This window comes from Comamonas antarctica (assembly GCF_013363755.1).
GTDB lineage: Bacteria > Pseudomonadota > Gammaproteobacteria > Burkholderiales > Burkholderiaceae_C > Comamonas > Comamonas antarctica.
This window is the reverse complement of sequence record NZ_CP054840.1, coordinates 762,827-872,326: the sequence shown is the minus strand read 5'-3', so window position 1 is coordinate 872,326 and position 109,500 is coordinate 762,827. Positions and strand designations below refer to the sequence as shown.

Here is a 109,500-nt window from a genome sequence, read left to right as displayed (position 1 = left end):
CGGCGGTGGCCAGGTTCATCTCGGCAATGGCCGCGCGTTCGCGCAAGGCCAGGTCCTCGAGCCAGGCGCTGGCCACGCCGGCCGTGAGCGTGAGCCGCACGGTGTCGCGGTCGAACGCCGTGGCTTGCAGGCCGGCCTGCGCGGCGTCGCGCGCCGCGCGGTTGCCGCCCCAGAAGTCCACCACATAGCTGGCCGTGAGCGCGGCGCCATAGCGGCCGCCGCTCACCTCGGCCTGGCCGCCCCAGCGCCCCTGGCGCCCGGCATCGATGCTGGCGGCGACATCGGGCAGCAGCGCCGCTCCTGCCTGGCGCGCGCTGGCTTCGGCCTGGCGCACGCGCGCCGCAGCCGCGGCCAGATCCTGGCTTTGCAGCCCGGCCAGCTGCACCAGACGGTCGAGTTCGGCGCTGCCGAAGCTGCGCCACCAGTGCTCGGTCACGGCCTGCGCGGCCGCATCGCCCGCCGACGGCCATTGCGCGGGCAAGGCGGGCGCAGTGCGCGCATCATGGGCCGCCGGCGCGGCGGCGCAGCCGGCCAGCGCCAGGCACAGCGCCAAACCCGGCGCGCGCCAGGCATGGTCGGTCATGTTCATCGCAGATCTCCTGACAACGCCACGACCGGATCGAGGCGCGCGCGGCGGCCCTGGCGGGCATGAAGCCAAACAGCAATCCCGTCGCGACCGCGCAGGCAAATGCGCCGAACATCGCGGTCACGGAAAACACCACCGGCACACCCGCGGCAATCAGCACCGCCCACCAGCAGCCCGGCCAGCACGCCCACGCTGCCGCCGACCCAGGTCACGAGCACCGCCTCGGTCATGAACTGGCGCAGGATGTCGCGCTGGCGCGCGCCCGTGGCGACGCGGATGCCGATCTCGCGCGTGCGCTCCTTCACCGTCATCAGCATGACGTTCATCACGCCGATGCCGCCGACGATCAGCGAGACCGCGGCAATCAGCCCCAGCATCACCGTCATGCTGCGCCGCGTCTCGGCCTCGGCCTGGATGCGTGCCGCGGCGTTGCCGATGCCGAAGTCCTCGCGCCCATGGCGCGCGAGCAGCAGCCGGTGCATGGACGCCTCGGCCGCATGCACCACTTCGGATGAACGCGCCTGCACCACCACATAGTCGGGTTGGGTCTGCGCCTGGTAGACGCGCGCGCGTCCCGCGTTGTAGGGAATGAAGACCATGTCGTCATAGCTCTGCGCGCCCGAGTCCGCGCCGCGCTCGCTCATCACGCCAATGACTTCGAACGGCGAATTGCCGATCAGCAGCTGGCGTCCCAACGGGTTGGGCGTGTCGGGAAAGAAATGCTGGTGCGCCTTGTGGCCCAGCACCACCAGCGGCGCCAGCCCCTGGTCCTCGGCCGCGGTGTAGTAGCGGCCCTGGGCCACGGGCCAGTGGTGCACGGCGGGCATCTCCTCGCTGGCCGCGAACACGTAGACCTGCTTGTCCGCGCGGCCGTGGCGCACGGTGATCGGGTCGCCGATCACCGGCAGCACGCGCGCGATCTCGGGCAGCTCGCGCACCGCCTGCAAGTCCTCCTCCGACAGCTGGCCCGCGGGCCCGCCCGTGGCCGGCGCCTTGCTGCCGATATAGAGAATCGCCGTGCCCATGGTGCCCATGCGCTCCATCACCTGGCGCCGCGCGCCTTCGCCAATGGCCAGCATGACGATCACCGAGGCCACGCCGATCACGATGCCCAGCAGCGTCAGCGCGGTGCGCGAGCGGTTGAGCCGCATGCCGCGCCAGGCGGTGCGCGCGGCTTCGCGCAGGTCGCTCCAGAACTGCAGACCCGGCGACACCGGGGCGCTGCGCGGCGCGGGCAGCGCGCGCGCGGGCGTGCGCACGGCCTGCGCGCCGCTGTCGGCGACGATGCGGCCGTCGCGGATCTCAATCACCCGGCGCGCCTGCGCCGCGACTTCGCGGTCGTGCGTGATCAGGATGATGGTGTGGCCCGCGTCGGCCAACTCGTGCAGCAGCGCCATGACCTCGGCGCCGCTATGGCTGTCGAGCGCGCCCGTGGGCTCGTCGGCCAGGATGATGTGGCCGCCGTTCATCAGCGCGCGCGCGATCGACACGCGCTGCTGCTGCCCGCCCGAGAGCTGGTTGGGCCGCAGATGCAGCTTTTCGGCCAGGCCGAGCCGGCCCAGCAGCGCCGCCGCGCGCTGCGCGCGCTCCTCCTCGGGCGTGCCCGCATACAGCGCCGGCACCTCGACGTTCTCGCGTGCCGACTCGGTGGGAATCAGGTGGTAGCCCTGGAACACGAAGCCAAATGCCTCGCGCCGCAGCAGCGCCAGCTCGTCGCCGTCCAGGCGCGCCACATCCTGGCCGTTGAAACGGTAGCTGCCGCTGCTGGGCTGGTCGAGGCAGCCCAGCAGGTTCATCAGCGTCGACTTGCCCGAGCCCGACTGGCCGACGATGGCAACGAACTCGCCGGCGCCGATCTCCAGGTCGATGCCATGCAGCACCTGGACCGCGGGCTGGCCGCCCTGCCCGCCATACTGCCGGCGAATGCCCTGCAGCGAGATCAGCGGCACGCCCGGCGCGCAGTCAAGGAATGGCGCGGCGCTCACCATTGCAGCCAGTCGGGGCCGCCGCCCACGCGCTGTTCGCCGGTGACCAGGCGTTCGCCGGCCTGCAGGCCTTCGAGCACCTCGACCTGGTGGCGGCTGCGCGCGCCCAGGCGCAGGCTGCGCGTTTCGGGCTGGCCATCCGCGCCCAGCACGCGCGCGCTGCTGCCCTGGGCGTCGGTGCCGAGCGCCGACAGCGGCACCGCCACGGCGTTTTCGGCGCGCGCGGCGACAAAGACCACCTGCGCCGTCATCTGCGGCATGAGTTCGCCATCCTGGTTATCGACATCGAACAACGCGGTATAGGTCACCGCCTTGATCACCGGTGTGGGCACGGCGCCCGTGGCCGCGCTGGCCGCGGTCTGCGCGGGCGCGGGCAGCACCTGGCGCAGCCGGCTTTGCCAGCGCCGCGCCGCGCCGGTCTCGCTGCCGCCCAGCGTCGTGAAATACACCGGCATGCCGGGCTTGACGCGGCGCACATCGGCTTCGGAGACCTCGGTCCAGACCGTCATGCCCGAGAGATCGGCGATGCGCAGGATGTCGGGCGTCTGGTAGGTGGCATTGAGCGTCTGGCCTTCGCGTGCCGCGACCGACACCACGGTGCCGGCCATGGGCGCATAGATGCGCGTATAGCCCAGCCGCGCGACATCGGCCTGCAGCGTCGCCTGCGTCTGGTCGATCTGCGCCTTGAGATAAGCCATGCGCGCCGCCGTGGCGGCGAATTCGGCTTCGGCATTCTGCAGGTCTTCGAGGCGCGTGGCCTCGTCGGCCGAGAGCTGCTTCTGGCGCTCGAGCTGCTGGCCCGCAAGCCGGTGGTGCGCCTGCTGCTCGGCCAGCTGCGCGCGCAGGCCGGCGAGTTGCGCATGGCCGGCCTCGACGCTCGCCCGCTGCACGCTCGGATCGATCTCCACGAGCAGATCACCCTTGGCCACGGTGTCTCCGGCCGCGACCCTGAGCCGCGTGATCTGGCCCGACACCTGCGCGCCCACATCGACATAGCGGCGCGGCTGCAGCGTGCCAATGGCCGTGACCGAGGACTCGATATCGGCGCGGGCAATGGGTTCGGTGGTGTAGACGATGCGCGTGCGCGTGCTCCACCACAGCGCGGCCACGGCCGCGGCCAGCACGGCCGCCACGATCAGGCCCTTGCGTCCCGCATCCACGCGTTTCATGCATTTCTCCCGCAACACGCGTCAAGCATCCCGGCCCGGCAGCAAAGCAAACAACCCATCTGAATCATCCCGAATGAAAAAAAGCGTGCTGGCCGGGGCGTTCAACGCAACCCGGCCCATGCCAGCGCGATTACCGCCGCCAGCCCCAATGCAAAGGCCGCGCGCGCCGCCTGGCGCGGCGCCGCGCTGATGGCGGCAGCGCTGGCCAGCGCACCCGCCGAAAGAAAGCCCAGCCAAGCCACGCAGCCTACGGCGCTGCCCCAGGCCCAGACGCAGGGCAGCGCCGCGAACGGCGTCAGCGCAAAGCCGAGGCAGCGCAATTGCACTGCCAGCGCCGGCGGCAACTCGTGCGTGCCCGTGAGCTGTTCGTAGTGGCGCTCCTTGGCAAAGGCCAGCGCGGCCATGCCGGCAAAAGACAAGGCCAGCGCCAGCAGCGAAGCAAACCAGGGATTCATGACCGCACCTCCGCGTCGGCCGCCCGCGCCACGCGCCGTGCGGGCTTGGCCGATGCCTTGCGCCGCGCCACCACGCGCCGCGCCCACAGCGCGGCCAGGCCCGTGGCCAGCGCAAACGATTCCACCCCCGCGCTTTCCCAGTCGCCGCGCAGCAGCTGTGCGGGCAGATGGTCGCCCACCGTGACCGCATTGAGCAGCGGCAGCAGCAGGCACAGCGCGCCCAGCAGGCCCAGCTGCTCCTTCCACGCGGCCGCGGGCGCGCGCGCCAGGGCATGCACCAGCGCCAGCGCCCAGACGCCGAAGAACACCGCGAGCTCCCAATCATCGCGATGCGCCAGGCCCAGCGGTACCAGGCGGTTAGCCCAGAGATAGCCAATGCAGCCCAGGCCGAGCCCGGCAATGGCCGCGACATTGGCAGCCTCGATCAAGCGGTAGACGCGCACCGTGGCCGCGCCGAACTCGCCCAGGTGGCGCGTGCGGCGCTTGACGATGAACAGGATCGCGCCCGTGGCCATCATCGCGCTGCCCGCGAGGCCGCAAAGGAAGTAGAGCCACTTGAGCGCGAAGCCGCCGAACTTGACCATGTGCAGTCCGCCCAGCACGGACTGCGCGAGCGCCGCCTTGCCGCCATCGACGCCGCCGGGCTGGCGCAGTTGCAGCAGCTCGCCCGAGGCGGCCGAAAACAGCGCCATGCCGCTGGTCGGGCTCAGGCGCCGCTGCGCAGCCTCGCCCTCGTTCCAGCCGTAGATGCCAATGCGCGCGGCCGCGTCGCCCGGATGGTCGATGACCACGGCGCGCACCGGCTGGCCCATCAGTTGCTGGCCGCGCAGCACGAAGGGCTCGAGATCGGGCACCGCCATGGCGCGTCCCGAGGGTTCCGGCTTGCCCGGCGCCTCGAGCGCGGCCTGGAACGCGATGCGGCCCGCGTCGCCCGCGCCGAACTGCGGGGCCACGGCCGCGGGCAGGAAGGTCGCGCCCGAGATCACGATGCCGGTATAGGCAATCATGAACTGGAACGGCAGCGTCAGCACCGCCGCCGCGTTGTGCGCATCGAGCCAGCTGCGCTGGCCCCGGCCCGTGCGGAAGGTGAAGAAGTCCTGGAAGATGCGCCGGTGCGTGATGACTCCGCTGACCAGCGCCGCCAGCATCGCCAGTGCGGCAATGCCCACGATCCACAGCCCGATCGGGCCCGCATGCAGCTGGTAATGGAAATCGACGAAATGCTGGCCGCCCAGCGTCTGGCGCTGCGGCGCGGTCTCGCTGCCGGCCAGCGGCATGCCGCTGGCCGCATCGAGTTGCGCCGACGCATATTGGCGCCGGCTGTCGAACCAGTAGACGCGCAGCTCGCCCGCGCCCTGCGCATCGGCGGGCCACAGCTCCCACATGCCCGCGCCCGGATGGTGCTGCTGCATGTAGTCGCTGGCCCAGCGCAGGCGCTGCGCCATGGGTGCCGAGGCTGAGCCCGAAGCCGCCTGCGCCGCGGCTTCCTCGGCATGGTGCTCCGGCGTCATCCAGTGCGTGATCGGCTCCGCGAACACCGCCAGCGTACCGGTGAGGAACACCGCAAACAGCAGCCAGGAGAACCAGAGCCCGCACCAGGTATGCAGCCAAGCCTGGGCCTGGCGAAAGCCGCCCTGCCCCGCGCCCGAGGTCGTCTGTGCCTTGGGCATCTCAAGCTCCCGCGCGCTGCAGCAGCGCTGCGGCGGCCAGCAACGCGGCTGCGGGCAGCAGCAAGCCGGCCCAGACCTGGCGCGGCGGCACCGGCGAGAACGCCCAGATCACCGCACCGACGTAGATCACGAAGCCCAGCTGCACGCCCGCCAGCACCGAGTCGGCGCCGGCGGCAAACGCCGTGCCGATGAAAACGCCAAGGGCACTGGCCAGCAGATAGCCGCCCAGCACGGCGGCCAGCACGCGCGACAGCAGGCACATGCCGGAAATGGAGAAAAAGTTCATGCAGAAGTCTGGAAAAAAGCCACCGGTCCGTCTGGATGCCGCTGGGCGGCAGGCAGCTGCTGTCTTCTGAATGAACAGGGAAAAAGCAAAGCTCCAGCGCGCAGGCACGCGCCTCAGGCGCTGACCGCAAGGCAGGCAGCGCGATTATGAATGAGAATTGTTCGCAAAACTAGGCGAACGACGCTGGCGCGGGACGCAGTGGCCGCGCCCCGCGTCATGCGCTCAGAAAAAGGCGCCCTCGCGCGCCAGCAGCCACGCCGGCGCATCCTGCAGCGCCAGCGGCCGCAGGAAACGCGCGATGGCGGCGTAGCCCACCGAGGTCGTGAAGGATGCCGTCGATGCCGGAAACGGGCCGCCATGGTGCTGCGCGGCCGTCACGGCCACGCCCGTGGGCACACCCGAGAAAAGCACCCGGCCCGACACCTGCACCGCCGTGCGCACCAGCGCCAGCTGCGCGGCATCGGGTTGGTCGTCGCCCGATGCAACACCCCACAGCGTGGTCGTCAGCGTGCCGCCAATGGCCTTGAGCACTTGCGCCGCCTGGCCGGCATCGTCGACGCGCACCACCAGCGCCGCGGAGCCGAACACCTCCTCGTGCAGCGCGTGCGCGGCAATGAAGTCCGCCGCATCGACCTGCGCCAGAAAGGCATGGGGCGTGCCCTGCGGCCGCTGCCCGTCGACCAGCACCTGCAGCGCCGGGTGCCGGCGCCAGCGCTCGACGCCGCGCTCGAACGCGGCGCGGATGCCGGCATTGAGCATGGCATGCGGAGCGAGGGCGGCCAGGCGGGTGCGCAGCTGCTGCACGAACGCCTCGCCCGGCGCATCCTTGCCCACCACGACCACGCCCGGGCTGGTGCAGAACTGTCCCGCGCCCAGGCAGATGGAGTCCGCCAGCGTCTGCGCCGGCGCGTCCGGGCCGTCCTTCAACGCCGCGGGCAGCACCACCAGCGGATTGACCGAGCCCAGCTCGCCATAGAACGGAATCGGCCGCGCGCGCTCGGCCGCGAGCCGCGACAGCGCCGTGCCGCCCTGGAATGATCCGGTAAAGGCCACGGCCGCAATCGCCGGCGCCTGCACCAGCTGCACGCCCACGGCGGCCGCGCCGCCTTCGACCAGTTGGAACACGCCCGCGGGCAGGCCGCACTGCGCCACGACCGCGGCCGCGATAGCCGCCACATCGCGCGACAGTTGCGGGTGCCCGGGGTGGGCCTTGAGCACCACCGGGCAACCCGCGGCCCAGGCGCTGGCGCTGTCGCCGCCCAGCACCGAGAACGCAAACGGAAAGTTGCTCGCGGCAAACACCGCCACCGGCCCCAGCGGCGCGTGGATGCGCGTGAGGCGAGGACGCCCCGCGGGCGGCGCGCCGGCAATCGCCGGCTCGTCGAGAAACGCCTGCGCCGCACCGTCTTCGAGCGCCGTGGCAAAGCCGCGCAGCTGGAACGCGGTGCGCGCCAGCTCGCCTTCGAGCCGGGGCAGGCCCAGCGCGGTTTCACGGTCGGCCACGGGCAGCAAGGCGGCGGCGTTGTTCGCCAACGCCTCGGCCAAAGCGCGCAGGAAACCCGCACGCACGGGCGCCGAAGTGGCGCCAAAGGCGTCGGCCGCGGCAGCTGCGGCGGCAACGGCGGCATCGATCTGTTCAGCCGTGGATTCGGCCCAGGCAGCGCCCTGCGGGGCGCCGGTCAGGGCATCGGTGGATTGCAGCATGTGCTTCTTTCAAATGGAAGGGCGCCCCGCGGGGCGCCCGATGGCAATGGGCGGCGGCCGCTTATTCGGGTTCGATGCCGGCGGTCTTGATGATCTTGCCCCAGCGCTCGTACTCGGCGATCTGGAAGCGGTTCATTTCCTCGGGCGTGGACAGCGTGGTCTCCATGCCCGACTGCTGCGCGACGCTGCGCACCGAGGCCGTCTGCATCGCGTTGCGCATCAGCGCGTTGAGCTTGTTCACCACCGGCGCGGGCGTGCCCGCGGGCGCATACAGCGCATTCCAGTAGCCGAATTCATAGCCCGGCAGCGACTCGCTGATCGCCGGCACGCCGGGCATCAGCGACAAGCGGCCCGGGCTGCTCAGGCCCAGCGCCTTGAGCTTGCCGGCCTTGACCTGGGGCACGGTGGTCGCCAGGTCGACGATCATCAGATCGGTCTGGCCCGCGATCAGGTCCATCACCGCCGGCGGGTTGGCGCGGTAGGGCACATAGTTGAACTCGGTGCCCGTCATCTGCTGGAACAGCTCGGTGGCGACCTGCGCCGAGGAACTGCCCGAGCCGTAGTTGAGCTTGCCCGGCTGGCGCTTGGCCAGCGCCACGAGTTCGGCGATGCTGTTCACGCCCAGCTTGGGGTTGACCACCAGCAGCAGCGGGCCCTTGGCCAGCAGCGCCACCGGCGCGAAGTCCTTGAGCGGGTCATAGGCCAGCTTCTTGAGCAGGTGCGGGTTGGCCGACTGCGTGGTGTTGGTGGTCATGAAGACCGTGTAGCCGTCGGGCTGGGCGCGCGCCACATGCTGGGCCGCGATGCCGCCAAAAGCACCCGCGCGGTTGTCGACGATCACCGATTGCCCGGTTTCCTTGCCGACTTCGGCGGCCACGGCGCGCGCCAGGCCGTCGGTGGCGCTGCCCGGCGTCGAGCCGACCACGATGGTGATCGGGCGGGCGGGAAAGCTGTGGGCGGCTGAGCTCTGGGCGGCTGAGCTCTGGGCGGAAGCAATGGAACACAGCGGCGAAAGCAGTGCGAGGGCCAGGAGGGTGCGGCGCGTTGGCATGGTTTGTCTGTCCTTAATAGTTATCGGTCGCTCACGGGAAGCACCGCAGCGCCGGGCAGGAGCCGGGCGCTGCGGCCACAGGCTTACGCCTTCCAGCCGGACAGCAGCGTCTCGAGCTGCTGCTGCTGCGCGGCGCTCAGCGGCCAGGCCGAGGGCGCGCGCGTCGCGCCGCAGTCGTTGCCCATCCACTGCAGCGCGGCCTTGACCACGGTGACGTTGGCGCCGTTGTTCTCCTGGGCGCGCAGTTCCTCGAAAGGCAGCATCTGGCCGATCAGGCGCATGGCCAGCGCGTAGTCGGACTGCTCCAGCGCGTTGTAGATGGCCACCGAACGCTCGGGAAACACATTGATCAGCCCCGAGGTGAAGCCGCGCGCGCCCACCGCGTACAAAGGCGGCGCCCAGACTTCGGCCAGGCCGCCGACCCAGGCCAGATTGCGGTCCGCGGTGCGGCGGATGATTTCGGCCAGCACCAGCGGCGTGGGCGAGGCCCACTTCACGCCGACCACTTCGGGAATGCGGCACAGCGCCTCGATCGTCGCCAGGCCGATGTTTTCATTGCGCAGGTACAGCACCAGCGGCAGGCCTTCTGCGGCCTCGGCGATCTGCTGCACATAGGTGACCACGCCGCGCGGCGCGACAAACGGATCCGGCGGCTGGTGCACCATCAGCGCCGCGGCGCCGGCCTTGGCCGAGGCCTTGGCCAGCGCGCGCGCCTCGTGCACGCTGCGGCCCACGCCGCCGAGCAAGGGCACGCGGCCGGCCACGCATTCGGCAGCCACATGCACCATGCGCTCGGCCTCGTGCGCCTGCAGCCCATAGAATTCACTGGTGTTGCCATTGGCCACCAGCACCTGCACGCCGGCATCGACGGCGCGATCGACCACGGGTTGCAGCGGCGCGCTGCAGACGGTGTCGCTGGCATCGAAAGGCGTGACCAGAATCCCCGAAATGCCATCGAGCGCTGTGCGCAGGGCCGGGCCGGTAAATGAAGTCATGTGGGCTCCCAGGAGACTGTTGTTCAAGAACAGTGACTCTAGGAGTGCCGCGCGGCGGCGTCCAATCCAGACATCGGATGCCGCCATTCAATAAATGAATCATGTTTCAACTGACCCAACTCCGATGCTTTGTGGCGGTGGCTTCCGAGCTGCACTTCGGCCGCGCCGCGGCGCTGCTGAACATGACCCAGCCGCCGCTGACGCGGCAGATCCAGCTGCTCGAGCATGAAGTCGGCGTGCAGCTGCTCGAGCGCTCGGGCGGCGCGGTGCGCCTCACCGTGGCCGGCCGCATCTTCCTGCGCGAAGCCGAGGACATCCTGCGGCGCAGCCAGGCGGCAAGCATTGCGGCGCGCCGCGCGATGCAGGCCGAAGCCGGCAGCGTGACGCTGGGCTTCATTCCCGCGGCCAGCTTCACGATACTGCCGCAGCTGCTGGCCTTCATCCGCACGCGCCTGCCCGATGTGCATCTGGTGCTCAGGGAAATGCAGACCGTCGATCAGATCGAGGCCCTGGGCGCCGACCGCATCGACCTGGGCATCGTGCGGCCGTTTGCGCCGCGCAGCTTCAGCGGCGCCGCGCCGCTGCTGCGCGAACCCTTCATGCTGGCCCTGCCCGCGCAGCACCCGCTGGCCGCCGAGGGCGAAGTGCCCTTGTCGGCGCTGCAAGGCCAGCCCTTCATCGAGTTCTGCCCATCGGAGTCACGCTATCTGTACGAGATCGTCGCGGGCCAGCTGCGCGCCCATGGCGTGGCACCCGAGACGGTGCAGACGCTGAGCCATACGCACTCCATCCTGGCGCTGGTCGACGCCAATGTCGGCGTCGCGCTGGTGCCGCGTTCGGCAATGAAGCTGCGTTACGCCAATGTCTGCTTCAAGCCGCTGGCCGGTGTCACCGGGCTCGATGTGGAATTGCATCTGGCCTGGCGCCGCGAAAGCCGCCATGGCGTGGCCAATACGCTGCGCGAAGCGCTGCAGGCCGCGTTTCCGGCAGCTTGTGACCCGCACCAGCGGGCCGGTGAGACATAGTCTGCGTTCGTCCTGAGCTTGCCTGGCCGGCCGCGTCGAAGGATGAACGTCCTGCCCGACAGAGTAATCAACCGCGCTGGATAAACCCATCCAGCAACTGCGCAAACGCCTGCGGCTGTTCGACGCAGCTGATATGCGCGGCGTCGATGCGCGCCAACTCGGCCCCGGGGATGCCCGCGGCAATTTCCTCGGACAGCGCCATGGGCGTGGCGAAATCCAGCGTGCCGCCAATCACCAGCGCCGGGCAGCGGATGCCGGGGTTGGTCGCATGCAGCGCGATGCCGGCCACGGCCGCGCACGCCTGCGCATAGGGTTCGGCCGGAATCCGCACCAGCGCCGCGCGCATCTGCGCCACGCGCGCGGGATGGGCGGCGAGGAATTCGGGCGACAGCCAGCGCTGCAGCGCGCCCTCGGCAATCGCTGCCACGCCCTGCGCGCGCACGGTATCGATGCGGGCCTGCCAGCCCTGGCGCGCCGCGGCATCGTACTGCGCGGCCGAGTTGGCAATCGTGATGGTCTGCACCGCATCGGGGTGCAGCGCGGCCAGCGCCTGCGCCGTCATGCCGCCCATCGACACACCGGCGAAATGCACCGGGCCGCGGCCCAGCGCGGCAATCAGTTCGGCCGCGTCTTGGGCCAGATCGTGCATGCCGAAGGCGGCGTCACTCGCCGGCGACTGCCCATGGCCGCGCTGGTCGTAGCGCACGACGGTGTAGCGGTCCTTGAGCAGTGCCGCGACTTCGTCCCACATATGCAGGTCGCAGCCCAGCGCGTGGCTCAGAACGATGACGGGACCCTGTCCCTCGGTGATGGAATGCAGTGCGGGCATGGCGGCAAACGGAAAATTCAAAATGAAAAAGGCCTGCAAGCAGGCCCGGTGGGAGTCAGGTCAGTCGACCTTGATGTTCGACTCTTTGATCAGCTTGGTCCAGCGCTCGGTCTCGGTCTTGAGGTGCGCCGCCAGTGCCTGCGGCGTGCTGCCGATGGGCTCGGCGCCGATCGCGCTGAAGCGCTTCTTGACGTCGGGATCGTTCATGGCCTCGTTGAGCGTCTTGCCCAGCTTCTCGACGATGGGCGCGGGCGTGCCGGCCGGCATGAAGGTCGCAAACCAGGGCGAGACCTCATAGCCGGGCACGCCGGCTTCGGCCACCGTGGGCACGTCGGGCAGCGAGGGCGAGCGCGTCTTGGTGGTGATCGCAATCGCGCGCAGCTTGCCGGCCTCGATGTGCGGACGCGCCGAGGTGATGCTGTCGAACATGAAGTCCACCTGGCCGCCGAGCATGTCGGTGATGGCCGGGCCGCTGCCGCGGTAGGGCACGTGCAGCATCTTCACGCCGGTCAGCGAGGTGAAGCTGGCGCCCGCGAGGTGGATGGAGGTGCCGTTGCCGGCCGAGGCATAGGTCAGCTTGTCCGGGTTCTGCTTGGCCTTGGCGATCAGGTCCTTGACGGTCTTCACATCGGCTTGCTTGGGGCCGGCGACCAGGATGTTCGGCACCACGGCCAGCAGGCTCACGGGCGCGAAGTCCTTGACCGGGTCGTAGCTGAGCTTGTTGTAGAGCGCGCCATTGGTGGCCATGCCGATCGAGGTGATCATCAGCGTATAGCCGTCGGCCGGCGACTTGGCCACCGCGTCGGCGCCGATGTTGCCGCCCGCGCCGGGCTTGTTCTCGATCACGAAAGGCTGGCCCAGCTTGCGGCCCGCGACCTCGCCCAGCGTGCGCGCGATCGCATCCATGGCGCCGCCCGGCGGGAACGGCACGATCCACTTGATCGGCTTGTCGGGCCAGTTGGCGGCGCTGCCCTGGGCAAAGGTGGGAAGGGCGCAGGCGGCCAGCGCGACGGCGGCCAGCGATTGGATGAGGAATTGGCGTTTCATGTCTTGTCTCCGTTAGCGTTTTGGTGGGGCGAAATCCGGGCCGATGGCTCAGATTGCCGAGGGGTGGCGCGCGAGCGGCGTCACCTGGATATCCATGTACGGGAACAGGGGCAGGCCCTGCAGCAGCTCGTGCAGTTCGTCGTTCGACGCGACGTCGAACACGCTGTAGTTGGCGTATTCGCCGACCACGCGCCAGATCGACTGCCAGCGGCCGTCGCGCTGCAGCTCCTGCGAATAGGCCTTTTCGCGCGCCTTGATATCGTTGACCTGCTCGAGCGGCAGGTCGTGGGGAATGCGCACATCCATGCGGACCAGAAATAGCATTTGTTGTCTCCTTGGAAGCGGGGCCGCAGGCACGTGCCGGCGGCCGAAAAATCTCAGCGGCTGGCCGCGGCCTGGCCCAGGTCCACATGCAGGGGCTGACTGCCCGCCAGCGCGCGGTCGAAGCGGTCGAGCTGGCTCAGCGAGACCGTGAGGCCGTAGCCCGGGCCATCGGGCAGTTGCAGCTCGAAATCGGAAATGGGCATGCGCTGCTCGACGATGTCGTCGACGAGCAGTTGCGGGCCGAACAGCTCGCAGCCATGGTGGGCGCCGGGCAGTGTCGAGAACACATGCGCCGAAGCCGCGCTGCCTATCGAAGTCTCGAGCATGGTGCCGCCATACCAGCCGATATCGGCGGCTTCGGCCACGGCTGCGACCTTGCGCGTGCGCAGCAGGCCGCCATGCTTGGCCACCTTGAGCGAGAACACATGCGCGGCCTGCTCGCGCGCCAGCAGCATCGCGTCCTGCGGCGTGCAGACGGTCTCGTCGGCCATGACCAGCGCGCCGCGCAGCTCCTGCGCGAGCTGGCGCAGCGCCGGCACGTTCCACTTCGCCACGGGCTGCTCGATCAGCGTGACGCCGGCCTCGATCAGCTGCGGCAGGTAGCGGCGCGCGGTGTTGCCGTCCCAGGCCTGGTTCACGTCCACGGTGAGCGTCGCGCTGCCCGGCAGGCCGCGCGCAATGCGCGTCACATGCGCCACGTCGTCTTGCGGCGCGCGCGCGCCGATCTTCATCTTGAAGATCCGGTGGCGGCGCTGCTCCAGGCGCAGCTGCGCTTCCTGCAGGTCGCGCTCGACGTCGCCGCTGGCGAGGGTCCAGGCCAGGGGCAGGCTCTGGTGCAGCTTGCCGCCCAGCAGCTGCCACGCGGGAATGTTCAAGGTGCGGGCGAGCGCGTCGATCAGCGCCATTTCCACGGCCGACTTGGCGAACGCATTGCCCTTGCAGGCCAGGTCCATGCGCGCCAGCACCTGCTCGATGCCGCCCGCGGCCTGGCCCAGCACCGCGGGCGCGAGGTAGTTTTCGATCGCATGCGCGATGCTCTCGGGCGACTCCTCGTTCCACGACGGCCCGCCAATGGTCGCGGCCTCGCCGAAACCGCAGGCGCCGTTGCGCAGCCACAGCTGCACGATGACCGGGCTCTGGCGCTGGATCGAACCAAACGACAGCTTGTGCGGGCGGATGGTGGGGATGTCCAGGATGCGCACCTGGAGGCGCTCGATGGTGAATTCTTGGCTCATGCGGAGGTCTTGTCTGAGGCCGGCCGGGACGAAAAAAGGCCGTTGGAATCGCAGCTTAATGGCGTGCATTCCATCCATCCAATGATTAATATCGGTCTATCCATTCGATGGAATCGAACGTTCTTCTCTTATTCGGGCAAACCCTAGTGGAAATCCGGCAACTGCGCTACTTCCTCGACATCGCCAAAACCGAGCATCTGACGAGCTCGGCCAAGCAGTTGTTCGTCACCCAATCCACGCTGTCGCACGGCCTGCGCCTGCTCGAGGAGGAACTCGGCGTGGCGCTGTTCGAGCGCGTGGGCCGCGGCCTGAAGCTGTCGCAGGCCGGCGTGGTGTTCAAGGACTATGCGGCGCGCGCGCTGCAGGAACTCGAAGCCGGGCGCATGGCGCTGGCCGACCTCGCCAGCCTGCAGGCCGGCCAGCTCACCGTGGGCGTCATCCCGACCTCGCTGCACACGCTGGTGCCCTCGGCGGTGGCGGCATTCAATGCGCGCTACCCCAAGATCCAGGTCGTGCTGCGCGAACTGCTCGCGCCCGAGATCGAGGCCCTGCTGCTCAGCGGCGATCTGGACCTGGGCATGGCTTTCCACCCCGCGGGTGTGGCGGGCGTCGATTCCGAGCCGCTGTTCGAGGAGCACATGCAGTTCGTCGCCCATGCGGACCACCCGCTGGCCGCGCGCGGGCCGCTGAAGCTGCAGCAGTTGCAGGACGTGCCGCTGGCGCTGCTGTCGCGGCGTTTTGCCACGCGCCGGCTGGTCGAGGAGCATCTGCGCGCCGCGGGTGTGCAGCCCAAGGTCATGGTCGAGATGGAATCGGTGCATGCGCTGATCGAAGCCTGCCGCTGCGGCCCGCAACTGGCCTGCATCGTGCCCGAGCGCGCCGCGGCGCTGCACGGCCAGGGGCTCAGCGCGCGCGTGCTCAAGCCCTCGCTGATGCGCACCGCGAGCCTGCTGTGGAATGCGCGCACCTCGCGCAGCGCGGCGGCGCAGGCCTTTGCCGGGCTGCTGACCGAAAGCGTGCAGCGGCAGTGGAGGGCAAACACCAACCACAATGCATAAATCTCATATCTGGATGCAAACAAATCGTTTGCCGCTGGAGTAGCAACCGCCTAGGATCGCCACCAGTCGCTGCCCACCATGCGCAAACCGCAAGCCCGTGGCCGCAGCCCCGTATTCAATGCATCCGAGGAGACAGACATGGCCAGCCAATTCCAGTGGGACGATCCCTTCCAGCTCGACCAGCAACTGACCGAAGACGAGCGCATGGTGCGCGACGCCGCGCGCGACTATTGCCAGGGCCAGCTCGCGCCGCGCGTGCTGGAAATGTTCCGCCATGAAAAGACCGACGTCAGCATCTTCCGCGAGATGGGCGAACTCGGCCTGCTCGGCCCGACCATTCCCACCGCCTACGGCGGCGCGGGCCTGAACTATGTGAGCTACGGCCTGGTGGCGCGCGAGATCGAGCGCATCGACTCGGGCTACCGCTCGATGGCCAGCGTGCAGAGCTCGCTGGTCATGGTGCCGATCAATGAGTTCGGCACCGAGGAACAAAAGCAGAAATACCTGCCCAAGCTGGCCAGCGGCCAGTTCATCGGCTGCTTCGGCCTGACCGAACCCGACCACGGCTCCGACCCGGGCTCGATGGCCACGCGCGCCTACAAGGTCGACGGCGGCTACAAGCTCAAGGGCAGCAAGATGTGGATCACCAACAGCCCCGTGGCCGACGTGTTCGTGGTCTGGGCCAAGGAAGTCTCCGAAGGCGGCGCGGTCGGCCAGATCCGCGGCTTCATCCTGGAAAAGGGCTGGAAGGGCCTGAGCGCGCCGGCCATCCATGGCAAGGTCGGCCTGCGTGCTTCGATCACCGGTGAAATCGTCATGGACGACGTGTTCGTGCCCGAAGAAAACGCCTTCCCCGAAGTGCGCGGCCTCAAGGGTCCGTTCACCTGCCTCAACAGCGCACGCTTCGGCATTGCCTGGGGCGCGATGGGCGCGGCCGAAGCCTGCTGGCACACCGCGCGCCAGTACACGCTGGACCGCAAGCAGTTCGGCCGCCCGCTGGCCGCCAACCAGCTGGTGCAGAAGAAGCTGGCCGACATGCAGACCGAAATCACGCTGGGCCTGCAGGCCGCGCTGCGCGTCGGCCGCATGAAGGACGAACACCAGAACGTGGTCGAGATCACCTCGCTGATCAAGCGCAACAACTGCGGCAAGGCCCTGGACATCGCCCGCCTGGCGCGCGACATGCTGGGCGGCAACGGCATCAGCGACGAATTCGGCGTGGCCCGCCATCTGGTGAACCTCGAAGTGGTCAACACCTACGAAGGCACGCATGACGTGCACGCGCTGATCCTGGGCCGGGCGCAGACCGGCATTGCGGCGTTCGCCAACTGATTGCATTTGGAGGCAGGGGCGTTCATGGTTCGACAAGCTCACCACGAACGGTTTTTCCGTTCGCCCTGAGCCTGCCGAAGGGTGAACGGCCAGGCCTCAAGTCATGGGCCCAAGCCCGTTGCATTCCGTCAAGCCGTCTAGCCCCCTTATGACCCAATCCCCCCCCACCGCCCTCGCCGGCATCAAGGTCCTCGACCTGTCCCGCGTCCTCGCCGGTCCCTGGTGCACGCAGATGCTGGCCGACCTGGGCGCCGATGTCGTCAAGGTCGAACGTCCCGTGGCCGGTGACGACACGCGCCACTGGGGCCCGCCCTTCCTGCGCGATGAAGACGGCAACGACACGCGCGAGGCCAGCTACTTCACCGCCTGCAACCGCAACAAGCGTTCGATCACCGTCGACATGGCCCACCCGCAAGGCCAGGCCTTGCTGCGCCGCATGGCCTGCGAAGCCGATGTCGTGGTCGAGAACTTCAAGGTCGGCGGGCTGCAGCAATATGGCCTGGACTACGACAGCCTCAAGGCCCTCAATCCGCGCCTGATCTACTGCTCGATCACCGGCTTCGGCCAGGATGGTCCTTATGCCGAACGCGCCGGCTACGACCTGATGGTCCAGGCGATGTGCGGGCTGATGAGCATCACCGGCCATGCCGACGGCACGCCCGGCGGCGGGCCGCTCAAGGCCGGCGTCGCCGTCATCGACGTGTTCACCGGCCTCTATGCGAGCAACGCGATTCTCGCCGCCATCAATGCGCGCCATGCCACGGGCCAGGGCCAGTACATCGACATGGCGCTGCTGGATGTGGGCATGGCGGTGCTGGCCAACCAGGCCGCGGGCTTTCTCGCCACCGGCACGGCGCCGGGCCGTGCCGGCAACGTGCATCCGAGCCTTGCGCCCTACCAGGACTTCGCGACGCAGGACGGCAACGTGCTGCTGGCGATCGGCAACGACGGCCAGTTCGCGCGCTTTTGCGCCGCCATTGGCGAACCCGGATGGGCACAGGACGCGCGCTTTGCGACCAATACCGCGCGCGTGCACCACCGCGCCGCGCTGCTGGCGCTGATGGAACCCGTGCTGCGCCAGCGCGGCACCGCGGACTGGATCGCGCTGCTCGAAGACAAGGCCGTGCCCTGCGGCCCGATCAACACCGTGGCCCAGGCCTTTGCCGACCCGCAGGTGCAGGCGCGCGGCGTGCGCATCGAACTGCCGCGCGGCGACGGCCTGCCGGCCGTGGCCGGCGTCGCCAACCCGATGCGCCTGTCGGCGACGCCCGTGGTCTACCACCGCGCGCCGCCCGCATTGGGCCAGCACACCGACGAAGTGCTGGAGCAGTTCGGGCTCGACTCCGCGCGCATCGAGGCGCTGCGCAACGCCGGCGCGATCTGAACGGCCACCGGGCCGGAAATATCCGCGCCCGGTTTTTTTTGGCATGCAGAAAATCCACGTGGATTTGATGCAGGCCAAAACACGCGTATAAATAGCTGACCCCCAGGGAAAATACTGAAGCAATTAACTGTCGCCAATTACTTGTGTTGCCGCCAATCCATTAGCATCCTGTCACGTTGAACAAAATATCTAACGGAGACATTTCAATGCTACGCAAGAGTCTTTTGGCCCTGGGCCTGCTTTCGGTTTTCGGCAGCGCACTTGCCCAATCCGCCTATCCCACCAAGCCCATCAAGCTGCTGGTGCCCTTTGCCGCCGGCGGCACCACCGACCTGATTGCGCGCGTCATTGCCGACCCGCTGGGCCGCGAACTGGGCCAGCCGGTCGTGGTCGAGAACCGCGGCGGTGGCGGCGGCAGCATCGGCGCGGCCGAAACCGCGCGCGCCGCGCCCGATGGCTACAACCTGGGCATCGCCACGGTGTCGACCACCGCCACCAACCCGGCCATCAACCCCAAGATTCCCTACAACGTCGCCACCGACTTCACGCCCGTCATCAACATCGCGGCCACGCCCAACGTCATTGCGGCCAACCCGCAGTTCGCGGGCAAGAATTACGCGCAGTTCCTCGACGAGGTCAAGAAGCACCCCGGCAAGTACTCGTACGCCTCGCCCGGCACCGGCTCGATCACCCATCTGATGATGGAAATGTTCAAGCTGTCGACCGGCACCGACATGATGCACGTGCCCTACCGCGGCTCGGGCCCGGCGCTCAACGACGCCGTTGCCGGGCAAGTGCCGCTGATCTTCGACAACCTGCCCTCGGCCCTGCCCTTCATCAAGGAAAAGCGCCTGGTGGCGCTGGTCGTGGCCGCACCCGAGCGCATTCCCGCGATGCCCGACGTGCCGACCTTCAAGGAAGTCGGCCTCGAGGCGGCCAACCGCATGGCCTATTACGGCATCGTCGGCCCGAAGAACCTGCCCAAGGACATCGTCGACAAGCTCAATGCCGCGACGCGCAAGGTGCTGCAGGACCCGGCCATCCGCAAGCGCATCGAGGAAACCGGCTCCATCATCCAGGCCGGCACACCCGAGAAATTCGCCCAGCAGATGAAGGAAGAGCTCGCCGTCTACAAGGATGTGGTCGTGAAGCAGAAGCTCACCATGGATTGAGCGACGCTTCCATGAAAAAAGCCCCGCAAGCGTCTTGCGGGGCTTTTTTCATTGGGGGACCGTTCAATAGGTTTCGCCGTACTGCAGTTGGCCTGCGGCGCGCGCCTTCTGCATGTCGGCATTCACCTGCTCGCTGCTCAGCGCCTGGCCCTGCGCGGTCTGGGCCGGATACAGATCGGGACGCAACTGGTTCTGGCGCAGGCCGGATTCGCCTTCCATCAGATCGCCATTGGCGCGCGCCTTCTGGAAGTCGGCCTGCACCTGGGCGCGGGTCAGGGTGGAGGTTTCCTGGGCCATGGCGTGGCCGGCCACGGCGGCAGTCAGGGACAGGATCAGGATGGAAGCGCTGCGACGGATGGAAGTCATGGAAGTCTCTCGGATGAGGTGAGAAAAAGGCAGCGGCATGTCTATCGGCTGGTCCGCTGCCTGGCGATGAAGACAATTCTGTGACAAGGAGGCTGTCATGAAGATTGCGCAGACATTACGTTTCTGTCATGTGCGAAATGCCATTAGCCACTACCATTGCCGCCTCCTTCCAGCCCGCCAGCTCCACCCCCATGCGCATATTGATCATTGAAGACGAAATCAAATCCGCGGATTATCTGCAAAAGGGTTTGACAGAATCCGGTTATCAGGTCGAGGTCGCATATAACGGTATTGACGGCCTGCATTTATCCCGGAATTCCGATTTCGACCTGCTGATCCTGGACGTCATGCTGCCCGAACTGGATGGCTGGAGTTTCATCCGGCGCTTGCGTGAAACCCATCAGACGCCGGTCTTGTTCCTGACCGCGCGCGATGCCGTCGAAGACCGCGTCAAAGGGCTCGAACTGGGCGCCGACGATTACCTGGTCAAGCCCTTTTCCTATGCCGAACTGCTGGCGCGCGTGCGCACCCTGCTGCGCCGCACGCCGCTGCGCGAGCCCGAGCTGTTTCGCCTCGCCGACCTGGAAATGGACCTTCTGCGCCGGCGCGTCGCGCGCCGCGGCCAGCGCATAGAGCTCACCAACAAGGAATTCGCGCTGCTGCACCTGTTGCTGCAGCACCAGGGCGAGGTGCTGTCGCGCACGCGCATTGCGTCGCAGGTCTGGGACATGAATTTCGACAGCGACACCAATGTCGTGGACGTGGCGATACGCCGGCTGCGCGCCAAGATCGACGATGCTTATGCCAGCAAGCTGATCCAGACCGTGCGCGGCATGGGCTACCGCATCGAGGCGGATGCGGCATGAGGAAACTCCAGCAGATCAGCCTGCGCCTGCGGCTGGCATCGATGTTTGCGGCCGTCAGCGCCGTCCTGTTCGGCGCCATGGGGTTCTATGCCTATGACGCCCTCAAGACCGAACTCAAGCAGCGCGATGACGAGGCCCTGGTGGCACGCATCGAGCGCATGCGCATTCTTTCTGCCGATCCCGAATATGTCGAGACGCTGAGAAAACATCCCCATCTCTATGCATCGACGCTGGGCAACAAGGAGAACATTCTCTGGATCACCAACGACCGCGGCGAACTGCTGGTCGAGATCAATCCCACGGGCTTGCAGCGCCCGGCTTTTCCCCCGGCCGGCGCGCCCATGCTGTTCGACAACCGGCACGACCACGCGCGGCTGGCCTGGGCCCATGTCGAATGCCCGCCCGGCACGCTGCATGTGATCACCGGCACGCTGCTGAACACGCGCCTGCAGATGCTGGCAGCCTACCGCGCCAACCTGGGCTTTGCCTGGCTGGCGGGCGTGCTGCTGGCCTTTGCGCTGGGCGGGGAAGTGGTGCGCCGCGGCCTGCTGCCGCTGCGCCGCCTCAGCCTGCAGGCCGCGGCCATCCATCCCCAGCAGCTGGGCCTGCGCCTGGACGCGCGCCAGCAGCCGCAGGAGCTGCAGGGGCTGACCAACGCGCTGAACCTGATGCTGGCGCGGCTCGAGGAAGGGTATTCGCGTCTGTCGCGCTTCTCCGAGGATCTGGCGCACGAGATGCGCACGCCGCTCAACAACCTGATGGGGCACAACCAGCAGATGCTCAACCAGCCGCGCAGCGTCGAGGACTACGAGAACCTGCTGGTCTCCAAGCAGGAGGAGTACGAACGCCTGGCGCGCATGATCGACAACATGCTGTTCCTGGCGCGCGCGGAAAAACCCGAGGCCATGCTGCAGCTCAAGCCGCTGGATCTGGCGCTGCTGGGCGGGCGGGTGTGCGACTATTTCGAAGGCATGGCCGAGGAGAGCGGGATGCGGATGCGCAATCTCGCGCAGGGGACGCTGGTCGCAGATTCCGCGCTGCTGGCGCGCGCGCTGGCCAACCTGGTGTCGAATGCCTTGCGCTACGGTGCGGCCGGCAGCACGGTCACGCTGCGCAGCCAGCCGCATGCGCAGGGCCTGGACCTCGAAGTCATCAACCAGGGCGAAGCCATTGGCGCCGAGCACCTGCCGCGGCTGTTTGACCGCTTCTACCGCTGCGATCCGGCACGCGCACAGCCCGGCGACTCGGGCGGCCTCGGCCTGGCCATCGTGCAGTCCATCATGCACATGCACAAGGGCGAGGTGCTGGTGGACAGCCGGCCCGGCGAGACGCGGTTCATTCTGCGCTTCGGTGCCGAGTCGATGGCCTCGGGCGTGGCCTGAAGTCCGTTCGCCCTGATCCTGAGCTTGCCGAAGCATCGAGGGGTCGAGGGATGACGGGCCCGCCTTTCAGCAGGCGCGCGGCGCCCTCCGCCACCTAATCCAGCACCTGGAAATACTGGGCCAGCGGCTCGCGCTGGGTCTGCGTGCCGTTCACGGGCGCCTGCGGGTCGGGCCAGCCGATGGCCATGCCGCAGACCACCACCTCGCTGTCCGGCAGCCCCAGCTGCTGGCGCACGATATCCGGATAGGACGCGAGCGCGCCGATCGCGCACGCGCCCAGGCCTTCGGCATGCGCGGCCATCAGCAGGCCCTGCAGGCACAGCCCCAGGTCCATGAAACCGCCGCTGCCGAAGTCGCGGTCGAGGGTGACCAGCAGCGCCACCGGCGCATCGAAGAAACGGTAGTTGCGCTCGAACTGCTGCTGGCGCGCGGCCGCGTCGCCGCGCGCAATGCCCAGGCTGCGGTACAGCGCCTGCGCCGAGGCCACCTGGCGCTTGCGCAGCTGCATAGGCATGGGCTGGGGAAAGTAGCCGTACTCCTCGCGTTCGGGCTGCTGCGTGCGCACCGCCTCGCACAGCGCCGCGCTCACGCGCGTGCGCGCCTCGCCTTGCAAAGACCAGAAACGCCCGGGCTGGAGATTGGCACCGCTGGGTGCCTGGCGCGCGGTTTCCAGCAGGTTTTCCAGCAGGGGCTGCGGCACCGGGTCGGGCAGGAAGGCGCGCACCGAGCGCCGGCTGCGCGCCAATGCGGCATAGGAAGAGAAGGAAGACGACATGCTGTTCATGGTGTTGCAAAGACCGCAGCGGCACCCAGCCCGCCCGCGCCCGCAATGCTGGCCAGACCCAGGCTGCCCGCGGGTGCCTGCCGGAGCCGGGACAGCACCCGTACCGCGGCAATGGTGCCCGAAGCGCCGATCGGATGGCCGCGGGCCAGGCCGCCGCCCTGCGTGTTGAGAAGTTCGGGGACGATACCGAGCCGGGCGCGGAATTCCAGGCCCTGCACGGCAAAGGCATCGTGCAGCTCCCATATGCCGATGGCGCCTGCGTCCAGCGCCAGCCGGCCCAGCAGCGCGCGAGCGGCGGCCTCGGCGCAGAGCATGGGGTTTTCCGGCGCGCCGCCCCTGCTCACCGCGCCGCGCCACAGCGCCGCGGGCGCGAGCCCCCATTCGCGACAGGCATCGGGCGTGGCCAACAGCAGCAGCGCCGCGCCATCGGCCTTGGGCGAAATGGCGACGGTGCTGATGGCGCAATCGCCGGCGCCCGGCCCTTCGGACAGCGCCGCCACCGGCATGCGCGCCACGCGCTCGGCGCGCAGCGCGCGCGGGTAGGCATCGTGGTCGAGGCCCGCCAGCGCGACGATCTCGCCCGCCAGCGCGCACCGTGCGGCCACGGCCCGCGCATGGCTTTCCAGCGCATAGCCATCCTGCGCCGCCCGCGTGCAGGCGCTGCGCCGCGCGTGGTCGGCCGCGGCCTGGAGCATGTCGGGATCGCGCTCGGGCCAGGGCGCGAAGGCCGGCCGTTCATAGGCCACGGCGGCGTCGCCCGGCAACAGCGGCCGGTGCTGGCGAATGGGCGCGCGGCTCCAGGCTTCGGCGCCGCCCGCGATCACGATGCGCGCCTGGCCCGAGGCCAGCAGCCCGCACGCCAGCGTGATCGCGTCGAGACCCGCGCAGCATTGCGTGTCGACGCTATAAGCCGCGCTGCTTTCGCGCAGCCCCGCGGCCAGCGCCAGCATGCGCGCCGGGTTGCCGCCCGCGCCCAGCGCGTTGCCCAGCACCACCGCATCGACAGCCGCGGCGGGAAGGCCGGCGCGCGCCAGCAGCGCCTGCACCAGCGGCGCCGCCAGTTCATGCGGCTGCAGCCGTGCCAGCGCGCCGCCCACAGGAGCGACTGGCGTGCGCGCCCAGCCGATGACGGGAAGCGCCGGGTTCATGACCATGGCTGCAGCGCCTCGGACCGGGCGTGCAACGCCTGCGCAATCGCGCCATGGTCGGTCTTGCCGCTGGCGGTGAGCGGCCACGCGCCCTGCCAGCGCCACCAGTGGCGCGGCGCCTTGTACGCTTCCAGCGCTTGCCGGCACCACTGCCCGAGCGCGAGCGCATCGGGCAAGGCAGCGGCTTCGCCCGCGGACTGCAGCACCGCATGCACGGCCTGGCCGCGCAGGCCGTCGCTCACGCCATGCAGGCTGGCCGCTGACAGTTGCGGATGGGCCTGCAGCCGCGCTTCGACCTCTTCGGGAAACAGGTTCTTGCCCTGGGTCACGAGCATGCGGTTTTCGCGTCCCAGCAGATGCAGCCGGCCCTGGGCATCGATGCGCCCCATGTCGCGCACCGACAGCCAGTCGCCGCGGCGCAGCGCGGCCGAGCCGTCGGACGCGCCGACATAGTCCATGAACAGCATCGGGCTGCGCACCCAGATCAGCCCGGCCTCGCCCGCGCGGCCCGGCGCGCCGGCCAGCGGATCGGCGCCGATATGCAGCGCGACGTTGCTGAACGGCCGGCCCACCGCCTGCGCCGGCGCCTGCGCGTCGGCCTCCATCCAGGCGATGTAGCTGGCTTCGGAGGCGCCATAGAATTCGACGATGCGCGCGCCGGGAAACATCGCCTGCAGCGCCGGCGTGCGCTCGCGCAGCCAGCGCGCGCCGCTGATCAGCAGCAGCGCCACGCCGGGCACGGGCGGCGTGCCGCGGCGCTGCGCCAGCTCCAGCATCAGCTGCAACTGGCTGGGCACGGCGACCAGCAGCGGAAATTCGCCCGATTGCAGGCGCTCGAGCGCGCGCGGCGCGGAAAATCGTTCCTGGATTTCAACACCCGCGCCGCTCCACAGACCCCAAAGCGCGGCAAACAGAAACAGCGAATGCGACAGCCGCCCGGGCGCGAAGACGCGCTGCGTGGCCGCGGCGCCCAGGTCCTGCGCCGACACGCGAAAGCTTTCGGTCCAGGATCGGTGGTGGCGGCGAAAGCCCTTGGGCAGGCCGCTGCTGCCCGAAGTGAAACCGATATAGAACGGCGTTTCCGGCCCGGGCGCAGGCATGTCGGCTGCAGGCTGCTGCGCGAACTGCGCTGCGATGCTCGCCTGCACTGCTTCGGGCCAGTCGGGGTCGGCCACGGCCGCGCAGCGTCCGCTGGCAATCACCGCGAGAAAATCGACGAGGCGCTCCAGGCCCGACCCGCTGCTGTCCAGCAACACCGTCGCCGGCGCATGCCGCGCCCGCAGCGCCTCGGCCTGGGCCTGCACGCGCGCCTGCAGCTGCGCGAAACTCAGCTGCGCCTGTGCGTTGGCCAGCGCCACGGACTGCGGCTGCACGCGCGCCCAATGGGCCAGCGGCCCATGCACCAGATCGGCGTCGGCCATCAGGCGCTGCGGCCGCCGAAGCGCCAGTCGGGCAGTGCCTTGGCCACGGTATGCACGACCAGCGCGCACAGCACGCACTTGATCAGGTCTCCGGGCACGAACACCAGGTCGCCCCAGAATGCCTGCTGCAGCGGGATCTTGGCGACCAGCACCAGCCCGGCAATGCCGAAGGCATGCAGCACCAGCACGCCGCCCACGGCGGACGCGATCAGCGCGCTGCCGGCGGTACGCAGCGGCGTGGCCTTGGGCAGCAGCGCCATCAGCAAACCGGTGGTGAAGGCGGCTGGGGCAAAGCCCACGAAGTAACCCGCGGTGGGCGACAGGAACACGCCCACTCCGCCGCGCCCGCCGGCCAGCAGCGGCAGGCCCGCGGCCACGGCGACCATGAACAGCAGGATGGCCTGCAGCCCGCGCCATGGTCCCAGCAGGCAGCCGGCCATCATCACGCCCAGCGTCTGCAGCGTGATCGGCACGCCGATCGGCAGGTCGATCTTGGGAATCAGGCCCATCACCGCGATCAGCGCGGCAAACAGGCCCACCAGGGCCATCGATTCGGACTGGCGACGGGAAATCGCATTTTTCATGGGTTTCAATCGGTTGGGTTCAAGGGGAAATCGGTCGTTCAGCCGCCCAGGCGCGCATAGAGCGCGTCGGCCACGCGGCGCGCGGTCTGCAGCATCTGCACCGTGAGCGGCGCAATCAGCCGCAGCCCGCCAGCGTGCCCGGTGCGCAGGCGGTAGGCATCATCGAGCTTCTTCCATTGCACGAAGAAATGCTCGGTGAAGCGCAGCATCAATCCCAGCTGCAGGGAGATGCGCTCGGGCTGCAGGCCCACGCGCGCCAATGGCGCGAGCCAGCGGTCCAGCACGTCCAGCAGGTCCATGGGACGCGTGCTCACGGTGAGCGCCACACCGAGCGTGCAGGCACAGGCCAGCCGCAGCGCGCTCACCGCGGCCAGCGCGGGCCGGCCCATCCACAGATGGAAGAGCGCCACCAGCCCGGCGCCGATCAGCACCGTGAGCATCAGCCGGTGCGCCACGCGCGTGGCCGGACCGAGGCTGATCCACAGCAGCGTGCATGCCACGCCGCAGCCCGCGAGCACCCAGGGGTTGTCGATGAGGAACAGCAGCGTGCCGGCCAGCGCCATGCAGGCCAGCTTGAAGCCGGCCCCGAGCCGATGCAGCCAGGTGGGAAAGTCGCTATAGAGGCTGCCCATGGTGTCAGCCTGCGTAAATGTGCCGCGCCGCGCGCCGCGCATCGACCTCGGCGGCCACCGCGGCTTCGTAGGCGGCGCAGACCTGCTCGCCCGGGCCGTCGGCGCGCACCCGCCCCTGGTCGATCCAGACCACGCGCGCATAGCCGCGCACATGCGCCAGCACGTGGGTCGAGACGATCACCTGCTGCGGCGCCGCCGCGATGTCGTCGGCCAGCTGCGCCTGTCCCGGCAGGTCCAGGCTGGCATAGGGCTCGTCCAGCAGCACGCAGCGCGGCGCGGCCAGCAGCAGCGCCAGCCAGCACACCATCTGGCGCTGGCCCTGGCTCAGGCTGCTGATGGCGCGTTCGGCCCAGTGCGCCAAGCCGCGCTGCGCCAGGAACGCACGCGCCTGCGCCTTTGCCGCGCGCTTGGCCTCGCCGCGCGCCTGCAGGCCCAATGCCAGTTCTTCCTCGACGGTTGGAAAGATGATCTGGTCGTCGGGGTTCTGGAACATCATGCCGACCCAGCGCATGCGCTCGCGTCCGGCCTGGTGCAGGTCCTGGCCGTCAAACAGCACCGACCCCGACGCCGGCGCCTCGAGCCCGCACAGCAGGCGAAACAGGCTGGTTTTGCCCGCGCCGTTATGGCCGATCAAGCCGATGCGCGGCTGGTCGAGGCACAGATCCAGGCCGTCGAACACCGTGGTCTGGCCACGCTGCAGCCGCACCGCGGCCAGCGCGATCCTTGGGACGGCAGCCAGCCCCAGGCCATCACGCGGCGGGGTAGAAAATTCGGACATAGGTCTATGCAAATGGAAAAGGCATTGCTATAGCCAAACAGGCACGGCAATGCAAAAGTGCGCTCATCTTGCACCAAAAAAACGCCTTCTGCACACAACTTCTCGCAAATAACCCAGCCCTCTCGGGTCGCTTCAATTTCTTGTAAAGATGCGCGGACATGGACCACAGATACCGTTTTTTCGCAGCGTTTTGCCGCTTCATCGCTCTACAAACCTGCAACTGCCGGCTTTTCGCATCTCCGTTCACGATGGAGCAGTTGAAGATAGGCGACGAAGCCGACAATCGGCGGCGAAATGCAGCCTCCCAAAGCAAAAGCGCGCCCCGAGGGGCGCGCTGAAGCTCAAGCGTATCGCGGCCTGCAGCCGCGCGGCTCAGAGAATGGTCAGAGCCGGCTCTTCGTACAGCATCTGCTGGATGCGGTTGCCCTCTCCCATGATGGCGACACGGGGCACATGCTGCGCCAGTTCCTTGGCATCGACATACGCATAGGCAATGATGATCACGATGTCGCCCTTTTGCACCAGGCGCGCAGCCGCGCCATTGACGCAGATGACGCCGCTGTCGCGCTCGCCGGCAATGACATAGGTCTCGAAGCGCGCGCCGTTGTTGTTGTTGACCACATGTACCTTCTCGTTGGCGACGATGCCCACGGCGTCCATGAGGTCCTGGTCGATGGTGATCGAGCCGACATAGTTGAGATCGGCCTGGGTGACCTGGGCGCGGTGGATCTTGCTGTTCATCAGCATGCGGAACATGGGCTTACCTCTCGAAGGTGATGTTGTCGATCAGCCGGGTGCGGCCGACATGCACTGCAGCCAGCGCAATGCATTGCAGCGTGTCGTCGGCCAGCGGCAGCAGGTCGGGCCAGGCCAGCAGCTCGAGGTAATCGATGCGGCTGCCGGGAAGATGCTGGGCAATGTGCATGCGTGCGGCGCGCAGCGCGGCATCCGGTCCGAGGCCGTCCTGCACTTGCATGCGGCACAGTTCCAGCGCGGCATGGATGGCCGGCGCCTGCGCGCGTTCCTCGGCGCTCAGGTAGACATTGCGCGAGGACTTGGCCAGGCCGTCGGCCTCGCGCACCACGGGAATCACCGCGATTTCCAGCGGCAGGTTGTAGTCGCGCACGAAGGTCTGGATGATGGCCACCTGCTGCGCATCCTTCTGGCCGAAGAACGCCTGCTGCGGCTGGGCCAGGTTGAACAGCTTGCAGACCACCTGCAGCACGCCGTCGAAATGCCCGGGGCGCGACGCGCCGCACAGCATGTCGGCCTGGCGCCCGGCCACGATCAGCGGGCCTGCGGCATGCGGGTACATCTCCTCGGTGGCAGGCGCGAAGACCGCGTCGACGCCATGCGCTTCGGCGAGCGCGCAGTCGCCCTCGAGGTCGCGCGGATAGGCGTCGAAATCCTCGCCCGGACCGAACTGGCGCGGATTGACGAAGATGCTCATCACCACCAGGTCGCAGTCGCGGCGCGCGGCCTCGACCAGCGCCATGTGGCCGCTGTGCAGCGCGCCCATGGTCGGCACCAGGCCGACGCTCTTGCCGGCGCGGCGCGCATCGGCACGCCAGCGGCGCAGTTCGGCAATGGAAGTCAGTCGTTGCATGGCAGCCAATCTTCAGGGACGGGATTCAGGACGCGGCGGGCACGATGCCGCCGTAGATCCGTTCAAGCACGGAGTCGTCGATGTTGTACGTATGGGCTTCGGCCGGAAACGCACCGCTGCGCACCGCGTCGGCGTAGGCGGCCAGGCCGGCCTGCAGCGGCGTGCCTATATCGGCAAACTGCTGCACGAACTTGGGCACGCGGTGGCTGCCGTAACCGAGCAGGTCGTGGAACACCAGCACCTGGCCGTCGGTACCCGGGCCTGCGCCTATGCCAATGGTTGGAATCGCCAGCTGCGCGCTGATGCGCGTGGCCAGCTGCTGGGGCACGCATTCAAGCACCAGCGCGCAGGCGCCCGCGGCTTCGCAGGCCAGCGCATCGTTCATGATCTGCTGCGCGGCCGCGGTGTCGCGGCCCTGCACCTTGTAGCCGCCGAGCACCGCGGCCGACTGCGGCGTCAGGCCCAGATGGGCAACGACGGGAATGCCCACATGGGTCAGGCGGCGTATCACATCGATCACTTCGCCCGCGCCCTCGACCTTGAGGGCGTCGGCGCCGCTGCGCTGCATCATGTCGACCGCGCAGCGCGTCGTGCTTTCAAGCCCTGCGTGGTAGCTGCCAAACGGCATGTCGACGACGATGCAGGTCGCGGGCGCGCCGCGGCGCGCGGCCTTGGCGTGGTGCACCATGTCGTCGACGGTGACCGGCACCGTGGAGTCATAGCCCAGCACCACCATGCCCAGCGAATCGCCGACCAGAATGGTGTCGGCGCCCGCGGCTTCGGCATAGCGTGCGCCCGGATAGTCGTAGGCGGTGACCATCACGATCTTGCGCTGCTCGCGCTTGAACTGCTGGAACTCGGTAGTCGATTTCATGGCGCTGTCTCGGTGTTCCAGGGCCTGCCGCGCAAGTCCCCGGGTTCTTGTCGTTTTTAGCGCGCCGACCATACCACAGCCGCTTGAAAAGCGTCGCAGCCCATGCAACCACATCCTTCATCAAGCTCTCAAGAAACAGCTTTTTTCAACTAAATCAATGAATTAGAAGGTGGTTGATGTTGGCAAACGGCGACAGAACATTGACCCGTTCGTAGTGAGCCTCCCTGGCCGGGCGCGTCGCACCATGAACGGCCCGTCCTCATGCCTTGAGCGCAGGCCGTTCATCCTTCGACAGGCGCAGGACGAACGGATTTTTGATGCCCGCTGTTCCTTTTTAACGCCTTGTGAGACTTTGTGCTTACCCAGTTCAGGATGAACGGCGCAAACGCCGCTCGCCCCGAGCCTGCGCAAGGGCTAAACGTCGATGGACGTCGCCGAGCCCGCGACCTTGCGCAGCTCGAACTTCTGGATCTTGCCGGTGCTGGTCTTGGGCAGCTCGCCGAACACCACGGCGCGCGGCAGCTTGAAGCCCGCGAGGTGCTTGCGGCAGTGCAGCACGATGTCTTCGGGCGTGGTGCTGGCGCCGGCCTTGAGCTCGACGAACGCGCACGGCGTCTCGCCCCACTTCGCGTCGGGCTTGGCCACCACGGCCGCGGCCAGCACGTCGGGGTGGCGGTAGAGCACGTCCTCGATCTCGATGGACGAGATGTTCTCGCCGCCCGAGATGATGATGTCCTTGCTGCGGTCCTTGATCTTGATATAACCGTCGGGATACTGCACGCCCAGGTCGCCGCTGTGGAACCAGCCGCCCGCGAACGCATCCTGCGTCGCCTTGGCGTTCTTCAGATAGCCCTTCATCGCGATGTTGCCCTTGAACATGATCTCGCCCATGGTCTCGCCGTCCTGCGGCACGGGCTGCATGGTCTCGGGATCGAGCACGCGCACGTCGCCTTGCAGGTGAAAGCGCACGCCCTGGCGCGCATTGAGCCGCGCGCGCTCGCCGATGTCCAGCCCGCTCCACCCGGCATGCTGCGGGCAGACCGCGGCCGGGCCGTAGGTCTCGGTGAGTCCATAGACATGGGTCAGGTCGAAGCCCATGCGCTCCATGCCCTCGATCATCGAGGCCGGCGGCGCCGCGCCCGCGACCATGGCCTTGACACCCGGCTGCAGCCCCTCCTTGAGGGCCGCGGGTGCATTGACCAGCATGCCGTGCACGATGGGCGCGCCGCAGTAGTGCGTCACGCCGTGGTCGCGCATGGCGTTGAAGATCGCCTGCGGCTCGACGCGGCGCAGGCAGACGTTCACGGCCGCGCGCAGCGCCAGCGTCCAGGGAAAGCACCAGCCGTTGCAATGGAACATCGGCAGCGTCCAGAGGTAGACCGCATGCTTGGGCATGTCCCACTCCAGCACATTGCTGATGGCGTTGGTGGCCGCGCCGCGGTGGTGGTAGACCACGCCCTTGGGATTGCCCGTGGTGCCGCTGGTGTAGTTGAGCGCGATCGCGTCCCACTCGTCGGCCGGCAGCTGCCATTCGAACTGCGCATCGCCTTCGGCCAGAAACGCCTCATAGTCGATGCCGCCCAGCGCCTGCGACGTCGCGCCATAGAGTTCGTCCTGCACTTCGATGAGCAGTACCTCGCGGTCGGACGCGCGCAGCGCCAGCGCCTTGCCCAGCAGTCCGGCGAACTCGGGATCGACGATCACCGCGCGGGCCTCGCCATGGTCGAGCATGAAGGCAATGGCTTCGGGGTCGAGCCGGGTGTTGAGCGCATTGAGCACCGCGCCGGCCATGGGCACGCCGAAATGCGCCTCGACCATGGGCGGCGTATTGGGCAGCAGCACCGCCACGGTGTCGTTCTTGCCGATGCCGTGGCGCTGCAGCGCGCTGGCCAGCTGGCGGCAGCGCGCATACGTCTGGCCCCAGGTCTGGCGCAGCGCGCCATGCACGATGGCCAGTTGCTCCGGATAGACCTCGGCCGCGCGCGCAATGAAGGAAAGCGGCGTCAGCGGCGCGGTGTTGGCGGCATTGCGGGGAAGATCGCTGTCGAAGATGGAACTCACGGTGGGCATCCTTGGAGGGCGTGGCGCAGCGCGACCCCCGCGCTGCCTGCGTCCACTCTACCCGGCCGGCACGCGCGGCGGAAGGCGGGAAAGCAGCAGGGCTGTCACCCACGTGTTAACCCGATGGGACCACCAGGTTCCGTTGAGACCCGGGCGCGGCGCCGACCATCACAGCTCAGACCCATAAAGACAGGAGACACGATGCAACTCAACCGACGCTGGACGATAGGCGCGCTGGCCGCGCTGGCCCTGGCACAGGGCGTGGCGGCACAGAACAACCGTCCGCTGACCATCGTGGTCGGCGCCACTCCCGGCGGCTCCACCGACACGCTGGCACGCGTGATCGCGCAGTCCATGGGCACGACGCTGGGCCGCACGGTCATCGTCGAGAACAAGCCCGGCGCGGGCGGCAACATCGCCGCGCAGCAGGTCGCCAAGAGCGACCCCAGCGGCAACACCCTGCTGATGAGCTTCACCAGCCACACCATCAACGCCACGCTGTTCAAGAAGCTGCCGTTCGACCCCGTCGCCGACTTCACGCCCATCACCATGGTCGCCCAGGTGCCCAGCGTGCTGGTCGCGCGCAAGAACGCCCCGTTCAACGACATCGCCGGCCTGATCGACTATGCGAAGAAGAACCCGGGCAAGCTGACGTTCGCCATCGGCGGCCAGGGCTCGTCGCTGCACCTTGCGGCCGAGCAGTTCAAGCTGGCCACGCAGACCGACATCGTCAACATCCCGTACAAGGGCACGGGCCCGGCGCTCACCGACCTGCTGTCGGCGAGTACCGTCGACCTGATGTTCGCCAGCACCATCAACGTGCTGCCGCACTACAAGACCGGCAGCCTCAAGTTCCTCGGCGTCAGCAGCCCCAAGCCGCTGCCGCAGTTCGACGGCCTGCCGGCCATCGCCCAGACCGTGCCCGGCTACCACTCGCAGGCCTGGTTCGGCCTGTTCGGCCCGGCGCAGATGCCCAGGGATGTGGTCGACAAGCTCTATGGCGCCATCAAGGTGGCCATTGCCTCGCCCGACTTCCGCAAGCGCATGGAGAGCGAAGCCGCGACGGTGCCGACCATGACGCCCGCGCAGTTCGCCGATTTCATCAAGAAGGATGTGGATTTCTGGGGCGACATCGTGAAGAAATCCGGAGCCACCGTCGAATGACGCCCCAGACCCTTGCCCAGAAGCTCGTGGCGCGCGCCTGCGGCCGGCCGCAGGTCGCGCCCGAGGAGCTCGTGACCTGCCAGGTCGACCTGGCGATGATGCATGACTCGGGCGGCCCGCGCCGCCTCAAGCCCCACCTCGATGCCCTGGGCGTCAAGGTCTGGGACCCGGCAAAGATCGTGGTCGTCACCGACCACTACGTGCCCGCGGCCGATGCCGACAGCGCGCAGATCGTGCGCATCGCGCGCGACTGGGTGCGCGAGCAGGGCATCGCCAACTTCTATGACGAGCAGGGCATCTGCCATGTCGTCACGCCCCAGCACGGCCATATCCGCCCCGGCATGTTTGCCGTCGGCGGCGACAGCCATTCGTGCACCGGAGGCGCATTCGGCGCCTACATGTTCGGCATCGGCGCGACGGAAATGCTCGGCGTCGTGGTCACGGGCGAGATCTGGCTGCGCGTGCCGCACACCATTGCCATGGAATGGACCGGCCGGCTCGGCGCCGGCGTCTGCGCCAAGGACATGATGCTGCACATGTGCACGCGCTTCGGCATGGAGGGCGGCCAGTACGAAGCCATCGAATACTGCGGCGAGGCGGTGCGCGCGTTGTCGATGAACGAGCGCATGACGCTCAGCAACATGACCGCCGAACTCGGCGGCCAGGCCGGCCTGATCGCTCCCGACGAGACCACGCGCGACTGGTTGCTCGCCAGCGGCGTGCCGGCGCAGGAACTGCCGGACTTCACGCACTGGCAGACCGACGCCCAGGCGCCGCTGCTGGCCCGCCACCGGTTTGCCGCCGATGCGCTTGCGCCCCAGGTGTCGGCGCCGGGCTCGCCGGCGCTGGCCGAAGCCGCGAAGGAATGCGGCGAGGAAAAGGTCGACATTGCCTATATCGGCGCCTGCACCGGCGCCAAGCTCGAAGACCTGCGCATGGCCGCCGAAGTGCTCAAGGGCCAGCGCATCGCGCGCGGTGTCGACCTGATGGTGGCGCCCGCGAGCGCCCGGGACCAGCAGGCCGCGCAAGCCGAAGGCACGCTGCAGATCCTGCTGGACGCGGGCGCGCGCCTGCTGCCCAGCAGCTGCGGCGCCTGCGCCGGCTACGGCGCCAACACCTTTGCCGAGAACACCACGGCCATCAGCACCACCGCGCGCAACTTCAAGGGCCGCATGGGCGCGGCGTCGTCGCGCGTGTTCCTGGGCTCGCCCTACACCGTGGCGGCATCGGCGGTGGCCGGCCGCATCACCGACCCCCGGGAGATGCTCGCATGAACGACCTGAACCAGGGCACCTGCTGGGTGTTCGGCAACGACATCAACACCGACTTCCTCGCGCCCGGCAAATACATGAAGTTCGGCATCGAGACCATTGCCCAGCACTGCCTCGAAGATATCGATCCGCGCTTCGCCAGCCAGGTGCGCCCGGGCGACATCCTCATCGGCGGCAGCAACTTCGGCGCCGGCTCGTCGCGCGAGCAGGCCGTCGAGGTGCTGCGCCACCTGGGCGTGCGCTGCGTCATCGCGCCCTCGTTTGCCGGGCTGTTCTACCGCAACGGCTTCAACCTGGGCCTGCCGCTGCTGCTAGGCCCGAAGGCGCCGGCCGCGCCGGCCTGGGGCATCGCGCCGCAGGCGCGCGCCGCATTCGATCTGGACGCAGCCACGCTCTCCGTGCCGCAGCAGGGCATACATCTGCAATGCGCGCCCATTCCCGCCCATCTGCTGGCACTGGTCAACGACGGCGGCCTGGTGCCGCACCTGCGCAAGTGCCTGGCAAACCGAGCCACCCATTCCCAGGAAAACCCATGAACTTCAAGCAACGCCTGCAGCAAAACAAGATCGTCCTGGCCCCGGGCGTGTATGACCCATTCACCGCCTTGCTGGTGCAGCAGGCCGGCCTGGAAGCCTGCTACCTGTCGGGCGCGAGCATTGCCTATACGCGTTTCGGCCGGCCCGACATCGGCTTTCTGAGCCTCGATGACGTGGTCAGCGTGACCGCGCACATCCGCGAGCGCGTGGACCTGCCGCTGATCGTCGATGCCGACACCGGCTTCGGCAACGCGCTCAATGTGCGCCGCACGGTGCAGCATCTGGAGCGCGCGGGCGCGTCGGCCATCCAGCTCGAAGACCAGTCGAGCCCCAAGCGCTGCGGCCACCTGCAGGGCAAGTCGGTGATCAGCACGCCGGAGATGTGCGGCAAGATCCGCGCCGCGGTCGATGCGCGCCGCAACCAGGACACGGTGATCATCGCGCGCACCGATGCGATTGCCACCGAAGGCCTGGACGCGGCCATCGAGCGCGCGGCGCGCTATGCCGAAGCCGGCGCCGACCTGCTGTTCGTCGAAGCCGTGCGCACGCGCGAGCAGATGGACGTGGTGCAGCGCGAACTGGGCCAGCTGTGCCCGCTGATGGCCAATATGGTCGAAGGCGGCATGACGCCGGTGAAGCCGGCCGCCGAACTCGAGGAGATCGGCTACCGCCTGGTGATCTTTCCCGGCGGCACGGTGCGCGCGCTGGCGCACACGCTGCAGGGCTACTTCGCCAGCCTGCACCAGCATGGCACGACGGCGCCCTGGCAAGACCGCATGCTGGGCTTCGACGGCCTGAATGCCGTCATCGGCACGCCCGAGATGCTGGCGCTGGGCGAAACCTACGCCTGAGCCCGCGCTGCGGCGCGTTGCATGCCGCGCATTGCATGCCGCGCGTTGCACGCCGCGCGTTGCACGCCGCGCGCATAATCCCTCGCTACGGCGGCCGCCCGGGCCGCTGCTTCTCCATCCGATGCCCCGCCCGTCCCAGCCGCCGTTGTTCCGCCAGGTCGCCGACACCATCCGCGAGCGATTGCGCGACGGCACCTACCCCGTCGGCATTCCATTGCCCGGCGAGCGCGCGCTGGCCGAAGGCTTCGGCGTGGCGCGCGTCACCGTGCGCTCGGCGCTGGCGCGGCTGCAGGAGGAAGGCCTGGTCACGCGGCTGCGCGGCCAGGGCACGCTGCCCATCGGCCAGGCCATGGCCACCCGGCACCCGAAGCTGCACAACGGCCTGCTCGACAACATCGTGAGCCAGGGACTGCGCACGCGTATCCAGGTGCTGTCGTGCACGCGCCAGGCCTGCGATACGGAGATTGCGCGGCTGCTGCAGCTGCCCCCCGCGGCGCCGGTGCTGTGCATCCAGCGCGTGCGCCGTTCGAGCGGCGCACCGGTCATGTATTCCGAAGTGGTGCTGCCCGAATGCGTCGGTGCCGCCATCGTCCGGCCGCTGCTGGAGGAAATGCCGCTGCTGACGCTGATGGAGCAGGCCGGCTACCCGTTCGACCATGGCGAGCAGGAACTCAGCGCCACGATCGCGCCCGCGCATGTCGCTGCCGCGCTGAGGATCCCCGCGGGCGCGCCGCTGCTGCAGGTACGGCGCGTGGTCTATGACGCGCAAAAGCGTCCCATCCAATACCTGCTGGGTTACTACGCCCCGGAACGCTACCAGTACCGCATGCATGTCTCGCGCAGCGGCAGCGCCAGCAAGGTCTGGATCTCCGAAGGCAGCGGCTGAACGCGCAGCGACCCCGGCCCAGCGCTGTTATGCGCAATCTTTTTATACTTGCGGGCTTTGCCTGAAGCTGGCCGTACCGCGCGGACGCCACAGATCCAGGCCCAGGGTGCCTGCGCCCCGCTCCTTTCCGCGCCCCTGTCCCGCCCCCCGCCATGTCCACAGCCCTCACCGCGCCGCCACGCATCCTCTCCGTCATCCCGCCGATGACGCAGCTCAACACGCCCTACCCCTCGACGGCCTATATCACCGGTTTCCTGCGCTCGCGCGGCCTGCCCGCGGTGCAGGAGGACCTGGCGCTGGCGCTGGTGCTGCGCCTGCTCTCGCCCGAAGGCCTGCAGCAGGTGATCGACCTGGTGCAGGAGCAGTTCGACGCGGACCCCGAGCGCGCGTTCAGCCCCGCGGTGCAGTCCTTCATGGGCCAGCGCGACCGCTACCTGGCGACCATCGGCCGCGTGATCGGCTTCCTGCAGGGCCGCGACAGCACGCTGTCGCACCGCATCGTGAGCCGCCAGTACCTACCCGAAGGCCCGCGTTTCGACGCGCTCGAAGGCTATATCGACGACGGCAGCGGCGATCCGCTGGGCTGGGCGTTCGGCGCGCTGGGCCAGCAGGACCGTGCCAAGCACATTGCCACGCTGTACCTCAACGACGTGGCCGATGTACTGCGCGACGCGGCCGACCCGCGCTTCGAGTTCGTGCGCTACGCCGAATCGCTGGCCGGCAGCCAGGCCAGCTTCGAGCCGCTGGCGCAGGCGCTGGCCGCGCCCATGACGCTGGTCGATGCCACGCTGCACCAGCTCACGCTGGAGGCACTCGAGCGCCACCGGCCCGACGTGGTGCTGCTGTCCGTGCCCTTCCCGGGCTCGGTCTATGCGGCGTTCCGCATTGCCCAGACCATCAAGGCGCATGCGCCCCAGACCCGGCTGGTGCTGGGGGGCGGCTTCGTCAACACCGAACTGCGCGAGCTGACCGAGCCGCGCGTGTTCGATTACTTCGACTTCGTGACGCTGGACGCGGGCGAGCGCCCGCTGCTGGCGCTGCTCGAGCATTTGCAGGGCCAGCGCGGCGCCTCGCGCCTGGTGCGCACCTACCAGCGCGATCCGCAAGGCGTGGTGCGCTACACCAACATGATGGAGGCCGACGTGGCATTTGCCGAGGTCGGCACGCCCACCTGGGACGGCCTGCCGCTGCACAGCTACCTGTCGCTGCTCGACATGCTCAATCCCATGCACCGGCTCTGGAGCGACGGCCGCTGGAACAAGCTCACCGTGGCGCATGGCTGCTACTGGAAGAAGTGCAGCTTCTGCGATGTGAGCCTCGACTACATCGGCCGCTACGAAGGCGCGAGCGCCAGCGTGCTGGCCGACCGCATCGATTCCATCGTCGCCGAGACCGGCCAGACCGGCTTCCATTTCGTTGACGAAGCCGCGCCGCCCAAGGCGCTCAAGGCGCTGGCCCAGGAGCTGCTCGAGCGCGGCACCGACATCAGCTGGTGGGGCAACATCCGTTTCGAGAAGACTTTCAGCCCCGAGCTGTGCAACCTGCTGGCCGACAGCGGATGCATTGCGGTGTCAGGCGGACTCGAAGTCGCGTCCGACCGGCTGCTGGCACTGATGAAAAAAGGCGTGTCGGTCGACCAGGTGGCGCGCGTCACCAAGGCGTTTTCCGAGGCCGGCATCCTGGTGCATGCCTATCTGATGTACGGTTTCCCGACGCAGACCGTGCAGGACACGGTGGATGCGCTCGAATACGTGCGCCAGCTGTTCGAGCATGGCTGCATCCAGAGCGGCTTCTTCCACCGCTTCAGCTGCACCGTGCACTCGCCCGTGGGCCTGAACCCCGAGGAATACGGCATCACGCTCACGCCCATGCCGCCCGTGCAGTTCGCCAAGAACGACATCGGCTTCCACGACCCCAGCGGCGTCGACCACGACGCGCTGGGCGCAGTGCTGAAGAAGGCCATCTACAACTTCATGCACGGCGTGGGTGTCGAGCAGGACGTGCGCAGCTGGTTTCCGTTCAAGGTGCCGAAAACCACCGTGCCGCGCAACAAGATCGAGAAGGCGCTGCGCTTCAAGGGATAGGAGTGCCGGGCACGGGCGCGCCGCCGGCCGCGGCCGGCGCGGTCGCTGCCGGCTGCGCCGCGACGGGCAGCCAGCTGTCGAACCAGTCGAGGCGCCAGGCCAGGAACATCAGCCCCGCGGCCAGCACCAGCGCGCCCACGCCCCACAGGCCCATCCGCGGATCGGCATAGGGGTCGTTCAGCAGCCGCGATGCCTGCACCGGCACCTTGCCGGTCTGCGACAGCGAGCGTCCCAGGCGCAGGTTGATCTTCATGCGGCCGTTGATGGCCCAGCCGCTCGCATCCAGGATCGGACCGAGGCTGCGCTGGCGCAGCTTGAGCCAGGCAATCAGCATGCTCGGGCCGGAAATCGCCATGATGATGCCCAGCAGCGCAATTGGAATCCACGGGCCGAGTTCAATGAACTTGCCGAAGATGCCCACCGCCACCGCGCTCAGGCTGCCCAGCGCCACGCCGATGGCGGCCACGGTGCCGACATCGGTCTTGCGCAGTCCGGGCGTGAGCACCGGCGCGGCCGCGGGGTTGGCGACCAGCGCATGCGCCTGGGTGGACAGGCTCGAGGTCACGCTGGCTTCCTGCGACGCGGCGCGCTTGGCCACCTGCTCCTCGATCATGCGCAGAAACTTCTTGTAGGGCGCGGCAAACGCCTGGCCGATGCTGGTCGGGTTCTCGATGATGCGCGTGATGGTCGCATCCCAGTCGTGGCCGTCGCGGTCATAGAACAGGCCGTTGCGCCCCACGAGCAGGAAATCGACATCGCCCGCGGTGAAGGCCGCGACGATGCTGCGCTTCTTGCCCTCGCGCCGGCATTCGCAATAGGCCAGGTAGACCTTGGCCAGGCCGGCGAGCTTGGCATGCGCGGCCACGTCGGCCACATCGACCGTGAGCTCGCAGCTGCGGCCGTCGAGATACAGCGTGCCGGCCTGGAAGGCCGCGCCCTCGCGGCGGTAGAAGTCGGCAAAATTGACGAAGTTGTTCAGCAGCTTGAGCAGGTCGCGCTGGAAACGGATCAGCTTTTCCAGCTGCACCGCGTACTGGTTGTGCTGCTTTTCCTCGGTATCGCGCGCAATCAGCTGCTGCAGCTCGGCCTCGGCGCCGCCATCCAGCAGTTTCTGCGCCTGCGCCGCCGACATGTCGCCCAGCGCCGAGGCCGGATACTCGCCCAGCCACGCCTGGCAGGGCGCGAGCTGGGCCTGCAATGCCTGCCACTGCACGGCATTGAGCGTCTGCACGTCGGCGCCCAGCAGCGGCACCACCACATGGCGGTGGAACTTCTGCATGGCCTCGCTCCATGCCGGGTTCAGCCCTTGCACCAGCGGCAGCGCGCCGCCCGCGACGATGGGCGCCAGCGGCAGTGCGGCAATCGAATCGCTGCGGCTGCTCAGCAGGTCCTGGCCCAGCGCCGCATAGCCTTCGGCGCTCGGGCGCAGCGGCACCAGTGCCGTGGCATCGAACGCCGCCAGGCGCGTGCGCGCAAAGAAATCCTCGATCTTGTCCTGCACCGCATTCAGCGCCTGCGCCGCCGCCATGGCCGCGTCGCGCTGCGTCAGCACGCAGTCATGCGCCAGTGCCTGCTCGTGCCAGGCATGGATGGCGCGCACGTCGGCAAAGTACGCATCCAGCGCGGCCTGCCCCATGCCCGGCTTGCCATCAACGCCCTGGCTTTCGCCATAGAGCGCCATGATGCGGCGCACCAGTTCGCTCAGCAGCGGGGCATCGGGCAGGGTGTCCGGGTTGATCAGGCCGTCGCCATTGAACGGCATGGCATTCAAGGCCTTCAGGCGGTTCTGCACCTCGGCCAGCGTCAGCCCGTCTTCGCCCTCGCGTCCGGCCCAGCGCAGGATGCGTTCGGCTTCGGCATGCAGCGCCATGCCGTCCTCGGTATCGGTGCGCAGGCTCGCGAGCTGCAGCGCATCGCTGCCGCTGGTCAGCACCTCGAGATCGCTGACCTGGGCCGCGGCCCACTGGCAGGCGGCCACCAGTTCCGGCGCGCGGATGCGGCCGTCCTTGTCCTGGTCGATCAGATCCAGCGTGGCGCAGTCGAATTCGATGCCCCGTGTCGGGCACGCCAGCGCCACCCATAGCTTCTGGTCCAATTCGCCGATGTGGGCGATATCTTCTCCGGTACGGATGGACACCTGGTCCACTCCCCCGGCACGGAAAAACTGCCATGTGTGCTGCTGCATCCGACTCCACGTTCCCGGGCCGCGCCCGTTGCCTTCACTGCCCGCCCGGCCATTGCCGGCGGCGCCGAAACCGGCAAGTGTAAAAGTCAACGGGAGATCGGCGCAAAAACAGGAGATTGGCCCCAGCCCGGCGCGTGGCCACCGCGGGTTTCCCCCAGGTTTGCTTTGGCGCTTAAATACCAGAATCAGCACATTATTGACAGCCAAAGCACCCCATGCTGACCGAAGCCACCGCCAGCCCCCGCGTGCCCCAGGAAAAGCGCTACCTCCAGCTTGCCGGGCTGTTTCGCCACAAGATCGTCACCGGGCAATGGCCCGTGGGCAGCTCGATCCCCACCGTGGAACAACTGGAAGCACTGCACAGCGCCTCGCGCACCACGGTGCGCATGGCGCTGGGCCGGCTGGTCGGCGAAGGCTTGCTCCGGACGCGCAAGCGCGGCGGCACCCAGGTCATGGCCGCGCCGCAGCGCCCGCCGTCGTTCCTGCTGCCCTCACGCTGGAAGGAACTGGTCGTGTTCCATGGCAACACCGGCTACCGCCTGCTGGCCAGCGAGTCCTGCTGCCTGCCCGCCATTCCCGCGGGCCTGGCCAGCGTGCAGGGTGAAATCGCACCGGCCTACCAGCGCCTGCTGGGCCTGCATTGCTGCGGCGACCAGCCGTTCTGCCTGAGCCAGATGTATGTCGAACAGACCCTCTACGAGCGCATCGCGCCGCAGCTGGCGCAGCTGTCCGTGGTCGAGGCGCTGACGCGCGGCCCGCGCCCGCTGGCCACGGCGCGCCAGCGGCTGAGCATTGCACCCGCCGACGAATTGATCGAAACGCACCTGGGCGTGGCGCTCGGCACCCCCTTGCTTCAGGCACTGCGCTGGGCCTGCGACCGCAAGGGCCAGATCGTGCACTGGGCGCAGCTGGGCTTTCTCAGCGAATATGCGCACATGGAGATGGATCTGCTGAACTGAAACATCGAGGTTACGGTCTGTGACGGCTGATGCCAACGCTTTCGGCTATGGTGCTTGCAACCCATCACCTTCCAAGGAGTCTTCTACATGCCGCTGCGCACCGCCCCCCTTCTGGTTTCCGCCACCGCCCTCGCCCTGCTCGCGGGCTGCAGCAATATGAACGCCCCCTGGAGCAGCGGCAGCAGCAGTACCGAGCGCGCGCCCGCGCCCAAGCAGATCTGCAACGCCCAGCCGGCGCAAAGCTTCGTCGGCCGCACCAACACCGCGCAAAACCTCGAACAGGCGCGCCAGCGCGCCGGCGCGGGCATGGCCCGCGTGATCCATCCAGGCCAGATGACCACCAAGGAATTCAACGCCGAGCGCCTGAATCTCGAAGTGGATGCCACCGGCCGCATTCTCGCCGTGCGCTGCGGCTGAGCTTCATCCCGGCTCGCCTCTGCGTTCGTGGTGAGCCTGTCGAACCATGAACGGCCTGCCCGCATGCGCTGGTCCAGGCTGTTCACGGTTCGTGCTGAGCCTGCTCACCTCCTCCGTTCGTGGTGAGCTTGCTCACATCCCCCGTTCGTGGTGAGCCTGTCGAACCATGAACGGCCTGCCCGCATGCGCTGGTCCAGGCTGTTCACCGCCTCCCCTCAATCCGCCAGAAACAACTCCTGCAGATCGCTCAGGAAATCAAACCCCAGTTCGGTGGGCGTGATCCGCCCCTGCTCCCGCGTGATCAAGCCCTTGCGCTCGGCGGTTTCCAAGCCCTTGGCAATGCTGCTCAGCGGCAGCCCGGTGCGCTCCATGAAGTCCTGCAGCTTGAAGCCTTCGCGCAGGCGCAGCGCATTGAGCATGTACTCGAAGGGCAGCTCCGCGCGCCGCACCTCGTTGTCCTGCGCCAGCGCATGGCCGGCCAGGGCCTGGTCCATATAGCGCGCCGGATCGCGAAAGCGCACCTGGCGCACCACGCGGTGTGCAAAGCTCAGCTTGCTGTGCGCACCCGCGCCAATGCCCAGGTAATCGCCGAACTGCCAGTAATTGGTGTTGTGGAAGCACGCATGGCCCGGCTGCGCATAGGCCGAGATCTCGTAGCGCTGCATGCCGGCCCGCGCCGTGGTCTCGCTGATGCGGTCGAGCATCGCATACGCGGTGTCGTCCTCGGGAACCACGGGCGGAAACTTGGCGAAATAGGTATTGGGCTCGATGGTCAGGTGGTAGATCGAGATATGCGGCGGCTTGAACGACAGCGCGGTCTGCAGGTCGCGGTCGAGGTCTTCGAGCGTCTGGCCGGGCAAGGCATACATGATGTCGAGATTGAAGGTCTCAAAGGCGCCCGCCGCCTCGGCCACCGCCGCGCGCGCCTGGTCGCCGTCATGCACGCGCCCGAGCGCCTTCAGGAAGCGGTCATCGAAGCTCTGCACGCCAATCGACAAGCGTGTCACGCCCGCCGCGCGGTAGGCGCGGAAGCGGTCCTTCTCGAACGTGCCGGGATTTGCTTCGAGCGTGATCTCGCAGTCGGGCTCCATGCGCACGCGCGCGCGCACCGCGGCGATCAGCCGGTCGATGGCGGCCGGCGAGAACAGGCTGGGCGTGCCCCCGCCCATGAAGATGCTGTGCACCGTGCGGCCCCAGATCAGCGGCAGCGCGGCCTCGAGATCGGCAATCAGCGCGTCGACATAGCGCTGCTCGGGCAGCCCGCCCTGGGCATCGCCCTGGCGCCACTCATGCGAATTGAAGTCGCAGTAAGGGCATTTCTTCAGGCACCACGGCAGGTGGATGTAGAGCGACAGCGGCGGCAGGCTGCCCAGCTGCAGCGTGCCCGGGCGCATGTAATGCTGGATGTCGCGCTGCACTGCCGCAGCGCTGTCGGCCCCTGCGGGCACCGGTTCGATCGGAATCATGCCTGCATCCAGCGTTCGCGCACCAGCGCCAGCATCTGCTGCGTGGCGCGGCCGCGGTGGCTGTGCGCATGCTTGAGCGCGGGCGCCATCTCGGCAAAGGTCTGGCCGAGTTCGGGCAGATACAGCACCGGGTCGAAGCCGAAGCCGTTGCCGCCGCGCGGCTCGGCCGCGATCAGCGCCTGCACCCGGCCCACGGCAATCAGCGGCTCGGGGTCGCGCGCGCTGCGCACACCGACCAGCGTGCTGACCATGGCCGCGCGCCGGTTCTCCACGCCCTGGAGCTGCTCGAGCAGCGCGCGCACATTGTTGGCATCGCTTTTCTCGTAGCCGAACTGCGTGCAGTAATAGGCGGTATCGACGCCCGGCAGTCCGCCGAAGTGGTCGACGCACATGCCGGCATCGTCGGCAATCGCCGGCAGGCCGGTGCGTTCGGCGGCAAAGCGCGCCTTGCTCAAGGCGTTCTCGACAAAGGTGCAATGCGGCTCGGGCGCCTCGCCCTCGAACAGCTCGCCCTGGGAGACGAGTTCCACGCCCAGCGGGGCAAACATGGCTTGCAGCTCGGCGAGCTTGCCGCGGTTGTTGGAGGCTAAGACAATTTTCATCGGTTCAATGGGAGGGCCGCGCCGCGCGCGCCTCCGGTGGCAAAGAGTTTTCAGCGCCGGCGCTCGCCCGGGCGGCGGATGGCGGCATTGATTTCGGCAATGGTGCGCTCGATGGCCGCCTCGCTGAGCTCGTCCTCGGGTAGGGCCGGCACAGGCGGGGCCGGCTCTGGCAGATCCGGCGCGTCGAGTTGCAGCGTCGACTCGAAGGCATCGCCTTCAAGCGCGTCGGTGGAGATACTGTCCGGCGCGGACTGCGCACCGGGCATTTCCCATTCGAGGGCAATTGCGCTGACATTGTCGCTGCTTGCGCCCGTGTGCTGCAGCGCGCGGTCCACCAGCCGTGGCACGCAAAGGGATACTGGATCGTGCGCCAGCAAGGCCAGCAGTTCGGTTTCGCCCAGGGCATCCCACAGCCCGTCCGAGCACAGCAGCAGGCGGTCGCCGCGCGCCAGCGGCCACGGCCCGGCCTGGTCGGAGATCGGCAACGACGGCGAGCCCAGGCAGGTGAACAGCAGATTGCGGTTGACGCTGGCCGGCGGCTGGCCCGAGCGCTCGGCCATGGCGCGGAAGGAATGGTCGCGCGTGCGCGCCAGCAGTGCCCCGGCGCGCGCCAGGTACAGGCGCGAATCGCCGCAGTGGATCCACCAGGCCTGCCCCTGCTGGAGCAGCGCCACGACCAGCGTGGTGCGCGGCGCATCCGCGAGATGGTGCTGCTGCGCATGGCGCAGGATCTGCCGATGGGCATGCAGCAGGGCCTCGGCGAGAAAGCCCGGCGCATCGTCCAGCAGCGGCGTGGCCCGCGCCTGGAACAGCGCACAGACGCTGTTCAGCGCGATCTGCGCCGCGACATCGCCTGCCGCGTGCCCGCCCATGCCGTCGGCCAGCACCAGCAGGCAGGCTTCGCGCGTGTAGCAGTAGCCGATCCGGTCCTCGTTGCGCGCGCGTGCGCCGCGCCGGCTCAGCTGGAATACCGAAAACTTCATGGCGCCGGCGGCGCGCCGCGCGTGGCGCCGATCTTCTGCACGCTCTTGCGCGTATCGCTGACCAGCGCGCCGATCTGCAGGCGCATCTTTTCCGCCACGCTGAGGCGCGTATGGCGGCGCTCGCCCTCGCGGTTGAGTTCCTTTTGCAGCGCGAACACCGACTGCGGCCGCGACAGCGGATCGGGCGCCATGCACCACTCCACGACCTCGATCAGCTTGTCCGAGTAGACCCCGCGCAGCTTGCCCAGCGCCTGGCCGAGCCGGTCCTTTTCCTGGCGCTGCGGCGCCGCGTAGGGCGGCACCCCCTGCATGCAGGCATAGATGCAGGCACCGATCGCGTAGATGTCGGTCCATGGCCCCATGGCCTCGCCGCGGCGGTACATCTCGGGCGCGGCAAAGCCCGGCGTGTACATCGGGCGGATGAAGCTGCCCTCCTTGGACAGCACTTCGCGCGCCGCGCCGAAATCGATCAGCACCGCGCGGTCGTCGTCGGTGATGAAGATGTTGGCCGGCTTGATGTCGAGGTGCAGCATCTTGTGCTGGTGCACGATGCGCAGGCCGCGCAGCACCTCGTCGAACAGCGAGCGGATGGTGGATTCGCGCAGCACCTTGTCGGTCTTGATGCCGCGCGCCGTGAGAATGAACTCCTGCAGGTTCGCACCTTCGAGGTAATTCATGACCATGTAGACGGTCTCGTTCTCGCGGAAGAAATTGAGCACGCTGACCACCGACGGGTGCGACAGCTGGGCCAGCGAACGGCCCTCCTCGAAAAAGCTCTTGAGCCCCAGCCGGTAGAGCGACAGCTTCTCGGGCAGCACCCGCGGCAGGCGTTCGCCCGGCTCGCGCAGCGCCAGCGACGCCGGCAGGTATTCCTTGATGGCCACCTGCTGGCCGCTGCCGTCCAGCGCCAGGTAGACTACGCCGAAGCCGCCCGCCGCGAGCCGCCGCACAATGCGATAGCCCCCTATCACGCTATCAACGGCAAGGGGAGCAGGCTTGTTCTTGGAAGACATTTTTTACGGGTAAACCTCGTGAATGGGGCGGAACCCGGATAATCGACGGATTGCAAGCAACCATCAGAAGTCCAATGTCAGTTTACAGCATGACCGGATACGCCAGCGCCCAGTACGGCGCGACTGCCGAAGGTGCTGAAGCGCCCGCGGGCAACCGGCGGCTCGGCCTGGAGATCCGCTCGGTCAACAGCCGCTTCCTCGACCTGTCGTTCCGCCTGCCCGACGAACTGCGCGCCCACGAGCCGGCCCTGCGCACCCTGCTGACCTCGCGCCTCAAGCGCGGCAAGGTCGAAGTGCGCGCCGCGATCGAATCCGAAGACGGCGGCGCCCTGCCCCAGCCGTCGCCCCAGCAACTGCAGCGCCTGGTCTCGGCGCAAGACACCATCCAGGCCTGGCTGCCCAATGCGCGGCCGCTGAGCGTGTCCGACGCGCTGCGCCTGTGCAGCACGGGCGATGGCGACCGCGCCCAGGACTGGGGCAGCGTGCTGCCCGCGCTGGCCGGCCAGGCGCTCGAAGCCATGGTCCAGGCCCGCGCCCGCGAAGGCGAGCGCCTCGCCGACATGCTGCACGACCGTCTGCAGCAGTTGCGCGCGCTCGCGCAGACCGCCACGCCGCTGATCCCGCAGCTGGTCGAGCAGCAGCGCCAGCGCTTTGTCGAGCGCTGGAAGGAAGCCATGGCGCTGGCCGAGGGCGCGGTCGCGCCCGAAGCCGCCCAGGACCGCGCGCTGACCGAAGCCACGGCGTTTGCCATCCGCATCGACGTTGCCGAGGAAGTCACGCGCCTGGATTCGCACCTCGTTGAAATCGAACGCCTGCTGAAGAAGGGCGGCGAGATCGGCAAGCGCCTGGATTTCCTGATCCAGGAACTGCACCGCGAGGCCAACACCCTGGGCTCCAAGTCCGCGGCGCTCGAACTCACGCGCATCAGCGTCGACATGAAGGTCCTGATCGAGCAGATGCGCGAGCAGGTACAGAACATCGAATAAACATCATCTCAGGGCGCGCAAGCGCCCTTTTTACAAGCCGCCCGAACCGGCGCACCGATTCGCTTATGCAACATCCCGGAAATCTCTTTGTCGTCGCCGCCCCCAGTGGGGCAGGAAAGTCCAGCCTGGTCAAGGCGCTGCGCGAGCTCGACGCCCATGTCTCGCCCTCGGTCTCGCACACCACGCGCGCGCCGCGCGGCCAGGAAAAGCACGGCCGCGAATACTTCTTTGCCTCCGAGCAGGAATTCGACGCCATGGTCGCGAACCACGCCTTCATCGAATGGGCCAATGTCCACGGCAAGCGCTACGGCACCTCCAAGCGGGCGCTGGCCGACCGCCTGGCCGGCGGCGCCGACGTGCTGCTGGAAATCGACTATCAGGGAGCGCTCCAGGTCAAGAAGGCCTTTCCTGAAGCGGTGCTGATCTTCATTCTGCCGCCGAGCTGGGAAGAGCTGCGCGCGCGCCTGGAAAACCGCGGCGAGGACAGCCCCGAGGTCATCGAGTTGCGCCTGAAGAATGCCTCCGAGGAAATGGCGCAGGTGGAAAAGTTCGACTTCGTTATAATCAACGAGTTGTTCGAGACTGCGCTTTTCGACCTGAAAGCGATCATTCACGCCCAGCGACTCAAGTATGCGGCCCAGCGCAGCACGCGCGCCGATACCTTCGAGTCGCTCAATATCACCTGAATTTCCCTGGAGTACCCTGATGGCCCGCATCACCGTTGAAGATTGCCTCGAGCAGATCCCCAATCGCTTCCAGCTCGTCCTGGCCGCGACCTACCGCGCGCGCATGCTGAGCCAAGGCCATACCGCCAAGATCGAAAGCAAGAACAAGCCCGCCGTCACTGCGCTGCGCGAAATCGCCGCCGGCAAGGTCGGCCTGGAAATGCTCAAGAAGGTTCCGGGCTGAGCGGAACATGCCGTAGCGGCGCGCCGTGACGGCAACCGCCGAAATGGCAAGAGAGGCACCGCTTTGCGGTGCTTTTTTTTGTGCAATGCGAAACCCATCAACGAGCGCGCTACATTAAAGGTATGAAAGCGGTCCAGCCCCTGTCACCTGTCCCACACGATTCCTCCCCTGTCACTGCCCCGGCACCAGAGAGCCAGGAAGGCGCGCGCGCCGCTTCGGCAGCCGCCGTTTCCCAGGCCGCGTTCTCTGCGCTGCTCGACAACCTGGGCTATCTGGACAGCGAAAGCATCGAACAGGTGCGCCAGGCCTATCTGTTTGCCGACCATGCCCACACCGGGCAATGGCGCAGCAGCGGCGACCCCTACATCACCCACCCGATTGCGGTGACCTCGCTTTGCGCCTCATGGAAGCTCGATGCCCCGGCGCTGATGGCGGCGCTGATGCACGACGCGATGGAAGACTGCGGCGTCACCAAGAACGACCTGGCCGCGCGTTTCGGCACCCCGGTGGCCGAGCTTGTCGACGGGCTGACCAAGCTCGACAAGCTGCAGTTCAATACCCGCGAGGAAAACCAGGCCGAGTCCTTCCGCAAGATGCTGCTGGCCATGGCGCGCGACGTGCGTGTCATCCTCATCAAGCTCGCCGACCGCACGCACAACATGCGCACGCTGTCCGACATGCCGCGCAGCAAATGGGGCCGCATCGCGTCCGAGACGCTGGAGATCTATGCGCCGATTGCGCACCGCCTGGGCCTGAACCAGACTTACCGCGAGCTGCAGGACCTGTCCTTCCGCCACCTGCATCCGTGGCGCTATTCGACGCTGTCGAAGGCCATTGCCAAGTCGCGCACCCGCCGCCGCGACCTGGTGCAGCGCGTGCAGACCGAAGTCGATGCCGAATTCACGCGCCTGGGCCTGGACGCCCGGCTCGCGGGGCGCGAAAGCACGCTGTATTCGCTGTACCAGCGCATGGAGCGCAACAACCAGAGCTTTGCCAAGGTCACGGATATCTATGGTTTCCGCGTCATCGTGCCCTCGGTCATCGACTGCTACACGGCGCTGGGCGTGCTGCACCAGATGTACAAGCCCGTGCCGGGCAAGTTCAAGGACCATATCGCGATCCCGAAGAACAACGGCTACCAGTCGCTGCACACCACGCTGGTCGGCCCATCGGGCGTGAGCATCGAGTTCCAGATGCGCACCGAGGAGATGCACATCGTCGCCGAGGCCGGCGTAGCCGCGCACTGGCTGTATCAGGCGCAGCAGCGCCCGGGCGATACCGAGCAGATGAGCACGCAGTGGCTGCAGTCGCTGCTCGACATCCAGAACGAGACGCGCGATGCCACCGAGTTCTGGGACCACGTCAAGGTCGACCTGTTCCCCGACGCGGTCTACGTGTTCACACCCAAGAGCGAGATCATGGCCATGCCGCGCGGCGCCACCGTGGTCGACTTCGCCTACGCGATCCACAGCAAGATCGGCAACCATGCCACGGCCGCGCGCATCAACAACGAGGACGTGCCGCTGCGCACCGAACTCAAGAGCGGCGACGTGATCGAGATCATCACGGCCGAAGATGCACGCCCCAATCCCGCCTGGCTGGGCTTCGTGAAGACGGCGCGCGCGCGCTCCAAGATCCGCCACCACCTCAAGACCTCGGCGCAAAGCGAATCCGCAAGCCTGGGCGAGAAGCTGCTGTCGCAGGCACTGCGCGCCGAAGGCATAGAACACCTGCCGCCCCAGGACGATGCCAACCAGGCGCTGTGGGACCGGCTGCTGCAAGACACGGGCAACCGCAGCCGCAGCGAACTCCTGACCGACATCGGCATGGGCCGGCGCATTGCCAGCATGGTTGCGGCGCGCATCATGGTGCTGCTGGGCCGCGACGGCCAGCGGCCCAACGCGGTGCTGCTGAGCCAGGAACGCTATACCGGCGAGGACCGTATCTCCCAGGGCACGGTCACGCTCGACGGCAGCAGCAACGCATCGATCCGCTTCGCCCATTGCTGCCGCCCCGTGCCCGGCGACCCGGTCCTCGGCTATCTGGGCCGCGGCGAAGGCCTGATGGTGCACCACGCGGGCTGCGCCATCGTCAAGCGCCTCTACGAGAAGGATCCCGAGCGCTTCATCCCCGTGGAGTGGGCCGAGGGCCTGAACCAGCTGTTCGACAGCGGCATCCTGGTCACGGTGAAGAACGGCAAGGGCGTGCTGGCGCGTGTAGCCTCCGAGCTGACCGACGCCGAAGTCGACATCCAGCACCTGGAAATGGTCGACGAAGCCCCGATGGGCACGACCGACCTGCGCTTCGTGGTCTCGGTCAAGAACCAGCAACAGGTCGAAGCCGCGCTGCGCAACCTGCGCCGCGCGCCGGTGGTGATCAAGGCCCGACGCATCATGCCGTCAGTGGAATAACACCCCCTGAGGCGCTCCGCGCCTTCCCCCTCTCTCGCTTCGCGGGAGGGGGACGGCAGCCTCGGTGCGGGGCGGCCCTTCCTCGCTGCCCCTTGATCAGGCCGTGCTCATTGCATACGCGGCGAGCAACGCAAGCGCCATATCGCTAATCGTCCGGATAGCGCACCTCCACCACTTCCAGCATGCGCACGCCGCCCGGCGTCTGCAGCGCCACTTCATCGCCCACGCGCGCCTTGAGCAGGGCGCGCGCGACGGGCGAGATCCAGCTGACCTCGCCCTGCGCGCTGTTGGCCTCGTCGATGCCCATGATGGTCACGCTGCGCTCCGTGCCATCGTCCTCGACATAGGTCACGGTCGCGCCAAAGAACACCTGGTCGCTGCCCGCATGCACTGCAGGATCGACCACTTCGGCAATTTCCAGGCGCTTGGTCAGAAAGCGTATGCGCCGGTCGATCTCACGCAGGCGCTTCTTGCCATAGAGATAGTCGCCGTTTTCCGAGCGGTCACCATTGCTGGCCGCCCAATGCACGATCTCGACGATCTGGGGGCGCTCGGTATCGATCAGCGCGAACAGCTCGTCGCGCAGACGCTGGTAGCCCTGGGGCGTGATGTAGTTCTTGCTGCCCGTGGGAATGGGAGGCAGCGCGCCGAGGTCGTCGTCATCGTCATCGCCATCGGATTCTTTGGTGAAAGCCTTGTTCATGCGCCAATCTTCACACCAAATGCACGGCTGCAGACGAAAAAGCCCCGGAACCTTGCAGTTCCGGGGCTTGTCGTTTGGTGCGGCTGGCAGGAATCGAACCCACGACCCCTTGGTTCGTAGCCAAGTACTCTATCCAGCTGAGCTACAGCCGCTAAGCTATCGATTATAGCGCGAAAAATCGACCTCCCGCCAAGAATTCGATTCTTTCAAAATATTTGACGCGTCCGCCGCATTTCAGCGTCGGCAAGTGGACAGGAAAGACACGTCTCCCGGAAACCTGGGATGCCTACGAACGACAGATAGCTAAAATATTTAAAAATAAACCATTTATTAGTAATTAGCTATGACAATCCGTCTTTTTGCCGATCTTCTGCTCGTGCTGACCACGCTGACAAGCGCGCTTTGCGTGGCGCGGGGCTTTCTCACCTCTTCCCCCGATCTGCACCTGAGGGCCGCGCTATTGGCGCTGCTGGGCGGCCTGGTCTGGTTCGCGATGAGCAGGGAAGCGCAAGCCCGGGAGAAAGAAGCCGATGATCCGATGTACTGAAGGCTGCGCAATGCCGGCGCTAGATACGAAAAAGCCCCAGAACATTGCTGTTCTGGGGCTTGTCGTTTGGTGCGGCTGGCAGGAATCGAACCCACGACCCCTTGGTTCGTAGCCAAGTACTCTATCCAGCTGAGCTACAGCCGCATTGGCGGAGAGGGTGGGATTCGAACCCACGGTACCTTGCGGTACGCCTGATTTCGAGTCAGGTACATTCGACCACTCTGCCACCTCTCCTGTGGTGAAGCATCTATTGTAGCACTGTTTTTCAGGGCTTAAGCAAAGTTTGTCCACCCAGATAAGATTTCAGTGCTTCGGGCACGGTCACCGAGCCATCGGCGTTCTGGTAGTTCTCCAGAACAGCGACCAGGCAGCGGCCCACGGCCAGGCCCGAACCGTTCAGGGTGTGCAGCAGTTCGTTCTTGCCCTGGGCGTTCTTGAAGCGCGCCTGCAGGCGCCGCGACTGGAAGGCTTCGCAGTTCGACACCGAGCTGATCTCGCGGTAGTTGCTCTGGCCGGGCAGCCAGACTTCGAGGTCATAGGTCTTGGCGGCGCTGAAACCCATGTCGCCCGTGCACAGGCTCATGACACGGTACGGCAGGCCGAGCTTTTGCAGCACGACTTCGGCATGGCCGGTCATTTCCTCGAGCGCTTCGTAGCTCTTGTCGGGATGCACGATCTGCACCATCTCGACCTTGTCGAACTGGTGCTGGCGGATCATGCCGCGCGTGTCGCGGCCATAGCTGCCGGCTTCGGAGCGAAAGCACGGGCTGTGCGCCGTGAGCTTGATCGGCAGCTCGGCTTCGGCCACGACCTGGTCGCGCACGAAGTTGGTGAGCGGCACTTCGGCCGTGGGAATCAGGTACAGCGCGGCGTGGTCGGGCACCGGCTCGCCATCCTGGCCGCCCTTCTTGGCCGCAAACAGGTCGCCTTCGAACTTGGGCAGCTGGCCCGTGCCCTTGAGCGAATCGGTGTTGACCGCGTACGGCACGTAGCACTCCGTGTAGCCATGCGCTTCGGTCTGCAGGTCGAGCATGAACTGCGCGAGCGCGCGGTGCAGGCGCGCGATCGGGCCCTTCATGACAGTGAAGCGCGAGCCCGAGAGCTTGACGCCCATGTCGAAGTCCAGCCCCAGCGGCGTGCCGACGTCGACATGGTCCCTGGGTTCGAAATCAAAGGTCTTGGGCGTGCCCCAGCGGCGCACTTCGACATTGCCCGACTCGTCGCTGCCCACGGGCACGCTTTCGTGCGGCAGGTTGGGCACGGCCAGCAGCATGGTCTGCAGCTCGCCCTGGATCTGTTCCAGGCGCGTGGCCGAGGTTTCAAGCTCGGCCTTGATCTGTGCGACCTGGGCCTTGGCGGCTTCTGCACCGTCCTTGTCGCCCTTGCCCATCAGCATGCCGACCTGTTTGGACAGCTGGTTGCGCTGTGCCTGCAGTTCCTCGGTGCGCGTCTGCAGACCCTTGCGTTCGGACTCCAGCGACTGGAAAGCCTCCACGTTGAGGAAAGCCTGGGGCTTTTTACGGGTTTCCAGCCGCGCGACGGCGGATTCAAGGTCTTTGCGAAGGAGGAGGATGTCTAGCATAGGCCGCAATTCTAGTGGCCCGCGCCCGCGGCGGCTGAAACCGCGCCAGAGACTGTTGCCGCCAGGTGGCAAGCGCCCTGGCGGCGATCACCGCAGGATCAGTGGCCCGGGCCCAGTTCGGGCGCCTTGCGCACTTCGATCTCGAGGCCCGTCGCGGCGTCGATCTTCAAGCCCTTGGGCAGCGGGAACTTCACGGTTTCCTCGATGCCGTTCATGCTGCGCACCGAGGTCGCGCCCAGCGCCTTGATGCGGTCGATGACCTCGCGCACCAGCACTTCGGGCGCCGAAGCGCCGGCCGTGAGGCCCACGCGCGCAGCGCCCTCGAACCAGGCCGGCTGCAACTCCTGCGCGTTGTCGACCATATAGGCCGGCGTGCCCAGGCGCGCCGCGAGTTCGCGCAGGCGGTTGCTGTTGGAGCTGGTGGGGCTGCCGACGACGATCACCACATCGACCTGCGGGCTCAGCACCTTGACCGCGTCCTGGCGGTTCTGCGTTGCATAGCAGATGTCCTGCTGCTTCGGCACGCGGATCTGCGGAAAGCGCTCGCGCACCGCGGCCATGATGGCCGCCGCGTCGTCGACGCTGAGCGTGGTCTGCGTGACCACGGCCAGCAGTTCGGTCTGCGCCGGCTGGACCTTGGCAACGTCCTCGACTTCCTCGACCAGGTGGATGCCGTGGTCGAGCTGGCCCATCGTGCCTTCGACTTCCGGGTGTCCCTTGTGGCCGATCATGATGAACTCGTAGCCTTCCTTGGCCAGCTTGGCGACCTCGACATGCACCTTGCTGACCAGCGGGCAGGTGGCATCGAAGATCTGGAAACCGCGGCGCTGCGCTTCCTGCTGCACTGCCTGGCTCACGCCATGCGCGGAGAACACCAGCGTCGCGCCCGGCGGCACGTCGTCGAGCTCCTCGATGAAGATCGCGCCCCGGGTCTTGAGGTCGTTGACGACAAAGGTGTTGTGCACGATCTCGTGGCGCACGTAGATCGGCGCGCCGAACTTGGCGATCGCACGCTCGACGATCTCGATCGCCCGGTCGACGCCGGCGCAGAAGCCGCGCGGTTCGGCAAGAACGATTTCCTGGGGCTTGGGCATGGCTCAGAGCACCCCGATGATCTGCACCTCGAAGGTGACGGGCTGGCCGGCCAGCGGGTGGTTGAAGTCGAACAGCACCGCGCCGTCTTCGCGCACGCGCACCACGGCGCCGGCATAGGTGCCCAGGCCGTCGGGCGTGGGAAACTGCACCACGTCGCCAGCAGTGTATTTCTCATGCGGGTCGCCGAGCTCGTTCATGAGCTTGCGCGCCACCCATTGCTGCATGTCGGGGTTGTGCTCGCCAAAGGCTTCGCCCGCGGGCAGTTCGAACGTCGTGCGCACGCCCTCTTCGAGGCCGATCAGGCGCTCCTCCACGGCCGGCGACAGCTCGCCCGCGCCCAGCGACAGCGTCGCGGGCTTTTCGCCAAAAGTGTTGATCACGTCGCCAGCCGGGCCGGCCAGGCGGTAATGAAGGGTCAGAAACGATCCTGCCTGCACCGTGGGGGTGGCGGCCTGCGAAGTGGGGTGTGCGCTAGATGTCATGAAAGTCCCGATAAACTGGGGTGTATTGTAGAAACCCGGCCATGCCCCCACGCGGTGGCTTGTCGATGCCCTTCGAAGGCGCCGCGGTCCAGCGGGCCCGCCAGGAGGTGCCATGCCGCTCAAAGACCTGCCGCGCGATGCCCAGCCGCGCGAGAAACTGCTGGCCCGCGGCCCCGCCGCGCTCGCCGATGCCGAGTTGCTGGCGATTGTGCTGCGCACCGGCACTGCGGGCAAAGGCGTATTGCAGCTCGCGCAGGAGTTGCTTGACCTGCCGCAAGCCGATGCCGCCACTGGAGAGGTGCGCGGCGGCTTTGGCGGCATTGCAGGCCTGCTGCAAGCCTCCCCCCAGGAACTCGCACGCATCAAAGGGCTGGGGCCGGCCAAGCGCGCCCAGCTGCTGGCCGTGCTCGAACTGTCGCGCCGCGCGCTCGCCCAGCGGCTGCGCGAACGCACGGTGTTCGACAGCCCCGAGGCCGTCAAGCACTACCTGCAACTGCATCTCGCGGCCAAGGCCCATGAAGTCTTTGCCGTGCTGTTCCTGGACAACCAGCACCGGCTGATCGCCATGGAGGAAATGTTCCGCGGCACGCTGGCCCAGACCAGCGTCTACCCGCGCGAAGTCGTGCTGCATGCACTGCAGCACCAGGCCGCCGCCGTGGTGCTCGCGCACAACCACCCGAGCGGCGCCGTCCAGGCCAGCCCTGCCGACCTGGCGCTGACGCAGGTGCTGCGCAGCGCGCTGGGACTGGTCGATGTGCGCGTGCTCGACCACATCATCGTCGCGCCGGGTGCGGGGCTGTCGATGGCGGAGCAGGGATTGCTGTGAAGAGCGGGTTGGGCACGATACAAGCAAATAGCTATTTATAAAAATACAACGATAGTTTAAATTAATAACAAGGGAGTGACGGTCACTGCCAACAGACTCTTGTCGAGGAATCACATGCTTCAATCCGCCTTCCAGCTCGTTGCGTTGCGCCGGCTTCCCTGGTCCCGCTTTCACTACGCACGCTGGCAGGCGTGGCTGGCGATTGCGTCGATTGTCACGCTGATGGGATTCGATCCTGGCCTGCGCGTTGAGCTTTTCGGCACGCAGAGCGTGCCAGCCCCGGCGTGGGGCGTGGCGATGGCGTATTCGTGGGTGTGTTCATTGGCCTCGGTATGGATAGGCGTCGGATTCCTGCGCTGGTGGATGCAGCGCGGCGGGCGCTGGGACGGACAAGGCGACCTCTTCAATCTGCTGGTTGCCGCCGAACTGGTGATGAACATGCTTCTCAGCGGCTGGGCGGCAGCCAGCATGCCTATGGTTTGGACAGTGCCCATGGCGCTCTATGCGCTCTGGGTCATCTGCAACGCCCTGTCGGGTGCGATACCCCAGGCCAGCCGGGCTTACAGCCTGGGCGGGCTGTTGCTTGCGACCATGCTGCAGCTGTGCGCCTGCGTTCTGGTCTGGGCAGTGACCAAAATGCTGCTGTCGGTGCCCGGGCTGGTCGTCTTACCTGGTTTGACATGAAGCTTGCGCGCGTGCGCCAAGCCGCGCCGCGTCCCGGACAAAAGCAATCCGCTTCCCAGGGTATGCCGGGGCCCGCGCCGGAGCTTTGCCGTCTTGGGATAAAAACACGCCATGCGCGTGAAATCCCTCCAGGACCTCCAACCCGTCCGCAAAGCCCTTGCGGCCGCGGCGCAGCAGGCCGCGCTGCTGGCGGAGGAGCAGCGCCGCGCGGCGCTGCGCCCGGCCACCGACCGCGCGCTGTTCCTGCAAGCCGTGGGGGCGGTGCAACCGCTGCGCCATGCGCGCAACCGGCTCGAACCGCGGCCCGGCAATGTGCTGCCCGTGCCGCAGCAACGGCTGCTCGATGAGCAGTCGGTATTGCGCGAAGCCATCAGCGACGAGTTCGACGTCAGCACGCTGCTGCTGACAGACGACCAGCTCAGCTACCTGCGCCCCGGCATGGGCACCGACGTGCCGCAGCGGCTGCGCGCCGGGCACTGGAGCATTCAGCGCCAGCTCGATCTGCACGGCCTGCGCACCGACGAGGCGCGCGAGGCGCTGGGGCAATTCATCCGCCATGCCCACCGCGACGGCGCGCGCTGCGTGCGCGTGGTGCATGGCAAGGGCCTGGGCTCGCCGGGGCGCATGCCGGTGCTCAAGGGACGGGTTCACAGCTGGCTGGTGCAAAAGCAGGAGGTGCTGGCCTTCGTGCAGGCGCGGCCCAACGACGGCGGCGCGGGTGCGCTGATCGTGCTGCTGCAACCGTACGTACCGCGCCAGGGGGGGCGCTGAGGGCTCAGGCCGGCAGGCGCTGCAGCGGCATCGCGGGCATGGGCCGGCCATAGATGCGGCGCACGCGGTCGGGCAGTGCCGGATGGGTCGCAAGCCGCTCTGCCCAGCGGCTGCAGCCTTGCACATCGACCAGCAGCATGTGCTGCACCGCGTGATGGTCGAGCGCGTACTGGCCGCGGCGCGCATCGTATCCCGCGGCCTGGCGCTGGCCCATGACCTTGCGCAGCACGCCGCCCAGGCCGTCCTTGCTGCGCGTCCATTGCACGGCGCGCGCATCGGCCAGGTATTCACGCTGGCGCGACACTGCCGCCTTGAGCCAGCGCCCCGCGAGCCAGCCGGCAAAGCCCGCCGCCTTGATGGCCGAGCCAAACCACCACATGGCGCCGCCGCGCCCGCACATGCTTTCGCCGAAGCGGTAGACCAGCTCCAGCCCGTAGACCATGCCGGCCAGTTGCATCTTCAGCCGCGTGTCGCCTTCGTGCAGATGGCTCAGCTCATGCGCGACCATGCCTTGCAGTTCCTCGCGGCTCAGATGGTCCAGTGCGCCTTGCGTCACGGCAATGACTGCGTCGTCTTCGCCCCAGCCCGCGGCAAAGGCATTGATCGCGGCGGTGCGCGGCAGCACCATGGCCCGGGGCGTGGCCATGTGTGCGGCAATGCACAACTCCTGCACCACATTGGCAAAGGCCTGTTCGGCCAGGCTGCGTTCCGGACGCGCCGGACGCGCGCCGATGCGCTCGGCCAGGCGCAGGCCGCCCGCGCGCAAGTGGTCGGTTTCGACCCACCAGCCGCCCAGCACCAGAAACAGCGTCATGCCGATATTCACGGCGGCAAATCCCGCGGGAAACGGCAGGTGGCCACCCAGCAGCCACGACACGCCCAGCCACGCCAGCACCAGCCCGCCATGCACGGCCGCCACCAGCAGCAGCACGGCCAGCGCAAATCCCCAGAGCAGGCGTGCGGTGGCGCTGCGCGCTTGCTCCTGGTGGCGCCAGAATCTCATGCCGGTCTCAGAACCTCAGTTGCGGCACGGCGCGCTCGGCATCGCTGGAAGTGGACTCCAGCATTGCCGCTTGCGCAAAGCCCAGGGGGCGCGCCAGCAGCACGTCGGGAAACTGGCTGGCGGCATTGTTGAACTCGAGCACCTGGTCGTTATAGGCCTGGCGCGCAAAACCGATGCGGTTCTCGGTGCTGGTGATCTCCTCGCTCAGCCGCAGCATATGGGCATCGGCCTTGAGGCCGGGATAGGCTTCGCTGAGCATCATCAACCGGCCGAGCTGGGTGCCCAGCGCCGCTTCGGCTTGCGACAGCGCGCTGATCGCCCTGGCATCGGCAGGATGCGCGCGCGCCTGCTCGGCCGCGCCGGTGGCCGCGCCGCGGGCACGAATCACGGCTTCGAGCGTGGCGGCCTCGTGCGCCATATAGCCGCGTGCGACTTCCACCAGGTTGGGCACCAGATCGTGGCGGCGCTTGAGCTGCACGTCGATCTGCCCGAAAGCGTTGGCAATGCGGTTGCGCGCCACCACCAGGCGGTTATAGGCAGTGACCGTCCAGACCACGACGGCGATGGCGACTGCCAGCAATATCCAGCCGATCACACCCATGAATGCTCCTGAACGCTTGTATCAAATGCTTGGGAACATCATCGTAGCGCAGCTTCGCGACCATACAGGCCCGATTCATCAGAAACACCATAAAAACCGCCGCCAATAAACCAGATAAGGATTATCGAAAGAAAGTTCAATCATTTTTACCGCCGCCCCGGCAAGGCAACGGTTCGGCCGCCTACTTGCAAAGAATGTAGTCAGCCCGACACTCCAAGTGCGGAAAAGCCCAGCATCCAGGAAGTGAATTTTCATCACCGCGCAAAGGAGGCATCTGAAAAACTGCAAGTTTTCCTTCAATTCACAACCAAGGGGAAAATGTCATGAACACGGTATTTGAACGGGTCGCCGAAAAATCCACCAACACTTACCCTCGTGAACTGGCAGAATACCAGCATGAAGGCGTGATAAAGAAATTTCGGAATGAGTGGAATGTCGATGAAAATGAAGCACAGGACATCTTTTCGGAAATGAAGAAATTCCTGTACATTTCCGGGATCGGTCAGCAAAGATTCATCCAGGTGGAGATCGATGAAACGACGCAGATCATCGACAAGATGTGGCATCACTTCATACTTTTCACGGAAGACTACGAAATCTTCAGCAATCGCTTCTTCGGCAAAATGGTGCACCATGCACCTTTCAGCCCCGAACAGCTGGCGCAGGCGATAAAGGACTCCACCAGCCTGGGAATGACGCTCGACGAATACAAGCTCGAGTGCCTTGAGCAGCAACTCAATCTCATCCACTCGGTACTGGGTATCGAGACCGTCAAGAAATGGTATGTGGATTATGCAAATGCATATTCACCGAGCAAAATGAATGCGCTTCAGCGCCCGTTCCATGACGCCGCGGATGATGTTGTACCGCCGCTCGCGCCTGCAGCCGCGGAGAAAATGAGCCCGAGCGAGATGATCCAGGGCATCATTCAACATACCTCGCCATCGATGAATTGCGCATCGCGCTGCGGACGAAGGTGTGGACAACGCTGCAGAAGCTGCAGAAGCTGCAGGCGCTGCGGAAGGTGCAGATAAGTTGGCAGAAGCGATCCCCGAGAACACCGAAGTTTGCGGGGATTGACGCGTATCGTTGGTCGCGACAAACCAGTGCTGCTGCGCCGGCCACGCCAGGCCGGTGCGCGCTCAACCGCCCTGGTTGCGCATCCAGTCGGCAGTGCCCATGAAACTCGTGGAGAGGCGCTGGCGCAGTGCCTCGGGCACGCCGGTTTCGACCATGGCCTGGTCCATGCAGGCCACCCACTGGTCGCGCTCGCGCACGCCGATCGCAAACGGCATGTGGCGCATTTTCAGGCGCGGATGGCCAAAACGGCTTTGGTAATGGTCGGGGCCGCCCATCCAGCCGCAGAGAAACCAGAACAGCTTCTGGCGCGCATTGTCGAGCTCGGAGCCATGGGCGGCGCGCAGTTCGGCATAGCCGGGTTCGAGGTCCATCAGGTCATAGAAGCGGTCGACCAGGCGCTGTATCGCGGACTCGCCGCCGATCCATTCAAAAGGCGTGGCGAACTCGGGTTTTTCTTCAATCTGCATGGCACGCTCGGAAACGAAAACCTGCATTGTCCCGCAGCACGGGACAACCCTTCATTCCGCCGCCTGGCGCAGCGTGGTCATGACGGGCCGGCGCAGCACTTCGCGCAGGCCCCACCAGCCGGCAAGCCAGGCCAGCACCGCGCCGGCCAGCGCGCCGGCGATCGGCACCCAGGGCGAAGCCGTCCAGACGAAATCAAACGCATAGCGCGCCAGCGCCCAGCCGATGGCCATGGCGACGGCGCTGGCGAGGAAACCCGCCAGCAACCCCACGCCCGCGAGCTCGGCACGCTGCACCTGTCGCAGCAGGCGGGCACGCGCCCCGACGGCGCGCATGATCGCGTACTCGCGTGCGCGTTCCTCGCGCGTGGCGGTGACCGCAGCGAACAACACCACCAGGCCCGCGGCCAGCGTGAAGATGAACAGGAACTCGACCGCGCGTATCACCTGGTCGAGCACCTGCTGCACCTGGGCCAGCGTGCTGCCCAGGTCGACGTTGGTGATGTTGGGGAACTGGCGCACCAGCGCGTTGTCGAAGCCCGGCGTCGGCGGCGCGCGGTAGGCCGCAAGATAGGTCACAGGCACATCGGGCAGCTGGTCCACCGGATACATGACGAAGAAGTTGGCGCGCATCGAGCCCCAGTCGACCTTGCGCAGGCTGGTGATGCGGGCTTCGTTTTGCATGCCGCCGATGTCGAAGGTCAGCCGGTCGCCGAGCTGCAGGCCCAGCGTCTCGGCGATGCCTTGCTCGACGCTGATGGCACCGGCTTCGTTGTCCGTCCAGCGGCCCGCGACGATGGCATTGTGCTGCGGCGCCTGCGCGGCCGTCGACAGGTTGAATTCGCGGTCGACCAGGCGCTTGGCGCGGTCCTCGCTGTAGTCGTCGGGATGCACGTCCCGGCCGTTGACCTGTACCAGCCGGCCACGGATCATCGGATACCAGTCGTAGCGCGCGACGCCGTTGTCCTTGAGCTGCTGCTGGAACTCCTGCGACTGGTCCGGCATGATGTTGATGACGAAGCGGTTCGGCGCATCGGGCGGCGAGGCCGCGCGCCAGCTGGCGATCAGGTCGGTGCGCAGCAGCACCAGCAGCACCAGTGCCAGCAGGCCCACGGCCAGGCTGCTGACCTGCAGCACGGCGTAGACCGGGCGTGCCGAGATCTGCCGCGTGGCCAGCACCAGCCAGCGCGGCGCCGTGGCTTCGTTGACCAGGCGGCGCAGCAGCTTCACGGCCAGCCAGGCCAGGCCCGCAAACAGCGCCACCGCGGCGCCAAAGCCGGCCACGGCAATCAGTCCCAGCTTGAGATCGCGGCTCACGGCCAGCAGCAGCGCGGCAAATCCCGCCACGCCCAGCACCAGCACCAGCCATGAGGCCGGCTTGAGCGCACCCAGGTCGCGCCGCATGACGCGCAGCGGCGGCACCTGGGCCAATTGCAGCACCGGCGGCAGGCCGAAGGTAAAGAGCAGCGTCATGCCCATGCCCAGCCCGAACACCACGGGCCACAGGCTCGGGGCCGGCAAGGCCGCATCGACCAGGCCCGCCAGCAGCTGCACGAACACATGGTGCACGCCATAGCCTATGGCCACGCCCAGCGCGCTGGAGAACACACCGACCAGCGCGAACTCGACGGTATACGCGCCCGCAATGCGGCGCTGGCTCTGGCCCAGCACGCGCAGCATGGCCGAGGCATCGAGATGGTCGTTGGCAAAGCCGCGCGCGGCCAGCGCCACGGCCACGGCCGACAGCAGCGCCGCCAGCAGCGCCACCAGGCTCAGGAATTTCTCGGCGCGCGCCAGCGTCTGGCGCATTTCGGGGCGGCCGCTGTCGAGCGACTCGATGCGCAGGCCGTGCAGCTCGCGCGACTGCACCGCGTCTTCGGCCCAGGCCTGGAACTGGCGCACGGCGGTGTCGTTGCCGGCCACGGCCAAGCGGTAGGTCAGGCGGCTCGCGGGCTGGACCAGCGCGGTGGCGGCTAGGTCGGCGTCATTGAGCATCACGCGCGGCGCAAAGCTCATGAAGCCCGCGCCGCGGTCGGGCTCCAGCACCAGGATGCGGCCGATGCGCAGCGTGGCATCGCCCAGCAGCAGCGGGTCGCCGATCTTGAGTGCCAGCGACTCGAGCAGCGGCGCATCGACCCAGACTTCGCCGGGCGCGGGAATCGCGCGCGTGGTTTCGCCGGCCTCGCCGGGTGCATTGGCCACGCGCAGCGCACCGCGCAGCGGGTAGCCCGCGGGCACGCTCTTGAGCGCCACCAGCCGGCTGGCCCCGCCCTGCGCATCGGGCGCGCGGCCCATGGTCGGGAAACTGGTCGTGACCACGGTCTGAAGCTGCAGCTGCCGTGCGCGTTCGGCAAACTGCGCCGGCGGCGGGTTGTCGCTGACCACCACCACGTCACCGCCCAGCAACTGGCGCGCATCGCGCTCGAGCCCGCCCTGGAGCCGGTCGGCAAAGAAACCCACGGCCGTGAGCGCCGCCACGGCCAGCGTCACGGCCACGATCAGCAGGCGCAACTCGCCCGCACGCACGTCGCGCCACAAGGTGCGCCAACCCAAAGCCCAGGCAGATGATCCATTCATGGATGGAACGATAGCGGATTGCCGCGCCTGGCAATCGGTGAAAGACCGCACGGAAATGCGCAGCGCCCGAAAAAAAGCCGCCAGGGCGGACCGTGGCGGCTTCGACTGCGGCGGCAGGCGCGGCAATCAGGTGTTCTTGCTGACCGTGATCGTCGGGAACTTGGCGCTGAAATCCTTGGCCTTGAGCGCGATCTTCACCGCCATGTCGCGCGCCACGCGCTGGTAGATCTGCGCGGCTTCGCTGCCCGGCTCGGCCACCACCGTGGGTTTGCCGCTGTCGGCCTGCTCGCGGATCTGCAGCGACAGCGGCAGCGCGCCCAGGTAGTCGATGCCGTACTCGGCGGCCATCTTCCTGCCGCCCTCGGCGCCGAAGATGTGCTCGACATGGCCGCACTGGGTGCAGACATGGGCGGCCATGTTCTCGACCAGGCCCAGGATGGGCACGCCGACCTTCTCGAACATCTTGATGCCCTTGCGCGCATCGATCAACGCGATGTCCTGCGGCGTGGTGACCACGATGGCGCCCGTCATCGGCACGCGCTGGGCCAGCGTCAGCTGGATGTCACCCGTTCCCGGGGGCATGTCGACCAGCAGGTAGTCGAGGTCTTTCCAGTTGGTCTGGCGCAGCATCTGCTCCAGCGCCTGGGTGGCCATGGGGCCGCGCCAGATCATGGCTTCGTCCTGATTCACGAGGAAACCAATCGACATGACCTGCACGCCGTAGTTCTGGAGCGGCTCCATGGTCTTGCCATCGGCGCTCTCGGGCTTGCCGGTCAGGCCCATCATCATCGGCTGGCTCGGGCCGTAGATGTCGGCGTCGAGCAGGCCCACGCGCGCGCCTTCGGCGGCCAGCGCCAGCGCCAGGTTGGCGGCCGTGGTGCTCTTGCCCACGCCGCCCTTGCCCGAGGAAATGGCCACGATGTTCTTCACCTGGGGCAGCAGTTCCACGCCGCGCTGCACGGCATGCGCCACGACCTTGCTGGAAATGCCCACCGACACATTGTCCACACCCGTCACGGACTTGGCCGCCGAGACGAACTGGCGGCGCAGCTCGGGCACCAGGCTTTTCGCGGGATAACCGAGCTCGACATCGAACGCCACATCGCCAGCGCTGATCTGCAGGTTGCGCACGGCGCGCGTGCTGACGAAATCCTTGCCGGTATGCGGGTCCAGCACGCTGCTGAGCGCCGCCAAAAGCGCTTGTTCTGTGACTGCCATTCTCGATTCACTCCTTTGGGGGATGTCAAGTCTATCGAAGGCACGCTGCCCGCACGAGAAGCAGGACAATGCAGGCTTGGCATTTTTTTCCGCACCGCTACCGACCCGAGGATCCCGTGAAATTCCAGATGGCCCAAAACTCCCTGTTTGCGATCCTGCTGCGCTCGCGCTGGTACCTGAGCTTCGCGCTGGCCGCCGGCGTGACGCTGGTCTGCATGCTGACGCTGCCCGCGCACATCGCCCCGTTTGGCGCGCTCGCGGCCACGCCGCTGTGGGTCGTGGGCGGCATTGCCGCCTGGAGGCAGTTGCGCGCGCCAAGCCCGGCCCAGGTCGAGCGCCTGCTGGCCGAATCCGCCGCCCTGCCCTGGCGCAGCTTTGCGCAGCAGCTCGAAACCGCATGGCGCGCCGAGGGCTACAGCGTGCAGCTGCTGAACCAGGGCGGCGTGGATTTCCGGCTGGAGCGCGCGGGCCAGACCACGCTGGTCAGCGCGAAGCGCTGGAAAGCCGCGCTGCATGGCGTCGAACCGCTGCGCGAGCTCGAAGCCGCGCGCATTCGCGAATCAGCCGCCAAGGCGGTCTACGTCGCCCTGCAACCGCTCGGTGAAAACGCTGCGCTCTATGCGCGCGACCAGCAGTTGGTGGTGCTGGGCGGCGCCGATCTCGCGGCGCTGCTGGCCAAGTCCAGGAACTGAGCCCATACAAACAAATGGTTACAAGGGTTTGACCGGAGTGCAGGCCGCCCCCGGCGGAGCACACTGGGGAGGCCATGACCGAAGCCTTTCCCTCCTTGCCTGACAGCAGCACGCGGACAGGTGTGCCGCCCACCACCGGCTTGCTTCTCACCGGCGGCGGCGCGCGTGCGGCTTATCAGGTCGGCGTGCTCGAAGCCATTGCGCATCTGCGCCGCAGTTGCGGCCGCGGGCATGAGCCCAATCCCTTTCCGATTCTCACCGGCACCTCGGCGGGTGCGCTCAACGCTTGCGCCCTGGCCTGCGGCGCCGACCATTTCGACCTCACGGTACGCCGGATGGCCCATCTCTGGAGCCACCTGCATGCCGAGAACGTCTACCGCGCCGATGCGCTGAGCATGCTGCGCAGCGGCGCGCGCTGGCTGAGCCTGCTGTCGCTGGGCTGGGCGCTGACGCGCTGGCGCACCCTGCGCCCGCGCTCGCTGCTGGACAACGCGCCGCTGGCATCGCTGCTGCAGACCGACCTGGTGCCGCTGGAGCGCCTGCCCGAAGTCATCGCGGGCGGGCACCTGCGCGCGCTGGCCGTCACGGCATCGAGCTACACCTCGGGCGAGCATGTGACCTTCTACGAGACCCAGGCCGAGCTCCAGCCCTGGGTGCGCTCGCAGCGGCGCGCCATCGGCGGCCACATCACGCACGCGCACCTGCTCGCCTCTTCGGCCATTCCCTTCATCTTCCCCGCGACGGCACTGGAAATCGGCAACCATACCGAGTACTTCGGCGACGGCTCGATGCGCCAGACCGCACCGCTGGCGCCCGCCATCCACCTCGGTGCCGACCGGGTGCTGGTGATCGGCGCCGGCCGCATGCAGGGCGCGCAGGAAAGCCCGCCGCGCAGCGCCACCGCCAGCTACCCCACGCTGGCGCAGATCGCCGGGCATACGCTGTCGAACATCTTTCTCGACGCGCTGGCGCTCGACGTCGAGCGCGCGCGGCGCATCAACGGCACGCTGGCCCTGATTCCACCCGACGTGCGCGCGCGCAGCAACCTGCGGCCGCTCGAGCTGCTGGTCATCGCGCCGTCGCAGCGGCTCGACGGCATTGCCGCGCGCCATGTCGCCGACCTGCCGCGCAGCATGCGCAGCCTGCTGGGCGCGCTGGGCGTGACCACCGATGCCAACGACGTGCGCGGCGCCGGCCTGGCCAGCTACCTGCTGTTCGAGCCCGGCTACATCCGCGAGCTGATGGCGCTGGGGCGCAGGGACACACTGGCGCAGCGCGAGGAGGTCATGCGCTTCTTCCAATGGGACCAGCCCGCGCCGGCAGCCGCCGAAAGGCGTGTGGCAGCAGCCTGCGCCTAGGACGCGGGCACGCGCCGCGCCCCAGCCAGGCGCAACCCCACGCGGGCCGCTGCCGGCACAAGCCTCTAAAATCACGGATTCCCCAAGAGAAAGCCGCTTTCGATGTCTGCACGCAAGATCTTCGCCACCACCGCCCTGCCCTACGCCAACGGCAACTTCCATATCGGCCACATCATGGAGTACATCCAGGCCGACATCTGGGTGCGCTTCCAGCGCATGCAGGGCAATGACGTGAACTTCGTCGGTGCCGACGACGCCCATGGCGCGCCGATCATGATTGCTGCCGAGAAGGCCGGCATCACGCCGCAGCAGTTCGTCGCCAACATTGCCGCCGGCCGCAAGCAGTACCTCGACGGCTTCCACATCCAGTTCGACAACTGGCACAACACCGATGGCGAGGAAAACCACGTTCTTGCCAAGCAGATCTATCTGGACCTGAAGGCCGCCGGCTTCATCGACACCAAGGTCATCGAGCAGTTCTTCGATCCCGAGAAGAACATGTTCCTGCCCGACCGCTTCATCAAGGGCGAGTGCCCCAAGTGCCACGCCAAGGACCAGTATGGCGACAACTGCGAGGTCTGCAGCGCGGTCTATGCCCCCACCGACCTGATCAAGCCCTACTCGGCGCTGAGCGGCGCCCAACCGGTGCTCAAGACCTCGGAGCATTTCTTCTTTCGCCTGTCCGATCCGCGCTGCGTCGAGTTCCTGCAGGAATGGACGCAGGACGGCAAGCATGTGCAGCCCGAGGTGGCCAACAAGGTCAAGGAATGGTTCAGCGTGCGCACCAACCCCGACGGCACGACCAGCGAAGGCCTGGGCGACTGGGACATCTCGCGCGATGCACCCTACTTCGGCATCGAGATCCCCGATGCGCCGGGCAAGTACTTCTATGTGTGGCTCGACGCGCCCGTGGGCTACCTGGCCTCGCTGAAGAACCTGCTCGACCGCCGCGGCGAGGACTATGAGGCCTACATGGCCGACGAGCAGCTCGAGCAGTACCACTTCATCGGCAAGGACATCGTCACCTTCCACACGCTGTTCTGGCCGGCGATGCTCAAGTTCAGCGGCCGCAAGACGCCGACGCAGATCTTCGTGCATGGCTTCCTCACCGTGAACAACGGCGAGAAGATGAGCAAGAGCCGCGGCACCGGCCTCGATCCGCTCAAGTACCTGAGCCTGTCCATGAACCCCGAATGGCTGCGCTACTACCTGGCTGCCAAGCTCAGCGGCCGCAATGAAGACATCGACTTCAACCGCGAAGACTTCATGGCGCGCGTCAACAGCGACCTGATCGGCAAGTTCGTCAACATCGCCTCGCGCGCCGCGGGCTTCCTGTCCAAGCGCTTCGATGGCCAGCTCGCCGCCCTGGGCAGCGAAGGCCAGGCGCTGCTGGAGCAGCTGCGCGCCCAGGCGCCGGCCATTGCCGAAGCCTTCGAGAAGCGCGACACCGCGCGCGTGGTGCGCGAGACCATGCTGCTGTGCGACCGCGTCAACGCCTATGTCGATGCCAACAAGCCCTGGGAACTGGCCAAGCTCGAAGGCATGGATGCACGCCTGCAGGAAGTCTGCAGCACCTGCATCGAAGCCTTCCGCCTGCTGGCCATCTATCTCAAACCCGTGCTGCCCGCAGTCGTGCAACAGGTCGAGGCTTTCCTCAACGTCGCGCCGCTGACCTTCGCCGATGCACAGCAACTGCTGGGCGCGGGCCACCGCATCGGCAAGTACGAGCACCTGATGCAGCGCGTCGATGTGAAGCAGCTTGACGCGCTGTTCGAGCCCCCGGCAGCCGCCGAGCCCGCACCCGAGAAGCTCGTGCCCGGCGGCGAGGAAATCGCCGGCACCATCGGCATCGATGACTTTGCCAAGGTCGACCTGCGCATTGCGAAGATCGTCAATTGCGAAGCCGTCGAAGGCTCGACCAAGCTGCTGCGCCTGACGCTCGACGCGGGCGAAGGCCGCACGCGCAATGTGTTCAGCGGCATTGCCAGCCAGTACCAGCCGGCCGACCTGATCGGCAAGCTGACGGTGATGGTGGCCAATCTGGCACCGCGCAAGATGAAGTTCGGCATCTCCGAGGGCATGGTGCTGGCCGCGAGCCATGCCGATGAAAAGGCCCAGCCCGGCATCTACGTGCTGGAGCCGGTCGCGGGCGCTGCCCCAGGCATGCGTATCCACTGAAATGAAGCACCCCCTGAGCGTCTTCGACGCCTCCCCCTCTCAACCTTCGGTGGAGGGGGACGGCAGCCTCGGTGCGGGACGGCCCTTCCTCGCTGCCCCCCGGATTGGGCCGCGTCAGTATCAAAGGCAGCGGGTCAACAAAGGCATCATCGCAGCCAACACCTGATCATCATGACCTTGCGTTGCTGGATTTCGATGAAATGGCGCTGGCTTTGCGCCGGCGGCGCGATCGCGCTGCTCGGCGGCTGCACCGTGGTCACGGTGGCTTCGACCGCGGTGGGCGTCACCGCGGGCGTGGTCGGCCTGGCGGCGGATGCCGCGATCGGCACGGCGCGCATTGCGGGCAAGGGCATCGGCAAGGCCGCCGATGCCATGATGGATGATCCAGCGCCTGCCGCGGACAACAGCGGCGTGAACATCCACTACGACATCCGGCCCGCGCCTTGAGCCGTTTCATGCCGGGTGGCCTGTGGAGCGCACTTCGACAGGCTCAGTGCGAACGGGCTGCAAAGCGCACTTCGACAGGCTCGGTGCCAACGGGTTTTGGCGGGTATCGTCTCAGGCCCCGTCGCGCTGCACCAGGCTGCGGCCCGTGCGCAGCACGCGGCCATCGTCGCCAAACGTCACCGTGAACAGCATCTCGGTGGTTGGCGGGTCGACGTAGCGCCAGTCCCAGTCGGTCTCGCGCTTGCGCTCGTAGGTCATGCGCTTGGCCGGCTTGCCCAGCATGCGCCGCACTTCCTGCTGCGTCATGCCCGCACGGACCTGCTCGAACACGTGCGGCGCGACCACCTGGCGCAAGGCTTTCATCCTGCCGTCCGGGCCGATGGTGATCATGTAGTTCTGGTGGCCTGCGGGCTGGCGGTTGTACTCGAAGGTGCGTGCCCCATCGGCTTCCTGCCAGATGTTCTCCGGCTCGCCAAAGCGGTCGCGCACGTCGGCTTCGGTCGATACATCCTCCTCGAGTTCGCGGATGCGCTGCTGGTCGCAGCCGGCGAGAAACAGCAGGCCGCATGCGGCGGCAAATGCCGCGGCCCAGCGGGTGGCTCGTGTCATGGCAGCTTGTCCCGTAAAATCATGGATTCAGAGAGGTTAACAGTCCATGTCATTCTTCGCCCGCCCCGATTACAAATCCGATACCACCCAGTTCATCGAGCAGCTGCGCGCGCAGAAGCCCGATCTCGAAGAACGCCAGCGCGAAGGCCGCGCCCTGCTTTGGGACAAGGCCGTCGACAGCGAAGTCTGGCAGGAGTACCGCGCCGGCCGCGTGGCGCAAAAGCCCTACGTCTACCAGACCAACGCCTGAGCCGCGCTGACCTGCCGATGCTGTCGTTGCCCGGCCAGCCGGCCCGCGCGCGCCCATGAGCGCCGCCATCGAAACCACGCTGGAGACGACGGGCGCTGCCACCCCGGACGCTGCGGGCCTGGCGCCCGACGGCGTGCTGGACACCGTCGACCGCGTGGCGCTGGCGCGCCTCTACGGCGAGCCGCTGTTCGCGCTGCCCAACGACCTCTACATTCCGCCCGATGCGCTCGAGGTGTTTCTCGAAGCCTTTGAAGGGCCGCTCGATCTGCTGCTCTATCTGATCCGCAAGCAGAACTTCAACATCCTCGACATCCCGATGCTGAGCGTGACGCGCCAGTACCTGCGCTATGTCGAGGAGATCCGCAGCCGCAACCTCGAGCTGGCTGCCGAATACCTGCTGATGGCAGCGATGCTGATCGAGATCAAGTCGCGCATGCTGCTGCCGCCGAAGAAGTCGGCCGACTCCGAGGAGGCCGAGGACCCGCGCGCCGAACTCGTGCGCCGGCTGCTCGAGTACGAGCAGATCAAGCTGTCGGCCGCGCAGCTGGGCCAGCTGCCGCAGCACGGCCGCGATTTCCTCAAGGCGCAGGTGCATATCGAGCAGAGCCTGCAGCCGCGCTTTCCCGACCTGCTGCCGGGCGAACTGCAGCAGGCCTGGCACGACATCCTCAAGCGCGCCACGCTGGTGCAGCACCACCGCATCACGCGCGAGGAATTGAGCGTGCGCGAATACATGAGCCAGATTCTCAAGTCGCTGCAGGGCAAGCGCTTCGTGCCGTTCGAGGACCTGTTCCAGCCCGCGCGCGGCTCGACGGTGCTGGTGGTGACCTTCATTGCACTGCTGGAGCTGGCCAAGGAAACGCTGATCGAGATCACCCAGGCCGAGGCCTTTGCGCCGATCTATGTGCGCCTGGCCTATACCCCGCTCTGACCCGCGGGCCGTTTTTTCACCCCGGAGACTTCCATGCCCCATCTTTACGTCGAATACAGCGCCAACCTGCCCGGCCTGCCCGAGCAGCAGATGCTCACCGAGCTGGTGAGCGCGGTCTGCAGCCATCCGTCCATCGTCGACGAGTTCGATGTCAAGGGCCGGATCGCGGCCACGCAGCAGTACGTGATCGGCACCGGCGCCGGCCCGCGCGGCTTCATCCACGCCGACCTGCGCCTGCTGTCGGGCCGCACGCCCGAAGCCAAGAAGGAGCTGTCGGACCTGATTGCCGAGGTGCTGCGCCGCCTGACGCCGCATCCGATGGGCATGCTGGTGCAGGTCAGCGTCGAGATCACCGACATGGACCGCGCCAGCTACCACAAGAGCAAGCTGTAAGCCACCACGGCCCAGGCGTCCTGCCGCAGGACGCCTGCCGCAGCACGGCTGCCGCAGACGCCGATTGCCGCTACAGTCGGGCAAGCTATGTTGCCCTCTTCCTCCGCCTCCCCTTCCTCCCCCGTTTGCGCAGCGGTCGCCAGCCAGCGCCAGAGCCAATGGCTTCTGGCACTGAGCCTGATCCTGATTGCCTGCAATCTTCGCCCGGTGTTCGGCAGCCTGTCGGTGGTGCTGCCCGACATCATGCGCGACACCGGCCTGAGCGCCGCGGGCGCGAGCCTGCTGACCACGCTGCCCATCGTCTGCCTGGGCCTGTTTGCCGCGCCCACGCCCTGGCTGTCGCGGCGTTTCGGCGCCGAACGCGTGCTGCTGCTGGCCTTGCTGCTGATAGCCGGCGGCACGCTGGCGCGCGCGCTCGGCAGCCTGCCCGGGCTGTTTGCCTCGGCCGTGCTGGCCGGCGCGGGCATTGCCATCGGCAATGTGCTGCTGCCCGGGCTGGTCAAGCGCCACTTTCCCCGGCGCGCGGCCCTGATGACCGGCTTCTATACGCTGGCCATCTGCATTGGCGCGACGATTGCCACCGCCGCCACCGTGCCGCTGCAGATGCAGCTTTTCCGAGGCGACTGGGCGCCGGCGCTGGCGGTCTGGGCCGCGCCCGCGCTGCTCATGCTGCTGCTGTGGCTGCCGCAGGCACTGCGCATGCGTGCCGAGCCGCGCAGCGCCGCCGGCCGGGCCGGCAGCCTCGGGCGCGATGCACTGGCCTGGCAGGTGACCGGGTTCATGGGCCTGCAGTCGGCGCTGGCTTATATCGTCATGGGCTGGCTCGCGCCCATCCTGCGCGAGCGCGGCATGGACGGCGCGCATGCGGGCTATGTCGTGGCGGCCTCGATCCTCGCGCAACTCGTGACCTGTCTGCTCGTGCCGTCCCTGGCCGCGCGCTGCCGTGACCAGCGCGGCCTGGCCGTGGGCATGAGCGCCATGGCGCTGGCCGCGCTGCTGGGACTGCTGTTCGGCCCGCTGTGGGCCAGCTGGCCCTGGGCACTGCTGCTGGGCTGCGCCCAGGGCGGCTTGTTTGCGCTCGCGCTGAGCCTGATCGTGATGCGCAGCGGCAATGCCCAGGTCACGGCCCAGCTGTCGGCCATGGCCCAGGGCTGGGGCTACATGCTCGCGGCCTTCGGCCCGCTGCTGGCGGGCTTGCTGCGCCAATGGACCGGCAGCTTCACCTCCAGCGCCGGGCTGATCGTGTTTCTGTCGGCGGCGATGGCCTGGTGCGGCTGGGGCGCGGGCCGCAACCTGCTGGTGCAGCCGGCGGCGCGCGGCGCATGACCGCACGCGCCCTGTGCCTGCGCTGCGCGCGCCCGCAGCGCAACTGCATCTGCGCGCTCGCGCAGCGCGTCGAGTGCGCCACCGAAGTACTGATCCTGCAGCATCCGCTCGAAGTGCACGAGGCCAAGGGCACGGCGCGGCTGCTGCATCTGTGCCTGCCCCGCAGCCGCATCGAGGTCGGTGAACGATTCGATGCGCAGCAGCTCGAACAGTGGCTGCAGCGCGATGCGCAGGGCAATGCGGCCTTGTCGCATGCGCTGCTGCTCTATCCCGAGTCGCCGCACGATGCGGCGTTGCCGCTGCAGCCCGCGCCGCCGCTGCCCGCCGCATGGCTGCAGGCCCCGCAGCAGCTGCGGCTGGTCGTGATCGACGGCACCTGGCGCAAGAGCCGCAAGATGCTGTACCTCAATCCGCTGCTGCAGCAGTTGCCGCGCCTGGCGCTGCATGACCTGCCGGCATCGCGCTACGCGATCCGGCGCGCGCACCGGCCGGGACAGCTGTCGACCCTGGAGGCCACGTGCTGCGCGCTGGCGCAACTGCAGCCGGCGCAGGACTTCACGCCGCTGCTGCACGCCATGGATGCCCTGGTGCAGCGCGAGCAGCAGTGGCGCCGCCCGGGTTAGCGCGGCAGCTCGAGTTCCGCGTCGAGCCAGCCGCGCAGGCTGTTGATGAACGCCCAGGCCTGCACGCGCGGCAGGTCCTCCAGCCGCAGCACGCCTTCGCTCGCGCGGCCGTCGCGCAGCGCCACGCGCCGGCCCACGCCGGCCAGCAGCCCGCAGGCGAGTGGCGGCGTGACCCAGCGGCCGTCCAAAAGCGCCGCGATATTGCCGCGCGTGCCTTCGGTGATCTCGCCCTGTTCGTTGAACAGTACGGTATCGAACACCGCCGGATCGCGCGGCGCAAACGCCTCGTAATGCGCACGACGCGAGGTCTTGTAGCGCACGAACTCGCCCTGCGCCCAGCGGTCTTCAAGTGGCGCCGCAGCCAATTGCAGGCACACCGGCGCGCGCGTGGGCGCACAGGCAAAGGCCTCGGCGCGCGCCTGGCCCGAGGCGTCGAGCTGCAGCCGCACGCGCCACAGGCCCGCGGGATGCGCGGCGGCGAGATCGGCCAGGCACTGCTCCAGCTGCGCCGGCCAGGGGTAGCGGAAATGCCGCGCCGCGTCCTGCAGGCGCTGCAGGTGTTCGGGCAGATGGCGCCAGGCGCCGTCCTCCAGCGCCAGCGTCTCCAGCAGCGCGAAGGGCTGGCTCGCGCGCTCGACAAACGCGCTCTTGTGCTGCCATTCGCGCCACTCGCCGCCGGCCTCGGCGCCCGAGGTGATGCCGCTGCCGATACCGCAGACGGCCTGCCTGCCGCGCAGCGCCAGCGTGCGTATCGGCACATTGAAGGTGGCGTGCATTTGCCCCTCGCCTGCGGGACGCAGCACGCCCAGCGCACCGCAGTAGACGCCGCGCGGCTGCGGCTCGAGCGTGCGGATCATGCGCATGGCCGCGACCTTGGGAGCGCCCGTGACCGACCCGCAGGGAAACAGCGCCGCAAACACATCCGCCAGCCGCGTGCCGGCCCGGGTCGTGGCCTGGACGTCCGAAGTCATCTGCCACACGCTGGGCAGGGCCTGGGTATGGAACAGCCGCGGCACCTGCACGCTGAACGGCTCGGCAATGCGCGACAGGTCGTTGCGCAGCAGGTCCACCACCATGACGTTCTCGGCGCGTTCCTTGGGCGCGCTGCGCAGGGCCTGCTCGCGGGCCATATCCTCCGCGGGCGTGGCGCCGCGCGGCGCCGTGCCCTTCATCGGCCGCGCCAGGATGCGCCGGCCGTCCCAGTCGAAAAACAGCTCGGGTGACACCGACAGGATCTGCTCCGCGCCGGTGTCGAGGCAGGCCGCATAGCCGCCGGGCTGGGCGCGCAGCAGCGCCGCAAACAGCGCTTCGGCACTGCCCTGCTGCAGCTCGCCGCGCAGCGGCGCCGTGTAATTGACCTGGTAGAAGACACCGTCGGCAATCGCTTCATGGATCTGCGCCATGGCGTGGTTGAAATCGGCACGCGACAGGCTGCTGCGCCAGGTGAGCCGTGCGGCCTCGCCCGGCGTCTCATCGTCCTCCCACGGCAGGGCCTCTTCATAGACCGCAAACCAGGCCAGCGGCCCGTCGGCCGCGTGCGTCACCAGCGCCGCATCGAAGGCGGCTGCGGCCTCGTAGCGCACGAAGCCGACGCACCATGCGCCGGCCCGTGCCGCGTCTTCGGCGGCATCCAGCACGGCGCGCACTTCGTGCGGCGCATGCGCTGCCAGCACCGTGCGTGCGGCACCGAAACGCCGGCGCAGCCGCGCCTGGGCCGCGCCGGTGCCGGCTGCTTCCTGCGGCAACGTGAAATCAATACGTGTATCCATGTTCGAGAGGTATTTGCCGGCGCGCAGCGCCAGCGTCATAGGAGCTCAGGCCGCACCCAAATGCGGCACCAGGCCGGCCGTGGCGGCGCCGGTTTTCAGCGCCGCGGTAAAGGCCAGCATCCGGTCGATGGGCTGGCGCGCACGCGCCACCAGCCGCGGGTCGACGACCACCGCATTGCAGCCCGACTCCAGCACTTGGGCCACCCCGGCCAGGCCGTTCATCGCCATCCACGGACAGTGGGCGCAGCTCTTGCAGGTGGCACCGTTGCCGGCCGTTGGCGCTTCGATGAAGCGCTTGTCCGGCAGCAGCGTGCGCAGCCGGTGCAGCATGCCGCTGTCGGTGGCCACGATGAAATCGCGGGCTTGCATCGCGCGCGCGGCCTGCAGTATGGCCGAAGTCGAACCCACAGCATGCGCCAGCGCCACGACTTCGGCGGGGCTTTCGGGGTGCACCAGCACCCGGGCGTGCGGATGCTCGCGCATCAGCGCCTGCAGCTCGAAGGCCTTGAACTCGTCATGCACGATGCAGGCGCCGTGCCACATCAGCAGGTCGGCGCCGGTTTCGTGCTGGATGTAGTGGCCCAGATGGCGGTCGGGCGCCCAGAGGATCTTCTGGCCGTCGGCATGCAGCGCACGCACGATATCGAGCGCGCAGCCCGACGTCACGACCCAGTCGGCGCGGGCCTTCACGGCGGCACTGGTGTTGGCGTAGACCACCACCGTGCGGTCGGGATGCTGGTCGCAGAACGCGGCGAATTCCCGTGCCGGGCAGCCCAGGTCCAGCGAGCAGGTCGCTTCAAGCGCGGGCATCAACACCGTTTTCTCGGGCGACAGGATTTTCGCGGTCTCGCCCATGAACCTCACGCCCGAAACCACCAGCGTCTGCGCCGCATGGTCGCGGCCGAAGCGCGCCATCTCCAGCGAATCGCTGACCAGGCCGCCGGTTTCCTCGGCCAGGTCCTGCAGGTCGGGATGCACATAGCAATGCGACACCATCACCGCGTTTCTTTCTTCGAGCAGTTCGCGGATGCGCTGCTTGAGCGCCACGCGTTCGGCGGGTGCGGGATCGCGCGGCACGCGCGCCCAGGCATGGCGCGTGGCACAAGCGCCGCCCGCGCCCAGCGGTTGCTGGTATTGCACGTCCAGGATGGCCATTACAGCTGCTCCATGCGCATCGAGAAGTCGATCGCGCGCACATCCTTGGTCAAGCCGCCGATCGAGATGCGGTCGACACCGGTTTCGGCCAGCGCGCGCAGGCCCTCGAGCGTGACCCCGCCCGAGATCTCCAGCAGCGCGCGGCCGGCGTTGATCTCCACCGCCGTATGCAGCATGTCGAGCGGCATGTTGTCGAGCAGCACCATGCGCGCGCCCGCATCGAGGGCCTCGTGCAGCTGGTCGAGATCCTCGACCTCGACTTCGATGAATGCCGCCCGGCCTGCCACCTGCTGCGCCGCCCGCAGCGCGGCCTCGACACCGCCCGCTGCAGCAATATGGTTTTCCTTGATCAGCACCGCGTCATGCAAGCCGATGCGGTGGTTGGTGCCGCCGCCCATGCGCACCGCGTACTTCTGCGCCAGCCGCAATCCCGGCAAGGTCTTGCGCGTATCGACGATCTGGGCGCGCGTGCCTGCGACCGCGACCACGTACTGCGCGGTCTTGCTGGCCACGCCCGACAGCAGCTGCAGGAAGTTCAGCGCCGTGCGCTCGGCCGACAGCAGCGCCCGGGCCTGGCCTTGGGCCTCGAACACCACAGCCTTGGCCTTGAGCCGCCCGCCTTCCGGCGCATGCCAGGTGATGCGCACCCCGGGATCGAGCGCGCGCAGCGCGGCGTCGACCCAGGGCGCGCCGCAGAGCACGGCGTCTTCGCGCACGGTCACGCGCGCACGAACGCGGCGCGCCGGATCGACCAGCGCGGCCGTGAGGTCGCCGGCGCCCACATCTTCCTGCAACGCCAGTGCCACATCGTGGCGGGCCAATGCGCGGATGGCCTCTTCATCGGACGTCTCGTTCATGGTGCGAAAGTCTAGACGCACTGCTGCGCGGCAGCCAGGCATTCTGTGCCGCGCGCAGGGTCAACGGCCTGCGCCCAGCTGCTGCGCCAGCGCCGCGGCTTCCTCCTGCAAGGCCTGCAGCAGCGGCTGCACTTCCGGCAGCGCGGGCCGGTGCAGCGGCAGCAGCGCCTGCACGCGAAATGGAATCGAGAAGGCCAGCGGCCGCCACACCAGACGCGCGCCCGCGCAGGCCAGCGCCGTGAGCGGATTGACGATGGCCAGCCCAAGCCCCTGCTCGACCATCGCGCAGACCGCGACCGCGTTGTGCGTCTGCACCCGCAACTCGCGCGCCACGCCAGCCTGGGCGAACACCGCGTCGATCTGGCGCCGGTAGGGATCGTCCGCGGACAGGCTCACGAACGGCTGGCCGGCGAAATCCTCGGCCCGCAGCCTGCTGCGCGCGGCCAGCGCATGGCCCGCAGGCAGCACGCAGACCTCGTCGAGCGCGAGCAATGGCAGTGTCTGCGTGCCCGCGGGCGCGCTGTCCTGCTCGCTCAGGCCCAGGTCGAAGCGCTGCGCCGCCATCCATTCCTCGAGCAAGGGCGACTCCTGCGGCGTGACTGCAAGCCGCGCCTGCGGATAGCGCGCCAGCAGCCGCGCCGCCGCGCCGGGCAGCAGCGCATGGCTCAGCGCCGGCAGGCACAGCACGCCGATCTGCGCTTCCTCGGCGCGGCCCAGCGCCAGCGCCTTGTCGACCACGCGCTCCAGCCCCTGCCACGAGCGCTGCACCTCGTCCCACAGCGCCAGCGCGCGCGCATTGGGCCGCAGCCGACCCTGGCTGCGCACGAACAGCGCATAGCCCAGCAACTGTTCCAGGCGCGCGAGTTCGCGGCTGACCGTAGGCTGCGAACTCGCCAGCAGCGTGGCCGCACCCGTGGCGCTGCCGGTGGTCATGACGGCTCGAAACACTTCGATATGGCGATGGGTGATGCGCGGACTCATGCACCCAGCATATCCAAAATGAATGGCCTAGGCATAACAAAGCATTGGACGGTATGGCAAGACGCGCGCATGATGGCGCCCATTCCGCCGGGCCCGGCCCTGCGCTCCCTTTTCTTTTGCCTTCCGGCCGCAACCGCAATGACCTGCCCCTTCACCTCCGCCCAGCTCTGGTCCCTGGCCGACCAATACGGCACCCCGCTGTGGGTCTACGACGCAGCGACGATCCGCGCGCGCATTGCCCAGCTGTCGCACTTCGACACGATCCGCTTCGCGCAGAAAGCCTGCTCCAACATCCACATCCTCAAGCTGATGCGCGAGCAGGGCGTCAAGGTCGATGCGGTCTCGCGCGGCGAGATCGCGCGCGCGCTGGCCGCGGGCTACCGCAGCGATGGCGCCCATTCCGAGATCGTGTTCACCGCCGATGTGATGGATGAAGCCACGCTGGCCACCGTCGTCGAGCACCGCGTGCCGGTGAATGCCGGCTCGATCGACATGCTGCACCAGCTGGCCGCGGCCTCGCCCGGCCATGCCGTCTGGCTGCGCATCAACCCCGGTTTCGGCCATGGCCACAGCAACAAGACCAATACCGGCGGCGAGCACAGCAAGCACGGCATCTGGCATACCGACCTGCTGGCGGCGCTGGACGCCATCCGCGCGGGCGGGCTGCACCTGGCCGGCCTGCACATGCATATCGGTTCGGGCGTGGATTACGGCCATCTGTCGGAAGTCTGCGGTGCCATGGTCCAGCTGGTGCAAGCCACCAAGGACGCAGGCCATGACCTCGAGGCCATCTCGGCCGGCGGCGGCCTGTCGATTCCCTACCGCGAAGGCGACCCGGTGATCGACACCGCCCACTACCACGGCCTCTGGGACGCGGCGCGCAAGCAGGCCGAAGCCATCGTCGGCCACGCGCTGGGCCTGGAAATCGAACCCGGCCGTTTCCTGGTCGCCGAATCGGGCGTGCTGCTGGGCACGGTGCGCGCCACCAAGAATGCCGGCATCAACCACTTCGTGCTGGTCGACACCGGCTTCAACGAACTCATGCGTCCTTCGATGTACGGCAGCTTCCACGCCATGCACATCGAGCGCCGCGACGGCACCAGCCTGGCGGCGCGCGACAGCGTGGTCGCGGGCCCGCTGTGCGAATCGGGCGACGTGTTCACCCAGGGCGACGGCGGCGTGGTGCTGCCGCGCCCGCTGGCCGGCGCGACGGTGGGCGACCTGCTGGTGATCCACGATACCGGCGCCTATGGCGCGTCGATGTCGAGCAACTACAACACCCGCCCGCTGGCCGCGGAAGTACTGGTCGATGGCGACCGCGTGCAACTGATCCGCCGCCGGCAGACGGTGGAGCAATTGCTGGCGTTGGAATTGGGTCTTTGAGCGGCATCGAGCCAACAGACACCGTGCGCCCTGAGCCTGCCTCGGCGGCCCCGTCAAAGGGCGTGCCGCAAGAAACCATGGCTACTGCATGGAGGCCCTGCGTTCATCCTTCGACAGGCTCAGGACGAACGGAAACCAACGCAGGACCTGCTGTTTCTGGATGACGCTGGGCAAGACGTGTCGCGCGGACCCCGCTCAGGGGAACAGCATGCAGTGGTTCGGCCCCGGGTCTACTCTTCCCTTGGGTCCCGTGCCATCAACGACTGCACCGCTTCGCCCGCCTGCAGCCGGCCGTCGAGCAACGCCACCACGGTTTCCGTGATCGGCATGTCGACACCCAGCATTTGCGCGCGCTGCAGCACGGTGCGGGCGCTGTAGACGCCTTCGGCCACATGGCCCAGCGACTGCACTGCCTGGTCCAGCGTCTTGCCCTCGGCCAGCAGCAGGCCGACCTTGCGGTTGCGTGACAGGTCGCCGGTGGCGGTCAGCACCAGGTCGCCCAGGCCGGACAGACCCATGAAGGTCTTTTCGGTCGCGCCCAGCGCCAGCCCCAGCCGTGTCATCTCGGCCAGTCCGCGCGTGATCAGCGCGGCGCGCGCGTTCAGTCCCAGTTGCAGGCCGTCGCACAGGCCGGTCGCAATCGCCAGCACATTCTTCACCGCGCCGCCGACTTCGACCCCGACGATGTCGGTGCTGGCGTAGACACGCACATGGCTGCTGTGGAACGCCGCCACCAGGGCTTCGCTCACCGCCGCATGGCTGCTGGCCGCCACCAGCGCCGTGGGCTGCTGGCGCGCGACTTCGAGCGCAAAGCTCGGGCCGCTGAACACGCCGGCGCGCAGCTGCGGCGCGACGGCGGCGCAGACTTCATGCGCCATCAGCCCCGCAGCGCCTGCGGCCGACGCCGCCTCGAAGCCCTTGCTGAGCCAGGCCACGGGCGCGCCACAGCCTTTGAGCCGCTGCAGCCACTCGCGCAGCGCTGCCATGGGCGTGGCCACGATGACCAGTTCGGCCTGTGCGGCCGCCGCCATGGCATCGCCATCGATCACCTCCAGACCGGGTGGAAATGCAATGCCTGCGAGATAGCGCGTGTTCTCGCGCGCCGCGCGCATGGCCTGGGCCTGCTGCGCATCGCGCGCCCAGAGCTTCACCGCATGGCCTGCGGGATGCGCGGCCGCGCTCATGGCCAGCGCCGTGCCCCAGGCACCGGCACCGATGACAAGAATATTCATGGCGGCAATCCGCTTGGGGCAGGTGCCGGAGCGTCGCGGCGCAGGCCGCACGCTCCCGCGCGACTGCTTATTGCAGGGCCGTGCCGTCGGCGCCCTGGGCAGCCGCGGCCTGGGCCTGCTGCTGCTCGTACATGGCCTGGAAGTTGATTTCCGCGAGGTGCACGGGCGGGAAGCCGGCGCGGGTCACCACGTCGGCGATGTTGCCGCGCAGGTACGGATAGATGATTTGCGGGCAGGCGATGCCGATCACGGCGCCCATCTGGTCTTCGGGCAGGTTGCGGATCTCGAAGATGCCGGCCTGCTTGGCTTCGACCAGGAACACGGTCTTGTCCTGGATCTTGGTCTGCACGGTCGCGGTCACAGCGACTTCGTACACGCCTTCGGCCACGGGAGTGGCTTCGACGCCGAGCTGGATGTCGACGCTCGGCTGTTCCTGCTCAAGCAGGATGGCCGGCGAATTGGGTTGTTCGAGCGACAGATCCTTGAGGTAAACGCGCTGAATCTGGAATACGGGATTTTCTTGGTCGGCCATGGCGTCGGTCTTTCACTAAATCAAACCGGAATCAAAACAAAGCCCGCCCGGGAGATGCTCCCGCAGCGGGCACTTGAGATGTGCATTATGCAGCCGCAGACCATGCCACGGCCGATCTGCGCGGGCAATCAGGCCGCGAGCAGCGGCTGGAGACCGCCCTGGGAGTCCAGTGCGATCAGGTCGTCGCAACCGCCGACATGGGTCGCGCCGATGAAGATCTGCGGCACCGTGCGGCGGCCCGTCGATTGCATCATCTGGTCGCGCGCGGACGGGTCCAGATCAATGCGGATTTCCTCGATCTGCTCCACACCCTTGGATTTGAGAATCTGCTTTGCACGGATGCAGTAAGGGCAGACGGCGGTGGTGTACATCTTTACAGCTTGCATCGGGAGTTCTTTCTTCAAAGGGCTACAAAGCCTGCAGTTGGGGACGGATCAGCTTTTTTCAACGGGCAGATTGGCTTCGCGCCAGGCCTTCAATCCACCCGCCAGCGCCTGCGCGCGCGCATAGCCCAGCTTTTTGGCGATGCCTTCGGCGCGCAGGGCGCGCGGGCCCTTGGCGCAAACCAGGATCACCGGCAGCGCCTTGTTCTTGACGATGGCCGGCAGGCGCTCCTGCAACTCGCCCAGCGGCACATTGCGCGCGGCCTTCAAATGGCCCGCGGCAAATTCCTCGGGTTCGGACACATCGATCACCACGGCCTTCTCGCGGTTGATCAGCTGCACCGCGTTGGCGGCCGAAAGCGTGCCGCCGGCGCCGCCCTTGACCAGGGGAAAGACCAGCATGGCGCCCGAAGCCAGCGCCAGCAAAATTAAATACCAGTTGTCGATGATGAAATTCACGTGATTCCTTGGGTTGGCAAACCGGTCAATTTTAGAATGGCAGACTTTGACCTTCCGGTCATCTCCTGCTTTGTCGTCTTAAGGGACCCCATGTTCAAGCTTGTTCTGATCCGCCACGGTGAATCCACCTGGAACCTTGAAAACCGCTTCACCGGCTGGACCGATGTGGATCTGACGCCCACCGGCGTGGAACAGGCCAAGAATGCCGGCCGCCTGCTCAAGGCCGAAGGCTACGATTTCGACGTCGCCTACACCAGCGTTCTCAAGCGCGCCACGCGCACCCTCTGGCACACGCTCGACGAGATGGACCGTACCTGGCTGCCCGTGGTGCACAGCTGGCGCCTCAACGAGCGCCATTATGGCGCCCTGCAGGGCCTCAACAAGGCCGACATGGCCAAGCAGTACGGTGATGCACAGGTGCTCCAATGGCGCCGCAGCTACGACACCCCGCCGCCGGCGCTCGAAGCCACCGACGCCCGCAGCGAACGCGGCGACCGGCGCTATGCCAAGCTGCAGCCCGAGCAGGTGCCGCTGACCGAGTGCCTCAAGGACACGGTCGCGCGCGTGATTCCATTTTGGAACGAATCGATGGCTCCTGCCATCCTCTCCGGCAAGCGCGTCGTGGTGGCGGCCCACGGCAATTCGATCCGCGCGCTGATCAAGTACCTGGACAACATCTCGGACGACGAGATTGTCGGCGTCAACGTGCCCAACGGCATTCCGCTGGTGTACGAACTCGATGCCGAGCTCAAGCCCCTGCGCAAGTACTATCTGGGTGACGCCGAGGCAGCCGCCAAGGCGGCGGCCGCGGTCGCGGCGCAGGGCAAAGCCTGAGCCGGACGGCTTGGATCCGGCACGGCAATTCACAAAACGGCACAATGGGGCACCGGTGCGCCAAGCTCCGGTGCCTGAACGACTGTTCTCCGTAATCCGCGCGGGACAGACACCTGCCAGGTGTATATTGAAGCGGTAAAGGTGTTCTATGGGCCAAAAACTCAAAATTGCCGGCTGGGTCTCCGTGGGCGTTCTTGCCGGCGCATTGACCACGGTCTCCCTGCAAACCATGGCCCGTGGCGCCATGTCCCCGCTTCCGCTGGAAGAAATCCAGCAGTTGTCGGCGGTGTTCGGCCTGATCAAGACCGATTACGTCGAGCCGGTGGACGACAAGAAGCTCATCACCGATGCCATTTCCGGCATGGTGGCCAGCCTCGATCCGCACTCGCAGTACTTCGACAAGAAGTCCTTCAAGGAATTCAAGGAAGGCACGTCGGGACGCTTCGTCGGCGTCGGCATCGAGATCACGCAGGAAGACGGGCTGATCAAGGTGGTGTCGCCCATCGAAGGTTCGCCCGCGTTCCGCGCCGGCCTCAAGACCAACGACCTGATCACCAAGATCGACGATACGGCCGTGAAGGGCCTGTCGCTCAACGATGCGGTCAAGCGCATGCGCGGCGAGCCCAACACCAAGGTGCTGCTGACCATCCTGCGCAAGGATGAAAGCCGCAGCTTCCCGGTCACCATCACGCGCGAGGAAATCAAGACCCAGTCCGTCAAGGGCAAGGTCATCGAGCCTGGCTATGCGTGGATCCGCCTGAGCCAGTTCCAGGAGCGCACGGTCGACGACTTCGTGCGCAAGGTCGAGGAGATCTATGCCAAGGACCCGGCGCTCAAGGGCCTGGTGCTGGACCTGCGCAACGATCCGGGCGGCCTGCTCGATGCCGCCGTGGCGATCTCCGCTGCCTTCCTGCCCCAGGGCGTGACCGTGGTCTCGACCAATGGCCAGCTCGAGGAAAGCAAGGCCACCTACAAGGCATTGCCCGAAGATTACCTGCGCCGCGGCCAGGGTGATCCGCTGCAGCGCCTGCCGGCTGCGCTCAAGAAGGTGCCGATGGTGGTGCTGGTCAACGAAGGCTCGGCTTCGGCCAGCGAGATCGTGGCCGGCGCGCTGCAGGACCACAAGCGCGCCAAGGTGCTGGGCAGCCAGACCTTCGGCAAGGGCTCGGTGCAGACCGTGCGTCCGCTGGGCCCCGAAACCGGTATCAAGCTGACCACGGCGCGCTACTACACGCCCAGCGGCAAATCCATCCAGGCCAAGGGCATCGTGCCCGACGTGATGGTCGATGAAACCGCCGAGGGCGACCTGTTTGCGGCACTGCGCATGCGCGAAGCCGACCTCGACAAGCACCTGGGCAGCGGCCAGGACGACGAGAAGGCCGCTGAAGCGGCGCGCGAGAAGGCCCGCGAGGAAGCCCGCAAGCGCCTGGAAATCGAATCCAAGAAGCCTGCTGCCGAGCGCAAGATGCCCGAGTACGGCTCGACCGAGGATTTCCGCCTGCAGCAAGCGCTGCGCCAGCTCAAGGGCGAGACCGTGCAGGTCAGCAAGACGCTGACCGAACGCGAACTCGAGAAGAAAGAGGAGTAAGCCACTCCTCGCCCCAAGGCTGAAGGCCGGGCACCCGCCCGGCCTTTTCATTTCCACGTATATCTTTCGCCATGACTGATGACCAGCTGCTGCGCTACTCGCGGCACATCCTGCTCGACGAGATCGGCATCGAAGGCCAGGAACGCCTTCTTGCGGCCCATGCGGTGATCGTTGGTGCCGGCGGCCTGGGCTCGCCCGCGGCCCTGTACCTGGGCGCCGCCGGCGTCGGCCGCATCACTGTGATCGATGACGACACGGTCGACCTCACCAATCTCCAGCGCCAGATCGCGCACACCACCGACCGGGTGGGCAGCCCGAAGGCGGAGTCGATCCGCAGCGCGGTCCACGCCATCAATCCGGAAGTGGAAGTCGTCGCGCTGCGCCGGCGCGCCGATGCCGCGCTGCTGGACACCCTGCTGCCAGGCGCCAGCGTCGTGCTGGACTGCAGCGACAACTACCGCACCCGCCACCTGGTCAACGCTGCCTGCGTGCGCCATCGCGTCCCCCTGGTGGCGGCGGCTGCGCTGCGCTTCGACGGGCAGTTGATGGTCATCGACCCCCGGGATGCGACGGCGCCCTGCTACGCCTGCGTGTTCCCTCCAGATGCCAGCTTCGAGGAAGAGCAGTGCGCGACCATGGGCGTCTTTGCGCCGCTGGTGGGCACGATGGGCACCTTGCAGGCTGCCGAGGCGCTGAAATTGATGGCCAAGTGTGGCCAGCCAGCAACGCACCGGCTGATGATGTTCGATATCAAACGCATGGATTGGTCGGGCATGCAGATCGGCAAGCTCGCGGACTGCCCCGTTTGCAGTAACCATTTGTAGGAATCAACCTACTTAAGCAGCTTTCAGTCGCTGGCAAAATGTGCCGATGGACGTCCAAGCGAAGAGTGGGCTGCCACGCCAGCCGCATTGACTCGCTCAGCATTGCCGCCGCCTACAACCTGGACACCACTGTGAAATTGCGTACGTATATTGTTGAAGACAATGCCACCATCCGTGAAAACCTGATTGCTACGCTGGACGAGCTGGCCGAGATCGAATCCGTGGGAATCGCTGAAACGGAAGCAGACGGCACAGACTGGCTGACGCGCAATGCCGAACAATGGGATTTGGCGATTCTTGACCTGTTCCTGCGCCAGGGCAGCGGTCTGGGCGTGCTGGCAGCCTGCAGCAAGCGCCTGCCGCACCAGAAGATCGTGGTGCTGAGCAACTACGCCACGCCCGACGTGCGCACGCGCTGTGCACAGCTGGGCGTCGACGCAGTGTTTGATAAATCCAACGAGATCGACGCGCTGGTGGACTATTGCATCCAGGTCAGCGCGGATCATCAGAACGCGTTGCTCAATCGATCAGGCGATTCTTGAGCGCGTAGTAGGTCAGGTCGCTGTTCGAGGACAGCGCCATCTTTTCCATCAGCCGCGTGCGGTAGGTGCTCACGGTCTTGACGCTCAGGGACAGCGACTTGGCGATATCGCCAGCGGTCTCGCCGCGGGCCAGCTTGAGGAACACCTGGAACTCGCGCTCCGACAGCTGTTCGTGCGCCGGCGCATCGTCCTTGCGGTTGAGTTGCTGGGCCAGCAGGTCGGCCACGGCCGGCGTCAGATAGCGGCGTCCCAGCGCAATCGTGCGAATGGCTTCGGCAATCTCTTGGGGATCGCATTCCTTGTTCAGGTAGCCGCTGGCGCCCTGGCGGATCAGGTTGATCGCGTAATGCTCCTCGGGATAGCCGCTGAGAATCAGGATGCCCATTTCCGGCGCCTTGGCGCGCAGCATGGCTAGCGCATCGAGGCCGCTTTGCCCCGGCATGGACAGGTCCATCAACAGGACATCGATCTCCTGCTCGCGCACCAGGTCGATGGCTTCCCGGCCGTTCGCGGCCTCTCCCACCACACGCAGATCCACATGCTCGGACAAAAATTGACGCAGTCCTGAACGGACGATGGCGTGGTCATCCACAATGCCTATCTTGATCATTGAAGTTTCTCTCCCTTTTGGGCGGGCGACTGCCCTTCAGTTACCACAAGTGAACACTTAGTTACGACACACCTATTGGTAATACGGTGTATCGAGGTGTCTTGATTATGCAGAATAACTCGCTGAAACTCCTCAACAGGAGGAACTTCATGCGTTGGTCACAACTACGCAGGCTTGCCATCAGCCTGCCCCTCGCCATTCTGGCGGCTATTTTGCTCGTTGGCATCAACGAGGTAGGGTACAAGCGCTCGCGCGATGCTCTTGACAATTTGTCACATATCAACAATGCCCGGACGACGCTGAGCATGTTGCTGCAGAACATGCTCGATGCCGAAACCGGCATGCGCGGCTACCTGCTGACGAATGACGAGCGCTACCTGGAGCCGTATGAGAAAGCGGTCTCGTCGGTCAACGGCAATCTCGACAACCTGCGCAACATCTTCATGTCGTCGCGCCCGGACCTCGACACCTTTGCGCCGCTGTCGCGTCAGGTCGCACGCAAGCTTTCGGAAATGGAACTGAGCCTGCGCCTGTACCGCCAGGGCAACGAGGAGGCATGGCGTTTCGTCATGTTCACCGACCTGGGCAAGGAGAACATGGACGCGATCCGGGCCTACAGCCGCAGCCTGATGGAGAGCACCACCGAGCGCAGCCGCATCAGCCAGGCCAACATCGAGCAGTCGTTGCTGCTGTCACGCATCGGCATTGCCACCGTGACCGTGATCGGGCTGCTGGCGTTCTACATGTACCTGCGCCAGGCCCACAGCCTGCAGGCATCGCACGAACGCGAGCAGGAGTTGCAGCGCGACGAGCGCCTGCGCCTGGAGGAGCTGGTGCGCGAGCGCACGGCCACGCTGACCGAACTGGCCAACCACTTGCAGCAGGTGCGCGAAGACGAACGCGGCCATCTGGCGCGCGAGCTGCATGACGAACTGGGTGCGCTGCTGACGGCCGCCAAGCTCGATGTCGCGCGGCTCAAGTCGCGCATCGACATGTCCACGCCGGAGATTTCCGAACGCGTGCAGCATTTGATCGAGGCCCTCAACAGCGGCATTGCGCTCAAGCGGCGCATCATCGAGGACCTGCGCCCTTCCTCGCTCGCCAACCTGGGCCTGATCACTTCGCTGGAGATCCTCACGCGCGAATTCGGCCAGCGCAGCAACATCGAGGTCGAAGCCAATCTCGAACCCGTGGAACTGCCGGAAACCACCCAGCTCACGGTCTACCGCATCGTGCAGGAGTCGCTGACGAACATCGGCAAGTACGCCAAAGCCAAGCACGCCGTGGTCACGGTCCACAACTACCCGACCTACGTTGCCGTGCAGATCCAGGACGACGGCGAGGGTTTCGAGACCGGCACCGTGCGCCTCAATTCCCATGGCCTGGCCGGCATGCGCCACCGTGTCGAGGCGGCAGGTGGCCGCCTCACCGTCTCCTCCGAAGTCGGCAAGGGCACCACCATCTCCGCGGTCATTCCCCTGACTGCAGCCCCGCCCCCGGCTCCAGCCGCACCCATCCTGGGCTGAGCCAGCCGCCAGGCCGCACGCCTGGCGGATCCTTTGCGCGCTGTAGGACCAGGACCACCTCGGCGACCTCCTCAAGGCTGACGAAGCGGTCCGCCTGACACTGGCAGCGCAGCCATCTGCGGACCCCTAGAGTAAGTGTTACAGCAACGCTGAACGCAGGCAAGCTTCCGATCTGCGTCAGTCCGCTTCATAGGAGAACCGCATGCTGCATTACGCCGTCATCTTTCTGGTCATCGCCCTGATTGCCGCTGTCTTTGGCTTTGGCGGGATTGCCGCTGGCGCCGTGGGCATTGCCAAGATCCTGTTCTATATCTTCGTGATCATGGCCATTGTGACGTTCGTGCTGAGCCTTCTGAAAAAGCGCTGAGTCCGCCCCGCCCCCTGCCACGACCGCATTACCAAAGGAGTACTTCATGAACGTGAACAACGCCAACGACAACACGCAAAAAGCTGCTGACGCCACTAAGGACCTGGTCAACAATGCCGCCGAAACCGCCAAGGAAGGCGTGAACGCCACGCGCAAGGTGGCTTCGGACGCAGTGGACAAGGCGCATGAAACGCTGGACGCCGCACAGAAGCAGATCAACCCGGTGATCGACGACCTGGCCGCCCGCGCCCAGGAACTCGCCAACCGCAGCATCCATTTCTGCGCCGACACCTCGGAACGTGCGCGCCGCCAGCTCCAGCAGGCCAGCGAAGTCACGACCCGCTACGTTGTCGAGCAACCCGGCAAGTCGATGCTGCTGGCAGCGGTCGCTGGCGCGGCAGTCGCCACCGCACTGATCTGGGGTTCGCGTTCTTCGCGTCACTGAACAAAGCCGGCCACAGGCAACCACATTTCACCAACTAGAGGGACATAACCATGAAATTCACCCGCGCCATTGCTTTCGCCGTCGTTACCGGCACCACCCTGATCGCCGCCACCGGCTGTTCCGTGTTCCGCGACCAGCAGACCGTTGGTTCGTACATGGATGACGCCGGCATCACCACTGCCGTGAAGGCGAAGATGGCCGAGGACAAGTCGGTTGCCGCCTCCTCGATCAGCGTCGAAACGCTGAACCGCACGGTCCAGCTGTCCGGCTTTGCCAAGTCGCAAGCCGAAAAGGCGCGTGCCGAGCAGATCGCCCGTTCCACCAAGGACGTGCGTGAAGTGCGAAACAATATCGTTGTTCGCCCCTGAGCTGACTGACGGGCTTCGCCACAGGCCCGACAGGCTCGCATGAAAGGGCCGGAAGTGATTCCGGCCCTTTTTGTTTTTGCCGTAGAGTAGGCCCATGCAGGTATTCAATTGCGACCAATGCGGTCACCTGGTTTTCTTCGACAGCGACCACTGCCTGCACTGCGGCGCAACGCTGGCGTTCCTGCCGCAGACGCTGGAGATGGCTGCGATGCAGCCGCTGGAAGGCGGCTGGTGGCAGCGCGCGGTGCCGGCCGCAGAGGATGGGGCGCAATTGTTCCGCTTCTGCCGCAACCGCATCGAGTACGACGCGTGCAACTTCACGGTGGCCGGCAGCGATCCGCACGCGCTGTGTGTCTCCTGCCGGCAGACGCGCTGGCTGCCCGACCTGTCCGATCCATCCAATCTGCGGCGCTGGCGCCAGATCGAGGCCGCGAAGCGGCTGCTGTATTACAACCTCGCCCGCCTGGGCCTGCAACCGCAGGACGGCTGGCACGGCCCGGTCTACCATCTGCTGGAAGATATCGAAGGCCAGCCCAGGGTCATGACCGGGCATGACAACGGCACCATCACGCTCAATGTCGCCGAGGCCGATGACGAGGAGCGCGCGCGCCGGCGGGTATCGCTCAACGAGCCCTACCGCACCTTGATCGGCCACTTTCGCCATGAATGCGGGCATTTCTTCTGGGATCTGCTGATATGCGACAGCCCCTCGCGGCTGGAGCGCTTTCGCGAGCTTTTCGGCGACGAGCGCGAAGACTATGGCGAAGCCTTGCAGCGTTACTACGCCAAGGAAGACAAGTTCAGCGGCTGGCAGGATGAATTCATCAGCGCCTACGCCCAGTCCCACCCCTGGGAAGACTGGGCCGAGACCTGGGCGCATTACCTGCACATGGTGGACCTGCTGGAAACCGCGGCCAGCTACCAGACCCATGTGACCGTGCCCGGGCCGACCACGCTGCACGACCAGCGCGTCGAGAATCCCTTCGGTCGCCAGCGGCCCGACTTCAACACCATGCTGGAACAATGGGTGCCACTGACGCTGCTGCTCAACAGCCTGAACCGCAGCCTGGGCCACCTCGACGCCTATCCGTTTGCGTTGTCTGCCGGCGCGCGCTGCAAGCTGCTATGGGTCCATGAGCTGCTGCAGGAACATCAGCGCACCGGGTTGCCTGCGCTCTGAGCCAGGGGCCTCGCAATCAGCCGGCCAGCAGCCCTGCAACCTTCTGCCGCAGGCGCTCGTAAACCTCGGCGGAGACGAACTTGTCGACCTCGCCGCCCAGCGTCGCGATCTCGCGCACGAAAGTGCTGCTGATGAACTGGAACTTGTCGCTGGGCGTGAGAAAAACCGTTTCCACCTCGGGCATGAGGGTGCGGTTCATGCCCGCGAGCTGGAACTCGTAGTCGAAGTCGGTGACCGCGCGCAGGCCGCGCACCATGGCCTTGCCGCCGCGCTGCACCACGAAATCGCGCAGCAGGCCGGAGAAGCTCTCCACCTCGACCTGCGGATAGGGCTTGACGGCTTCGCGCACCATGGCGATCCGCTCCTCAAGGCTGAACAGCGTCTTCTTGTGGTGCCCTGCCGCCACGGCAACGATCACCCGGCCGAACAATTGCGAGGCGCGGCGCACCACGTCCTCATGGCCCAGGGTGATCGGATCAAAGGTGCCGGGATAGACGGCAAGCACGTTTTCGGCCATGGCGGGAAGTCTCCGGGTAGCAGGTGGATGGCGCGGGGAATGCGCCTTGCGGCCGATTATGCCGGAGCGCTTTCTCGCTCCGGCAGGCGGGACTCAGGCGGCCTCGCCGGTCTCCGCTGCCTTGCGCAGCAGATGCGCATGCACCGCGCCGGCCTTGAGGTAGCGCTGGCGCACCAGCCCCAGTGGCGCCAGCGCGGCCGCATCCCACTCGGCAGGCGCTTCGAGATAGATCCAGCCGTCGGCGCTGGCCGCAGTGCAGGCCGCGCGCAGCGCCGGCAGGAACAGCGCGTTCTCGCCAAACGGCGGATCGAGCAGCACCAGATCCAGGCTGCCGGGTGCCGCCTGCTGCAACGCGCCGAGCGCATCGCCGCGCTGTATCTTGACCGCTTTCGCGTCGAGGCGCTGCTGCAGGCTGCGCAACTGCGCCACCAGGCCCGCGTCAAGTTCGACCATGGCGACGTCCTTCGCGCCGCGCGATGCGGCCTCGAAACCCAGCGCGCCGGTGCCGGCAAAGGCATCCAGGCAGCGCCAGCCCGTGAGGTCCTGCCCGAGCCAGTTGAACAGCGTCTCGCGCACGCGGTCGGGCGTGGGCCGCAAGCCGGGACGCTGGGCCACGGCCAGGCGCGTGCGGCGCCACTGCCCGCCAATGATGCGGATCTCGCCCGCGCCGGCGGCGACTGGCTTGGCCGCGGGCGCCGCCTTGGCCGGCTTGCCTTTCGCCGGTGCCGGTGCTTCAGGCGCTTCAGGCGCTTCAGGCACATTGCGCTGGCGCCCGCGCGTCTTGCGCTCCAGCGCGGCAATCGCGTCATTCACGGCCATGGACTGCACATCGAGATGGATACGGGAACGGCTCATGGCTTGCGGGCTCCCACGTCCACCGTCACCATGCGCTCGGGCTGCAGCATGCGCGCCATCGCCGCACGCACGTCACCGGTGGTCAGCGCCTCGACGCGCTCGGTCCAATGGTCGAGATAGTCGAGCGGCAACCCATTCCAGGCGATGTTGGCGACATTGGACAGCAGCTTGCGGTTGCTGTCGATGCGCAGCGCAAAGCCGCCGATCAGGTTGTCCTTGGCAGCGCGCAGCTCGGCCTCGGTGGGTCCGTTGGCAACGAAGTCGGCCAGCACCTGCTGCGAGACCTTGATGGCTTCGGGTGCCTGATCGGAGCGCGTCTGCAGTCCGATGACGAACGCACCCGCATGCAGGCCGGGCGCGAACGTGCTGTACACGCTGTAGCTCAGGCCGCGCTTTTCCCGCACCTGCTCCATGAGCCGCGAAGTGAAGCCGCCGCCGCCGAGGATGTGGTTGCCCACCATGACCGCCAGGAAATCGGGATTGCGCCGCGTGATGCCGGGCTGGCCGATCAGCACGTGCGCCTGCGCCGAAGCAAACGGAATCTCGATGTTGCTCGCGGCCTTGAGCGCCGGCACCTCGGGCAGCGCAGGCTGCTGCCGGCACGGCGCACCCGGGGCGGCCTTGGCGGTGTCATGCGCGTGCAGCGGCGCCAGCAGCCGCGTCACCAGCTGGTCGGCCTGGACACGGTCCAGCGCGCCGACGATGCTCACGCGCGCGCCGCAGGCATTGATCAGCTTGCGGTGGAACGCCTGCATGGCGCCGATATCGATGTTGGCCAGGGTGGCCTCGGTGTTCTGCTGCCCGTAGGGGTGGCCGCCATAGACGGCGGTGGAAAAAGCCTTGGCGGCAATGGTCGCGGGCCGGGTATCGGCCTCCTTGATGGCAGCGCTCCAGCGCGCGCGTTCGCGCTGCCATACATCCACGGGCCAGCTCGGCTCGGCAATCTGGCGCGCGGCCAGCTGCGTGGCCCGGCTCAGCAACGCCGGATCGGTCAGCGAGCGCAGCGCATAGCTGAAGGCGTCATCGTCGGCGCCGGCGCCAAAGCTCGCGCCCAGGTCGGCCCAGGCTTCGCCCAGCGCGTTTTCATCCCGGGCCGGATCATTGCCGCTGGCGCGCACGCCCTTGGAAGCCATCAGCGCCACGGCCGAGGCCAGGCCCGATTGCGCGGCCGGATCGCGGCGGCTGCCGGCGTCGAAGGCCACATGGACATCGACCATGGGAATGCCCGGGCTGTTGACCAGCCAGACCTGGGCGCCGCTGGGTTGGGTCCAGTGCTCGATCGGCAGCAGGGCCCAGGCGGGCTGGGCGGCCAGCAGGCCGCCGGTGAGGGCCAGCAGCAGGCTGGCGGTGCGTGTGGAAAGTGCTTTCATGCGTTCGCTCCGTGGCATGCTCAATGCAGGGGCTGCTCGGAGGCAGACTCGGGACGCCGGGGCTTGGACGGATCGAGCGGCTGCGGATCCAGCGTGGCCACCGTGAGCTGGCGGTCGCCGAAATAGCGCGCGGCCACGTCCTGCACCTGCTTGGAAGTGACTGCGCGCAGATGCTGCAGCAGGCGCTCCTCGGCATCGACCGGCAGGTGCATGCTCCAGTAACTGCCCAGCCCCTGGGCCTGGTTGAACACCGAGTCGCGCTCATAGACGTTGCTCGCGATCCACTGGGTCTTGACGCGTTCGAGTTCGGCTGCGTTCACCCCTTCGCGCGCCACGCGCGCCACCTGGGCACGCAGCGCCGCTTCGACCTGGGCCGCCGTCTTGCCGGCCGCGGGCACGCCAGTCAGCATGAACATGCTCGGGCCGCGCGCCAGCACCGAGGCCGAACTGCCGGCCGAGTCGGCCACGCGGTTGGGCCCCTGCTCCAGCGCGCGCTCCAGGCGTGCGCCGCTGTAGCCGCTGAGCACCTCCGACAGCACCAGCAGCGCCAGCGCGTCCTTGTCCTGCGGACCCAGCGTCTCGAGTTGCGAAATGCCCGGCACCTTGAAGCCGAGCGCGACGAAAGCCTGTTCGGCCGGCAGCTTCACGGTGATGCGGCGCAGTTGCTTTTGCTCGGGCTCGGCCTGCGTCTGGCGCTCCGGAGTGGGCTTGGCCGGCAGGCTGCCATAGTACTTCTCGGCAAGGCGCCGCACCTCGGCGACATCGACATCGCCGGCCACGACCACCGCCGCATTCGACGGCACATACCACTTGCGGAAGAAGGCGCGCGCGTCGTCGGGCGTCATCGCGTCGAGGTCCTTCATCCAGCCGATCACCGGACGGCGATAGCTCGACGCCGTATAGGCCGTGGCATAGAGCTGCTCGAACAGCGCGGCGCGCGGCTGGTCGTCGGTGCGCATGCGGCGCTCTTCCTTGACCACTTCCAGCTCCCGGCGGAACTCGTCGTCAGGCCACTGGTTGTTGGCGAAACGGTCGGACTCGAGGCGCATCACGTCCTCGAGGCGATTCGACGGAATCTGCTGGTAGTAGCCGGTGTAGTCGCGGCTGGTGAAAGCGTTGTCGCGCCCGCCCAGCGCGGCCACGCGGCGCGAGAACTCGCCCGCGGCCAGCTCTTTCGAGCCCTTGAACATCATGTGTTCGAGCACATGGGCGACCCCTGACTTGCCGTCGACTTCATCCATCGAGCCCACGCGCACCCAGACCATGTGCACTGCTGTGGGCGCACGCCGGTCGGGCTGCACGATCAGCTGCATGCCGTTCGACAGCGTGAACTGCTGCGCACCCACGGCGGCGGAAGCCGGCGCGGAAGGCACGGATGGCCCGGAGGGAGGGTTTGCAAGGGCTGGATTTCCAGCCCCGGCGCTCAGACAGGCCACGAGGCCCAGGAGGGTAAGAGCACGTTTCATAGAATGCTGAGATTCTACGAACCTGCCAATGTTCAGTTTTTTCAAAAAAAAGCCCCTTTCTTCCGCCGTACCACCTGCCGATGAGCCGGTGAGTGCGCCCGCGTCCGCGCCTACCCCGCCGGTGCCCGATCCGGAAATTGCTCTGGAGATTATCCCGGACTCGGCCAACCAGGAGGCGGACGCCGCCGTTGCGCCAAGCCCGCCATCCATGCCGCCGGTTGCCGCACCGGCTCCAGGCACGATGGACCGGCTGCGCCAGATGTTTGGTGCCGGCAGGCCCGCAGCCCCTGCCCCGGTCATCCCTGCGCCCGTGGCCGAGCCTTCCGTGCCTGCACCGGCCGTGCCTGCACCGGCCGTGCCTACACCGGCCGTGCCTGCACCGGCCACGGTTGCCGCAGCACCCGCAGCGGAACGCGCGCACTGGCTTGGCCGGCTCAAGGCCGGGCTGCGCAAGACCGGCTCGAGCATCTCCACGGTATTCACCGGCACCAAGATCGACGACGCCCTGTATGAAGAGCTCGAAGATGCGCTGCTGATGGCGGACACCGGCGTCAAGGCCACCCAGCATCTGCTGGCCGACCTCAAGCGCCGCGTGAAGGAAACCAAGGCCACCGAACCCGCGGCCGTCAAGGAATTGCTGGCCCAGTCGCTGGCCGACCTGCTGCAGCCGCTGGAAAAGCCGCTGGTCATCGGCCAATACACGCCCACGGTGATCATGGTCGCGGGGGTCAACGGCGCGGGCAAGACCACGTCCATCGGCAAGCTGACCAAGCATCTCGCCGATGAAGGCGCAAGCGTGCTGCTGGCAGCGGCCGACACGTACCGCGCCGCCGCGCGCGAGCAGTTGGGCGTCTGGGCCACGCGCAACACCGTGGAGATCGTCAGCCAACAGGGCGGCGATCCGGCCGCCGTGAGCTTTGACGCGGTCACGGCCGGCAAGGCGCGCAAGAAGGATGTGGTTCTGGTGGATACCGCAGGCCGGCTGCCAACCCAGCTGCACCTGATGGAAGAACTGAAGAAGATCCGCCGCGTGGTCACCAAGGCCGATGCCACGGCGCCGCATGAAGTGCTGCTGGTGATCGACGGCAACACCGGCCAGAACGCGCTGGCACAGGTGCGCGCGTTCGACGACGCGCTGCAGCTGACCGGCCTGGTGGTCACCAAGCTCGACGGCACGGCGAAGGGCGGCGTGCTGGCAGCGATTGCGCAGGAGCGGCCCATTCCGGTGTATTTCATTGGCGTGGGCGAGAAGCTCGAAGACCTGGAAACCTTCAATGCGCGGGAATTCGCGCAGGCACTGCTGAGCTAGCCCGCGGCAAGCCGGCTGGCTTGCCGCAGCGCGTGCGAACTCAATTCGCGGCAATCGGCCGCGCCAGTGCCGCGCTGAAGGCATCCGCCTTGGCGGAAAATTCGTCGATTTCCGCCTGCAGCGCCGCAAACTCCTGGTCGACCATATGGCTGGTCCGGGCCACCAGGGCTTGCGCCGAGGCGCCCATGGCCTCCCGCTGCTCCCGGGCCTCGGCTTTGTGTTCGAGCCTGGCCTGGGCGCGCAGTTCTCGCTGCTGCGCACGATCCGCCTGGTGTTGCGCCGTCGCGGCCTGGCGCTCGTCACGTTGCGCCTGTTTGTGCTCCGCCATCTCCGCACGGCTTTGTTTGCGCGCCAGCTTGGCTTGAGTGCGCATGTCCTCCCGCATCTGCTGATTGTCCTGACGCAGTTGCTGAAGGTTCTGCTTGTGCTCTGCCTGCGCCGCGGCACGTTGCTCGTTGCGTTCGCTGCGCGCTTCGGCATTGCGCTCGCGTACCTGTGCCCGCTGCTCCTGCGCAGCGCTGCGCACGGCATTTGGCTTACCGGCGGAGGGTTGCGCCGACAAGGTGTCGGCCGCGGCCGGCGACGCGCCTGCGGCGAGCTGGTTGACCTGCGCGATCTGGCCATCGAGCTTGCCACGGGCTTGCGCCCACAATTGCTTGGTCTCGGCCAGCTTGGCCTGCACCGCGCCAAGCCGCTCATCGCCGGTGGCCCTCAGCCTGGCGGCAAGCTGGCTGAGCTTGGTGGCTTTGTTTGCCAGGCCTGCTGTCTCGGCCTGGGTGTTGCGCATTTCCTTCATCGTGCCTTGCAGCGCTTGCGCCTGGCCCGATGCGCGCGAGGCAGGCACAGCTCCTGCCGCAGCCGAGCCTGAACCAGCGCCCTGGCCTTCCGCCAGCTTGGCGTAGCCAATGGCCCGCTTGATCTCCCGGCTGGTCAGCGGCTGGTCGTTGCCCATGTAGAACCCGGTCTTCGCCAGCGCGGTATCCGCCGCCTTGCTGCCGAACCTGCGCGTCATCGCCGCCACGAACGCTTCCTTGGTGTCGCTGTTGATGCGCGCCGGGTTCTCTCCGCGGACCCACTGCATGATCCGGCCGAAGAAACCCTGCTTGGCCGGCTGTGCCTGCAGCCCGTCTTTTTTCAACGCAACGGCTTCGTCCTTCTTGGCCGCGATGCCGAAGTCGCGCAGCGCAGGCGCGCTGTTGATGGTGGATGGAATGTTCATGCTTGCCTCCTTGCCTCCTTGCCTCCTTGCGTCAGGCGCGGATCATTCCAGGATTGCCCTGGGGCATGCGGGCCAGCGAAGCCGCTGTCCCGGCAGGCTCGTCGAGCTCTTCGTCCAACACGCTCAGCCATGTCTTCCAGTACTCGGCAGCACTGACGAACGCCTGCAGGCTGGCCGAGAGCGCGGGCAGGTCAAGCAAGCGCAGCGGATACGCCCGGAACATCGACACGGTGCCGCTCTCCTTGTCGATGCCGATCTGCCCGCCGGCCGTGCCGATGCTGAAATAATTGGCCTGCAGGAGCGGCAGCAGGAGCGTGGGATCGCCACGCTGGGCGTTGTCCAGAATGCCCAGCAGGCTGTAGACCAGCAGATCCTGCGTCTCCCCGATGAAGTCGATGTTGACGGCCACTTCATCGAAGACCAGGGCGCAGTGGCCGCTGTCATCCAGTGACATTCCCGGCAACCCCAGCGATGCGCCAAATCCCGACAGAAGCTGTTGAGCCTGGGAGATATCCATTGCACTTCCTTTGTTTGCAAGCAAGAAATCAGCGCGCAGGCTGCCTGCCCGTACGCGGCGTTCCTTTTAGTCACCGAAACACGCCTGCTGTTCCAGCGGCCTTTGCTCCTTGGGCCGCGGGTTCCGTTTGATACAACTGCTTGCCCCGTGCATGCCATGGTTAAGGAACTTCTTGCTTAGCACTCTCTCCAATAGACTGCTAATATGAAGATATGGAAGAAAGGACTTCAATGACCTCCACATCCGCTAACCTCGCGACGACCACTGTGGCATCCGCCAATCCCTGGGCGCTCGTCCCCCCGCTGGGCAATCTCGATGCCTATATCACGGCAGTGAACCGTCTTCCCATGCTCACCGTCGAGGAAGAGCAGGACTACGCACGCCGCCTGAAGAACGACAGCGACCTGGACGCAGCCGGCCGCCTGGTCATGTCGCACCTGCGGCTGGTGGTGGCCATTTCGCGCCAATACCTGGGTTATGGCCTGCCGCACGGCGACCTGATCCAGGAAGGCAATGTCGGCCTGATGAAAGCCGTCAAGCGCTTTGACCCCGATCAGGGCGTGCGCCTGGTGAGCTACGCCATGCACTGGATCAAGGCCGAGATCCACGAATACATCCTGAAGAACTGGCGCATGGTCAAGCTGGCCACGACCAAGGCGCAGCGCAAGCTGTTCTTCAACCTGCGTTCGATGAAGCAAGGCCTCAAGGCCGATGCCGCCGCGCTCGACGAAGGCACGCACCGCGACACCCTGAGCCCGAACGAGATCGATACGGTCGCGCAAAAGCTCAACGTCAAGCGCGAGGAAGTCATCGAGATGGAAACCCGGATGTCGGGCGGCGATGTGCTGCTCGACCCGTCCCCCTCCGATGACGGCGAGAACGCGTTCGGCCCGATTGCCTATCTGGCCGACGGCTCGCACGAGCCCACGGCCATGATCGAGTCGCGCCAGCGCGATGCGCTTGCCACCGATGGCATCAGCCTGGCGCTGGGCGGTCTGGACGAGCGCAGCCGGCGCATCGTCGAGGAACGCTGGCTCAAGGTCAACGACGATGGCTCGGGCGGCATGACGCTGCACGAACTGGCCGCGGTGTATGGCGTGAGCGCCGAGCGCATTCGCCAGATCGAGGCTGCCGCCATGAAGAAGATGAAAAAAACGCTGGCTGAATACGCCTGAGTTTTCTCGCGGAGATAATCGGCGCACCGCCTGAACAGGCGGTGCGCTTTTTTCATGGTGCCGCCCCAACTACCTATGACGATCCGAGGAGTTCGCATGATTTCCAGACTGAACCGCCGCACGCTGCTGGCCTCGGCGGCCTGCGCTGCGGCTGCGGCCTGTGCCCCTGCGCTGGCAGCCGAGCCCGCGCACTGGCCCACGCGGCCGGTGAAGCTGATCGTCGGTTTTCCCGGCGGTTCGTCGCCCGACCTGGTGGCGCGCACGCTGGCCGAGCCGCTGGGCAAGCTGCTGGGGCAGCCCGTCGTGGTGGAAAACAAGGTCGGCGCAGGCGGCAACATCGGCGCCGAAGCCGTGGCCCATGCCACCGACGACCACACGCTGGGCCTGATGATCAACGGCAACATGACCATCGCCAAGCTGATCAATCCCAAGGCCACCTACGATCCGCTCAAGGACCTGCAGCCGGTGAGCCTGATTGCCACCGCGCCGCTGGCGCTGGCCGCTTCCGCCCATTCACCCGGCGCCACGGCGGCTGAATTCTTCGCGGCAGCGCGCGCGAGCGGCGACAAGTGGAGCTATGGCAGCCCGGGAATCGGCACCGTGGCACATATCGGCATGGAACTGCTCAAGGCGCGCGCCCATATTGCCCCGGTGCACATCCCCTACCCCGGCAACCCGCAGGTGATCAACGGCATCATTGGCGAGCAGATCCAGCTGGCGCTGCTGCCCCCCGCCATGGCGGCCGCCCAGGCGCGCGCCGGCAAGCTGCGCGTGATCGGCGTGACCTCGGCCAGCCGCTCGTCGCTGGTGCCCGAATATCCGAGCCTGTCAGAAGCCGGCATTGCCAACTACCAGATGGAGATCTGGAACGCCGTGGCCGCACCGCGCTCCATGCCGCAGCCGCTGGTGCAGCGCCTGGGCGCGCTGTTCAGCGAGATCGCGCGCAGCCCGGACATCCGCGCCAAGCTGTTCGCCCAGGGCTGGCAGGTCGCGGGTACCTCTTCCGAAGGATTGGCCAACCGCATCCGCACCGATGCGCAGGTGATGGGCGACATCATCCGCAGCCAGAAAATCACCGCCCAGTAACTGACCGCCACCTTCGCCCACTCCGGGTGGCTCACTGCCCGGCGGCGGCTCGATGCTCCGATATCAAGCCTTCTCGCCCAGCAGGGTGCGCACATCGGCCGCGAGCAGCTGCGGCCCGCTGCCGTAGCGCTCGTAGACGCGCAGCCGGCCCTGGGTGTCGTAGACATAGCTGCCCGCCGAATGGTCGAGCGTGTAGCTTTGCGGGGTCGGGCCTTCGACCTTCTTGTAGAAGATCTTGAAATCCTTGGCGATGGCCGCGGTCTGCTCGGGCGTGCCGCGCAGCGCGATGAAGCTCGGATCGAAGCTTTCCATGTAGGCCTTGAGCATCTCGGGCTGGTCGCGCTCCGGGTCGAGCGTGACGAAGATGCCCTGCAGGCGCTCGCCGTCGGCGCCCAGCAGTTGCTTGACTTCGGCGAGCTCCTGCAGCGAAGTCGGGCAGACATCGGGACACTGGGTATAGCCGAAGAACACCACCACGACCTTGCCGGCGAAGTCCTTGAGGCTGCGCTGCTGGCCCAGGGCATCGGGCAGGTTGAAGTCGCGCGCGTATTCCGCGCCGGTCACGTCCACGCCCTGGAAGCTGGCCTTGGTCTCGCGGCTGCAGCCGGCAAGCACGCCCGCCATGCCGATGCCCAGCGCCGAAGCCAGCGCACCCTTCAAAACCTGTCGTTTGTCCATAGTCGTCAAAAAAGATAGTGATCCACCAGCAAAGCGGCGAACAGAAAGCTCAGGTGGATCAGCGAGAACCGGAAGGTCTTGCGCGCCAGCGCGTCGGAGTAATTGCGCCACAGGCGAAAGCCATAGAAGCAGAACCCGAGGCCCAATGCCACGGCGGCCACCAGATAGAGCCAGGAACTCATGCCGAACACGAACGGCAGGAGGCAACCCGCAAACAATACCAGCGTATAGAGAAACACCTGCAAACGGGTGAATTCATTGCCATGGGTGACCGGCAGCATCGGCAGCCCGGCCTGGCGGTAATCCTCGACGCGGTACAGCGCCAGCGCCCAGAAATGCGGCGGCGTCCAGAGGAAGATGATCAGGAACAGGATCAGCGATTCGGGCGTGACCTGCCCGGTGACGGCGGCCCAGCCCAGCACCGGCGGCATGGCGCCTGAAGCGCCGCCGATGACGATGTTCTGCGGCGTCAGCGGCTTGAGGATCAGCGTATAGACCACCGCATAGCCGACGAAGGTGGCCAGCGTGAGCCACATGGTCAGCGGATTGACCCAGGCATACAGCAGCGCCGAACCCGCGGCGCACAGCAGCGTGGAAAACCCCAGCGCCTGCGCGTCCGAGAGCTGGCCCTTGGCCGTGGGGCGCCAGGCGGTGCGCTTCATGCGCGCATCGATGCCTTTTTCCACCAGGCAGTTGAACGCCGCGGCCGCGCCCGCGACAAGCCAGATGCCCACGCACGCCACGGCTATCAGCACCCATTGGTCCAGAGCAGGCCAGCCGGGAATCGCCAGCACCATGCCGATCAGCGCGCAAAAGACGATCAGTTGCACCACGCGCGGCTTGGTCAGCGCATAGAACTGGGCGGCGCGCGAAGGCGCGGAAACGGGGGCGGCAAGACTCATGCGCAAACTCGGTTCATGACGGGGGTCAATGGGCTGCGTCCGCACGCCCGGCCTGGTCCCACGAGGATGCCGCGCGCAACAGGCGGTCGAGATCGCGCTTGGCCTTCGACGCATTGGACTTGTCGAGCGCCGCGGGCATGCGCAGCATCCAGTGGCCCATCGGGTCGACCAGATATAGGTGGTCTTCGAGGCGCTGGCCCGCAGCCGGTTGCAGCCAGGCAGCCAGGGCCTGCGGATCGACGCGCAGCACCTGCGCCTGGGCCATGGCCGGCGCCAGCGCGGCCGGTGGCTGGGCCTGGTCGTTGATCAGCCAGACCCAGTCGAGCCGGTCCTTCTCTCGGCCCAAGCCTTCGCGCAGCTGGCGTTGCAGGTAGAGATGCTCTTCGCAGGCGGCATCGCATTGCCCGCCCGCGACGCTCACCAGCAGCCACTGGCCCTTGAGCGAGGACAGCGCCACGGGCGCACCGTCCGGCGTATGCGCCAGCACTTCCGGCAGCGGGCGCTGCGGCTGTATCAGTTCGCCGAAATTGCGCCGGCCTTCGGGCCTGACGATGTAATAGGTGAAGTACGAGGCGATGACCGGGGCCGCGCAGACCAGCAGCACCGCCATCATCTGCCAGCGCCCGGAGCGCGTGCGCTGGGCGCGCAAGGCATCGCCCGCGGCCGGCATGCCATGCACGCTCAGGTCCAGCGGCACGGCGCCGCCGTTCTCATGCGGCGGTGCGGCGTGGGCGAACGAAGCGTCGGAAGAGTTGGAACCAGACATAGAGAACCGCCATCAGGGCGCAGAGCCCGAACCATTGAAAAGCATAGCCGTAATGTTTGTCGACACCTGCGTCCACAGGGCTCCAGTCGCGCTGCAGGCCCTCGCTGGCCGCCCCGGTCTGCACCACGCTCATGTCCAGCAGCGGCAGGCCGGTTTCGCGGCGGTATGCGGCGATGTCGATATTCTGTCGGATAGGCGACGCTTGCGGAACAGGGTCTGCACCGGGTGCCATTTCGTACAGCCGGGCGGGCGACAGCGCCAGCCGGCCCGTAATGGCGACCTGCCCTTCGGGCGTGGCTACCGGCGCCAGCGCCGTGCGGTCCTGGAAATTGCGTGGAATCCAGCCGCGCTGCACCAGTACCACCGCGGGGTCGGGCCCGGACAGCTCCAGCGGCGTGAGCACGAAGAAGCCCGGGCGACCGTGCATCTGGCGGTTGTCGAGATAGACCGTCTGCCGCGCCAGCCAGCGGCCCTGCAATGCCACGGGCCGGTGCACCAGTTGCGCCGCAGGGGCAGCCAGCGCCTGGCGCAGCGCCGGCGCGTCTAGCGGCGCTTGCCGGCCACGCGCCTCGATGGCCGCGGCCAGCGCCTGCTTTTGCGCCGCGCGGTCGAGCTGCCAGCGCCCCAGCGCCGCAGTCCCCGCCATGCCCAGCGCCGCTGCCGCCGTGATGATCCAGAAGCGCGCGCCTGGGGGCCAACCCGCTGGCCTAGTGCTGTTGCTCACCGGATAATGGTCTCCATGAAAATCTTCATTGCCTTGGCGTTCCTGGGCATTCTCGCCAGCCTGGGCAGCGCCCTGTTCTTCATGATGCGCCGCCCGCGCAATGGTGTCGAGGATAACCGCCGCCGCAGCCAGCACATGGCGCGCGCGCTGGCCTTGCGCGTGGGCTTGTCGGTATTGCTGTTCCTGGTGCTGCTGATCAGCTGGAAGCTGGGCTATATCCAGCCCACCGGGCTGCCAGTGGGACGCTAGGGCACCAGGCCCTGGCGGCAGATACATGGAGGGCGGAGGGTTGCCCCCGCTCGCCCTGAGCCTGTCGAAGGGTGGGCCAGCTTACAGCCAGTAGACCAGCACGTAGAGGCCCAGCCAGACCACGTCCACGAAGTGCCAGTACCAGGCCGCGCCCTCGAAGCCGAAGTGCTTGTCGGCGGTGAAGTGGCCCTTTTGCAGCCGCAGCGTGATGAAGAACAGCATCAGCATGCCGACGAACACGTGGAAACCGTGGAAGCCCGTGAGCATGTAGAAGGTCGAGCCGAAGATGCCCGACGACAGCTTCAGGTTCAGGTCGGTATAGAGGTGGTAGTACTCATAGCCCTGCACGCACAGGAAGATGAAGCCCAGCACCACCGTGGCCCACATGAAGGCAATCGTGCGGCCGCGGTGGTTCTCGCGCAGCGCGTGGTGGGCGATGGTCAGCGTCACGCCCGAGGTCAGCAGCAGCGCGGTGTTGATGGTCGGCAGCCAGAACGGTCCCACGGTCTGGAACGGCTCGACCGTGCCGGCGGGCGAGGCCGTGGCGCCGGCCGCCATGCTGGGCCAGACGGCCTTGAAATCGGGCCAGAGCAAGGCATTCTCCAGCCCGCCGAGCGTGGGCACGGAGTGCGCGCGGCCCCACCACAGCGCGGTGAAGAACGCGCCGAACAGCATGACCTCGGAGAAGATGAACCAGCTCATGCTCCAGCGGAACGACAGGTCGATCTTGCGGCTGTAGAGCCCGCTTTCGCTTTCGCGGATCGCATCGCGGAACCACTGGTAGAGCACCAGCAGCCACCACGCCAGGCCGAAGAACAGGCTCCACTTGCCCCATTCATGGCCGTTGACCCACTGGCCCGCGCCCAGGATCACGAAGAACAGGCCGGCCGCGGCCATGATCGGATGCCGCGATTCGCCGGGCACATAGTAGTAGGGTGCCGCGCCCTGGGTAGTTCCACTCATATCCAGCTCCTCAAGCTCAAACGATCCAGTTCACAATCAAGATCAGGCCGGCGACCAGCAAAACCACCGCCACCAGCCCCCCCACCACCACCTGCAGCGGGGTGATGCTCTCCACGTCCTTCTGGTAATCACTGCCCTTGCGCACGCCCAGCAAGGCCCAGCCCACGGCACGCGCCGTGCGCAGCCGCCCGCCCTTGCGCGGTTCTTGCGGCGCGGTCATGACGCCTGCTCCGTGGCCGGCGGCACCGCAAGCACAGGCAACTGGGCCTGGCGCGCGGGTGCGGGAGGCGTCTTGCCGCCGACCTCGAAGAAGGTGTACGACAGCGTGATGGTGCTCACGTCCTTGGAAAGGCGCGGGTCGATGATGAAGGCCACGGGCCATTCCTTCTTCTCGCCGGGCTCGAGCGTGTACTGGTTGAAGCAGAAGCACTCGAGCTTGACGAAATGCGCGGCCGCCTGGTGCGGCGCGTAGCTGGGAATGGCCTGCGCGGCCATGCGCCGGTTCTGCACGTTCTGGAATTCGTACTCGACGACCATCAGCTCGCCTGGATGCACCTTGACCGAGCGCTGGCGCGGCGCGAAATGCCAGGGGCCGCGCGCATTGGAGTCGAACTCGACGGTGATGGTGCGGCTGGTGTCGACCTGGGTGTTGACCGGCAGCTTGGCGTTCGGGCCGACCTGGCCGTTGCCCGGCACCTGGCGCTCGGAGATCGCCAGGATGTTGATGCCCAGCGCCTCGCAGACATGCTTGTAGATGGGAATCAGCGCATAGCCGAACGCGAACATGCCGACGGCAATGACCGCCAGCTTGCCGACCATTCTGAGGTTTTCCTGGCGCACGCCCATCGCGGCCTCACTGCGCGCCGAGCCAGAGCATCTTGGCCACGAAGCCCGCCAGGAAGACGGCGGCGATCGAGGCCAGGATCAAGGCCAGGCGCAGGTTGCTCTTGCGTTGCTCGGGTGTCATGACGGGACCTCAGCCGATGACGCGGGTGGCCGTGGAGTCGAGCTTGGGCGGCGTTTCATAGGTATGGAACGGCGCCGGCGAAGGCACTTCCCATTCCAGCCCCTCGGCCGCTTCCCAGGGACGCTGCGGCGCCTTTTCGCCGTGGCCGCGCATCGCGGGCAGCACCACGAAGAAGAAGAAATAGACCTGCATCAGCCCGAAACCGAAGGCACCGATCGAGGCCACCATGTTGAAGTCGGCAAACTGCATCGGGTAGTCGGCGTAGCGGCGCGGCATGCCGGCCAGGCCCAGGAAGTGCATCGGGAAGAAGGTGATGTTGAAGAAGATCAGCGAGCCCCAGAAGTGGATGCGGCCGCGGGTTTCGGAATACATCACGCCGGTCCACTTCGGCGCCCAGTAGTAGTAGGCGGCAAACATCGAGAACAGCGAGCCCGCGACCAGCACGTAGTGGAAGTGGGCCACGACGTAATAGGTGTCCTGCAGCTGGATGTCGATCGGCGCCATGGCCAGGATCAGGCCGGTGAAGCCGCCCATCGTGAACACGAAGATGAAGCCGACGGCAAACAGCATCGGCGTCTCGAAGGTCATCGAGCCGCGCCACATGGTCGCGGTCCAGTTGAACACCTTCACCGCCGTGGGCACCGAGATCAGCATGGTCGCGTACATGAAGAACAACTGGCCCGTGACCGGCATGCCGGTGGTGAACATGTGGTGCGCCCAGACGATGAACGACAGGATGGCGATCGAGGCGGTCGCATAGACCATGGACGCATAGCCGAACAGCCGCTTGCGCGCGAACGCCGGCACGATCTGGCTGATGATGCCGAACGCCGGCAGGATCATGATGTAGACCTCGGGGTGGCCGAAGAACCAGAAGATATGCTGGTACATGACCGGGTCGCCGCCGCCCGCGGGGTTGAAGAAGCTGGTGCCGAAGTGGCGGTCGGTGAGCGTCATGGTGATCGCGCCGGCCAGCACCGGCATGACCGCGATCAGCAGATAGGCGGTGATCAGCCAGGTCCAGGCAAACATCGGCATCTTCATCAGCGTCATGCCCGGGGCGCGCATGTTGAGGATGGTGACGATGATGTTGATCGAGCCCATGATGGACGAGGCGCCAAGCACGTGCATCGCGAAGATGCTGGTGTCCATGGACGGGCCCATCTGCAGCGTCAGCGGCGCATAGAGCGTCCAGCCCGCCGCGGGCGCGCCGCCGGGCATGAAGAACGAGCCGACCAGCATCGCGCCGGCGGGCACCATCAGCCAGAAGCTGAAGTTGTTCATGCGCGCGAACGCCATGTCGGAGGCGCCGATCTGCAGCGGAATCATCCAGTTCGCGAAGCCGACGAAGGCCGGCATGATCGCGCCGAACACCATGATCAGCCCGTGCATCGTGGTCAGCTGATTGAACAGCTCGGGATTCACGAGCTGCAGGCCGGGCTGGAACAGCTCGGCGCGGATAAGCAGCGCGAGCACGCCGCCGACCATCAGCATGGTGAAGGCAAACAGCAGGTACAGCGTGCCGATGTCCTTGTGGTTGGTCGCATAGAGCCAGCGGCGCCAGCCCGTGGGCAGCGCGTGGTGATGGTCGTGGTGGTCGTGGCCCGCGTGCTCGGGGTGCGCTGCGGCCGGCCCATGGTTGTCAATGACTGCGCTCATCTTCGATTCCTCGGTACGTTGGGGCCGGCTTACTTGCTGCGCTCAGCGACGATTTCGGAAGGCTGCACCAGCTGGCCGGTCTTGTTGGACCAGGCGTTCTTGGTGTAGCTGGCCACGGCGGCGAGGTCGGTATCGCTGAGCTGCTTCCACGACGGCATGGCGCCGCCCGCCGCGCCATGCAGCAGGATCTGGATCTGCTTGGCATGGTCGGTGCTCATCACGATGGCCGAGCCGTCCAGCGGCTTGATCGGGCCCGCGCCCTTGCCGTTGGCCTGGTGGCAGGCCGCGCAGTTGGCCGCATAGACCTTCTCGCCGCGCGCCACCAGCGGCGCGAGTTCCCAGACCTTGGTGGGGTCGTCGAGCTTCGCGGCCGCGAGCTTGCGCTGGCCGTCGACCCATTGCGTGTAGGCCGCGCTGTCGACCACCTTCACGTGGATCGGCATGTAGGCATGCTCCTTGCCGCACAGCTCGGCGCACTGGCCGTAGTAGTCGCCGGCCTTCTCGGCGCGGAACCAGGTGTCGCGCACGAAGCCCGGAATCGCATCCTGCTTGATGCCGAACGCGGGCACCATGAAGGAGTGGATCACGTCATTGGCGGTGGTGATGATGCGCACCTTCTTGCCGACCGGCACGACCATCGGGTTGTCGACCTTGAACAGGTAATCGACGGGCGCGTTGCGCACGTCGCCGCTGTCGGACATCGCACGGTGGCTGCTGTCGAGCGTGGAGACGAAGCCCAGGCCCTCGCCCTCGCCGTTGATGTAGTCGTAGCCCCATTTCCATTGGTAGCCCGTGACCTTGATGGTCAGGTCGGCATTGGTGGTGTCCTTCTGTGCGACCAGCACCTTGGTGGCCGGCAGCGCGATCAGGATCACGATGATGAACGGCACGATGGTCCAGACCACCTCGACGGTGACCGACTCGTGGAAGTTCGCGGCCTTCGCGCCGCGCGACTTGCGGTGCTTCCAGATCGAATAGAACATGACGCCGAACACGCCGACGAAGATCAGCGTGCAGATCACCAGCATCATCCAGTGCAGGAAATGCTGCTCCTGCGCAATGCGCGTCACGGCGGGGTGCAGATTGAGCTGGTTGACCGCCGGGCCGCCCGGAAGGTCCTGGACAGCGTGAACCGCCCCGGCCATCCCGGTGCCCGCCATCGCGACAAATGCTTTCAGCCTGGAGGAAATGCTTTTCATGGTTCTCACTTACGTCTAAGCCTCAGGTAATCCAATCGACCAATTGCCGCGCGCGGTCAACTGCCGGGTTCGCCGCGTCCGTTGGCGCGTGCGGCGCGTCCGTGGCGCAGCCAGGGCTGCGCTGCGTCCGCCAGGCGCTGGCCGGGAAAAGAAGCTTGGGTGCGGGCACAACCGGCACCTGCTGCAGTCACAGGGGAATGCAGCCGGCCCCGCTGCGGCAGCGTCACTGCTGCGGCAACGGTGGCACACCGTTTCAGACGATATCCATTTCGTGCGCGAGCCAGGCGCCCATCAAACCGCTGGCCCGACCCCGTGGCAAAGCGAAACACCAATTTTTTCTCCCATCGTGGCAGCAACGCCGAGGGTTCCTTTCCTGCCTTGAAGTGAGGTCCGCAGGAAAAGCACTTTCACGTGATCCCGCCCGCAACTTGCTCGCGCGCAGGATCCGCTCTTATGTGTCATTGCAAAAATTGTATGTCGGGAAGCTGGCAAAGCAATGACATGAAAGTGATATTCGGACTAGCGCAAACCCGGGTTGCGCCCACCCCGCAACATCGAGCGCATGTCCTCCAGCGAGACCGCGCTGCTTTCGCTCACGCGCAGCCGCGGCGCGGGCTTGTAGGCATGGCCGTAGACGATTTCAAAAGTCAGTGCCAACTGACCGCCATGCGCGGGCGACGCCAGCCGCTGCTGCAGCGCCTCCTCGAGCTGGCGGCGCCACCGGCGCCCGCGCAGGCCCGCAAAACGCGCCGGATGCAGGTTGCAGCCCAGCTCGCGCAGCTCCTGCAGCAGGCGCTGCGGCGTGGCAAAGGTCAGCGTGATGTGCTCCATGTCCATCACCGGCTCCGCGAAGCCGGCTTGCACCAGCATGTCGCCCCAGTCGTGCATGTCGGTGAAGGCATGGCCGGGCACGGGCCAGCCCAGCTCGGCATAGACGGCGTGCAGTTCGCGCAGCGTGTCGGGGCCGAGGCACGAGAACATCACATAGCCGCCCACGGCCAAAGCCTCATGCCATTGGCCGATCAGCTGCTGCGGATCGGCCGCGGTGTGCAGCGCCATGTTGGCCCAGAGCATGTCGACGCTGCCGGGCGCGGGCAGGCCGAACTGCGCCGCGCCGCCCAGCCAGCGCGCGGGCTGCCACCAGCGCTTGCCCAATTGCTCGCGCGCCACCGCGGCGCGCTGCGGTGCGCTTTCGTAGACCTGGACGCCGGCCTGGGGATAGCGCGCGGCCAGCAGGCCATGGGCCTGCATGCCGCCGCGCACCGGCTCCCAGTGAAGCCAGCTTTTGGGCGCCTGCACGATCCATTCGAGCCGCTCCTCCATGCGCCGCGCGATCTCCTCGTGCAGCCAGGGCGACAGCGGCGGCGCGGCCTGATGCCAGCGCGCAGCGGCCACGGGATCGATGGTGGGAGGAAGCAGATCGGACATACGGAACAACCAGGGCGGACTACGGAACGGAACAGGGCATGCGATGCATGCCCTTGACGCCATTGGGCCACAGCCGGGAAAAACGCGCCCGGCACAGGGCGTGGGCGTATATTGCTGGCCATGTTTTTCCGCCCCGGTTCATGGCTGGCGCATCTGCAGCAGCGCTTGCCCAGCGAATGCGCGATCTGCGGGCGCTGGCCCGGCCAGCGCGTGTGCGCCGACTGCCTCGCGCGCTGGGCCGCCCGCACGCCGCGCTGCCGGCGCTGCGCGTTGCCGCTGGCCGGCGGCGCGCTGGAGTGCGGCGCCTGCCTGCGCACCGCGCCGGCCTTCGATGGCGCCTGGGCCGGCGTGGAATATGGCTACCCCTGGACGCTGCTGCTGACGCAGTTCAAGTTCCAGCAAGACCCGGGCGCGGCGCAGGCGCTGGCGCAGCTGCTCGGGCGC

113 protein-coding genes and 3 tRNA genes (2 of these 116 only partly in view) are annotated in these 109,500 nt (G+C 67.1%); 48 read left to right on the top strand and 68 right to left on the bottom strand.

Going from position 1 to position 109,500, the window contains the following annotated elements; genetic code table 11:
* The 9 genes from HUK68_RS04145 to HUK68_RS04105 form a co-directional block, all read right to left on the bottom strand.
* Positions 1-589 carry the 5' portion of an efflux transporter outer membrane subunit gene (locus tag HUK68_RS04145; RefSeq protein WP_175503057.1) on the bottom strand. It extends 818 nt beyond the left edge of the window, so only the first 589 of its 1,407 coding nucleotides appear in the window; it begins with the start codon at positions 587-589; the stop codon falls past the left edge of the window.
* Positions 586-2,574 (bottom strand): ABC transporter permease, encoded by a 1,989-nt coding sequence (locus HUK68_RS04140; protein WP_434082457.1) that lies wholly within the window; start codon positions 2,572-2,574, stop codon positions 586-588. The genes HUK68_RS04145 and HUK68_RS04140 overlap by 4 nt, the downstream gene beginning before the upstream one ends.
* Positions 2,568-3,740 (bottom strand): efflux RND transporter periplasmic adaptor subunit, encoded by a 1,173-nt coding sequence (locus tag HUK68_RS04135; protein WP_175503056.1) that lies wholly within the window; start codon positions 3,738-3,740, stop codon positions 2,568-2,570. The genes HUK68_RS04140 and HUK68_RS04135 overlap by 7 nt, the downstream gene beginning before the upstream one ends.
* A 101-nt stretch (positions 3,741-3,841) precedes the next feature.
* A complete protein-coding gene (locus tag HUK68_RS04130) occupies positions 3,842-4,195 on the bottom strand; it encodes a DUF3325 domain-containing protein (RefSeq protein WP_175503055.1) in 354 nt (117 codons plus the stop codon).
* Positions 4,192-5,865, bottom strand: coding sequence for a PepSY-associated TM helix domain-containing protein (locus HUK68_RS04125; RefSeq protein WP_175503054.1), 1,674 nt, complete (start codon positions 5,863-5,865; stop codon positions 4,192-4,194). The genes HUK68_RS04130 and HUK68_RS04125 overlap by 4 nt, the downstream gene beginning before the upstream one ends.
* A gap of 1 nt (position 5,866) precedes the next feature.
* On the bottom strand, positions 5,867-6,151 hold the full coding sequence (locus HUK68_RS04120; protein WP_175503053.1) for a DUF3649 domain-containing protein: 285 nt from the start codon (positions 6,149-6,151) through the stop codon (positions 5,867-5,869).
* A gap of 222 nt (positions 6,152-6,373) precedes the next feature.
* The gene (locus HUK68_RS04115) at positions 6,374-7,855 is read right to left on the bottom strand and encodes an aldehyde dehydrogenase family protein (RefSeq protein ID WP_175503052.1); all 1,482 of its coding nucleotides are present in this window, start codon (positions 7,853-7,855) and stop codon (positions 6,374-6,376) included.
* Between the two features lie 61 nt (positions 7,856-7,916).
* The gene (locus tag HUK68_RS04110; RefSeq protein ID WP_175503051.1) at positions 7,917-8,906 is read right to left on the bottom strand and encodes a Bug family tripartite tricarboxylate transporter substrate binding protein; all 990 of its coding nucleotides are present in this window, start codon (positions 8,904-8,906) and stop codon (positions 7,917-7,919) included.
* A gap of 83 nt (positions 8,907-8,989) precedes the next feature.
* Positions 8,990-9,901 (bottom strand): dihydrodipicolinate synthase family protein, encoded by a 912-nt coding sequence (locus HUK68_RS04105; protein ID WP_175503050.1) that lies wholly within the window; start codon positions 9,899-9,901, stop codon positions 8,990-8,992.
* Positions 9,902-10,002: 101 nt separating this feature from the next.
* On the opposite strand from HUK68_RS04105, the gene HUK68_RS04100 reads away from it, so the two are divergent.
* Positions 10,003-10,926: a LysR family transcriptional regulator gene (locus HUK68_RS04100; RefSeq protein ID WP_175503049.1), complete on the top strand. Its 924-nt coding sequence runs from the start codon at positions 10,003-10,005 to the stop codon at positions 10,924-10,926.
* 67 nt (positions 10,927-10,993) lie between these two features.
* On the opposite strand, the gene HUK68_RS04095 is transcribed toward HUK68_RS04100, so the two are convergent.
* The 4 genes from HUK68_RS04095 to HUK68_RS04080 are packed head-to-tail and all read right to left on the bottom strand — an operon-like array spanning position 10,994 to position 14,361.
* Entirely contained in the window at positions 10,994-11,755 is a 762-nt protein-coding gene (locus tag HUK68_RS04095; RefSeq protein ID WP_175503048.1) for an alpha/beta fold hydrolase, read from the bottom strand.
* Positions 11,756-11,815: 60 nt separating this feature from the next.
* Entirely contained in the window at positions 11,816-12,802 is a 987-nt protein-coding gene (locus tag HUK68_RS04090; protein ID WP_175503047.1) for a Bug family tripartite tricarboxylate transporter substrate binding protein, read from the bottom strand.
* Between the two features lie 48 nt (positions 12,803-12,850).
* Positions 12,851-13,126, bottom strand: coding sequence for a muconolactone Delta-isomerase (gene catC / locus HUK68_RS04085; protein ID WP_175503046.1), 276 nt, complete (start codon positions 13,124-13,126; stop codon positions 12,851-12,853).
* A gap of 53 nt (positions 13,127-13,179) precedes the next feature.
* A complete protein-coding gene (locus tag HUK68_RS04080; protein WP_175503045.1) occupies positions 13,180-14,361 on the bottom strand; it encodes a muconate cycloisomerase family protein in 1,182 nt (393 codons plus the stop codon).
* A gap of 146 nt (positions 14,362-14,507) precedes the next feature.
* Here HUK68_RS04080 and HUK68_RS04075 point away from each other — a divergent pair, with 146 nt between their 5' ends.
* The 4 genes from HUK68_RS04075 (at position 14,508) to HUK68_RS04060 (ending at position 19,307) form a co-directional block, all read left to right on the top strand.
* On the top strand, positions 14,508-15,419 hold the full coding sequence (locus HUK68_RS04075; RefSeq protein WP_175503044.1) for a LysR substrate-binding domain-containing protein: 912 nt from the start codon (positions 14,508-14,510) through the stop codon (positions 15,417-15,419).
* A gap of 138 nt (positions 15,420-15,557) precedes the next feature.
* Entirely contained in the window at positions 15,558-16,751 is a 1,194-nt protein-coding gene (locus HUK68_RS04070; protein WP_175503043.1) for an acyl-CoA dehydrogenase, read from the top strand.
* A gap of 148 nt (positions 16,752-16,899) precedes the next feature.
* Positions 16,900-18,135, top strand: a complete 1,236-nt coding sequence (locus tag HUK68_RS04065) for a CaiB/BaiF CoA transferase family protein (protein ID WP_175503042.1) — start codon at positions 16,900-16,902, stop codon at positions 18,133-18,135.
* Positions 18,136-18,341: 206 nt separating this feature from the next.
* Positions 18,342-19,307, top strand: a complete 966-nt coding sequence (locus tag HUK68_RS04060) for a tripartite tricarboxylate transporter substrate binding protein BugE (RefSeq protein ID WP_175503041.1) — start codon at positions 18,342-18,344, stop codon at positions 19,305-19,307.
* A 63-nt stretch (positions 19,308-19,370) separates the two neighbouring features.
* Here the strand turns inward: HUK68_RS04060 and HUK68_RS04055 are convergent, their stop codons facing one another.
* The gene (locus HUK68_RS04055) at positions 19,371-19,673 is read right to left on the bottom strand and encodes a DUF4148 domain-containing protein (RefSeq protein WP_175503040.1); all 303 of its coding nucleotides are present in this window, start codon (positions 19,671-19,673) and stop codon (positions 19,371-19,373) included.
* A gap of 191 nt (positions 19,674-19,864) precedes the next feature.
* On the opposite strand from HUK68_RS04055, the gene HUK68_RS04050 reads away from it, so the two are divergent.
* Positions 19,865-20,539 (top strand): heavy metal response regulator transcription factor, encoded by a 675-nt coding sequence (locus HUK68_RS04050; protein WP_175505727.1) that lies wholly within the window; start codon positions 19,865-19,867, stop codon positions 20,537-20,539.
* The gene (locus HUK68_RS04045; protein WP_175503039.1) at positions 20,536-21,921 is read left to right on the top strand and encodes a heavy metal sensor histidine kinase; all 1,386 of its coding nucleotides are present in this window, start codon (positions 20,536-20,538) and stop codon (positions 21,919-21,921) included. Before HUK68_RS04050 ends, HUK68_RS04045 begins: the two co-directional genes overlap by 4 nt.
* A 94-nt stretch (positions 21,922-22,015) precedes the next feature.
* Here the strand turns inward: HUK68_RS04045 and HUK68_RS04040 are convergent, their stop codons facing one another.
* The 10 genes from HUK68_RS04040 to HUK68_RS03995 all read right to left on the bottom strand — a co-directional run bounded on the left by HUK68_RS04040 (position 22,016) and on the right by HUK68_RS03995 (position 31,818).
* Positions 22,016-22,696, bottom strand: coding sequence for a nitroreductase (locus HUK68_RS04040; RefSeq protein ID WP_244146245.1), 681 nt, complete (start codon positions 22,694-22,696; stop codon positions 22,016-22,018).
* A gap of 5 nt (positions 22,697-22,701) precedes the next feature.
* A complete protein-coding gene (locus HUK68_RS04035; RefSeq protein WP_175503037.1) occupies positions 22,702-23,853 on the bottom strand; it encodes a thiolase family protein in 1,152 nt (383 codons plus the stop codon).
* Positions 23,850-25,274: an AMP-binding protein gene (locus HUK68_RS04030; RefSeq protein WP_175503036.1), complete on the bottom strand. Its 1,425-nt coding sequence runs from the start codon at positions 25,272-25,274 to the stop codon at positions 23,850-23,852. The genes HUK68_RS04035 and HUK68_RS04030 overlap by 4 nt, the downstream gene beginning before the upstream one ends.
* Positions 25,274-25,858 carry a biotin transporter BioY gene (locus HUK68_RS04025; protein ID WP_175503035.1) on the bottom strand — a complete coding sequence of 195 codons (585 nt, stop codon included), beginning with the start codon at positions 25,856-25,858 and terminating at the stop codon, positions 25,274-25,276. Before HUK68_RS04025 ends, HUK68_RS04030 begins: the two co-directional genes overlap by 1 nt.
* A gap of 38 nt (positions 25,859-25,896) precedes the next feature.
* The gene (locus HUK68_RS04020) at positions 25,897-26,490 is read right to left on the bottom strand and encodes an energy-coupling factor transporter transmembrane component T family protein (protein ID WP_175503034.1); all 594 of its coding nucleotides are present in this window, start codon (positions 26,488-26,490) and stop codon (positions 25,897-25,899) included.
* Positions 26,491-26,494: 4 nt separating this feature from the next.
* Entirely contained in the window at positions 26,495-27,268 is a 774-nt protein-coding gene (locus HUK68_RS04015; protein WP_175503033.1) for an energy-coupling factor ABC transporter ATP-binding protein, read from the bottom strand.
* Between the two features lie 372 nt (positions 27,269-27,640).
* The gene (panD, locus tag HUK68_RS04010; RefSeq protein ID WP_175503032.1) at positions 27,641-28,024 is read right to left on the bottom strand and encodes an aspartate 1-decarboxylase; all 384 of its coding nucleotides are present in this window, start codon (positions 28,022-28,024) and stop codon (positions 27,641-27,643) included.
* A gap of 4 nt (positions 28,025-28,028) precedes the next feature.
* Positions 28,029-28,874, bottom strand: coding sequence for a pantoate--beta-alanine ligase (gene panC, locus HUK68_RS04005; RefSeq protein ID WP_175503031.1), 846 nt, complete (start codon positions 28,872-28,874; stop codon positions 28,029-28,031).
* Between the two features lie 25 nt (positions 28,875-28,899).
* On the bottom strand, positions 28,900-29,748 hold the full coding sequence (gene panB, locus HUK68_RS04000; protein ID WP_175503030.1) for a 3-methyl-2-oxobutanoate hydroxymethyltransferase: 849 nt from the start codon (positions 29,746-29,748) through the stop codon (positions 28,900-28,902).
* Between the two features lie 414 nt (positions 29,749-30,162).
* Positions 30,163-31,818 (bottom strand): acyl-CoA synthetase, encoded by a 1,656-nt coding sequence (locus tag HUK68_RS03995; RefSeq protein ID WP_434082456.1) that lies wholly within the window; start codon positions 31,816-31,818, stop codon positions 30,163-30,165.
* Between the two features lie 192 nt (positions 31,819-32,010).
* On the opposite strand from HUK68_RS03995, the gene HUK68_RS03990 reads away from it, so the two are divergent.
* The 6 genes from HUK68_RS03990 to HUK68_RS03965 all read left to right on the top strand — a co-directional run bounded on the left by HUK68_RS03990 (position 32,011) and on the right by HUK68_RS03965 (position 38,601).
* Positions 32,011-32,973, top strand: coding sequence for a Bug family tripartite tricarboxylate transporter substrate binding protein (locus HUK68_RS03990; protein ID WP_175503028.1), 963 nt, complete (start codon positions 32,011-32,013; stop codon positions 32,971-32,973).
* The gene (locus HUK68_RS03985; protein WP_175503027.1) at positions 32,970-34,247 is read left to right on the top strand and encodes a 3-isopropylmalate dehydratase large subunit; all 1,278 of its coding nucleotides are present in this window, start codon (positions 32,970-32,972) and stop codon (positions 34,245-34,247) included. The genes HUK68_RS03990 and HUK68_RS03985 overlap by 4 nt, the downstream gene beginning before the upstream one ends.
* Positions 34,244-34,780, top strand: a complete 537-nt coding sequence (locus HUK68_RS03980; RefSeq protein WP_175503026.1) for a LeuD/DmdB family oxidoreductase small subunit — start codon at positions 34,244-34,246, stop codon at positions 34,778-34,780. Before HUK68_RS03985 ends, HUK68_RS03980 begins: the two co-directional genes overlap by 4 nt.
* Positions 34,777-35,631, top strand: coding sequence for an isocitrate lyase/PEP mutase family protein (locus tag HUK68_RS03975; protein ID WP_175503025.1), 855 nt, complete (start codon positions 34,777-34,779; stop codon positions 35,629-35,631). Before HUK68_RS03980 ends, HUK68_RS03975 begins: the two co-directional genes overlap by 4 nt.
* A 121-nt stretch (positions 35,632-35,752) precedes the next feature.
* The gene (locus HUK68_RS03970) at positions 35,753-36,517 is read left to right on the top strand and encodes a GntR family transcriptional regulator (protein WP_175503024.1); all 765 of its coding nucleotides are present in this window, start codon (positions 35,753-35,755) and stop codon (positions 36,515-36,517) included.
* Between the two features lie 152 nt (positions 36,518-36,669).
* On the top strand, positions 36,670-38,601 hold the full coding sequence (locus HUK68_RS03965; RefSeq protein WP_175503023.1) for a B12-binding domain-containing radical SAM protein: 1,932 nt from the start codon (positions 36,670-36,672) through the stop codon (positions 38,599-38,601).
* Here the strand turns inward: HUK68_RS03965 and HUK68_RS03960 are convergent.
* Positions 38,591-40,786, bottom strand: a complete 2,196-nt coding sequence (locus HUK68_RS03960; protein WP_175503022.1) for a hypothetical protein — start codon at positions 40,784-40,786, stop codon at positions 38,591-38,593. The genes HUK68_RS03965 and HUK68_RS03960 overlap by 11 nt on opposite strands.
* A gap of 215 nt (positions 40,787-41,001) precedes the next feature.
* Between HUK68_RS03960 and HUK68_RS03955 the strand changes: the two genes are divergently transcribed.
* Positions 41,002-41,745, top strand: coding sequence for a GntR family transcriptional regulator (locus HUK68_RS03955; RefSeq protein ID WP_175503021.1), 744 nt, complete (start codon positions 41,002-41,004; stop codon positions 41,743-41,745).
* A gap of 87 nt (positions 41,746-41,832) precedes the next feature.
* Positions 41,833-42,162, top strand: a complete 330-nt coding sequence (locus tag HUK68_RS03950) for an I78 family peptidase inhibitor (RefSeq protein ID WP_175503020.1) — start codon at positions 41,833-41,835, stop codon at positions 42,160-42,162.
* A gap of 215 nt (positions 42,163-42,377) precedes the next feature.
* Here the strand turns inward: HUK68_RS03950 and hemW are convergent, their stop codons facing one another.
* The 4 genes from hemW to HUK68_RS03930 are packed head-to-tail and all read right to left on the bottom strand — an operon-like array spanning position 42,378 to position 46,226.
* A complete protein-coding gene (hemW, locus tag HUK68_RS03945) occupies positions 42,378-43,628 on the bottom strand; it encodes a radical SAM family heme chaperone HemW (RefSeq protein WP_175503019.1) in 1,251 nt (416 codons plus the stop codon).
* Entirely contained in the window at positions 43,625-44,230 is a 606-nt protein-coding gene (locus HUK68_RS03940; RefSeq protein WP_175503018.1) for a non-canonical purine NTP pyrophosphatase, read from the bottom strand. The genes hemW and HUK68_RS03940 overlap by 4 nt, the downstream gene beginning before the upstream one ends.
* A gap of 50 nt (positions 44,231-44,280) precedes the next feature.
* Positions 44,281-45,213, bottom strand: a complete 933-nt coding sequence (locus tag HUK68_RS03935) for a PP2C family protein-serine/threonine phosphatase (RefSeq protein WP_175503017.1) — start codon at positions 45,211-45,213, stop codon at positions 44,281-44,283.
* Positions 45,210-46,226, bottom strand: a complete 1,017-nt coding sequence (locus HUK68_RS03930; protein ID WP_175503016.1) for a serine/threonine protein kinase — start codon at positions 46,224-46,226, stop codon at positions 45,210-45,212. Before HUK68_RS03930 ends, HUK68_RS03935 begins: the two co-directional genes overlap by 4 nt.
* An 89-nt stretch (positions 46,227-46,315) precedes the next feature.
* On the opposite strand from HUK68_RS03930, the gene HUK68_RS03925 reads away from it, so the two are divergent.
* From HUK68_RS03925 to HUK68_RS03910, 4 genes are all read left to right on the top strand, one after another.
* Complete coding sequence (locus HUK68_RS03925; protein ID WP_286671116.1) at positions 46,316-47,212, top strand: YicC/YloC family endoribonuclease; 897 nt, start codon at positions 46,316-46,318, stop codon at positions 47,210-47,212.
* Positions 47,213-47,277: 65 nt separating this feature from the next.
* Positions 47,278-47,898, top strand: a complete 621-nt coding sequence (gene gmk, locus HUK68_RS03920) for a guanylate kinase (RefSeq protein WP_175503014.1) — start codon at positions 47,278-47,280, stop codon at positions 47,896-47,898.
* Positions 47,899-47,917: 19 nt separating this feature from the next.
* The gene (gene rpoZ / locus HUK68_RS03915; protein WP_159911168.1) at positions 47,918-48,121 is read left to right on the top strand and encodes a DNA-directed RNA polymerase subunit omega; all 204 of its coding nucleotides are present in this window, start codon (positions 47,918-47,920) and stop codon (positions 48,119-48,121) included.
* Positions 48,122-48,243: 122 nt separating this feature from the next.
* A complete protein-coding gene (locus tag HUK68_RS03910) occupies positions 48,244-50,532 on the top strand; it encodes a RelA/SpoT family protein (RefSeq protein ID WP_175503013.1) in 2,289 nt (762 codons plus the stop codon).
* Between the two features lie 145 nt (positions 50,533-50,677).
* On the opposite strand, the gene greB is transcribed toward HUK68_RS03910, so the two are convergent.
* A complete protein-coding gene (gene greB, locus HUK68_RS03905) occupies positions 50,678-51,235 on the bottom strand; it encodes a transcription elongation factor GreB (protein WP_175503012.1) in 558 nt (185 codons plus the stop codon).
* Positions 51,236-51,310: 75 nt separating this feature from the next.
* Positions 51,311-51,387, bottom strand: a tRNA-Arg gene (locus tag HUK68_RS03900).
* Between the two features lie 191 nt (positions 51,388-51,578).
* Between HUK68_RS03900 and HUK68_RS03895 the strand changes: the two genes are divergently transcribed.
* Positions 51,579-51,782 (top strand): hypothetical protein, encoded by a 204-nt coding sequence (locus tag HUK68_RS03895; RefSeq protein ID WP_175503011.1) that lies wholly within the window; start codon positions 51,579-51,581, stop codon positions 51,780-51,782.
* Positions 51,783-51,849: 67 nt separating this feature from the next.
* On the opposite strand, the gene HUK68_RS03890 is transcribed toward HUK68_RS03895, so the two are convergent.
* The 5 genes from HUK68_RS03890 to HUK68_RS03870 form a co-directional block, all read right to left on the bottom strand.
* Positions 51,850-51,926, bottom strand: a tRNA-Arg gene (locus tag HUK68_RS03890).
* 2 nt (positions 51,927-51,928) lie between these two features.
* A tRNA-Ser gene (locus HUK68_RS03885) sits at positions 51,929-52,016 on the bottom strand.
* A gap of 31 nt (positions 52,017-52,047) precedes the next feature.
* Positions 52,048-53,364 (bottom strand): serine--tRNA ligase, encoded by a 1,317-nt coding sequence (gene serS, locus HUK68_RS03880; RefSeq protein ID WP_175503010.1) that lies wholly within the window; start codon positions 53,362-53,364, stop codon positions 52,048-52,050.
* Positions 53,365-53,462: 98 nt separating this feature from the next.
* On the bottom strand, positions 53,463-54,458 hold the full coding sequence (gene ispH, locus HUK68_RS03875) for a 4-hydroxy-3-methylbut-2-enyl diphosphate reductase (RefSeq protein WP_175503009.1): 996 nt from the start codon (positions 54,456-54,458) through the stop codon (positions 53,463-53,465).
* 3 nt (positions 54,459-54,461) lie between these two features.
* Positions 54,462-54,941, bottom strand: a complete 480-nt coding sequence (locus HUK68_RS03870) for an FKBP-type peptidyl-prolyl cis-trans isomerase (protein WP_175503008.1) — start codon at positions 54,939-54,941, stop codon at positions 54,462-54,464.
* 112 nt (positions 54,942-55,053) lie between these two features.
* Here HUK68_RS03870 and radC point away from each other — a divergent pair, with 112 nt between their 5' ends.
* The 3 genes from radC to HUK68_RS03855 all read left to right on the top strand — a co-directional run bounded on the left by radC (position 55,054) and on the right by HUK68_RS03855 (position 57,222).
* A complete protein-coding gene (gene radC, locus HUK68_RS03865; protein ID WP_175503007.1) occupies positions 55,054-55,767 on the top strand; it encodes a RadC family protein in 714 nt (237 codons plus the stop codon).
* A gap of 114 nt (positions 55,768-55,881) precedes the next feature.
* The gene (locus HUK68_RS03860) at positions 55,882-56,451 is read left to right on the top strand and encodes a hypothetical protein (protein ID WP_175503006.1); all 570 of its coding nucleotides are present in this window, start codon (positions 55,882-55,884) and stop codon (positions 56,449-56,451) included.
* A 111-nt stretch (positions 56,452-56,562) separates the two neighbouring features.
* The gene (locus HUK68_RS03855; RefSeq protein WP_175503005.1) at positions 56,563-57,222 is read left to right on the top strand and encodes a Smr/MutS family protein; all 660 of its coding nucleotides are present in this window, start codon (positions 56,563-56,565) and stop codon (positions 57,220-57,222) included.
* Between the two features lie 4 nt (positions 57,223-57,226).
* Here the strand turns inward: HUK68_RS03855 and HUK68_RS03850 are convergent, their stop codons facing one another.
* Together HUK68_RS03850 and HUK68_RS03845 are read right to left on the bottom strand one after the other, a co-directional pair.
* Positions 57,227-58,225 (bottom strand): M48 family metalloprotease, encoded by a 999-nt coding sequence (locus tag HUK68_RS03850; RefSeq protein WP_175503004.1) that lies wholly within the window; start codon positions 58,223-58,225, stop codon positions 57,227-57,229.
* Between the two features lie 7 nt (positions 58,226-58,232).
* Positions 58,233-58,826 (bottom strand): LemA family protein, encoded by a 594-nt coding sequence (locus HUK68_RS03845; RefSeq protein ID WP_175503003.1) that lies wholly within the window; start codon positions 58,824-58,826, stop codon positions 58,233-58,235.
* Between the two features lie 323 nt (positions 58,827-59,149).
* Between HUK68_RS03845 and HUK68_RS03840 the strand changes: the two genes are divergently transcribed.
* Positions 59,150-59,860, top strand: coding sequence for a UCP032817 domain-containing protein (locus HUK68_RS03840; RefSeq protein ID WP_175503002.1), 711 nt, complete (start codon positions 59,150-59,152; stop codon positions 59,858-59,860).
* Positions 59,861-59,968: 108 nt separating this feature from the next.
* On the opposite strand, the gene HUK68_RS03835 is transcribed toward HUK68_RS03840, so the two are convergent.
* From HUK68_RS03835 to apbC, 3 genes are all read right to left on the bottom strand, one after another.
* Entirely contained in the window at positions 59,969-60,373 is a 405-nt protein-coding gene (locus HUK68_RS03835; protein WP_175503001.1) for a group II truncated hemoglobin, read from the bottom strand.
* Positions 60,374-60,424: 51 nt separating this feature from the next.
* Positions 60,425-62,947, bottom strand: a complete 2,523-nt coding sequence (locus HUK68_RS03830) for an ABC transporter permease (protein ID WP_175503000.1) — start codon at positions 62,945-62,947, stop codon at positions 60,425-60,427.
* Positions 62,948-63,073: 126 nt separating this feature from the next.
* Entirely contained in the window at positions 63,074-64,165 is a 1,092-nt protein-coding gene (gene apbC / locus HUK68_RS03825) for an iron-sulfur cluster carrier protein ApbC (RefSeq protein ID WP_175502999.1), read from the bottom strand.
* Between the two features lie 128 nt (positions 64,166-64,293).
* Here apbC and HUK68_RS03820 point away from each other — a divergent pair, with 128 nt between their 5' ends.
* The 4 genes from HUK68_RS03820 (at position 64,294) to HUK68_RS03805 (ending at position 68,840) form a co-directional block, all read left to right on the top strand.
* Complete coding sequence (locus HUK68_RS03820; RefSeq protein WP_175502998.1) at positions 64,294-64,857, top strand: restriction endonuclease; 564 nt, start codon at positions 64,294-64,296, stop codon at positions 64,855-64,857.
* Between the two features lie 74 nt (positions 64,858-64,931).
* Positions 64,932-66,215: a patatin-like phospholipase family protein gene (locus tag HUK68_RS03815; RefSeq protein WP_175502997.1), complete on the top strand. Its 1,284-nt coding sequence runs from the start codon at positions 64,932-64,934 to the stop codon at positions 66,213-66,215.
* 102 nt (positions 66,216-66,317) lie between these two features.
* Positions 66,318-68,393: a methionine--tRNA ligase gene (gene metG, locus HUK68_RS03810; RefSeq protein ID WP_175502996.1), complete on the top strand. Its 2,076-nt coding sequence runs from the start codon at positions 66,318-66,320 to the stop codon at positions 68,391-68,393.
* A gap of 195 nt (positions 68,394-68,588) precedes the next feature.
* On the top strand, positions 68,589-68,840 hold the full coding sequence (locus HUK68_RS03805; protein WP_175505726.1) for a hypothetical protein: 252 nt from the start codon (positions 68,589-68,591) through the stop codon (positions 68,838-68,840).
* 111 nt (positions 68,841-68,951) lie between these two features.
* On the opposite strand, the gene bamE is transcribed toward HUK68_RS03805, so the two are convergent.
* Positions 68,952-69,449 (bottom strand): outer membrane protein assembly factor BamE domain-containing protein, encoded by a 498-nt coding sequence (gene bamE / locus HUK68_RS03800; protein ID WP_175502995.1) that lies wholly within the window; start codon positions 69,447-69,449, stop codon positions 68,952-68,954.
* 46 nt (positions 69,450-69,495) lie between these two features.
* On the opposite strand from bamE, the gene HUK68_RS03795 reads away from it, so the two are divergent.
* From HUK68_RS03795 to HUK68_RS03775, 5 genes are all read left to right on the top strand, one after another.
* Positions 69,496-69,699: a DUF3460 family protein gene (locus HUK68_RS03795; RefSeq protein WP_175502994.1), complete on the top strand. Its 204-nt coding sequence runs from the start codon at positions 69,496-69,498 to the stop codon at positions 69,697-69,699.
* A gap of 55 nt (positions 69,700-69,754) precedes the next feature.
* Complete coding sequence (locus HUK68_RS03790; protein WP_175502993.1) at positions 69,755-70,630, top strand: segregation and condensation protein A; 876 nt, start codon at positions 69,755-69,757, stop codon at positions 70,628-70,630.
* 33 nt (positions 70,631-70,663) lie between these two features.
* Positions 70,664-71,023 carry a 5-carboxymethyl-2-hydroxymuconate Delta-isomerase gene (locus HUK68_RS03785; RefSeq protein WP_175502992.1) on the top strand — a complete coding sequence of 120 codons (360 nt, stop codon included), beginning with the start codon at positions 70,664-70,666 and terminating at the stop codon, positions 71,021-71,023.
* Positions 71,024-71,110: 87 nt separating this feature from the next.
* Entirely contained in the window at positions 71,111-72,349 is a 1,239-nt protein-coding gene (locus HUK68_RS03780; RefSeq protein WP_175502991.1) for a CynX/NimT family MFS transporter, read from the top strand.
* Positions 72,346-72,972, top strand: a complete 627-nt coding sequence (locus HUK68_RS03775) for a tRNA-uridine aminocarboxypropyltransferase (RefSeq protein ID WP_175502990.1) — start codon at positions 72,346-72,348, stop codon at positions 72,970-72,972. Before HUK68_RS03780 ends, HUK68_RS03775 begins: the two co-directional genes overlap by 4 nt.
* On the opposite strand, the gene HUK68_RS03770 is transcribed toward HUK68_RS03775, so the two are convergent.
* The 4 genes from HUK68_RS03770 to HUK68_RS03755 are packed head-to-tail and all read right to left on the bottom strand — an operon-like array spanning position 72,969 to position 77,734.
* Positions 72,969-74,741 (bottom strand): chorismate-binding protein, encoded by a 1,773-nt coding sequence (locus HUK68_RS03770; RefSeq protein WP_175502989.1) that lies wholly within the window; start codon positions 74,739-74,741, stop codon positions 72,969-72,971. The two genes, HUK68_RS03775 and HUK68_RS03770, sit on opposite strands and share 4 nt — an antisense overlap.
* 45 nt (positions 74,742-74,786) lie before the next feature.
* Positions 74,787-75,896, bottom strand: a complete 1,110-nt coding sequence (gene nadA / locus HUK68_RS03765; protein WP_175502988.1) for a quinolinate synthase NadA — start codon at positions 75,894-75,896, stop codon at positions 74,787-74,789.
* Positions 75,896-76,753, bottom strand: a complete 858-nt coding sequence (nadC, locus tag HUK68_RS03760) for a carboxylating nicotinate-nucleotide diphosphorylase (protein ID WP_175502987.1) — start codon at positions 76,751-76,753, stop codon at positions 75,896-75,898. The genes nadA and nadC overlap by 1 nt, the downstream gene beginning before the upstream one ends.
* Positions 76,754-76,813: 60 nt before the next feature.
* Positions 76,814-77,734 (bottom strand): LysR family transcriptional regulator, encoded by a 921-nt coding sequence (locus HUK68_RS03755; RefSeq protein WP_175502986.1) that lies wholly within the window; start codon positions 77,732-77,734, stop codon positions 76,814-76,816.
* Between the two features lie 138 nt (positions 77,735-77,872).
* On the opposite strand from HUK68_RS03755, the gene lysA reads away from it, so the two are divergent.
* Complete coding sequence (lysA, locus tag HUK68_RS03750; RefSeq protein ID WP_175502985.1) at positions 77,873-79,117, top strand: diaminopimelate decarboxylase; 1,245 nt, start codon at positions 77,873-77,875, stop codon at positions 79,115-79,117.
* Between the two features lie 230 nt (positions 79,118-79,347).
* Here lysA and HUK68_RS03745 read toward each other — a convergent pair whose 3' ends face one another.
* The 4 genes from HUK68_RS03745 to HUK68_RS03730 all read right to left on the bottom strand — a co-directional run bounded on the left by HUK68_RS03745 (position 79,348) and on the right by HUK68_RS03730 (position 81,723).
* Positions 79,348-80,349: an NAD(P)H-dependent glycerol-3-phosphate dehydrogenase gene (locus HUK68_RS03745; protein WP_175502984.1), complete on the bottom strand. Its 1,002-nt coding sequence runs from the start codon at positions 80,347-80,349 to the stop codon at positions 79,348-79,350.
* A gap of 67 nt (positions 80,350-80,416) precedes the next feature.
* Entirely contained in the window at positions 80,417-80,881 is a 465-nt protein-coding gene (gene secB / locus HUK68_RS03740) for a protein-export chaperone SecB (protein WP_175502983.1), read from the bottom strand.
* Between the two features lie 128 nt (positions 80,882-81,009).
* Positions 81,010-81,267 (bottom strand): glutaredoxin 3, encoded by a 258-nt coding sequence (gene grxC, locus HUK68_RS03735; RefSeq protein ID WP_175505725.1) that lies wholly within the window; start codon positions 81,265-81,267, stop codon positions 81,010-81,012.
* A gap of 48 nt (positions 81,268-81,315) precedes the next feature.
* On the bottom strand, positions 81,316-81,723 hold the full coding sequence (locus HUK68_RS03730; RefSeq protein ID WP_175502982.1) for a rhodanese-like domain-containing protein: 408 nt from the start codon (positions 81,721-81,723) through the stop codon (positions 81,316-81,318).
* Positions 81,724-81,813: 90 nt separating this feature from the next.
* On the opposite strand from HUK68_RS03730, the gene gpmA reads away from it, so the two are divergent.
* The 4 genes from gpmA (at position 81,814) to HUK68_RS03710 (ending at position 85,511) form a co-directional block, all read left to right on the top strand.
* The gene (gpmA, locus tag HUK68_RS03725; RefSeq protein ID WP_175502981.1) at positions 81,814-82,557 is read left to right on the top strand and encodes a 2,3-diphosphoglycerate-dependent phosphoglycerate mutase; all 744 of its coding nucleotides are present in this window, start codon (positions 81,814-81,816) and stop codon (positions 82,555-82,557) included.
* Between the two features lie 148 nt (positions 82,558-82,705).
* Entirely contained in the window at positions 82,706-84,145 is a 1,440-nt protein-coding gene (locus HUK68_RS03720; protein WP_175502980.1) for a S41 family peptidase, read from the top strand.
* A gap of 71 nt (positions 84,146-84,216) precedes the next feature.
* Positions 84,217-84,969, top strand: coding sequence for a HesA/MoeB/ThiF family protein (locus tag HUK68_RS03715; protein ID WP_175502979.1), 753 nt, complete (start codon positions 84,217-84,219; stop codon positions 84,967-84,969).
* Between the two features lie 131 nt (positions 84,970-85,100).
* Positions 85,101-85,511 carry a response regulator gene (locus tag HUK68_RS03710; protein WP_175502978.1) on the top strand — a complete coding sequence of 137 codons (411 nt, stop codon included), beginning with the start codon at positions 85,101-85,103 and terminating at the stop codon, positions 85,509-85,511.
* On the opposite strand, the gene HUK68_RS03705 is transcribed toward HUK68_RS03710, so the two are convergent.
* Positions 85,489-86,121 carry a response regulator gene (locus HUK68_RS03705; RefSeq protein WP_175502977.1) on the bottom strand — a complete coding sequence of 211 codons (633 nt, stop codon included), beginning with the start codon at positions 86,119-86,121 and terminating at the stop codon, positions 85,489-85,491. The genes HUK68_RS03710 and HUK68_RS03705 overlap by 23 nt on opposite strands.
* Positions 86,122-86,270: 149 nt before the next feature.
* Here HUK68_RS03705 and HUK68_RS03700 point away from each other — a divergent pair, with 149 nt between their 5' ends.
* The 5 genes from HUK68_RS03700 to HUK68_RS03680 all read left to right on the top strand — a co-directional run bounded on the left by HUK68_RS03700 (position 86,271) and on the right by HUK68_RS03680 (position 90,007).
* On the top strand, positions 86,271-87,647 hold the full coding sequence (locus HUK68_RS03700) for a sensor histidine kinase (protein ID WP_175502976.1): 1,377 nt from the start codon (positions 86,271-86,273) through the stop codon (positions 87,645-87,647).
* 202 nt (positions 87,648-87,849) lie between these two features.
* Positions 87,850-88,014, top strand: a complete 165-nt coding sequence (locus HUK68_RS03695; protein WP_175502975.1) for a DUF1328 domain-containing protein — start codon at positions 87,850-87,852, stop codon at positions 88,012-88,014.
* Positions 88,015-88,060: 46 nt separating this feature from the next.
* Positions 88,061-88,459 (top strand): hypothetical protein, encoded by a 399-nt coding sequence (locus tag HUK68_RS03690; protein ID WP_175502974.1) that lies wholly within the window; start codon positions 88,061-88,063, stop codon positions 88,457-88,459.
* Between the two features lie 50 nt (positions 88,460-88,509).
* Entirely contained in the window at positions 88,510-88,827 is a 318-nt protein-coding gene (locus tag HUK68_RS03685) for a BON domain-containing protein (protein ID WP_175502973.1), read from the top strand.
* Positions 88,828-88,921: 94 nt separating this feature from the next.
* The gene (locus HUK68_RS03680; RefSeq protein ID WP_175502972.1) at positions 88,922-90,007 is read left to right on the top strand and encodes a zinc-binding metallopeptidase family protein; all 1,086 of its coding nucleotides are present in this window, start codon (positions 88,922-88,924) and stop codon (positions 90,005-90,007) included.
* A 16-nt stretch (positions 90,008-90,023) separates the two neighbouring features.
* Here the strand turns inward: HUK68_RS03680 and coaD are convergent, their stop codons facing one another.
* The 4 genes from coaD to HUK68_RS03660 form a co-directional block, all read right to left on the bottom strand.
* Positions 90,024-90,524 carry a pantetheine-phosphate adenylyltransferase gene (gene coaD / locus HUK68_RS03675; protein WP_175502971.1) on the bottom strand — a complete coding sequence of 167 codons (501 nt, stop codon included), beginning with the start codon at positions 90,522-90,524 and terminating at the stop codon, positions 90,024-90,026.
* 93 nt (positions 90,525-90,617) lie between these two features.
* A complete protein-coding gene (rsmD, locus tag HUK68_RS03670) occupies positions 90,618-91,379 on the bottom strand; it encodes a 16S rRNA (guanine(966)-N(2))-methyltransferase RsmD (RefSeq protein WP_315128441.1) in 762 nt (253 codons plus the stop codon).
* Positions 91,376-92,749 carry a M16 family metallopeptidase gene (locus HUK68_RS03665; protein ID WP_175502970.1) on the bottom strand — a complete coding sequence of 458 codons (1,374 nt, stop codon included), beginning with the start codon at positions 92,747-92,749 and terminating at the stop codon, positions 91,376-91,378. Before HUK68_RS03665 ends, rsmD begins: the two co-directional genes overlap by 4 nt.
* 20 nt (positions 92,750-92,769) lie before the next feature.
* Positions 92,770-94,215, bottom strand: coding sequence for a M16 family metallopeptidase (locus HUK68_RS03660; RefSeq protein ID WP_175502969.1), 1,446 nt, complete (start codon positions 94,213-94,215; stop codon positions 92,770-92,772).
* Positions 94,216-94,243: 28 nt separating this feature from the next.
* Between HUK68_RS03660 and ftsY the strand changes: the two genes are divergently transcribed.
* Positions 94,244-95,524 carry a signal recognition particle-docking protein FtsY gene (gene ftsY, locus HUK68_RS03655; RefSeq protein ID WP_175502968.1) on the top strand — a complete coding sequence of 427 codons (1,281 nt, stop codon included), beginning with the start codon at positions 94,244-94,246 and terminating at the stop codon, positions 95,522-95,524.
* Positions 95,525-95,564: 40 nt separating this feature from the next.
* On the opposite strand, the gene HUK68_RS03650 is transcribed toward ftsY, so the two are convergent.
* Together HUK68_RS03650 and HUK68_RS03645 are read right to left on the bottom strand one after the other, a co-directional pair.
* Entirely contained in the window at positions 95,565-96,743 is a 1,179-nt protein-coding gene (locus HUK68_RS03650; protein WP_175502967.1) for a coiled-coil domain-containing protein, read from the bottom strand.
* A gap of 31 nt (positions 96,744-96,774) precedes the next feature.
* Entirely contained in the window at positions 96,775-97,260 is a 486-nt protein-coding gene (locus HUK68_RS03645) for a type III secretion system chaperone (RefSeq protein ID WP_175502966.1), read from the bottom strand.
* A gap of 230 nt (positions 97,261-97,490) precedes the next feature.
* Between HUK68_RS03645 and rpoH the strand changes: the two genes are divergently transcribed.
* Together rpoH and HUK68_RS03635 are read left to right on the top strand one after the other, a co-directional pair.
* A complete protein-coding gene (gene rpoH, locus HUK68_RS03640; RefSeq protein ID WP_175502965.1) occupies positions 97,491-98,435 on the top strand; it encodes an RNA polymerase sigma factor RpoH in 945 nt (314 codons plus the stop codon).
* 96 nt (positions 98,436-98,531) lie between these two features.
* Entirely contained in the window at positions 98,532-99,521 is a 990-nt protein-coding gene (locus tag HUK68_RS03635) for a Bug family tripartite tricarboxylate transporter substrate binding protein (protein WP_244146244.1), read from the top strand.
* 63 nt (positions 99,522-99,584) lie between these two features.
* Here HUK68_RS03635 and HUK68_RS03630 read toward each other — a convergent pair whose 3' ends face one another.
* The 4 genes from HUK68_RS03630 to HUK68_RS03615 are packed head-to-tail and all read right to left on the bottom strand — an operon-like array spanning position 99,585 to position 102,513.
* Positions 99,585-100,199 carry an SCO family protein gene (locus HUK68_RS03630; RefSeq protein WP_175502963.1) on the bottom strand — a complete coding sequence of 205 codons (615 nt, stop codon included), beginning with the start codon at positions 100,197-100,199 and terminating at the stop codon, positions 99,585-99,587.
* A 5-nt stretch (positions 100,200-100,204) separates the two neighbouring features.
* Entirely contained in the window at positions 100,205-101,101 is an 897-nt protein-coding gene (gene cyoE, locus HUK68_RS03625) for a heme o synthase (RefSeq protein WP_175502962.1), read from the bottom strand.
* 25 nt (positions 101,102-101,126) lie between these two features.
* Positions 101,127-101,867 (bottom strand): redox-active disulfide-containing membrane protein, encoded by a 741-nt coding sequence (locus HUK68_RS03620; protein WP_175502961.1) that lies wholly within the window; start codon positions 101,865-101,867, stop codon positions 101,127-101,129.
* Complete coding sequence (locus tag HUK68_RS03615) at positions 101,812-102,513, bottom strand: SURF1 family protein (RefSeq protein ID WP_175505723.1); 702 nt, start codon at positions 102,511-102,513, stop codon at positions 101,812-101,814. The genes HUK68_RS03620 and HUK68_RS03615 overlap by 56 nt, the downstream gene beginning before the upstream one ends.
* 84 nt (positions 102,514-102,597) lie before the next feature.
* On the opposite strand from HUK68_RS03615, the gene HUK68_RS03610 reads away from it, so the two are divergent.
* Positions 102,598-102,840 carry a twin transmembrane helix small protein gene (locus tag HUK68_RS03610; protein WP_175502960.1) on the top strand — a complete coding sequence of 81 codons (243 nt, stop codon included), beginning with the start codon at positions 102,598-102,600 and terminating at the stop codon, positions 102,838-102,840.
* An 81-nt stretch (positions 102,841-102,921) separates the two neighbouring features.
* Here HUK68_RS03610 and HUK68_RS03605 read toward each other — a convergent pair whose 3' ends face one another.
* From HUK68_RS03605 to HUK68_RS03580, 7 genes are all read right to left on the bottom strand, one after another.
* On the bottom strand, positions 102,922-103,803 hold the full coding sequence (locus tag HUK68_RS03605; RefSeq protein WP_175502959.1) for a cytochrome c oxidase subunit 3: 882 nt from the start codon (positions 103,801-103,803) through the stop codon (positions 102,922-102,924).
* A gap of 16 nt (positions 103,804-103,819) precedes the next feature.
* Complete coding sequence (locus HUK68_RS03600) at positions 103,820-104,023, bottom strand: DUF2970 domain-containing protein (RefSeq protein WP_175502958.1); 204 nt, start codon at positions 104,021-104,023, stop codon at positions 103,820-103,822.
* On the bottom strand, positions 104,020-104,649 hold the full coding sequence (locus HUK68_RS03595) for a cytochrome c oxidase assembly protein (RefSeq protein WP_175502957.1): 630 nt from the start codon (positions 104,647-104,649) through the stop codon (positions 104,020-104,022). The genes HUK68_RS03600 and HUK68_RS03595 overlap by 4 nt, the downstream gene beginning before the upstream one ends.
* A gap of 7 nt (positions 104,650-104,656) precedes the next feature.
* Entirely contained in the window at positions 104,657-104,770 is a 114-nt protein-coding gene (locus HUK68_RS23205) for a cytochrome oxidase small assembly protein (RefSeq protein WP_221434049.1), read from the bottom strand.
* 9 nt (positions 104,771-104,779) lie between these two features.
* Positions 104,780-106,429, bottom strand: coding sequence for a cytochrome c oxidase subunit I (gene ctaD, locus HUK68_RS03590; RefSeq protein ID WP_175502956.1), 1,650 nt, complete (start codon positions 106,427-106,429; stop codon positions 104,780-104,782).
* A gap of 29 nt (positions 106,430-106,458) precedes the next feature.
* Entirely contained in the window at positions 106,459-107,628 is a 1,170-nt protein-coding gene (coxB, locus tag HUK68_RS03585) for a cytochrome c oxidase subunit II (RefSeq protein WP_175502955.1), read from the bottom strand.
* Positions 107,629-108,147: 519 nt separating this feature from the next.
* Positions 108,148-109,056: a class I SAM-dependent methyltransferase gene (locus HUK68_RS03580; protein WP_175502954.1), complete on the bottom strand. Its 909-nt coding sequence runs from the start codon at positions 109,054-109,056 to the stop codon at positions 108,148-108,150.
* 120 nt (positions 109,057-109,176) lie between these two features.
* On the opposite strand from HUK68_RS03580, the gene HUK68_RS03575 reads away from it, so the two are divergent.
* Positions 109,177-109,500: the 5' end (the start) of a ComF family protein gene (locus HUK68_RS03575; RefSeq protein WP_175502953.1), read on the top strand. It continues 402 nt past the right edge of the window; 324 of the gene's 726 nt are visible here — the first part of the coding sequence; the start codon lies at positions 109,177-109,179; its stop codon lies beyond the right edge, outside the window.

Bases quoted from the DNA above. Each gene is read 5' to 3' on its own strand.
- HUK68_RS04140 (WP_434082457.1), bottom strand. From the start codon at position 2,574: ATGGTGAGCGCCGCGCCATTCCTTGACTGCGCGCCGGGCGTGCCGCTG.
- HUK68_RS04135 (WP_175503056.1), bottom strand. From the start codon at position 3,740: ATGAAACGCGTGGATGCGGGACGCAAGGGCCTGATCGTGGCGGCCGTG.
- HUK68_RS04130 (WP_175503055.1), bottom strand. From the start codon at position 4,195: ATGAATCCCTGGTTTGCTTCGCTGCTGGCGCTGGCCTTGTCTTTTGCC.
- HUK68_RS04125 (WP_175503054.1), bottom strand. From the start codon at position 5,865: ATGCCCAAGGCACAGACGACCTCGGGCGCGGGGCAGGGCGGCTTTCGC.
- HUK68_RS04120 (WP_175503053.1), bottom strand. From the start codon at position 6,151: ATGAACTTTTTCTCCATTTCCGGCATGTGCCTGCTGTCGCGCGTGCTG.
- HUK68_RS04115 (WP_175503052.1), bottom strand. From the start codon at position 7,855: ATGCTGCAATCCACCGATGCCCTGACCGGCGCCCCGCAGGGCGCTGCC.
- HUK68_RS04110 (WP_175503051.1), bottom strand. From the start codon at position 8,906: ATGCCAACGCGCCGCACCCTCCTGGCCCTCGCACTGCTTTCGCCGCTG.
- HUK68_RS04105 (WP_175503050.1), bottom strand. From the start codon at position 9,901: ATGACTTCATTTACCGGCCCGGCCCTGCGCACAGCGCTCGATGGCATT.
- HUK68_RS04100 (WP_175503049.1), top strand. From the start codon at position 10,003: ATGTTTCAACTGACCCAACTCCGATGCTTTGTGGCGGTGGCTTCCGAG.
- HUK68_RS04095 (WP_175503048.1), bottom strand. From the start codon at position 11,755: ATGCCCGCACTGCATTCCATCACCGAGGGACAGGGTCCCGTCATCGTT.
- HUK68_RS04090 (WP_175503047.1), bottom strand. From the start codon at position 12,802: ATGAAACGCCAATTCCTCATCCAATCGCTGGCCGCCGTCGCGCTGGCC.
- catC (WP_175503046.1), bottom strand. From the start codon at position 13,126: ATGCTATTTCTGGTCCGCATGGATGTGCGCATTCCCCACGACCTGCCG.
- HUK68_RS04080 (WP_175503045.1), bottom strand. From the start codon at position 14,361: ATGAGCCAAGAATTCACCATCGAGCGCCTCCAGGTGCGCATCCTGGAC.
- HUK68_RS04070 (WP_175503043.1), top strand. From the start codon at position 15,558: ATGGCCAGCCAATTCCAGTGGGACGATCCCTTCCAGCTCGACCAGCAA.
- HUK68_RS04065 (WP_175503042.1), top strand. From the start codon at position 16,900: ATGACCCAATCCCCCCCCACCGCCCTCGCCGGCATCAAGGTCCTCGAC.
- HUK68_RS04060 (WP_175503041.1), top strand. From the start codon at position 18,342: ATGCTACGCAAGAGTCTTTTGGCCCTGGGCCTGCTTTCGGTTTTCGGC.
- HUK68_RS04055 (WP_175503040.1), bottom strand. From the start codon at position 19,673: ATGACTTCCATCCGTCGCAGCGCTTCCATCCTGATCCTGTCCCTGACT.
- HUK68_RS04050 (WP_175505727.1), top strand. From the start codon at position 19,865: ATGCGCATATTGATCATTGAAGACGAAATCAAATCCGCGGATTATCTG.
- HUK68_RS04045 (WP_175503039.1), top strand. From the start codon at position 20,536: ATGAGGAAACTCCAGCAGATCAGCCTGCGCCTGCGGCTGGCATCGATG.
- HUK68_RS04040 (WP_244146245.1), bottom strand. From the start codon at position 22,696: ATGTCGTCTTCCTTCTCTTCCTATGCCGCATTGGCGCGCAGCCGGCGC.
- HUK68_RS04035 (WP_175503037.1), bottom strand. From the start codon at position 23,853: ATGAACCCGGCGCTTCCCGTCATCGGCTGGGCGCGCACGCCAGTCGCT.
- HUK68_RS04030 (WP_175503036.1), bottom strand. From the start codon at position 25,274: ATGGCCGACGCCGATCTGGTGCATGGGCCGCTGGCCCATTGGGCGCGC.
- HUK68_RS04025 (WP_175503035.1), bottom strand. From the start codon at position 25,858: ATGAAAAATGCGATTTCCCGTCGCCAGTCCGAATCGATGGCCCTGGTG.
- HUK68_RS04020 (WP_175503034.1), bottom strand. From the start codon at position 26,490: ATGGGCAGCCTCTATAGCGACTTTCCCACCTGGCTGCATCGGCTCGGG.
- HUK68_RS04015 (WP_175503033.1), bottom strand. From the start codon at position 27,268: ATGTCCGAATTTTCTACCCCGCCGCGTGATGGCCTGGGGCTGGCTGCC.
- panD (WP_175503032.1), bottom strand. From the start codon at position 28,024: ATGTTCCGCATGCTGATGAACAGCAAGATCCACCGCGCCCAGGTCACC.
- panC (WP_175503031.1), bottom strand. From the start codon at position 28,874: ATGCAACGACTGACTTCCATTGCCGAACTGCGCCGCTGGCGTGCCGAT.
- panB (WP_175503030.1), bottom strand. From the start codon at position 29,748: ATGAAATCGACTACCGAGTTCCAGCAGTTCAAGCGCGAGCAGCGCAAG.
- HUK68_RS03995 (WP_434082456.1), bottom strand. From the start codon at position 31,818: ATGCCCACCGTGAGTTCCATCTTCGACAGCGATCTTCCCCGCAATGCC.
- HUK68_RS03990 (WP_175503028.1), top strand. From the start codon at position 32,011: ATGCAACTCAACCGACGCTGGACGATAGGCGCGCTGGCCGCGCTGGCC.
- HUK68_RS03985 (WP_175503027.1), top strand. From the start codon at position 32,970: ATGACGCCCCAGACCCTTGCCCAGAAGCTCGTGGCGCGCGCCTGCGGC.
- HUK68_RS03980 (WP_175503026.1), top strand. From the start codon at position 34,244: ATGAACGACCTGAACCAGGGCACCTGCTGGGTGTTCGGCAACGACATC.
- HUK68_RS03975 (WP_175503025.1), top strand. From the start codon at position 34,777: ATGAACTTCAAGCAACGCCTGCAGCAAAACAAGATCGTCCTGGCCCCG.
- HUK68_RS03970 (WP_175503024.1), top strand. From the start codon at position 35,753: ATGCCCCGCCCGTCCCAGCCGCCGTTGTTCCGCCAGGTCGCCGACACC.
- HUK68_RS03965 (WP_175503023.1), top strand. From the start codon at position 36,670: ATGTCCACAGCCCTCACCGCGCCGCCACGCATCCTCTCCGTCATCCCG.
- HUK68_RS03960 (WP_175503022.1), bottom strand. From the start codon at position 40,786: ATGCAGCAGCACACATGGCAGTTTTTCCGTGCCGGGGGAGTGGACCAG.
- HUK68_RS03955 (WP_175503021.1), top strand. From the start codon at position 41,002: ATGCTGACCGAAGCCACCGCCAGCCCCCGCGTGCCCCAGGAAAAGCGC.
- HUK68_RS03950 (WP_175503020.1), top strand. From the start codon at position 41,833: ATGCCGCTGCGCACCGCCCCCCTTCTGGTTTCCGCCACCGCCCTCGCC.
- hemW (WP_175503019.1), bottom strand. From the start codon at position 43,628: ATGATTCCGATCGAACCGGTGCCCGCAGGGGCCGACAGCGCTGCGGCA.
- HUK68_RS03940 (WP_175503018.1), bottom strand. From the start codon at position 44,230: ATGAAAATTGTCTTAGCCTCCAACAACCGCGGCAAGCTCGCCGAGCTG.
- HUK68_RS03935 (WP_175503017.1), bottom strand. From the start codon at position 45,213: ATGAAGTTTTCGGTATTCCAGCTGAGCCGGCGCGGCGCACGCGCGCGC.
- HUK68_RS03930 (WP_175503016.1), bottom strand. From the start codon at position 46,226: ATGTCTTCCAAGAACAAGCCTGCTCCCCTTGCCGTTGATAGCGTGATA.
- HUK68_RS03925 (WP_286671116.1), top strand. From the start codon at position 46,316: ATGACCGGATACGCCAGCGCCCAGTACGGCGCGACTGCCGAAGGTGCT.
- gmk (WP_175503014.1), top strand. From the start codon at position 47,278: ATGCAACATCCCGGAAATCTCTTTGTCGTCGCCGCCCCCAGTGGGGCA.
- rpoZ (WP_159911168.1), top strand. From the start codon at position 47,918: ATGGCCCGCATCACCGTTGAAGATTGCCTCGAGCAGATCCCCAATCGC.
- HUK68_RS03910 (WP_175503013.1), top strand. From the start codon at position 48,244: ATGAAAGCGGTCCAGCCCCTGTCACCTGTCCCACACGATTCCTCCCCT.
- greB (WP_175503012.1), bottom strand. From the start codon at position 51,235: ATGAACAAGGCTTTCACCAAAGAATCCGATGGCGATGACGATGACGAC.
- HUK68_RS03895 (WP_175503011.1), top strand. From the start codon at position 51,579: ATGACAATCCGTCTTTTTGCCGATCTTCTGCTCGTGCTGACCACGCTG.
- serS (WP_175503010.1), bottom strand. From the start codon at position 53,364: ATGCTAGACATCCTCCTCCTTCGCAAAGACCTTGAATCCGCCGTCGCG.
- ispH (WP_175503009.1), bottom strand. From the start codon at position 54,458: ATGCCCAAGCCCCAGGAAATCGTTCTTGCCGAACCGCGCGGCTTCTGC.
- HUK68_RS03870 (WP_175503008.1), bottom strand. From the start codon at position 54,941: ATGACATCTAGCGCACACCCCACTTCGCAGGCCGCCACCCCCACGGTG.
- radC (WP_175503007.1), top strand. From the start codon at position 55,054: ATGCCGCTCAAAGACCTGCCGCGCGATGCCCAGCCGCGCGAGAAACTG.
- HUK68_RS03860 (WP_175503006.1), top strand. From the start codon at position 55,882: ATGCTTCAATCCGCCTTCCAGCTCGTTGCGTTGCGCCGGCTTCCCTGG.
- HUK68_RS03855 (WP_175503005.1), top strand. From the start codon at position 56,563: ATGCGCGTGAAATCCCTCCAGGACCTCCAACCCGTCCGCAAAGCCCTT.
- HUK68_RS03850 (WP_175503004.1), bottom strand. From the start codon at position 58,225: ATGAGATTCTGGCGCCACCAGGAGCAAGCGCGCAGCGCCACCGCACGC.
- HUK68_RS03845 (WP_175503003.1), bottom strand. From the start codon at position 58,826: ATGGGTGTGATCGGCTGGATATTGCTGGCAGTCGCCATCGCCGTCGTG.
- HUK68_RS03840 (WP_175503002.1), top strand. From the start codon at position 59,150: ATGAACACGGTATTTGAACGGGTCGCCGAAAAATCCACCAACACTTAC.
- HUK68_RS03835 (WP_175503001.1), bottom strand. From the start codon at position 60,373: ATGCAGATTGAAGAAAAACCCGAGTTCGCCACGCCTTTTGAATGGATC.
- HUK68_RS03830 (WP_175503000.1), bottom strand. From the start codon at position 62,947: ATGAATGGATCATCTGCCTGGGCTTTGGGTTGGCGCACCTTGTGGCGC.
- apbC (WP_175502999.1), bottom strand. From the start codon at position 64,165: ATGGCAGTCACAGAACAAGCGCTTTTGGCGGCGCTCAGCAGCGTGCTG.
- HUK68_RS03820 (WP_175502998.1), top strand. From the start codon at position 64,294: ATGGCCCAAAACTCCCTGTTTGCGATCCTGCTGCGCTCGCGCTGGTAC.
- HUK68_RS03815 (WP_175502997.1), top strand. From the start codon at position 64,932: ATGACCGAAGCCTTTCCCTCCTTGCCTGACAGCAGCACGCGGACAGGT.
- metG (WP_175502996.1), top strand. From the start codon at position 66,318: ATGTCTGCACGCAAGATCTTCGCCACCACCGCCCTGCCCTACGCCAAC.
- HUK68_RS03805 (WP_175505726.1), top strand. From the start codon at position 68,589: ATGAAATGGCGCTGGCTTTGCGCCGGCGGCGCGATCGCGCTGCTCGGC.
- bamE (WP_175502995.1), bottom strand. From the start codon at position 69,449: ATGACACGAGCCACCCGCTGGGCCGCGGCATTTGCCGCCGCATGCGGC.
- HUK68_RS03795 (WP_175502994.1), top strand. From the start codon at position 69,496: ATGTCATTCTTCGCCCGCCCCGATTACAAATCCGATACCACCCAGTTC.
- HUK68_RS03790 (WP_175502993.1), top strand. From the start codon at position 69,755: ATGAGCGCCGCCATCGAAACCACGCTGGAGACGACGGGCGCTGCCACC.
- HUK68_RS03785 (WP_175502992.1), top strand. From the start codon at position 70,664: ATGCCCCATCTTTACGTCGAATACAGCGCCAACCTGCCCGGCCTGCCC.
- HUK68_RS03780 (WP_175502991.1), top strand. From the start codon at position 71,111: ATGTTGCCCTCTTCCTCCGCCTCCCCTTCCTCCCCCGTTTGCGCAGCG.
- HUK68_RS03775 (WP_175502990.1), top strand. From the start codon at position 72,346: ATGACCGCACGCGCCCTGTGCCTGCGCTGCGCGCGCCCGCAGCGCAAC.
- HUK68_RS03770 (WP_175502989.1), bottom strand. From the start codon at position 74,741: ATGGATACACGTATTGATTTCACGTTGCCGCAGGAAGCAGCCGGCACC.
- nadA (WP_175502988.1), bottom strand. From the start codon at position 75,896: ATGGCCATCCTGGACGTGCAATACCAGCAACCGCTGGGCGCGGGCGGC.
- nadC (WP_175502987.1), bottom strand. From the start codon at position 76,753: ATGAACGAGACGTCCGATGAAGAGGCCATCCGCGCATTGGCCCGCCAC.
- HUK68_RS03755 (WP_175502986.1), bottom strand. From the start codon at position 77,734: ATGAGTCCGCGCATCACCCATCGCCATATCGAAGTGTTTCGAGCCGTC.
- lysA (WP_175502985.1), top strand. From the start codon at position 77,873: ATGACCTGCCCCTTCACCTCCGCCCAGCTCTGGTCCCTGGCCGACCAA.
- HUK68_RS03745 (WP_175502984.1), bottom strand. From the start codon at position 80,349: ATGAATATTCTTGTCATCGGTGCCGGTGCCTGGGGCACGGCGCTGGCC.
- secB (WP_175502983.1), bottom strand. From the start codon at position 80,881: ATGGCCGACCAAGAAAATCCCGTATTCCAGATTCAGCGCGTTTACCTC.
- grxC (WP_175505725.1), bottom strand. From the start codon at position 81,267: ATGCAAGCTGTAAAGATGTACACCACCGCCGTCTGCCCTTACTGCATC.
- gpmA (WP_175502981.1), top strand. From the start codon at position 81,814: ATGTTCAAGCTTGTTCTGATCCGCCACGGTGAATCCACCTGGAACCTT.
- HUK68_RS03720 (WP_175502980.1), top strand. From the start codon at position 82,706: ATGGGCCAAAAACTCAAAATTGCCGGCTGGGTCTCCGTGGGCGTTCTT.
- HUK68_RS03715 (WP_175502979.1), top strand. From the start codon at position 84,217: ATGACTGATGACCAGCTGCTGCGCTACTCGCGGCACATCCTGCTCGAC.
- HUK68_RS03705 (WP_175502977.1), bottom strand. From the start codon at position 86,121: ATGATCAAGATAGGCATTGTGGATGACCACGCCATCGTCCGTTCAGGA.
- HUK68_RS03700 (WP_175502976.1), top strand. From the start codon at position 86,271: ATGCGTTGGTCACAACTACGCAGGCTTGCCATCAGCCTGCCCCTCGCC.
- HUK68_RS03695 (WP_175502975.1), top strand. From the start codon at position 87,850: ATGCTGCATTACGCCGTCATCTTTCTGGTCATCGCCCTGATTGCCGCT.
- HUK68_RS03690 (WP_175502974.1), top strand. From the start codon at position 88,061: ATGAACGTGAACAACGCCAACGACAACACGCAAAAAGCTGCTGACGCC.
- HUK68_RS03685 (WP_175502973.1), top strand. From the start codon at position 88,510: ATGAAATTCACCCGCGCCATTGCTTTCGCCGTCGTTACCGGCACCACC.
- HUK68_RS03680 (WP_175502972.1), top strand. From the start codon at position 88,922: ATGCAGGTATTCAATTGCGACCAATGCGGTCACCTGGTTTTCTTCGAC.
- coaD (WP_175502971.1), bottom strand. From the start codon at position 90,524: ATGGCCGAAAACGTGCTTGCCGTCTATCCCGGCACCTTTGATCCGATC.
- rsmD (WP_315128441.1), bottom strand. From the start codon at position 91,379: ATGAGCCGTTCCCGTATCCATCTCGATGTGCAGTCCATGGCCGTGAAT.
- HUK68_RS03665 (WP_175502970.1), bottom strand. From the start codon at position 92,749: ATGAAAGCACTTTCCACACGCACCGCCAGCCTGCTGCTGGCCCTCACC.
- HUK68_RS03660 (WP_175502969.1), bottom strand. From the start codon at position 94,215: ATGAAACGTGCTCTTACCCTCCTGGGCCTCGTGGCCTGTCTGAGCGCC.
- ftsY (WP_175502968.1), top strand. From the start codon at position 94,244: ATGTTCAGTTTTTTCAAAAAAAAGCCCCTTTCTTCCGCCGTACCACCT.
- HUK68_RS03650 (WP_175502967.1), bottom strand. From the start codon at position 96,743: ATGAACATTCCATCCACCATCAACAGCGCGCCTGCGCTGCGCGACTTC.
- HUK68_RS03645 (WP_175502966.1), bottom strand. From the start codon at position 97,260: ATGGATATCTCCCAGGCTCAACAGCTTCTGTCGGGATTTGGCGCATCG.
- rpoH (WP_175502965.1), top strand. From the start codon at position 97,491: ATGACCTCCACATCCGCTAACCTCGCGACGACCACTGTGGCATCCGCC.
- HUK68_RS03635 (WP_244146244.1), top strand. From the start codon at position 98,532: ATGATTTCCAGACTGAACCGCCGCACGCTGCTGGCCTCGGCGGCCTGC.
- HUK68_RS03630 (WP_175502963.1), bottom strand. From the start codon at position 100,199: ATGGACAAACGACAGGTTTTGAAGGGTGCGCTGGCTTCGGCGCTGGGC.
- cyoE (WP_175502962.1), bottom strand. From the start codon at position 101,101: ATGAGTCTTGCCGCCCCCGTTTCCGCGCCTTCGCGCGCCGCCCAGTTC.
- HUK68_RS03620 (WP_175502961.1), bottom strand. From the start codon at position 101,867: ATGTCTGGTTCCAACTCTTCCGACGCTTCGTTCGCCCACGCCGCACCG.
- HUK68_RS03615 (WP_175505723.1), bottom strand. From the start codon at position 102,513: ATGGCGGGGACTGCGGCGCTGGGGCGCTGGCAGCTCGACCGCGCGGCG.
- HUK68_RS03610 (WP_175502960.1), top strand. From the start codon at position 102,598: ATGGTCTCCATGAAAATCTTCATTGCCTTGGCGTTCCTGGGCATTCTC.
- HUK68_RS03605 (WP_175502959.1), bottom strand. From the start codon at position 103,803: ATGAGTGGAACTACCCAGGGCGCGGCACCCTACTACTATGTGCCCGGC.
- HUK68_RS03600 (WP_175502958.1), bottom strand. From the start codon at position 104,023: ATGACCGCGCCGCAAGAACCGCGCAAGGGCGGGCGGCTGCGCACGGCG.
- HUK68_RS03595 (WP_175502957.1), bottom strand. From the start codon at position 104,649: ATGGGCGTGCGCCAGGAAAACCTCAGAATGGTCGGCAAGCTGGCGGTC.
- HUK68_RS23205 (WP_221434049.1), bottom strand. From the start codon at position 104,770: ATGACACCCGAGCAACGCAAGAGCAACCTGCGCCTGGCCTTGATCCTG.
- ctaD (WP_175502956.1), bottom strand. From the start codon at position 106,429: ATGAGCGCAGTCATTGACAACCATGGGCCGGCCGCAGCGCACCCCGAG.
- coxB (WP_175502955.1), bottom strand. From the start codon at position 107,628: ATGAAAAGCATTTCCTCCAGGCTGAAAGCATTTGTCGCGATGGCGGGC.
- HUK68_RS03580 (WP_175502954.1), bottom strand. From the start codon at position 109,056: ATGTCCGATCTGCTTCCTCCCACCATCGATCCCGTGGCCGCTGCGCGC.